The following is a 114375-nucleotide window of genomic DNA, read 5'->3' on the forward strand; positions in this document are numbered from 1 at the left end:
TCGGAAACTCGGCCGCGAGCGCCCGCATGATCGTGACTTGCGCACGGAACAGCGACTCCCATGCGGCGACGGTGATCGCGCGATCTGCCATGCGGGTTCCCCTTCGACGTGGACTGATCCCACAATAGAGAACCGCGGCTGGAATCGGTTGAGGCCTGCATCCGGAATCGGTTGAGGGCCGGTCGTAGAGGCTGACGACCGGCCCTCGCCCTTGCACCAAGAGTGTCCTGCAATCACATTCCGCACCGCCTGCCACAGCAAACAAGCGGTGCACTTCCGAATATATAACGGATCGGTAACAGGCGCTAGTTATCGTTCTGTTATTTTTCGAATGCGTCTGGAACCCGTCTCGAAACGAGCGTCGGAACGGGCGTCGAACGGGCCCTCAGTACAGGTCGGGCGAGGGCGTCGACGCCTGACGGATCGAGACGTCGGCGTGACGGTCGAAGCGGTAGCCGACGCCGCGCACGGTGCGCACGATGTCTTGGTAGTGCGCGAGCTTCGAGCGCAGGCGACGCACGTGCACGTCGATCGTGCGCTCGCTCGGCGCCTCGTCGTCGGCGCTCCAGAGGTTCTCGATGAGCTCGTGCCGGTCGATCGTGCGGCCCTCGCGAAGCACGAGGTACTGCAAGAGCTCGAACTCCTTGTAGGTGAGGCCGGCGGCCTCGCCGTCGAGCAGCACGCGCTTGCGCGAGATGTCGATGATCACGCCGTTGGGGTGGCGGTCGGCGTCGTCGCGGATGCCGCTGCTCTCACGTTGCTTCGCGAGCGCCGACGGATCTTGCAACGCAAGTCGAACGACGTCGACGTCGCGTCCGCCGGCGCCCTCGGGGGCCAGCGCGACGGCGGCGTACGTCTCGGCCGAGGGGGAGACCTCGGCGGTGAGTGCACGCAGCGCCTCGACGATGCGGTGCAGGGTGGTGCCGTCGGCGAGGGCCTTGGCCTCGTCGATGCCGACGTAGAGCACGAATCCACGAGCCTCGGTGCCCTCGGGCACGGCACGAACGCGCGGGGCGGAGGGGGTGGCGGCTGCCGCGGCGGCGGCCGGCTGCAAGGGCTCGGCCGGCTGCGAGAGCTCGGCGGGAGCGGGGCGCAGCGGCGTCGATGCGGCAGCCGGCGCGGCCGACAGCGACGGCGCGGTGCGTGCCTGGATCGTGCGAACGGGGGCGGGGCCGCCGGTGCCGGCGGTGGTGCGAACGGAAGAGGTGCGGACGGGAGCGGGAGCGAATGCGAGAGACATGACGATTCCTTGCGTGAAGGGTGCAGCGACAGACCCTGATTTCAGGGTCTGGGCGAATGGCCGGACGGCCGGGCGAACCCCCGAGATACGGCGGGTTCAGAGGAGTCGGCGCCGATCTGGGTGCGGATCGGCTGCGGAACTCGGCGGTGGGGTCGCGGTCAGCGGCACATTCGACAACACATGGGGGCACGCGCCGGCATCATCATGCCGGTCGTCCTGAGAGCGCCGGGGGCGGTCAGGTTGCGTGCGGTGTCAGTCATGAGCGCCAGTCAAACCGATCGTCGAGCATGTGTCAATTCGTGACGAACTATGACCGGGGTGTTTGTCGCATGCGGTGCGCGCTGCCACGAGGCATCCGGAAGGATCAGTCAGCCTGGTGCGCAATGCGAAAGATTCTGCGATGAACCGATGATCCCAGAAATCTTCCGCGTCAGAATCTCGCGTGGGCGTGTCGCGGTTCGAAGATCCTTCGGGCATGGATCTCGCGGCGCGCCCTTGAACCGTGCCACCCGCGTTGTGCGGCCGAACAGCAGAGCCGCGCGGCCGCGGTGCACTCAGACCGTGCCGTACAGCCGGTCGCCGGCGTCGCCGAGTCCGGGCACGATGTAGCCGAGCTCGTTGAGCCGCTCGTCGACGGCGCCGAGCACGACGGTGACGTCGCCGCGGCCCTCCATCGCCTGCTCGACCGCCGCAAGACCCTCGGGCGCCGCGAGGATGCAGATCGCCGTGACATCCGTCGCCCCGCGCTTCAGCAGGAATTCGATGGCCGCGATGAGCGAGCCGCCCGTGGCGAGCATGGGGTCGAGCACGAAGCACTGGCGGTCGCTCAGGTCGTCGGGCAGGCGCTCGGCGTAGGTCGTCGGCTCGAGCGTCTCTTCGTTGCGCGCCATGCCCAGAAAGCCGACCTCGGCCGTCGGCACGAGCTTCGTCATGCCCTCGAGCATGCCGAGCCCCGCACGCAGGATCGGCACGATGAGCGGCTTGGGCTCGGCGATGCGCACCCCCGTGGTCGGGGCGACGGGGGTCACGATGTCGACCGGCTCGACGCGCACGCCGCGAGTGCCCTCGTAGGCCAGCAGCGTCATGAGCTCTTCGACGAGCGAGCGGAACACGGGTGACGGCGTGTTCGCGTCGCGGAGCACCGTCAGCTTGTGGGTGATGAGCGGGTGGTCGGCAACGTGGACTCGCATAGGCTCGATTCTAGATTGCGGCGGTCTGCTTCCGTCAGACGAGTTCGGCGAAGGGTGAGCGACATGGATGCTTCGGGGCCCGCGATCCACCGCGAGTGGATGCGCCTCGCGCTCGCCGAGGCCGCGGAGGCGCCGGCGACCCGCGACGTTCCCGTCGGAGCCGTCGTCGTCGACGGCTCGGGCCGGGTCATCGCCGCCCGCCGCAACGAGCGCGAGCTGCACGGCGACCCGACGGCGCACGCCGAGCTCTTGGCGCTGCGCTCGGCCGCCGAGGTGACGGGCGACTGGCGGCTCACCGACTGCACGCTCGTCGTGACGCTCGAGCCCTGCGTCATGTGCGCGGGGGCGATCCTCGCGGCGCGCATCCCGACGGTCGTCTTCGGCGCGTGGGACGAGAAGGCCGGCGCCGCGGGCTCGCTCTACGACGTGCTGCGAGACCGACGACTGAACCACCGCGTCGAGGTGTTCGCGGGCGTCGAAGCCGACGCCGCGGCGCGTCTGCTGCTCGACTTCTTCGAGGACCCGCTCAGGCGGTCGTGAGCCCGTCGAGGTACTCGCCGAGAAGTCGGGCGGATGCCTCCTGCGCACGCGGCCCGTACGACGTGCGCTCCTCGCGCAGCTGCTCGCGGCTGAGGCCGTAGTCGGGCAGCTCGTCGCCCCACGCCGCCAGCCAGTCCTCGTGGATCTCGTCGTCGACCTCGGGGTGGAACTGCACGGCGAGCAGCCAGTCGCCCTTCGCGAACGCCTGGTTCTCGTAGGCGCCCGATGAGGCGAGCCGCTCGACGCCCACGGGCAGTTCGAAGGTGTCGCCGTGCCACTGCACCGTCGGCACCCCGGCGAAGTGCCGAACCGGCGAGTTCGCGCCGGCCTCGGTCGGTTCGACCGTCAGCCAGCCGACCTCTTTGCGCGGCCCCTTGTAGACCTCGGCGCCGAGCGTCTTCGCGAGCAGCTGCGCACCGAGGCAGACCCCGAAGATCGGCGCCTCGGCCGCGATGCGGGCGCGCAGCAGCTCGATCTCGTCGGCCAGGTACGGGTAGCGGTCGGTCTCGTACGCGCCCTCGTCGCCGCCCAGTACCACGACGAGGTCGGGCGCGAGGGCATCGAGCGCCGCGACATCCGTCGACGGGGCGTCGACCGTGACGATCTCGTACCCGTGCGCCACGAGGGTGGGGCCCAGGTTGCCGAGACCGATCGCCGAGTCGTGCCGCAGCACCAGGGCGGTGCGGCGGGCCTGCGTCACTCGAGGCCCTTGATGACGATCGCGTCGGTCGGCGGGGCCGGGTGGTTCGGCTCGACGTAGACGTCGGGCTCGATGTAGATCGAGCGTGCCGAGGGCACCGCATCGCGGATGCGCTGCTCGATCACGTTCGTCGCGGCCGACACTTCGAGCAGGCGCTGGTCGGCCGTGAAGCCGAGCTTCGCCGCGATGAGCAGCTCGTCGGGGCCGAGGTAGAGGGTCTTCATGTGGATGATGCGCTCGGCCTCGGGGCCGGCGAGGATCGCCTGCTCGATGCGTGCGAGGTCGTCGTCGTTGGCGCCCTCGCCGACGAGCAGCGACTTCGTCTCGATGCCGAGCACGACGGCCACGACGATGAGCAGCGTGCCGATGAACAGGGTGCCGACGGCGTCGAAGAGCGGGTTGTCGGTGATGATCGTCAGCCCGACGCCGATGAACGCGAAGACGAGACCGAGCAGCGCCGCGACGTCTTCGAGCAGCACGACGGGCAGCTCGGGTGCCTTCGCCCGGCGCACGAACTGCACCCACGTCTGCTTTCCGCGCACGTGGTTCGACTCCTTCACCGCGGTGCGCAGCGAGAAGGACTCGAGCACGATGGCGATCGAGAGCACGAGGATCGGCAGCCACGGCACCTCGAGCGCGTGCGGGTTCTGCAGCTTGTCGATGCCCTCGTAGATCGAGAAGAGCCCGCCGACCGAGAACAGGATGATCGACACGACGAAGGCGTACACGTAACGTTCACGGCCGTAGCCGAAGGGATGCTCCTTGTCGGCGGCCCTTCTCGCCTTGCGGCCGCCGAGGATGAGCAGCAGCTGGTTGCCGGCGTCGGCCACGGAGTGCACCGCCTCGGCGAGCATCGACGACGAACCCGAGAAGAACCACGCGATGAACTTCGTCAGGGCGATGCCCGTGTTGGCGAGGAACGCCGCGATGATGGCCTTGGTTCCGCCCGATGCACTCATGGGAGCAATCCTAAAGGTGCGAGATGGGCGGCGTTCGCGTCGGGCCCGATGCACTCATGGTGCCAATCCTAAAGGGCGGTACCGGGCCGAATCGTCTGGGCGAGACCACAGCATCGGGACCCGAATCTAGGATGGTCGCATGAGTGTCGAGGCCCCCGTCAGACTGCCCGCGATCGCGTTCCTGGGGGCAGGTTCGATGGCCCGCGCCATCCTCACCGGCCTCTTGCAGCCCGGCATCGAGGTCGAGGGCGGCATCCGTGCCACGAACCGCAGCGCCGCGAAGGCGGCCGAGCTCGCCGCACTTCCCGGCGTGGTCGCATACGCCACCGAGACGGATGCCGCGGCCAACCGTCTGGCCGTCGCGGGCGCGAAGCTCGTGGTCGTCGCGGTGAAGCCCGCTATGGTGCCGGCCCTCCTCGAGGAGATCTCCGACGCGCTCGAACCCGGGGCGATCGTCGTGAGCGTCGCGGCCGGCGTCACCATCGCGACGTTCGAGTCGCTCGTGCCCGAATCGGTCTCGGTGATCCGCTCGATGCCGAACACGCCCGCGGTGGTCGGGCGTGCCGTCACGGGCGTCTCGGCCGGCACCCGGTCGAGCGAAGCCGATCTCGCGCTCGCCGTCGCGCTCTTCGGGACCGTCGGCGAGGTGCTCGTCGTGCCCGAGGCGCAGATCGACGCGCTCTCGACGATCTCGGGCTCGGGCCCCGCCTACGTCTTCTACCTGATCGAGCAGCTCACGGCGGCGGCGATCGACAAGGGCTTCACGCCCGAGCAGGCGGCCGTCATGGTCGAGGGCACGTTCTGCGGGGCGAGCGAATTGCTCGCCGCTTCAGACGACGGCCCTGCCGAGCTGCGCCGCCGCGTCACGAGCCCGAACGGCACGACCGAACGCGCCGTCGCCGTGCTCGAGGCGGCAGGCCTCAAGCACGTGTTCGACCGCGCCACCGACGCCGCGCTCGCCCGCGCCCGCGAACTCGCCGCCGGCTGACGGCGCCTCTCGACCCGACGCCGGCGCTTCGTGTTGTGGTGCGAGTCAGTGCGCGGTGCGCGCTTCGCGGGATCGTGCCTTGACGAGCGACTTCGTGAGCCGAACGCTGGCGCCGATCACGAGCACGGCGACGACGGCGCCGACACCCATCGTGAGACCGGCGACGACGGCGTCGGGGTGCTCACGGGTGAGCGTCGGGTTGGTCGCCAATTCGTGCTCGAATCCGGCGGCGAAGCCGATCATGAACAGCCAGCTCGCGACGAGCATCGTCGCGAGGAATGGTGGGATTCTCCTCATGTCACCTCCTTTGCATGACCTGCCAGTATAGCTGATCGTGTAAGAAAATGCCTGAACATGGCCGATTTCGAGAATTCGAGTGGGTTGGCGACAGCGGAAGTGACTTCCCTCGAGGGGTGGGCTATGGTCATCGGAAGCCCGCCAGCTGATGAAGGGAAGCGAGCCCAGCATGTCTCAGAAGAATCCCCGTGGAAACTCCGACAAGAAGCAACCGCAGCTCTCGCTGAAAGAGAAGCGAGCGCAGAAGCGCGAGAAGTCCGAAGACGGCTTCATCAAGGCACGCAAGCGCTGATCACGTACGCGCTGATCGGTACGCGCTGATCCGCGCACGATGCTTCGTCAGTGCTGCAAGCAGGCGCTGACGCACAAGCGCTGACGCGACGCGGCCGGAGGCGGGCAGACACTCCCTCCGGCCGCGTCGTCGTCTCGCCTCCGCACGGGTTCGGACCCGTTCGGGCTCACACCCGCTCGAGCAGCACCATGACCTCGAAGTGCGTCGTCTGCGGGAACATGTCGAACACCCGCCCGCGCACCGGCCGCAGTGACGGCATCGCCTCGAGGTCGCGCGCGAGCGACGCCGCGTTGCAGCTCGAGTAGAGCACGTGGTGAACCGGGGAGGCCTCGAGCCACGCGCTCAACTCCCGCCCGATGCCCCGGCGCGGCGGGTTCACGACCACGAGATCGGGAGCCGTCTCGGCGCCGAGAGCATAGGCGGTGGCATCGCCGGCTTCGAAGCGCACACGCGAGAGCGCAGCATCCGTTCGGCTGAGTTCTGCGCTCGCGACCGCCTCGACGCTCGTCTCGATTCCGGTGACGGATGTCTCGGCGCCCGCGATGTGCAGGGCGAAACCTCCGACGCCCGAATAGAGATCCCAGGCCGAGTCGGGCGCGAGTGCGCGCACCCAGTCGCGTGCCTCGCGGTAGAGCGCCTCGGCGATCTCGGTGTTGGTCTGGAAGAAGCTCTGCGGGCGCAGGTGCATCGTGACCTCGCCGAGCCGCATCGGCAGCGTCTGGGCCTCGGTGAAGACGATCTCGTGCTCGCCCTCGAGCACGGCCTTGTGCTCGGGCAGCACGTTCGCGGTGACGACGCGGGCGTTCGGCAGTTCGGCGAGGAGCCACGGCAGGTGCTTGCGGATGCGCCCGATCGGCTCGGTCGAGCGCACGACGAAACGGATCATGAGTTCGCCGTCGGGGGACTCGGTGAGGATCAGATGCTTGAGCTCGCCCCTGCGGCTCGGCACGTCGTAGGGCGTGAGTCCGGCGCGCGTGATGAACGCGGAGATCACCGGGAACGCCGCACGGTGGCCGGGGGAGCAGATGCCGCACGCCTCGAGGTCGATGCCGTGGCCGTCGGCGTCGAGGATGCCGATCGTCGGAGCCGCCGTCGTGCCGCCGATCACCATCTTCGCCTTGTTGCGGTAGCCGTCTTCGCGGCTCGCGATCGGCGGCAGCCAGTGGAGGCCGTCGTGCGCCTGCAGGAGGTCTTCGGCATGCCGCTGCTTGTCGGCGAGCTGCCTCGCGTAGGGCTGCCCCATGAGCGAGCACGACATGCAGCGCCCGGCGTCGAAGTAGGAGCAGTCCACGGGTTCCAGCGTAGGCGCGGATACGGTGGTCGGGTGAGCGCCGACGACGATCGCCCCCGTGCCCCTGGAGAGCTCGTGCGCGTGCGCGCGACGAAGTGGGACGGCCTGCCGCACTGGGAATTCGACGGGGGCTGGCTCGGCAGCGACGCGCACGGCGACTGGGTGGGCTTTCCGGCGGGCACCCGGTTCGCGCGGCCGGGGCACGCGTTCACGGCGACGTGGGACTCGGTGACGCTCTTCCCGCGCGCGGGCTGGGCGGCCGGGTTCAACGCCGGGCATCCGCGGGGGCTCGGCATCTACGTCGACCTCGCGACGGTTCCTGAATGGCGAGCGGATGCCTCGGGCTCGACGGGCTCGACGGTTCCGACGGGCTCGACGGGCCCGACCGGCTGGACGGTCTCGTACGTGGACCTCGATCTCGACGTCGTCGAGCGCGCGGGTGTGCCGGCGTTCATCGACGACGAAGACGACTTCGCCCAGCATGCGGTGGCGTTCGGATACCCGCCCGAGCTCGTCGCACAGGTGCGCGCCGATGCCGACGCGGTGCTCGGGTCCGTGCAGCGGCGGGAGCCGCCGTTCGACGGTGCGACGGCCGCGGGGTGGGTCGGGCGCCTTGCGAAACTCGGGCGACTCGACTGAGCTGTCAATATGCGTCATCGCAGATATCTACGGATTCTGTGGCATCAGTGACCACATCTCTCGAACGCGTGACGGAGTCACTGGCTGAGCTCACGCGTCGTGTGCAGGCGCTGCAGGCAAGGTGCGCTGCTGAACTCGCGAGTCGCTCACGTTCCGGCGGCGATGACGACATCGCTCGCCGTCATGGTTTCTCCTCTCCCGAGCGATTGATCGCGGCGGCCACGGGCGGCCGGTTCAGCGAGGCCGCCAAGCTGGTGGCGGTGGGGAGGCGACCGCATTGCGGGCCTCGTTCACCGGCGAGACACTGCCGGCGCGGCATCCGCATCTGGCTGCGGGTCTGGAGGCCGGTTCGTTGTGCGTCGACGCCGCCGACACGATCCGCCGGTTCCTCGACGGGGTCGCCATGCGCGCCGATCGAATCGAACTGGGTGAGGCCGAGCGGTTTCTGGTCGAGCGGGCGCCGACGGTCGGAGTTGATGGGCTCACCCGATTGGTCAAGCAGCTGCAGGCACGACTCGACCCCGACGGCGTGAAGCCGCGCGAAGACGAGCTGCGTTCGCAGCGGGGCCTGCGCATCTGGGAGGATCGCGCCGGCATGATCCAGCTGCAGGGCGCGTTCGACCCCGCGAACGGAGCACCGATCAAACTCGCCGTCGAGGCGCTCGTCGGTGCCGAATTTGCACCGGGCCCGTGACGCGAAGCGCGGCTTCGGCACGGCCGGCACGGGGTTCGACGCGGCAGCGGGCGTGGCGGGCGATCCCGAGGCCGGTGGCAGCGGCCGTGAGGGTGTGGGCACCGAACCCGATGAGCTCTTCGACGAGCAGCGCACGATCGCCCAGATGAACGCCGATGCCCTCGCCGACATCGCGCGGCTCTCACTCGGGGCGAAGCAAGCGCCCGCGGCGCTCCGGCAGGCCACGGTGGTCGCGCGCATCGACGCCGAGTCGCTGGCGACGGGTCACGGGCACGCCACGATCGACGGTATCGATCAGCCCGTCTCGGTCGCGACCGTGCGAGAGCTCGCGATGTCCGCCGGCATCAGCCCCGTGCTGCTCGGTCGCCATGCGGAGCCGCTCGCACTCGGTCGTGCGGCCCGGTTGTTCACGCCGGCGCAGAAGCTCGCGCTCATCGAGCGCGACGGCGGCTGCGCGTGGCCCGCGTGCAACAGACCGCCATCGCACACGCAGGCGCATCACATCAGATGGTGGAAGCGACACAAGGGGCGCATCGACCTCTCGAACGGCATCATGTTGTGCTCGCACCATCATCATCGCGTGCACGACGACGGCTGGGTCATCACCGTGCGCGACGGGCAGACCTGGTTCACGCCGCCGCTGCACCTCGACCCGCAGCAGCGACCGCGCCCGGGCAATCGACGGCATCCGTCGATGCGTGTGGGGAGCGGCGCGGTCGTGGCTCGCGCCGCGGCAGCCTGACGCCGTCGCGCTCCGACCTCAGGCCCCGGCGGCGCCGGCAGCCCCCGGCTCGAAGCGATAGCCCATGCCGGGCTCCGTCAGGAAGAACCGCGGCTCCGACGGCGTCGGCTCGAGCTTGCGGCGCAACTGGGCGACGTAGAGACGCAGATACCCGGCGTCGTTCGCATGGAACGGTCCCCACACCTCGCTCAGCAGCATCTGCCTCGTGAGCAGCTTGCCCGGGTTCTTGAGGAACAGCTCGAGCAGTCGCCACTCGGTCGGTGTCAGGCGAACGGATGTCGCGTGCCCCGAGGCATCCGTCGACCTGATGGTCTTCGCGGCGAGGTCGACGGCGAGCGGGCCGATCGAGTACGCCGCGGCATCCGCTTCGCCGCTCGTCGACCGGGCGCGAGCGCGGATGCGGGCGAGCAGTTCGTCCATCGCGAAGGGTTTCGTCACGTAGTCGTCGGCGCCGGCGTCGAGGGCGTCGACCTTCTCGGCCGAGTCGGTGCGGCCCGAGAGCACGAGGATCGGCACCTTCGACCACGCGCGCACCGCCCGGATGACGTCGATGCCGTCGACCTTCGGCATGCCGAGGTCGAGGAGGATCAGGTCGGGGTGCGCGTTCGCAGCCAGGTCGATCGCCTCGGCGCCATCGCGGGCGGCGACGATCTCGTAGCCGCGCGCCGCGAGCGTGATGCGCAGCGCGCGCTGCAACTGGTCGTCGTCGTCGGCGAGGAGGATCCTCATCGCGGCTCCTCTGAGGTCGATGGCGGTGGCGGTGGCGGTGGCGTTGGCGTGGGCGTGGGCGCGGGCGTGGCCGAGGGCAGGGTGACGACCATGGTCAGGCCGCCGCCGGGCGTGTCCTCGACCTCCAGCGTGCCGTCCATCCCCTCGACGAAGCCCTTCGACAGGGCGAGCCCGAGACCGAGTCCCGTGTCGTTGTCGGTGTCGCCGAGGCGTTGGAACGGCGTGAACACCTCGTCGCGCCGTTCGACGGGGATACCGGGCCCGCGGTCGACGACGCGCAGCTCGGTGCGGCCCTGGAATGAGCTCGCGGCGAAGCGCACGCGCTCGCCGTCGGGGCTGTGCCGCACGGCGTTCGCGAGCAGGTTCACGACGACGCGCTGCAGCAGCACGCCGTCGGCGAGCACCGGGTCGAGCTCGTCGGCGAGGTCGAGCTCGATCTCGCCCGGTCCGAGCGCGAGTTCGTCGAGGGCGGGGAAGACGACGTCGGCGACCTCGGTCGGGGCGAGGGTGACGGCGAGCGCCCCGGCCTGCACCCGGCTGACGTCGAGCAGGTTGGTGACGAGCTCGGCGAGGGCGTCGAGGCTCTCGGAGGCGGTCGCGAGCAACTCGTCGCGCTCGGCGGCGGGCAGCTCGACTTCGCGGGAGCGCAGGGCGCTGATGGCGGCCGACGCCGAGGTGAGCGGGCGCCGCAGGTCGTGGCCGACGGCGGCGAGCAGGGCCGAACGCACGCGATCGGTCTCGACGAGGGCGTCGGCCGCCGAGGCCGCGGTGGCGAGCGCGCCGTGCTCGATGGCGGCATCCATCTGGGCGGCGATGACCTGCAGCAACCGGCGTTCCGACGCCTCGAGGTCTTGCCCGTGCAGCTCGAGCACGCCGCGCTCGCCGATGGGGATGCCGGTGACGTGGTCGTCGCTGGCGGGCTCGCCGTCGGCGACCCGGGTCTCGCCGTCGACGAGCAGGCGCACACCCGTGAGTCCGAATGCCTCGCGCGTGCGGGTGACCATCGCCTGCAGCGCGTCTTCACCGCGCAGCACGCTGCCGGCGAGCGTCGCGAGCAGCTGCGACTCGGCGGCCGCACGCCGGGCGACACGCGTGCGGCGGGCGGCCTGGTCGACGACGTAGCTCACGAGCAGCGCGTTGGCGACGTAGAAGACGAGGGCCAGGAACTGGCGGGGGTCGCTGATCGTCAAGGTGTGGATCGGTTCGACGAAGAGGAAGTTGAGGGTGAGGCCCGAGAGCACGGCGGCGAAGAGGCCCGGCCAGATGCCGCCGATCAGGGCGACGACGATGACGAGCAATTGGTAGGCCAGCACGTCGCTCGTGATCGAGGTGTCGGTGTGGAAGACGACGAGCAGCCAGCTGAGCAGCGGACCGGCGATGAGGGCCACGGCGAAGCCGACGAGCAGCCGCTGCCGGCTGAGCGCCCCGCCGAGTTTCGGGAGGGAGAACCCCGAGCCCGCGGCCGCGTGCGTGACGATGTGCACGTCGATGTCGCCCGACTCGCGGATCACGGTCGCACCGATGCCCGGCCCCGTGAACGCCGCGGCGAGCCGCGAGCGGCGGCTGACGCCGATCACGAGCTGCGTGGCGTTCGCCGCCCGTGCGAAGTCGACGAGCGCGCGCGGCACGTCTTCGCCGACGACCTGGTGGAAGGTGCCGCCGAGTTGGTCGACGAGTGTGCGCTGGCGATCGAGGGCACCAGGATGCCGCGCGCGCATGCCGTCGGGATTCGTGACGTGCACCGCGATGAGCTCGCCGCCTGACGAGCGCGACGCGATGCGGGCGCCGCGGCGCAACAGGGTCTCGCCCTCGGGGCCGCCGGTGAGGGCGACGACGACGCGTTCGCGGGCCTCCCACGTGCGGTCGATGCCGTGCTCGACGCGATAGGCCTTCAGGGCGGAGTCGACCTCGTCGGCCAGCCAGAGCAGCGCGAGCTCGCGGAGCGCCGTGAGGTTGCCGAGCCGGAAGTAGTTCGAGAGTGCTGCGTCGATGCGTTCGGCCGGGTAGACGAGGCCGCCCGCGAGGCGATCGCGCAGCGCCTGCGGGGCGAGGTCCACGACCTCGATCTGGTCGGCCGCCCGCAGTACGGCGTCGGGGATGGTCTCGCGCTGGGCCACCCCCGTGATCTGCTGCACGACGTCGCCGAGCGACTCGATGTGCTGGGTGTTGACCGTCGAGATGACGTCGATGCCGGCCTCGAGCAGCTCGTCGACGTCTTGCCAGCGCTTCGCGTGCCGGGAGCCGGGGGCGTTCGTGTGCGCGAGTTCGTCGACGAGGGCGATCTCGGGCCGGCGCGCGAGCACCGCGTCGAGGTCCATCTCGTCGAGTCCCATGCCGCGGTGCTCGACCGTGGTTCGCGGCACCACCTCGAGGCCGGCGACCATCGACGCCGTCGCCTTTCGCCCGTGCGTCTCGACGAAGGCGACGACGACATCGTGGCCCTCGCCCCGCAGCCGCCGGCCCTCTTCGAGCATCGAGTAGGTCTTGCCGACGCCGGGAGCGGCGCCGAGCAGGACCCGAAGCCGCCCCCTTCGCATCGTGCTAGCCCTTCAGCTCTGCGAGGGCGAGGTTCAGCTGCAGCACGTTGACGGTGGGCTCGCCCAGGTACCCGAGATCCCGTGCCTGAATCCTAGACTCCACGAGTTCGCGCACCTCGGATTCGGGCAGGCCGCGCTCGCCGGCGACCCGCGCCACCTGCAGCAGGGCGTACTCGGGGCTGATGTGCGGGTCGAGGCCCGACGCCGACGCGGTGACGGCATCCGCCGGGACATCCGCTTCGGAGACGCCGTTGAACTCGGCGACCTGCGCCTTGCGCTCCTCGATCGCCGCGATGAGGTCGGCGTTCTCGGGGCCCTGGTTGCTGCCGCTCGACGCACCGCCGTCGTAGCCGTCGCCGGCCGCCGACGGGCGGGGTTGGAACCATTCGGGCAGCGGGTTGCCGTCGGCATCCGTGAACGACTGGCCGATGAGGCTCGAGCCGACGATCACGCCATCGGCCGATCTCACGACCGAGCCGTTCGCCTGGGCGGGCAGCACGAGCTGGCCGATGCCCGTGACGACGATCGTGTAGGCGACGCCGAGCACGAGCGTGAAGATGAGCATCGCGCGGACCGCGACCCAGTGGGTGCGTACCGCCGTGCGTGTGGAACTCATGACTCTTGGTTTCCTTTCGAAGGAGTTTCGGTGGTCGAGTAGGCCCGCCAGGGCCGTATCGAGACCTAGAAGCCCGGGATGAGGCTGACGACGAGGTCGATCAGCTTGATGCCGATGAAGGGGGCGATGATGCCGCCGAGGCCGTAGATCAGCAGGTTCCTGCTGAGGATCGCGGACGCGCCGCCGGCCTTGTACTTCACGCCGCGGAGCGCGAGCGGAATCAGGATCACGATGATGATCGCGTTGAAGATGATCGCCGACAGGATCGCCGAGGCGGGGGAGTGCAGCTGCATGATGTTCAGCACCGCGAGCCCCGGGAAGACGCCCGCGAACATCGCCGGGATGATCGCGAAGTACTTCGCGACGTCGTTGGCGATCGAGAACGTCGTGAGCGCCCCGCGGGTGATGAGCAGCTGCTTGCCGATGCGCACGATCTCGATGAGCTTCGTCGGGTCGCTGTCGAGGTCGACCATGTTGCCGGCCTCCTTCGCGGCCGACGTGCCGGTGTTCATCGCGACGCCGACATCGGCCTGCGCGAGCGCCGGGGCGTCGTTCGTGCCGTCGCCCGTCATGGCGACGAGGTTGCCGCCCGCCTGCTCGCGCTTGATGAGCGCCATCTTGTCTTCGGGGGTCGCTTCGGCGAGGTAGTCGTCGACGCCCGCCTCGGCAGCGATGGCCTTCGCGGTGAGCGGGTTGTCGCCCGTGATCATCACGGTGCGGATGCCCATCGCGCGGAGCTCGGCGAAGCGCTCGGTGAGGCCGTCCTTCACGACGTCCTTCAGGTGCACGACGCCGAGGAGGCGCGCCTCGCCGTTCGCGTCCTTCGCGGCGACGACGAGCGGCGTGCCGCCGCTGTTCGAGATCGCCTCGACGCGCTGCTCGAGATCGTCGAACGTGCTCGATGCGATGCGGCCGGAGCCCTCGACCCACGCGATGACGGCAGAACCTGCACCCTTGCGGATGCTCGAGCCGTCGGGCAGGTCGAGCCCCGACATGCGGGTCTGCGCCGTGAACGGCACGACCTCGCCGGCGGGCGCGTCATCGAAGCGGATGCCGCGCTCAGCCGCCAGGTCGACGATCGACGATCCCTCGGGGGTCGGGTCGGCCAGCGACGCGAGGGCCGCTGCACGCTCGAGCTCGGAGACCTCGACGCCCGGCATCGGCACGAACTCGCTCGCGCGGCGGTTGCCGTAGGTGATGGTGCCGGTCTTGTCGAGGAGCAGTGTCGTGACGTCGCCCGCCGCCTCGACGGCACGGCCCGACATCGCAAGCACGTTGCGCTGCACGAGACGGTCCATGCCCGCGATGCCGATGGCCGAGAGCAGGGCGCCGATCGTCGTCGGGATGAGGCAGACGAGCAGGGCGATGAGCACCGGGATCGAGACCGGTGCTGCTGCGTACGAGGCGATCGGGTTCAGCGTGAGCGTGACGATCACGAAGATGATCGAGAGGCTCGCGAGCAGGATGTTGAGCGCGATCTCGTTCGGCGTCTTCTGACGCGAGGCGCCCTCGACGAGCGCGATCATGCGGTCGACGAAGGTCTCGCCGGGCTTCGAGGTGATGCGCACGACGATGCGGTCGGACAGCACGCGGGTGCCGCCCGTGACCGCCGAGCGGTCGCCGCCCGACTCCCGCACGACCGGCGCTGACTCGCCCGTGATCGCCGACTCGTCGACCGAGGCGATGCCGTGGATGATGTCGCCGTCGCCCGGGATCGGCTCGCCCGCCGTCACGACGACGACGTCGCCGAGCCGGAGGTCGCCCGAGGAGATCTCCTCTATCGAGGTGCGTTCGGCCGCGGCATCCGCGACCCCGTCGTACGCCGTGACGCGGCGGGCGATCGTCGACGTGCGGGTCTGCCGCAGGGTATCGGCCTGCGCCTTGCCGCGGCCCTCGGCCACCGACTCCGCGAGGTTCGCGAAGAGCACGGTGAGCCAGAGCCAGACGGCGATCGCCCAGGTGAACGAGAGCGGCACGGCCGTGCCGCCCGACGAGCCGTTGCCGCCGGCGAACGGCTCGGCGATCGCGAGCACGGTCGTGAGCGCGGCGCCGACCTCGACGAGGAACATGACGGGGTTGCGCCACATCTGCCTCGGGTCGAGCTTCGTGAACGCACCCGGTAGGGCCTGCGCGATCTGCGCGGGCCCGAAGGCGCCGGCGGGGCGCTTCGAGGGGGAGCCCATCTGACGAGGGGTGTGCTCCGTCACGGATTCAGGTGCCGACGGCTCAGGGGCCGAGGCAGTGGAGACGATGGACATTTCAGTTCAGCCCTTCAGCCAGGGGACCCAGCGTGAGAACGGGGAAGTACGTGAGTGCGGTCACGATGACGGTGACGCCGACGAGGAGGCCGACGAACTGCGGCCGGTGGGTGGGCAGTGTGCCGGCGGTTGCGGGCACCTTGTCCTGCGCGGCGAGGGAGCCGGCGAGAGCGAGCACGAGCACGATCGGGATGAACCGGCCGAGCAGCATCGCGACGCCGAGCGCGGTGTTGAACCACGGGGTGTTCGCCGTGAGGCCGGCGAACGCCGAGCCGTTGTTGTTCGACGCGCTCGTGAACGCGTAGAGCACTTCGCTCATGCCGTGGATGCCGGGGTTCCAGATCGAGACCGACTCGACGTCCTCGCGAATTCCGGGGATCGCGAACGACAGCGCGGTGCCCACGAGCACGAGCGTCGGCGTGACGAGGATGTAGAGGCTCGCGAGCTTGATCTCGCGCGGTCCGATCTTCTTGCCGAGGTACTCGGGCGTGCGGCCGACGAGCAGGCCCGCGATGAACACCGCGATGATCGCGAGCACGAGCATGCCGTACAGGCCCGAGCCGACACCGCCGGGGGCGACCTCGCCGAGCATCATGTTGAGCATCGGCATCATGCCGCCGAGGGCGGTGAAGGAGTCGTGCATCGAGTTCACGGCGCCGGTCGAGGTGAGCGTCGACGTGGTGCCGAAGAGCGCCGAGCCGAAGATGCCGAAGCGCGCCTCCTTGCCCTCGAGTGCGCCGCCGGCGAGTTCGGGTGCTGTGCCGTTGCCGCCCGATTCGAGCGCGCTCAGTGCGAAGAGCGAGATCACGTAGAGCGTCGCCATGACGGCGAGGATCGCGTAGCCCTGCTTGTTCGAGCCGACCATCCTGCCGAAGGTGCGGGGCAGGGCGAACGGGATCGCGAGCATGAGCACGTTCTGGAAGAGGCTCGTCCAGGCGGTCGGGTTCTCGAACGGGTGCGCGGAGTTCACGTTGAAGAAGCCGCCGCCGTTCGTGCCGAGCAGCTTGATGACCTCCTGCGAGGCGACCGGACCACCGGGCACGTTCTGCGTGTTGCCGGCGAGCGTCGTGATCTCGGTGAAGCCGTTGAAGTTCTGCACGACGCCGCCGATGAGCAGCACGATCGCGCCGATGACCGAGAGCGGCAGCAGCAGGCGGAACGAACCGCGGAACAGGTCGACCCAGAAGTTGCCGATCGTGCCGGAGTTCGCTCGTGCGAATCCGCGCACGAGCGCCACGGCCACGGCGATGCCGACGGCCGCAGAGACGAAGTTCTGCACGGCGAGGCCCGCGAGCTGCACGGTGTAGCCCATCGTGAGCTCGGGGGAGTACGACTGCCAGTTCGTGTTCGCGACGAAGGACGCAGCGGTGTTGAACGACAGCCCCTCGGGCACGGCCGGCAGGCCGAGCGAGTAGGGCAGCACGGCCTGGGCGCGCTGCAGCACGTACACGAACAGCAGGCCGATGACCGAGAAGGCGAGCACGCCCCGGAGGTACGCGGGCCACGACTGCTCGGAGCGCGGGTCGACGCCGATGAGGCGGTAGAGACCGCGTTCGACCTTCCAGTCGCGATCGCTCGAGTAGAGGCGCGCCATGTAGTCGCCGAGCGGGCGGTAGAGGAGGGCGAGGATCAGGGCGAGCGTGGCCGCCTGCATGACGGCGAAGAGCACGTCCATGCCGGTGATGCCGCCCATCAGAACCGCTCCGGTTTCACGAGGGCGTACACGAGGTACACCACGGCGGCGACACCCAACGCGGCAGCGAGGAGTTCGAAGAAGATCACAGCTTCTCGACCCCCCTGGCGATGAGGCCGACGAGTACGAACACGGCGATGATGCCGAGAATGTAGACGACGTCGAGCACGAAGACTCCAGGTTCGGGAGTTCCGCAGGCCGCGGGGCGCGGCGGGCGGTCAGTTTTCACTGCGCTAGCGATGCAACACCCGAGCGGATGCCGCGTGGCCGATCCTCATGGAGCCCTAACGCCTCATCGGGCGATCCGAATGCGCCGCTCACGCGTGCGGCCGCGGCGCCCGCGGCACGCTACGTTTGGCACATGAACGCGGCGGACACCATCTCGGTCATCGCCGAGGTCATCGGATGGTTCGCGCTCGCCGCGGGACTCGTGTGCCTGCTGCTCGCGCTCCTCATCCGGCTCGCCGACGGTCGCTGGATCCGCACCGAGGCGGTCGTCATCGACGGCGACGGCGACGGCGACGGCACCAACGGCACCGTCGTGCGCTGGTTCACGGACGACGGCTTCCAGTCGCGGCCGCTCAGCGCAGAAGAGCGTGCCCACGTCACCCGCCCCGACGAAGAGCCCGCGTTCTACAAAGAGCGCGAGCCCTACCGCCTGCGACTCCACGAGCCGCCGCAGGGCCGACGCGTGATCCGCATCCTCGGCATCGTCTTCATCGGCATCGCCGCGGCCTCGGCCGTCATCGGCACCGTGCTGATGTTCGTCGGCTGACGACCCGGCTGAGGCCTATTCGAGCGCCGCGAACCGCTCGATGTCGCCCTCGGTGCCCGAGACGATGATGAGGTCGTGGTTGGACACCACGGTGTTCTCGGTCGCGTAGGTGAACGGCTTGCCGGGGCTCTTCACGCCGACGACGGTCACGCGGTACTTGGATCGCACGCCCGACTCGGTGAGGTTCTTGCCGCGGATCGGCTTCGGCGGGTACATCTTCACGAGGGCGAAGTCGTCGTCGAACTCGATGAAGTCGAGCATGCGACCGCTCACGAGATGCGCGGTGCGCTCGCCGGCCTCGCGCTCGGGGTAGATCACGTGGTTCGCGCCGATGCGCTGCAGGATCTTGCCGTGCGAGGCCGAGATCGCCTTGGCCCAGATCTGCGGGATCTTCAGGTCGACGAGGTTCGCCGTGATGAGTACCGACGCCTCGATCGACGACCCGACCGCGCACACCGCGATCGAGAAGTCCTGCGCGCCGATCTGCTTGAGCGCGTCGATCGACTTCGCGTCGGCGACGACGGCGTGGGTGACCCGCTCCGACCACTTCTGCACGAGCGTCTCGCTCTCGTCGACGGCGAGCACTTCGCGGCCGAGCCGGTCGAGCTGGCCCGCGGTCGCGGCTCCGAAACGGCCGAGGCCGATCACGAGCACCGGGGCGTCGTGCCTGATTCGATCAACCAACGATGGGCCTCTCTTCCGGACGCTTGAACAACTGCCGGCGCTGGCTCGCCGCGAGGGCCGCGGCGAGTGTCACTGTACCAACCCGCCCCATGAACATCGTGGCCGCCATGACGTAGACGCCCTCGGGCGGCAGTTCGGCCGTGAGGCCGGTCGACAGGCCGCATGTCGCGAACGCCGAGATCACGTCGAAGAGCACGTAGTCGAAGGGCTGCTTCGTGATCTGCAGGATCGCGATCGACGAGACCGCGACGATCGTCGCGCCCCAGAGCACGACGCTCACCGAGAGGCGCAGCATGTCGCGCGGGATGCGGCGGCCGAACGCCTCCATCGAGGGTGCGCCGCGGGCCTCGGCGAACGCGGCGAGGAACAGCACGGCGAGGGTCGTGACCTTGATGCCGCCGGCGGTCGACGCCGAGCCGCCGCCGATGAACATGAGCATGTCCGAGACGAGCATGCTCGAGCCGTTGAGGTCGTGCATGTTGATCGTCGCGAACCCGCCCGATCTCGTCATCACCGACATGAAGAACGACTGGAAGACGGTCGGCCCCGCGTCGAGCTGGCCGTAGGTCTTCGGATTGCCGTACTCGAGCAGCAGGAACATCGCGGCGCCGGCCACGAAGAGGATCGTCGTCGTCGCGAGCGTCAGCTTGACGTGCACACTCCAGCGATGCGGATGCCGCCAGGCCCGGGCCAGCGCGAAGATGACGGGGAATCCCAGGCTGCCGAGGAACACGCCGAGCATGAGCAGCGACTGGAACCAGTAGTCGCCGACGAGCGGTTCGAGGCCGCCCGGGTTCGGGCTGAACCCCGTGTTCGTGAAGGCCATCGCCGAGTAGTAGAAGCTGTACCAGAACGAGTGCCAGGCGTCGTATCCCGTCGCGAGCATGCTCGGGATCATGCCGATCGCGATCGTCACCTCGATGACGAGGGCGCTGATCGCGACGGTCGCGAGCAGCCCGCCGACCTCGCCGAGCCGCACCGCCTGGCGTTCGGAGACGGGGCCGACGTGGATGCGCGACGGGTTGGAGTCGCTCGCCGCGATGAGCTTGGCGCGGAGGCCCAGACGGCGCGAGATGACCATGCCGAGGATCGACGCGAGGGTCAGCACGCCGACGCCGCCGATGTTGACGCCGATGAAGACGAGGGTGTTGCCGAGCGGCGACCAGTGCGTGGCCATGTCGACCGTCGAGAGGCCCGTGACGCAGATGACCGAGACGGCCGTGAACACCGCGTCGTGGAGGGGCGTGATCCGCCCGTCGGCGCTCGCGATCGGCAGCGAGAACAGCACCGTGAACAGCACGATGAGCGCCGCGAAGATGAGGATGGCGAACCTCGACGGCGAGTGCTTCATGAGGGCGTCGACGGCGTCGCGAACCCTGCCGAGCCACGACCGGCGGTCGACTCGGCCGAGCCGACCCAACGGCTGTGCGCGCATCGAGCCCCCTCTGTGCCGTCACCGAACGCGTGAGTCATGGTACTCCCCGCCGGGAGTGACTAGCCTTGGGGCATGGCGGACATCTTCGACGTGGTGGCGGATTCGACGCGGCGCGACATCCTCGCCGTACTCCTCGAACGCGAGGCGGAGGTGCCGTCGTCGGGCGGCGAGATCAGCGTCTCAGAGATCGTGAGCGCGCTCGGCGCGAGTCAGCCGACGGTCTCGAAGCACTTGAAGGTGCTGCGCGAGTCGGGCCTCGTGGCGGTGCGCGAAGAGGGCCAGCACCGCTTCTACAAGCTCGATCGCACGCCGCTCGAGACCCTCGAAGACTGGCTGATTCCATTCATGTCGACGGATGCCGCGGCAGACGCGGCGACGCTCGCGAACGCCGGCGCGTCCGCGCGCGAAGAAGCGGCGCTCAACGAAGAGCAGTTCGCCTTCGCCTCGGCGATCGGCAAGGCCTTCGCCGAGACCGCCCACCAGGTCACCGCCGTCGTCAAGCGCAAGTAGGCGCACCCCGCGGGCGAGCGCTCACGCCACGAGCGCGAGGACGAACGCGAGGCATGCCGCGGTCGCCGTGATCGTGCGCACGTGGTTCCACGCGACCCAGCCCGGGCGGAACGCCTGCCAGGCGTCGGCGAGCGCCGCGGCATCCGCTGCCGAAGGTGTTGCCAAGCGGTTGTTGCGCGGCACGTTCGCGCCGCCCGTGACGCCGACCACGCCGACGAGGTAGAGCGCCGCCCCGGCGAGCGACCACCACGTCGCGCCCTCGGGTTCGCCGAGGACGGCGAAGACGACGAGTGCCGCGACGACGAGCGCCGTGCCGAAGATCGCGAGCATGAGCGGTGCCCGCACCGCGGTGACGTTGATCTCGCGCATCGCCCGTGCCGCGTCGGCCGCGGGCAGGCGGGCGAGGCCCTGGGTGACGAAGCCCGAGAAGGCGAAGAAGACGCCGGCGACGATGCCGGTGCCGAGCGTTGCGATGATGAGCGGTACTTCGACGAGTGCGGTCATGCGCCCAGTCTGCCGGTCGGGTTTCGGCGAGCTCAACCGGCGGGGTCAGCGCAGCGGCTTGATCATCTCGAGCTCGAGCCCGCCGGGCGCGAGATCGTACTCGCGACTGCGGCCGGTGAGCGTGAAGCCGAGCTTCTCGTAGAACCGGATCGCCCGCGGGTTGCCCTCGTGCACTTCGAGCCGAAGCGTGCCGCCGAACCCGAGCGCCCACTGCTCGACCGCCTCGAGCAACCGCCGCGAGACGCCGGCGTCGTCGCCGCGGTGGTCGGGTGCGACGTAGACGCCGACGAGCATCGGGCCCGACGCGGCATCCGGAATGTAGCCGCCCATGTGGCCCACCCAGCGCTCGCCGGCGATCGCGACGATCGAGGTCTGACCGTGCGTCGTGCCGCGGGCGGCACGCGCACGCCAGGCCGCCTCGTCGACCTCGAGGGCCCTGGCGAGCGTCTCGCCGTAGGCCAGCGGAGTGTCGCGCAGCATCTCGAGGCGCAGTGCGCGCACGGCCTGCCAGTCGGCTTCCTCGGTGGTTCGGAACACGGGGTCGGGGCGGGTCATCCCTCGACGGTAATGCACGGGGCGAGGGCTGCCGTCTCGATCCGGTAGACTACCCCGAGGCTTTCTGGCCTCCGGCCGCGGCACGCGCGTCCGACTCGATCTTTTCTGTGAGGTTCTGATGGGTTCCGTCATCAAGAAGCGCCGCAAGCGTATGGCGAAGAAGAAGCACCGCAAGCTGCTTCGCAAGACGCGCCACCAGCGTCGCAACAAGAAGTAGTCCTTCGAGACTCGGCTGAGCGTCAGGCCCTGCGGCCTGGCGCTTTTCGCTGTGCCCGGGCGACGGTGGTCGAGTAGGCGCGCCAGCGCCGTATCGAGACCCGGCCTACGATCGACATATGCCCCGCGACATCCGTCTCACCCTCATCGGCAAGCCCGGCTGCCACCTCTGCGACGACGCGCGGGAGGTGGTCGTGGCCGTCATGGCCGAGATCGAGGCGACGGATGCCCCGCCGCGCATCGTGCTCGACGAGCGCTCGATCCTCGACGACGACGAACTGCGCGCCCGCTACGCGGAAGAGATCCCCGTCGTGCTCATCGACGATGTCGTGCACAACTACTGGCGCATCGACCCCGTTCGGCTGAAGGCGGCGCTCGGCGCCGTGGTGCGAGCGCCGGTGACCCCGCAGGCCTGAGCCCGGCGCTCAGGCGTCGCGGGCGCAGCGGAAGCCGATGTGCGTCGTCGCCGAGTCGTCGGCCTGCGGAGACCGGGCCGCCGGGCGGTAGCGCAGGCAGTAGTCGGGCGAGCACAGGTGCGAGCCGCCCTTGAGCACGCGGCGGGGGATGCGCGAGCCCGGTTCTGCGGATGCCGCGGCGAGCAGGTTCGGGCGACGTTCGGCGTCGACCGCCTCGACACCGGGCGGGTTGTGGCGCGCGGTGTAGAAGTCGGTGGTCCACTCCCAGACGTTGCCGGTGACGTCGAAGAGGCCGTAGCCGTTCGCCGGGAACGTCATGACGGGCGAGGTACCGACCCAGCCCTCGGCGCCCGTGTTGCGGTAGGGGAACGAGCCCTGCCAGCGGTTCACCATGAGCCGGCCGCCCGGGAACTCCTCGTCGCCCCACGCGAAGCGTGCACCGTCGAGCCCGCCGCGAGCGGCGAACTCGGACTCGGCCTCGGTGGGCAGGCGCTTGTCGACCCACGCGGCGTAGGCCGAGGCATCCTCGAAGCTCACCTGCACGACCGGGTGGGTGGGGCGGTCGGCGAGCGCGTCGACGACGGCACCTTCAGGGGTCACCGTGCCATGAGAAGCGGATGGTGCGGGGCCGAACGGATGCCGCCAGCTCGCGCCCTCACCCCAGCGCCACCACTGCCGCCACTCGCGCAGGTCGACAGGGCCCGCAGTGGGCGTGAAGACGAGCCCTCCCGGAACGAGGTCGGCGGGGTCGACGCCCGGGAAGTCCGCCGGGTCCATCGGGCGCTCGGCGACGGTGACGTAGCCGGTCGCCTCGACGAATGCGGCGAACTGCTCGTTCGTGACGGGGTGCACGTCGAGTTCGAACGAGTCCACCGTGCGCTCGTGCACCGGGGTCTCGTCGGCGTAGAACTCGTCGGAGCCCATGCGGAACGTGCCGCCCTCGATGCGGATCATGGGCGTCGTCGCGCTGTCGCTCGTCACCCTCAGAGCCTACGTCGTACGCGGGTCAGGGGAGCAGGCGCGTCGGGCCGCGGAAGAGGTACGTCGTCTCGCGGATCGAGTGCTCGTCGAGCATGAGCATCAAGACGCGGGCGAGGCCCATGCCGAAGCCGCCGTGCGGGGGCACGCCGTAGCGGAAGAAGTCGAGGTAGAACTCGAGCTCCTCCGGGTCCATGCCCTTGTCGAGGGCCTGCGCGGTGAGCACGTCGATGCGGTGCTCGCGCTGCGCGCCCGTCGAGATCTCGACGCCGTTGTAGATGAGGTCGTACGAGTTCGTGAGGCTCGGGTCGCCCTCGTGCCGCATGTGGTAGAACGGCCGGATGCTCGACGCGTAGTCGGTGAGGAAGACGAAGTCGTGGCCGAACGCCTCTTTCACGTACGCCGAGATCTGGCGCTCGCCTTCCGGGTCCATGTCGTCGTCGGCGCGGGGGATGACGTAGCCGCGGTCGGCGACGATCTGCTTCGCCTCGGCGAGCGGGATGCGCGGGAACGGCCGCGTCGGCACCGCGAGCTCGATGCCGAACAGCTCGGCGATCTCGGCGCCGTGCTTGGCGACGACGGCCTCGAAGCCCGCGACGAGCAGCTCTTCGTGCAGGGCCATGACGTCTTCGTGCGAGTCGATCCAGCTGATCTCGGTGTCGACCGAGGTGAACTCGGTCGCGTGACGCGAGGTGAACGAGGGGTCGGCGCGGAACGCGGGCCCGACCTCGAAGACGCCGCCGAAGCCGGCCGCCTGCGCCATCTGCTTGAAGAACTGGGGGCTCTGGGCGAGGTACGCCTTGGTCTCGAAGTACTCGACCTCGAACAGCTCGGCGCGCGACTCCGACGCCGAGGCCATGAGCTTCGGGGTCTGGATCTCGATGAGGCCCTTCTCGACCCAGACACCGCGGAGCGCGTGCAGGAACGTGGTCTGGATGCGGAAGATGAGGGCCTGCTTGGGGTGGCGCAGGTCGAGGAAGCGCCAGTCCATGCGCTTGTCGAGGCTCGAGTCGGCGGCGATCGGCGTCTCGGGGTTCGCGGCGGTGACGATGTCGAGGGTGGCGAGCTTGACCTCGAGGCCGCCGAGTTTCACGCGCTCGTCGTGCTTCAGCTCACCGGTCACGGTGATGAACGAGCCGTGCGCGAGCGCCGAGATGGCCTCGGTCGTCGCCAGGCGAGCGGCGTTCCCTGAGCTCGTCGAAGGGGCCTCGGGGTCGCCCTGCTGGCTCTCATCGAGTTCCCGCGTCGCGGGGTTCACGAGCTGCACGGCACCCGACTCGTCGCGAAGGATGACGAACTGCACCTTCTTCTGATCGCGCACGGTTTCGACCCATCCGGACACGGTGACGGGGCCGTCGGGGAGCGCGGCGAGGTTCTTGACGAGGGTGCGGGTGTTCACGATCGTCCATCCTACCGGTGGGGGTTCGCGACCCGTTCTGTCGACGTCGGCACAGCGGGCATAGGGTGGCGGAAGGCACGCGGCCGTGGGGGCCGCGCGTCGCAGCATCGGGGGGAGCGGGGTCATGGACGGAAGCGATCGACGGGTGCCGATCGACGCGCAGCAGGTTGCGGCACCGCTCACACGGTCGGCCGTCTTCCTGGTGGTGACGATCCCGTCGCGCGACGATGCGCTGAGCGCCGTGCTCGAGGTGATCGCCGGCATCGACGACCTCGTCAAGTCCGTCGGATTCCGCGACCTCGGGGGCAATCTCTCGTGCGTCGTCGGCATCGGCTCGGATCTCTGGGACCGGCTGGGTCGAGCCGACCGGCCGGCGGAGCTGCGCCCCTTCACGCAGATCGAGAACGGGGAGCATCGCGCACCGGCGACCCCGGGCGACCTGCTGTTCCACATCCGCGCCGATCGGGCCGACTTCTGCTTCGAGTTCGAACGACTGCTGCTCGAGCAGCTCGGCGATGCGGTCGAGGTGGCCGACGAGGTCATCGGCTTCCGCTACTTCGACGCACGGGACCTGCTCGGGTTCGTCGACGGCACCGCGAACCCGTCGGGCGCGGGCATGACCGAGGCGACGCTCATCGGCGACGAGGACCCGGCGTTCGCCGGCGGCAGCTACGTCGTCGTGCAGAAGTACCTGCACGACCTCGCCGTCTGGAACGCGATGACGACCGAGCAGCAGGAGGCGGTGATCGGACGGCGGAAGGCCGACAACCTCGAACTCGACGACACCGAACCGCAGCGGGCGCACAAGACCCTCGCGACGATCACCGGCGACGACGGCGTGGAGTTCGAGATCCTGCGAGACAACATGCCGTTCGGCAGCCCCGCAGCGGGTGAGATGGGCACCTATTTCATCGGGTACTCCCGTCGCCTGTGGGTCATCGAGCGGATGCTGCAGCGCATGTTCCTCGGCGACCCGCCGGGTTACCACGACCGCATCCTCGACGCGTCGACCGCGACGACGGGCGGCACGTTCTTCGTGCCGCCGCTCCACCTGCTCGAGGCGCTCGCGGGCGCCGACTGACGATCGACGTGCGCCGGCGGCGACGGCGAGCGGCACGCTCGGCGGTTTCATAGGGAGGCGCTCTCTAGACTGGAAGCCGTGCCGGCCGACCAGATCCATCTCGTGCGCCATGGCGAGGTGTTCAACCCCCAGGGTGTGCTCTACGGGCGACTCCCGGGCTACGGCCTCTCAGACCTCGGCCACCGCATGGCGCAGTCCGCCGCCGACGACCTCGTCGCCCGCGACCGCCCGGTCGCAGCGCTCGTGGCATCGCCCCTGCAGCGCACGCAGGAGTCCGCGGCTCCCATCGCCGCGACATTCGGTCTCGCCCCGCGGCTCGACGAGCGGGTGATCGAACCCGAGAACCGGTTCGAGGGCAAGCGCCTGCGCGGCGAGGGCGGCGCGCTCCGCGACATCCGCAATTGGCCGTTGCTCGTGAACCCGTGGCGACCCAGCTGGGGCGAGCCGTTCCGCTCGATCGCCGACCGCATGCTCGCCGCGATCGACGACGCCTGGCGGTCGGCCGACGGCGGCGACGTCGTGATCGTGAGTCACCAGCTGCCGATCTGGATGGTGCACCGGCGCCTCGCGGGCGACTCGCTCGCGCACGACCCCCGGCATCGGCGTTGCGCGCTGTCGAGCATCACGACGCTCGAACGACGCGGCGAACCGTTCGTCGAGGTGGGCTACACCGACCCCGCGGCGGGACTCGCCGCACAGGCCACAGACGTAGGAGCAGTGTGATGAGGTCTCGATACGCTCGCTTCGCTCGCTACTCGACCAGCGTCGCGGCGGTGGCCGTGGCATCCGCGCTGTTGCTGACCGGGTGCACGAGCGATCCGCTCGCCGAGCAGTTCCGCGAGGGCAGCGGCAAGAACTACATCGCCGGCGATGGCACGATCACGGTCTACGACGCGGCCGACCGCGGCGAGCCGATCGAATTCGCCGGCGAGACCGTCGAGGGCGAGCAGTACGACTCCGCCGATGACGCGGGCAAGGTGCAGGTCGTCAACTTCTGGTACGCGGGCTGTGCTCCGTGCCGGGTCGAAGCGCCGATTCTGCAAGAGGTGCACGAGGCCGTCGACGCCGACGAGGTGAGCTTCGTCGGCGTGAACGTGCGCGACCAGGCCGGCACCGCAGCGCCCTTCGAGCAGGACTACGGCATCACCTACCCCTCGGTGCTCGACGTCGAGACCGGTGAGGCGCAGCTCGCGTTCGCCGGCCGGGTGCCGCCCGCCGCCGTGCCGACGACGATCGTGCTCGACCAGAACGGCAAGGTGGCCGCGCGCGTGCTCGGCCAGCTGAAAGACGCGTCCATTCTGCAGACGATTATCGACGACCTCCTCGCCGAGCAGGCCTAGCGCATGGGCGCGGGCGAGATCGTGCTGAACGGGCAGTTGCTCGCGGCGATGCCGATCGCGCTCGCCGCCGGGCTGGTCTCGTTCCTCTCGCCGTGCGTGCTGCCGCTCGTGCCCGGGTACCTGGGCTACCTCGGCGGCTTCACGGATGCATCCGCTGACGCCGTCACCGAACGCAGGAACCGCCGGCGGCTGCTGCTCGGCGTGCTGCTCTTCATCGCCGGGTTCACGGTGGTGTTCGTGAGCTTCAACCTCGTCGCGGGGTTCGCCGGCTCGTGGCTCGTGCGCTACGCCGACGTGATCGTGCGCATCGCGGGCGTGCTGCTCATCCTCATGGGGCTCGTCTTCATCGGCCAGTTCACATTCATGCAGCGCACGATCAAGCCGTCGTGGCGCCCGGCGACCGGGCTCGCGGGCGCGCCGCTGCTCGGTGTGGTCTTCGGCCTCGGCTGGACCCCGTGCATCGGCCCGACCCTCGCCGTCGTGCTCGCGCTCAGCGCCGACTCCGCCTCGGCCGGCCGTGGCGTGCTGCTCGGCCTCGCGTACTGCGTCGGCCTCGGCATCCCGTTCCTGCTCGTGGCAGCCGGCTTCAGCTGGGTCACGGGCTCGCTCTCCTTCCTCCGTCGCCACATCCGTGCGATCAACATCGCGGGAGGTGCGCTGCTCATCGTGATCGGCGTGCTCATGGTGACGGGCATCTGGTCGATCTGGATGTACGAACTGCAGGCGGTGATCACGGGTTTTGTCCCCGCAATCTGACCCCGGCGCGCCGTCGCGGCCCGCCGACCACATCGACTCGACCGCGGCCGACCCCGGCGAGACGCCCGTCAACCAGCCGAAGCTCGGCTTCGTCGGCTGGCTGCGCTTCGCCTGGCGCCAGCTCACGAGCATGCGCACCGCGCTGCTGCTGCTGCTGCTGCTCGCGATCGCCGCGGTGCCCGGCTCGCTCGTGCCGCAGCGTTCGAGCGACCCCAACGGCGTCACGCAGTACTTCGACGACAACCCGAGGCTCGCACCGATCCTCGACGGCTTCCAGATGTTCGACGTCTACACCTCGGCCTGGTTCTCGGCGATCTACCTGCTGCTCTTCGTCTCGCTCATCGGCTGCATCATTCCGCGCACGAAGCACCACTTCGAGGCGCTGCGGGCCAGGCCGCCGCGCACGCCGGTGCGGCTGTCGCGGCTCGCGGGGTACACCGAGCGCGCCCTTCCGGTCGATCTCGATACGCGTGCTCCTTCGTCGCTCGCTACTCGATCAACGGAGAGCGCTGCGGCAGCGATCGACTCCGCTGCGAAGCAGCTGCGGCAGGCGGGCTACCGCGTCGAGCGGTACGAGCTGCGCGGCGAGCCATCCGTCTCGGCCGAGCGAGGCTACCTGCGCGAGACCGGCAACCTGGTCTTCCACACGGCCCTCGTCGGTGTGCTCGTGGCCGTCGGCTTCGGCGGCGGCTTCGGCTTCTCGGGTCAGCGCGTGATCGTCGAGGGGCAGACCTTCGTGAACACGCTCGCGGCCTACGACTCGTTCAACCCGGGGCGCTTCTTCACCGACACGAGCCTCACGCCGTACGGCCTGACGCTCGAGAGCCTCGACGCGGTCTACGAGACGCGCAACCAGCATGCGATCGGCCAGCCCATCGACTTCACGGCCCACGTGACCGTGCAGGGGCAGGGCGGCGAGCCGGAAGAGCGCACGGTGAAGGTGAACGAGCCGCTCTACACGCACGGCACCGACGTCTACCTGCTCGGAAACGGCTATGCGCCGACGATCACGGTGCGGAACGCCGACGGGGACGTCGTCTTCACCGACGCCGTGCCCTTCCTGCCGCAAGACGCGAACCTCACCTCGATCGGTGTCGTCAAGGTGCCCGACGGCATGCCCGAGCAGCTCGGCATGGTCGGCTTCTTCTACCCGACGCAGACCGAGCTCACCTCGGGCGCCTACACCTCGAGCTACCCCGACCTGATCCTGCCGGTGCTGACGCTCAACGTCTACGAGGGCGACCTCGGCATCGACGAGGGCGCGCCGACCTCGGTGTACACGCTCGACCCGTCGACCATGCAGCAGCTCACGGGCGGCAAGACGGGCGTCGACTCGATCGAACTGCAGCCCGGCGAGACCGCCGAACTGCCGAACGACCTCGGCACGGTGACCTTCGACGACGTGACGCCGGGCGCCGCGCCCGCCGCCGACACCGACGCGGCCGACGCCGACGCCGCCGACGCCGACGCCGACGCGGCCGACGCCGACGCGCAGCGCGACTACTCGCAGAGCGTCTCGCGCTTCGCGAGCTTCGACATCCACCACGACCCGACGCAGATGTGGGTGCTCGCCTTCGCGGCGCTCATCCTCGGCGGGCTCCTCGTCTCGCTCTTCGTGCCGCGCCGGCGCATGTGGGTCAAGGCCGTGACGAAGGCCGACGGCAGCGTCGTGCTCGAGTACGCCGCGCTCGCCCGCGGCGACGACCCCGGACTCGACGACGCCGTGGCGGCGTTCGCCGACAAGCACGCCGGGCCCGCCCGGCCGCCCGCACCCGCCGAAACCGCAGGTGCCACCGAGAAGTCTTCGACGTAAGGTAGAACAGTGCAGCTGACCCTCGACGAGATCTCCATCCTCTGCGTGTACTCGGCCATGGTCGTGTACGCGATCGCCTTCATCGCGTTCTCGATCGACCTCGCGCGCCGCTCAGCGGCGGCGACGGCGGTGACGGATGCCTCGGCTCGCGCGGCGTCGAACGCCCGTGTCGAATCGAAGGCGAGTGTCGCCGTCGGCGCGGCAGGCGCTTCGAGCGAAGCGAGCCCGTCGAGCACCGCGGGCACGGCGAAGCCGGCGGCATCCACTCGCCTGAATGCGGCGCGACCGGGTCAGGAGGGCGAGATCGCCTACGGCCGCTCGCCCGCGCTGCGGGTCGGGGTCGCGATGACGGTGCTCGCGTGGATCCTGCACCTCTCGGCCGACGTGCTGCGCGGCCTCGCCGCCGGCCGGGTGCCGTGGGCGAACATGTACGAGTTCGCGCTCACGGGCACGCTCATCATCACCACGGTCTTCCTCATCGTGATCGTGGTCGCCAAGCACGACCTGCGCTTTCTCGGCACCTTCATCACGGGCCTCGTGCTCGTGCTGCTCGGCGTCGCGGCGCTGAACTTCTACGTCAGCCCGATCCCGCTGCCGCCGGCGCTGCAGTCGGTGTGGCTCGTCATCCACGTGTTCGTGGCGAGCGCCTCGGTCGGCCTCTTCGCGCTCGGCTTCGCGCTCTCGGTCGTGCAGCTCATGCAGGCGCGCCGCGAGTCGATCGTCGCCACGGCGAAGGCGGCCAAGCTCACGTTCCTCGCGACGCTGCCCGATTCGGTCACGCTCGAGAACCTCGCGTACCGCATCAACATCATCGGCTTCATCATGTGGACCTTCACCCTCATGGCGGGCTCGGTCTGGGCCGAGAAGGCCTGGGGCCGCTACTGGGGCTGGGACACCAAGGAGGTGTGGACCTTCATCATCTGGGTGGTCTACGCCGGCTACATCCACGCTCGTGCGACGCGCGGCTGGCGCGGCTCGCGTTCGGCGTGGCTCGCGATCATCGGCTTCTCGACGGTGCTCTTCAACTTCACGGTCGTGAACCTGTTCTTCAAGGGACTGCACGCGTACTCGGGTCTCTGAGTCGCGGGCGCTGATCCGCGGCGCCTGATCCGCGCAAGCATTGCGGTCGCCCATGCGAGCGAGCACCATCGCTCTATGAGGCTGCTCGAACGCGAGGGTGAGATCGCCGAGCTCGGCGACGCCGTGCGCGCGGCCGCCGAGGGGCGCGGCGGGGTCGTGCTCGTGCACGGCGAGGCGGGCATCGGCAAGTCGAGCCTCGTGAACGCGCTGCGCGACGAGCCGCCGGGCGGCAGCCGGGTGCTCGTCGGCGCGTGCGACGCGCTCTCGACGCCCCGCACGCTCGGGCCGCTGCGCGACCTGATCCCGCAGGTGGGCCCGCGCCTCGGCGGGGCCCTTCGCGCGGGCGAGCGGGAGGAGGTGTTCGCGGCGCTGCACGAGGAGCTCTCGTCGGCCCCCGCCACGGTGCTCGTCATCGAAGACGCCCACTGGTCGGACGAGGCCACCCTCGACGCGCTGCGATTCATCGCGCGTCGCATCGAACCGCTGCCCGCTGTGCTCGTGCTCACCTATCGCGACGACGAGCTCGACCGGGAGCATCCGCTCGGCAGGCTGCTCGGCGAGCTGCCGAGCGGCGTGCGGCATCTCGCGCTCCGGCCGCTGTCGCCCGCGGCGGTCGGGTCGCTCGCGAGCGAGCGCGGCGCCGACGCCGACCGGGTGTACGCGCTCAGCCGGGGCAACCCCTACTTCGTGAGCGAGCTCGTGACCTCGGCGGATGCCGCGCAGGTGCCGCGCACTGTCGTCGACGCCGTCACCGCGCGCCTCCACCGCCTCGACGCCGTCACGCAGGGGCGAGTCGAGCAGCTCGCGGTCGTGCCCTCGGCCGTCGGCGCCGACGAGCTCGCTCGGCTCGTGCCCGAGGGGTCGAGCTCGCTCGCCGTCGCCGAAGAGGGCGGCCTGCTCACCGTGCGGCCCGACGGGGTGCAGTTCCGGCACGAGCTCACGCGGCGTGCGATCGTCGACGCCCTGCCGGCCTCCCGCCGCATCGAGCTGAACGCTCGCGTGCTCGAGATGCTCCTCGAGGTCGGCGCCGACCCGGGTCGAATCGTCTCGCATGCGATCGAGGCCGGCGACGTCGACGCCGTCGTGGAGTGGGCGCCGACGGCGGCGCGCGATGCCGCGGTGAGCAGTGCGCACCGCCAGGCGGCCGCGCACTTCCGTGCGGCACTCGCGCACGGCGAACGCTACGACACCGCCACGCGCGCCGACCTGATGGAGGAGTACGCGATCGAGGCGTATCTGCTCGGCGACGAGCCGCAGGCGGTCGCCGCACAGCTCGAGGTCATCGCGCTCCGTCGGGAGCTCGGTGTCGTCGACGCCCTCGGGGCGAGCCTGCGCTGGCTGTCGAGGTTCGAGTGGATCGCGGGCAACCGGCCGGGTGCCGAGCGGGCGGCGGCCGAGGCATCCGCCGTGCTCGCCGACTCGAGCGACCACGGCCTGCTCGCACTCGCCCTCAGCAACGAGGCCCAACTCGCCATGCTCGCCCACGACCTGCCTCGCACGATCGAACTGGCGACGCGTGCGGTCGCCCTGGCGCGGGAGTCGGGGGAGCAGCGGGCGCTCTCGCACGCGCTCAACAACCTCGGCACCGCCCATCTGTTCGAGGACGACGACGAGGGCATGCGGGAGCTGCTCGAGGCGGCCGACATCGCCGCAGCCGCGGGCTTCATGGACGACGCCGCCCGGGCGCACGTCAACCTGGTCTGGAGCCTGCTCGACCAATACCGCCTCGACCTCGCCGAGCGCCACCTCGAACCGGCGATGGCGTTCTCGGAACGCACCGAGGTGCTCGGGCTCTGGACGTACCAGCAGGTCGAACGCGGCCGACTGCACCTCGCGCGGGCGCAGTGGGACGAGGCGCTCGCCGCCGTCGCCGGGGTCTCGGCGGTGCTGCCGCAGGCGCAGTGCGTCGCCCTCATCGTGATCGGCACGGTGCAGGTGCGGCGCGGCGACGGCGACTCGGGGGCATCCGTGCTCGCGGAGGCGAGGGCCATCGCCGAGCGGCTCGGGGAGTTGCAGCGCACCGGGCCGGTGTCGGCGGCGCGGGCCGAGGCGGCGCTGCTCCGCGGCGACCTCGACGAGGTGCGGGCGATCGCGCGCCCGGTCTTCGACGAGGCGGTGCGGTGGGCGGATCGGAACCTGCAGGCCGAACTCGCGTGGCTCCTCCGGCGCGCCGGCGAGGAGGTCGACGTGCCGGACACCGAGCACCCGTTCGCGGTGCAGGCACGGGGCGACTGGCGGCGCGCCGCCGAACTCTGGCGGGAGCGCGGATGCCCGTACCACGAGGCATCCGCGCTCGCAGAGAGCCCCGACGTCGACGACCTGCTCGCCGCGCTCGCGATCCTCGACGGCCTCGGCGCCGATCCGCTCGCCCGACGGGTGCGCGCGGAGCTGCGCGACCGGGGTGCGCGGTCGATCCCGCGCGGCCCGCGGCAGCCGACGCGCGACAATCCCGAAGGCCTCACCGAGCGGCAGCTCGAGGTGCTGCGGCTCGTGGCCGACGGGCTCACGAACGCGCAGATCGCCGATCGGCTGGTGCTGTCGGTGCGCACGGTCGACACGCACGTCGCGGCCGTGCTCGCCAAGCTCGGCGTGCCGACGCGGCAGGATGCGGCGAGGCTCGCTCCCGAGGTGCTCGGTCGCCTCGCGTGAGGCGTCCGGCCGTCGGTAGTCGCTGCGACCGATCTCGGTAGTGCTGCGCCGCGATCTCGGTAGTCGTCGCCGATGATCGCGGGTGCGCTTCGCCGTAGAACGGAAACAGGCCCGATCCGAGCCCGACGAACACCACCCAGGAGTCATCATGAACAGCGCAGCCGTCACCCCGGTCTCCCCGCTCGTTCGCCCGTCCGGGCGCCCGAGCATCTTCGGCCGGCTCTCGCGCCGCGTCGGTCTCGCCCTCGTCGCATGGAGCAGCGAGTCCGAGCGGCGCCGCAGCCCCGAGTCCCTCGCCGAGCTCCACGAACTGCGGCAGCAGGCGGAGCGACTCCGCAACGACCGGTTCCGAGAGGTGACCTTCTCCCGCCTCCTCTGACAGCGTTTGCATCCGAGAAGGTGCAGCGACGACGAGTTGCCCGCCAATACGGCACATGATCGAGTGCAAACGCTTGCATTAACGTCGGCCGCGCTGCTAGCGTCGCCCGCAGTGGTCGGAGGCACGTCGGCGTGCCGCAGGAGTCGGGAGTCAAGGATGACGCAACGCGCACGTGCTCGCAGCTGGTTCGCCCTCGTGGTGGCAGGAGGGCTCGCGGCATCCGCGCTGACCGTCATACCGGGCCTCGCCGCAGCTGCGGCCGACGAACCGCGCACCTTCGCCCTCGTCGGCTCGCTGCAGAGCGAGCTCGGCTGCGCCGCCGACTGGGCGCCCGACTGCGCCGAGACCGAGTTGACCGCCACCGCCACCCCCGGCGTCTTCGCGGCCGACTTCACGGTGCCCGCCGGCACGTGGGAGTACAAGGTCGCCGTGAACGACTCGTGGGACGAGGCGTACGGGCTCAACGGCGGGGGCGACAACATCCCGCTGACCGTCGCCGGCGACACTGCCGTGCGCGTCGTCTTCGACGACAACCTGAAGAAGGTCGGGCTCGAGGCGACGGATGCGACACTGCGCGGCGCCTACGACGAGTCGACCGACGCCGAGCTCGTGGCCGCGCCCGTGCGCCAGCCCGGCAGCGACGAGACGTTCTACTTCGTCATGACCGACCGCTTCGCCAACGGCGACACTGCCAACGACGAGGGCGGGCTCACCGGCGACCGCATGACGACGGGCTACGATCCCACCGACAAGGGCTTCTACAACGGCGGCGACCTCGCGGGCCTGCGCGAGCAGCTCGACTACATCGACGGGCTCGGCACGACCGCGATCTGGCTGACGCCGAGCTTCAAGAACCGGCCCGTGCAGGGCGAGGGCGCGAACGCGAGCGCCGGCTACCACGGCTACTGGATCACCGACTTCACCCAGATCGACCCGCACCTCGGCACCAACGCCGAGCTCGAGGCGCTCATCGCCGAGGCGCACGCCAAGGGCATCAAGGTCTACTTCGACATCATCACGAACCACACGGCCGACGTCATCGACAACGAGCAGCAGCAGTACTCCTACATCGATCAGGCGACGAGCCCGTACCGCGCGGCCGACGGCACCGCCTTCGACCCGGCCGACTACGCGAGCGCCGACACTGGCGCCGGCTTCCCGGCGCTCGACGCCGCGACGAGCTTCCCGTACACGCCGAAGCTCACGGGCGACGACGCGACCGTCAAGGTGCCGGCCTGGCTCAACGACCCGACGCTGTACCACAACCGCGGCGACTCGACGTGGGAGGGCGAGTCGGTCACGTACGGCGACTTCTCGGGCCTCGACGACCTCATGACCGAGCACCCGACCGTCGTGAACGGCTTCGTCGACGTCTACGACACGTGGATCGATCTCGGCATCGACGGCTTCCGCATCGACACCGCCAAGCACGTGAACTTCGAGTTCTGGCAGCAGTGGTCGACGCAGGTGCTCGACTACGCGCACGCCGCGGGCAAGCCCGATTTCTTCATGTTCGGCGAGGTCTACGACGCCGACCCGGTCAAGCTCAGCCCGTACGTGCGCAAGACCGACATGAACTCGGTGCTCGACTTCACGTTCCAGTCGCAGGCGACGAGCTTCGCGGCCGGCAACTCTGCGAAGAACCTGCAGTCGCTCTTCGCCGGCGACGACTACTACACGACGGCCGACTCGTCGGCGACGGCACTGCCGACCTTCCTCGGCAACCACGACATGGGCCGCATCGGCTACTTCCTGCAGTCGACGGATGCCCCGCTCGCACGTGACGGGCTCGCACACGAGCTGCTCTTCCTGACGCGCGGCCAGCCGGTCGTCTACTACGGCGACGAGCAGGGCTTCGCCGGCACCGGCGGCGACAAGGACGCCCGCCAGACGCTCTTCGCGAGCCAGGTGGCCGAGTACCAGAACCAACCGCTCGTCACGGGCGAGACGGCCGGCAGCGTCGACCGCTATGCGACGGATGCCCCGTTGTACACGCACATCGCCGAGCTCTCGGCCCTGCGCGCAGCGAACCCCGCCCTCGCGACGGGCGCGCAGATCGAGCGCTACGTCGACAACGGCGCCGGCGTCTACGCGTTCAGCCGGGTCGACCGCGCCGAGCGGGTCGAGTACCTCGTGGCGTCGAACAACTCGAACGCCGCGAAGACGGTCGAGGTCTCGACGCTGACGAAGGACGGCGTGTTCTCGCCGCTCTACGACTCCTCGCTCCCTGAGCCTGTCGAAGGGGCGCCGATCGTGGCGAACGCCGATGGCGTGGCATCCGTCACCGTGCCGGCGCTCGGCACCGTCGTGCTCACGGCCGACCGCGCGGTGAGCGCGCCCGACGCGGCATCCGCCATCACGGTCGCGACGCCGGCCGCCGGTGCCGGTGTGACCGGCATCACCCCTGTCGTCGCCGATGTCGACGACGCCACCTGGCAGGAGACGAGCTTCGCCTGGCGCATCGCCGGCGCCACGGGCGACGCCGCCTGGCACGAGCTGGGCACCGCCGAGGACACGAGCCCCCGCGTCTTCCACGACACGGCGGGCCTCGCTAAGGGCACGCTCGTCGAGTACCGCGCGATCTCGACCGACGCCGCGGGCAACCGCGCCGCGGCGAGCACGTATGCGAGCGTCGGCAACGCCGTGAACCTTGTCGAAGAGGAGCAGCCAGAGCAGCCGATCGACCTCGTGACGGTGCCCGGCTCGCACAACTCCGAGATGGGCTGCGCGGGCGACTGGACTCCCGGTTGCGAGGCCGCGAAGCTCACGCTGCGCGCCGACGGCATCTACGCGGGCACCTTCGACGTGGCGCCCGGCGACTATGAGTACAAGGTCGCGATCAACGGCAGTTGGGACGTCAACTACGGCGCGAACGGCGAGCTGAACGGCGGCAACGTCGCCTACTCGCACCCGGGCGGGCCGATCACCTTCTTCTGGAACCCGAACACCCACGTGTTCTCGTCGACGGCCGAAGGCCCCGTCGTGACGCTGCCGGGCAGCTTCCAATCAGAGGTCGGATGCCCCGGCGACTGGCAGCCCGAGTGCCTCGCGACCCTCATGCAGGACGGCGATACAGACGGCGTCTACACGTTCGCGACCTCGTCGATCCCCGACGGCGACTACGAGACGAAGGTCGCGCACGGTCAGAGCTGGAACGAGAACTACGGTGTCGACGGCGTGCCGGGCGGCGGCAACTACACGTTCTCCGCGACGACCGGCAAGCTCGTCGAGTTCCGCTACACGCTCGCCACGCACGTGCTCGAAATCGTCGTGACCGACCCGCCGCTCGCGGGCACGGGCGAGGCGCGCGCGCACTGGGTGGGCGAAGACACGCTCGCGTGGCCGGCTGCACTGCTCGGCGGCGCGGCGGCGACGGATGTCTCGTGGACCCTTGAGCACTCGGGCGACGCCTCGCTCGCGGTGGCCGACGGCACGGTGACCGGCGGCGGCGACCCGGTCGTGCTCGAACTCGATCCGGCCGGGCTGACCGAGGCGCAGCTCACCGAGTTCCCGGCGCTCGATGGCTACCTCGCGCTGCGCCCGGTCGGCCTCGACCGCGGCGAGGTGCAGGCGCTCCTCACCGAGCAGCTCGCGGTTGCCCAGCGCGCATCGGCCGGCACGACGACGGGCGGCGAGCTGACCGCCTTCACCGGCGTGCAGCTGCCCGGCGTGCTCGATGCGATCTACGGCGACGCCGTGGCATCCGAATCGCTCGGTGTCAGCTGGCAGGGCGGCGAACCGTCGCTCGCCCTGTGGGCGCCGACCGCGCAGGATGTCGCGCTCCAGGTGTTCCCGACCGGCGAGGCCGGCGAGCCCGTCACGACGCCCGCCGTCTTCGATGCCGCCACCGGCATCTGGTCGGTCGCAGGCGCCGACGGTGCCGACGGCGAACCGCTTGCGGCGGGGGCCGAGTACCGCTGGTCGGTCGAGGTCTACGCCCCGTCGACGGGCGAGATCGAGACGAACTCGGTCACCGACCCGTACTCGGTCGCCCTCACGGCCAACTCGGTGCGTTCGGTCGTCGTCGACCTCGACGACCCGTCGCTCGCCCCCGACCAGTGGGCCGCGACGCCCGCGCCGGTCGTGGAGCGCCCGGTCGACCGTGCGATCTACGAACTGCACGTGCGCGACTTCTCGATCGGCGACGAGACCGTGCCGGCTGAAGAGCGCGGCACCTACCGGGCGTTCACGCGCGACTCGGCGGGCACGAAGCAGCTGAAGCAGCTCGCCGACGCCGGCATCAACACGGTGCACCTGCTGCCGACGTTCGACATCGCGACGATCGAAGAGCAGCGCGCGGCGCAGGCCACACCGGCGTGCGACCTCGCCTCGTTCGGCCCGGCATCGCCCGAGCAGCAGGCCTGCATCGCGGCGATCCGCGACCTCGACGGCTTCAACTGGGGCTACGACCCGTTCCACTTCCAGACGCCCGAGGGCTCGTACGCCGTCGACCCGAACGGCGGCGCCCGAGTCGAGGAGTTCCGCGAGATGGTCGGCGCGCTGCACGCCACGGGCCTGCAGGTCGTGCTCGACGAGGTCTACAACCACACCGCCGAGGGCGGCCAGGGTGCCAAGTCGGTGCTCGACAAGATCGTGCCGGGCTACTACCAGCGCCTGAACGCGGCCGGCAACGTCGAGACCTCGACGTGCTGCCAGAACGTGGCGACCGAGCACGACGTGGCGCAGAAGCTCATGGTCGACTCCGTCGTGCTGTGGGCCGAGGAGTACAAGGTCGACGGCTTCCGCTTCGACCTCATGGGCCACCACTCGAAGGCGAACATGCTCGCGGTGCGCGCCGCGCTCGACGAGCTCACCCTCGAGAAGGACGGCGTCGACGGGTCATCCGTCTACCTCTACGGCGAGGGCTGGAACTTCGGCGAGGTCGCGAACAACGCCCTCTTCGAGCAGGCCACGCAGGGCCAGCTCGGCGGCACCGGCATCGGCACGTTCAACGACCGGCTGCGCGACGCCGTGCACGGCGGCAGCCCGGTCGACGGCTCGTCGACGTTCCAGCAGGGCTTCGGCACCGGGCTCGGCACCGACCCCAACGGCCGGCCGGGCACGCCGTCGCAGGCCGACCAGCTGACCGATCTCGGGCACCAGACCGACCTGGTCAAGCTCGGCCTGGCAGGCAACCTGCGCGGCTACGAGCTGACGGATGCCTCGGGGCAGGTCGTGCGCGGCGACGCGCTCGACTACCGGGGCTCACCGGCAGGCTACGCCGACCAGCCCGACGAGGTGATCAACTACGTCGACGCCCACGACAACGAGACGCTCTACGACCTCTCGGTGTTCAAACTGCCGACGGGCACTTCGATGGCCGACCGGGTGCGCATGAACACCCTCGAGCTCGCAACCGTGACGCTGTCGCAGTCGCCCTCGTTCTGGCACGCCGGCACCGAGCTGCTGCGCTCGAAATCGCTCGACCGCAACAGCTACAACTCGGGCGACTGGTTCAACCGCATCGACTGGACCGGCCAGGAGTCGACCTTCGGGTCGGGCCTGCCGATGGCCGCCGACAACGAGGGCAAGTGGCCGATCATGGCTCCGCTCCTCGCCGACCCCGCGCTGAAGCCGGGCGCTGCCGACATCGCTGCGGCCGAGGCATCCGCTCTCGATCTGCTGCGCGTGCGGTCGACGGTCGACCTGCTGCAGCTCGGCTCGGCCGCGCTCATCGACGAGAAGGTGACGTTCCCGAACAGCGGGCCGGGCGCAACGCCAGGCGTGATCGCGATGCAGATCGACGACCTCGTGGGCGACGACGTCGACCCCGAGCTCGACGGTGCGCTCGTCGTGTTCAACGCCTCGCCCGTGCCGGTGACCGAGACGGTCGACGGGCTCGCCGGGCGCGAGTTCGCCCTCGCCGAGGCGCAGGCGAACGGCTCCGACGCGGTCGTGAAGACAACGACGTGGGATGCCGCGACGGGAACGGTCACCGTGCCGGCCCGCAGTGTCGCCGTGCTCGTCGACGAGCAGGCGCCGCCGGCGGTCGCGACACTCGCCGCCGGTGCGCCCGACAAGCTCGTCGCGAAGTCGGGTGCAGCCGTGAAGTACGTCGCGAAGGTCGTCGCGCTCGACGGCTCGACTCCGACGGGCACCTTCGCGGTGTACGAGGGCGGCACGAAGCTCGCCGAGGTCGTGCTGACGGCGAACGACAAGGGGCGGGTCAACCTGAAGCTGCCGAAGCTCGGCAGCGGCGTGCACCTCGTGCATGCGGTCTTCACCGGCGACGAGGGCTATGCCGACTCCCAGACGGTGCCGGTGCCGCTGCTGCTCTGGTGATCCGCACCCATCCGTTGGTCGAGTAGCGCTCGACGAAGGAGGGCGCGTATCGAGACCTGGTACAGGGTCTCGATACGCTCCTTCGTCGCTACTCGACCATCGGGATGGGCCGCTCAGCCCTCAGGCGGGAACGGCAGCTCGACGCCGCACGCCATGAAGCTGCCGGCGATGTCGGCCCCGTGTGCGGCGAAGATCTCGTCGATGCCCTTGCCGTCGGCGGCCTTGACGTCGACGTTCGGGTTGTTGGCCCCGATCGTGCCGCCGGAGCCGTTCGCACCCTTGATCTTGATCGTGAACGAGCTCGGCGCCCCCGTTGCCGCGTATGCGTCGAGCACACACGCCGCGTCGTCCTCGGGCAGGCCCATGGTGAGCTCCTCGATGTGCACGGTGAGCCACGTCTGCGAGTTCGACGCTCCCGCGTTGCCCTGTTCGGAGCGGTTCGGGTTGAAGCACTCGTGCGCATAGGCGCCGGCGCCGGTGGCGAGCACGCCCGCTGCGGCGAGCGCGAGGCCCGCCGTGATGTTGGTCAAGGTCCGCTTGGACATATGGTTCCCCTCGAATGGGTCGGAGGCGCACCCGGGCGGCGCGCACGACCTCAACCGTCGTGCGGGCGCATGAGGGCGGCATCCGTGCTGACCCTGACCGACGGGCGTCGAGCCCGCCTCGCCGACCCCCAGTGCGGGGGCTACTCGGCCGGCGAGGCGGCGGACTCGGCGAGCACCGAGTGGCAGCGCACGATGCGGTCCATCCACCACTCCGTGCGCTCGGGTGATGCGGCGTACCGGTCGAGCAGCGCGGGGTCGGGCAGCACGCGCCCGACCGGGATCGACCCGCCGTCAGGGATGAGCGGCGACCGCGCGACATCCGCTGCCAGCAATGACGCGGTGCCGAGGCCGCAATCGAATTCGAGCGAGGCGATGGATGCCGCGAGCTGCGCCCCCATCGCGAGGCCGACGCTCGTGTCGAGGGCGCTCGAGACGACGACCGGCAGGCCCGTGCGGCCGATGAGTTCGAGGGCGCGGTGGATGCCGCCGAGCGGCTGCGCCTTGATCACGAGCAGGTCGGCGGCCCCGGCTTCGGCGACGGCGAGCGGGTCGCCGGCGCGGCGCACGCTCTCGTCGGCGGCGATCGGCACGCCCATGTACTTCGTGCGGCGGCGGATCTCGGCGAGCTCTGCGACGCTCGGGCAGGGCTGCTCGACGTACTCGAGGTCGAACGGCGCGAGCTCGTGGATCGCGTGCTCGGCCTCGTCGACGTTCCAGCCGGCGTTGGCGTCGACGCGGATCCGCCCCTCGGGGCCGAGCGCCTCGCGCACGGCGCGCACGCGGGCGACGTCTTGCGCGAGCGTCTGGTCGGGGCTCGCGACCTTCACTTTCGCCGTACGGCATCCGGGGAATCGGGCGAGCACCGCGGCCACGCTGTCGGGGTCGACGTCGGGCACGGTCGCGTTGACCGGGATGCGGTCGCGGAAGGCGGGCGGCGCCGGCACCCAGCCGTAGTCGATGGCCGCGGCCAGCCAAGCGGATGATTCGTCGTCGCCGTATTCGACGAAGGGCGAGAACTCCGTCCAGCCCTCGGGGCCCTCGAAGAGCACCGCCTCGCGCACGTCGATGCCGCGGAACCGCGTCACGAGGGGAAGGGCCACGACTCTGGCGGTGGCGAGCAGTTCGTTCGGCTCGGGCAGCATATGCCCAGTCTCGCACCCCGGGTCGCGAAGTCGGGCGGCTTAGGGTTGGGGTATGAGCGCCGAGGTGTCTGAACTGTTCGATGCGAGCGAGTGGGTCGACGCGGCATCCACCGTCGCTGGAGTCGGGCCCGACGGTGCCGGCGGCCTGACCGACATCACGTACCACCACTCGAACGACGGGCGCATCGCGCGCATCGCGTTCGACCGGCCCGAGGTGCGCAACGCGTTCCGGCCGCACACGGTCGACGAGCTCTACCGCGCGCTCGAGGACGCGCGCACGAACCCACGCATCGGCGTGGTGCTGCTGACGGGCAACGGGCCGAGCGAGAAAGACGGCGGCTGGGCATTCTGCTCGGGCGGCGACCAGCGCATCCGCGGGCGCGACGGCTACAAGTACGAGGAGCCCGTTGGTCGAGTAGCGAGCGCCAGCGAGCGTATCGAGACCCCGGCGAACCTCGGGCGCCTGCACATCCTCGAGGTGCAGCGGCTCATCCGCTTCATGCCGAAGGTCGTCATCGCGGTGGTTCCCGGCTGGGCGGCGGGCGGCGGGCACTCGCTGCACGTCGTCTGCGACCTGACGATCGCCTCGCGCGAGCACGGTCGGTTCAAGCAGACGGATGCCGATGTCGGCAGTTTCGACGCCGGCTACGGCTCGGCGTACTTCGCCCGCCAGATCGGGCAGAAGTTCGCGCGCGAGGTGTTCTTCCTCGCAGAGGAGTACTCGGCCGAGCGCGCCTACGAGATGGGCGCCGTGAACCGGGTCGTGCCGCACGCCTCACTCGAAGCCGAGGCGATCGCGATGGCCCGCACGATCCTCACGAAGTCGCCGACGGCGATCCGCATGCTGAAGTTCGCGTTCAACGCGGTCGACGACGGCATGGTCGGGCAGCAGGTCTTCGCCGGCGAGGCGACGCGCCTCGCCTACGGCACCGATGAGGCGGTCGAGGGCCGCGACGCCTTCCTCGAGAAGCGCGACCCCGACTGGGGCCCCTACCCGTGGCACTACTGATGCCTCTGGCGACGCGAGCGGCGAATGCGAATGTAGGACGATCGTCCCTGTGTAGGACGGTTTCGTCGCAGTTCGTCATACAAAGCGGCGGATGTCCTACGAAGAAACGGGGAACACCGGCGTGAAACCGCTCATCCGGGTTGCCGCAGGCGACACGGCGGCACTGCTCGCTCAGCTCCGGCTCGCGCTGCTCTTCGACGAGGCGGCGCTCGCCGTGCTGCCGGTGCCAGGCGACACCGAGCCGGCTCGCGGCGACCACATCGCCGGGCTCGTGCCCGACGACGTGGCGGTCGTCGTCGAGACGAGCGGATCGACGGATGCCCCGAAGCGCGTGATGCTCTCGGCATCCGCGCTGCGGGCGAGCGCCTTCGCGACCGAGCAGTGGTTCGGCGGCGAGCCCGGGCAGTGGCTGCTCGCCCTGCCCGCGACCTACATCGCGGGCGTGCAGGTGCTCGCTCGCTCGATCCTCGCCGGCACGCGGCCCGTCGTGATGCCCGACGGCGGGTTCACGCCGGCCGCCTTCGTCGAGGCCGCGCGCACGCTCGACTCCGACCACCCCTGGTACACCTCGCTCGTGCCCGTGCAGCTCGCCCGGCTCGTCGAGGCGGCCGAGCACGACCGTTCGGTCGGCACCGCGCTCGGCTCCTTAGACCGGATCCTGCTCGGCGGTCAGGCCGCGCCGCCGGGGCTCGTCGAGCGCGCCGCCGAGCTGGGTGCGCGCGTGCACCGCACCTACGGCTCGAGCGAGACGGCCGGCGGCTGCGTCTACGACGGTCATCCGCTGCCGCGCGTCGACGTGCGCACCGTCGCGGGAGAGGTGCAGCTGAGCGGCCCGATGCTCGCGAGCGGCTACCTCGACGACCCCGAACGCACCGCCGCGGCATTCACCACCGATGCCGACGGCACGCGCTGGTACCGCACGGGCGACCTCGGTGAGCTCACGGTCGATGAGCACGGCATCAGTCGACTGCGCATCACGGGGCGCGCCGACGACCTCATCATCTCGGGCGGCGTCAAGGTCGCGCTCGGCGAGGTCGAGCGCGCGATCCGCGCGATTCCGGGGTTCGCCGACGCCGTGGTGATCGCGGTCGACGATGCCGAGTGGGGGCAACGGCCGGCGGTCGCGGTGACGGGAGCCGCGGCATCCACCGGTCGTGCCGATTCGGTACCGTCTGGCGAGCCGGCGCGGTCTGCAGAGCTGGCACGGCTCGCAACCGTGACGGATGCCGCGGGGCTCGCGCCCGCGGCACGGCCCGTGCGACTGCTGCGACTCGACGAGATGCCGTTGCTCGCCTCGGGCAAACCCGATCGGCGCCGTCTCGCGCAGCTGCTGGCCGAACCCGAGCAGTAGGGCGTGAGCTCGAACTAGCATGGATCGCGTGGCACGCCCGAAACCCCAACGCCTGAATCCCGCCGCCGACCTCGCAGCGAAGTCGCCCGCAGCGAAGTCCGCCGCACAGAAATCGCCCGCGCCGAATTCCTCCGCGCCGAAGTCCCGCACGGCGGGGCGCAGCGGCAATCCGGCCAAGGCCGCGCGCGGCCCGGTGACCCCGAACGCGCCAGCGCGCGACCGGGCGACGGCCGCCGATTGGGTCTCGGGCGCGCGCCTGCGCACCCTGCCGCTCGCGATCGCCCCCGTCGCCCTCGGCACGGGTGCGGGCATCGTGGCGATTCCCGACGGACCGTGGCACCCGGCGCGCGCCCTGCTCGCCCTCGTCGTCGCGCTCGCCCTGCAGATCGGCGTCAACTACGCCAACGACTACTCCGACGGGGTGCGCGGCACCGATGAGCACCGGGTCGGTCCCGCCCGACTCACCGGCTCGGGGGTCGCCGAACCCAAGCAGGTGCTCGCCGTCGCGCTCAGCTTCTTCGCGCTCGCGGCGCTCGCGGGCCTCGCGCTCACGATCGTGACGGGTCAGTGGTGGTTGCTCGCAGTCGGCGCGGTCGCGATCGTCGCGGCCTGGTTCTACACCGGCGGCAGGCACCCCTACGGCTACTACGGCCTCGGCGAGCTCTTCGTCTTCGTGTTCTTCGGTCTCGTGGCGACGGCCGGGTCGGCGTTCGTGCAGGCGCTCACCGTCAACTTCGAGGCCTGGGTCGGCGGCGTCGGTGTGGGACTCATCGCCTGCGCCGTGCTCATGGCCAACAACCTGCGCGACGTCGCGCAAGACAAGGTCGCGGACAAGCGCACGCTGGCCGTGCTCATCGGTCCGCTCGCCGGGCGCATCCTGTTCGCGATCTTCATGCTCGTGCCGTTCGCGATCGTCGCGTTCTTCGCGTTGCTCTACCCGCCCGCGTGGCTCGTGATGTTCGCGCTGCTCGCGGCGCTGCCGGCGTGCGTGATCGTGATCACGGCGAAGACCCCGCGTGAGCTGATCATCGCGCTGCAGCTCGCGAGCCTCACGGCACTCGTCTACGGCGTCGGGCTCGGGCTGGCGTTCGCGTTCTGAGCACGGTCGCCGAGGAGCGAGCGTATCGAGACCCGGTACCCGGTCTCGATACGGCCCTGGCGGGCCTACTCGACCACCGGAGGCTCAGCGGTCGCGCGGCTCCTGCGTAGCATCCTCGTGCGCGGCATCCTCGTGCGCGGCATCCTCGATCGCGGCGTCTTCGGCCTCGTCGTCTTCGTTCACGATCGGCTTCTCGCGGTGGCGGGCGGCGTACAGGTCGCCGGCCATCGACTCGCGCGGGCGGCGGAGGAAGATGAGCGAGGCGCTCAGCCCGAAGACCGCGGCAATGATCGTCGACACCCACGGGTCGACCTGCGCGATGAGCAGCACCGCGAGTGGAACGGCGAACAGCAGCACCCGCAGTGCGGTGTACCAGATCCAGGCGGGCACGGATTTCACCCGATCAGTCTAGGTCGGTACGCCTGAGCGCACTCACAGCCGGGATGCCGCCGACACGCCTAGACTGAGGCCATGGTGAGGTTGTACGTGGTGCTCGCCGTGGCTGCGGTGGTGTTCACCGTGTTCGCCATCGCAGATTGCGCATTCTTCGACCGGATGCGCATTCGTGGGTTGAGCCGCGGCTGGTGGATCGTCGTCATCCTCTTCGTGCCGATCGTCGGCGGCCTGCTCTGGTTCATCGTCGGCCGAGGCCGCGCCGATCGCGCGTCGGGCGGTACGCGGCGCACCCTCGCCCCCGATGACGACACCGAGTTCCTTCGGCGCCTCGGCACCGAAGCCGAGCAAGACGAGCGCATCCGCCGCATGGAGCAAGAGCTCGCCGAGCTCGACGGCCCTTCAGACGGAACCGAGGAAACCCCCGGCGGGCCCGCCGGCGCCGATCACAAGCGGCCTGACACCCCAGATACGCCGGGTGAGCCCGGTCCGTCCAGCCGCCCGAATGGCTGAGCCGGCCCGCCCGTCGGCGAGCCAGGCGCACATCGCCGACGCGGCACACGCCGCCGGCGCGGTGCGCGACTTCGGCGCGGTGCGCGACTTCGACGCGGTGCACACCGCGAGCCCCGCGAGCAACGCCGCTTGGTCGTTGCTCACCGCCTTCGTCGAGCTGGGAGTCACCGACCTCGTCGTCGCGCCCGGGTCGCGATCGCAGGCCCTCGCACTCGCCGCCGCCGAACTCGAACGCGCCGGGGCCGTGCGTCTGCACGTTCGCATCGACGAGCGCGGCGCCGCGTTCCTCGCCCTCGGCCTCGCGGTCGAGTCGGGCCGCCCGGTGCCGATCATCACGACATCGGGCACCGCCGTCGCGAACCTGCACCCCGCCGTGCTCGAGGCCCATCACTCGGGCGTGCCGCTGATCGTGCTCTCGGCCGATCGGCCGGCAGAACTCCGCGGCATCCGCTCGAACCAGACGACCATGCAGCCCGGCCTCTTCGCCGGTGCGGTGCGCCTCGAGCGCGACGTCGCCCCGCCAGGGGGCGCATCAGGCGAAGCGGATGCCGCGGCGCGCCTTGCCCGCGACGGGGTCGCCGCTGCGCTCGGCCGCGACCCCGAGGGGCGGCTGGTGCCGCATCCGGGCCCCGGGCCGGTGCACCTCAACCTGCAGTTCAGCGAGCCGTTGTCGGCGGCGCTGCCCCCGGTTGATGCGCTGCCCCCGGCCGCTGAGCGCCCTCCGGCCGCTGAGCGCCCTCCGGTCGCTGAGCGCCCCCCGGTCGCTGAGCCTGTCGAAGCGCGCGCATCCGCGGCCGCCCGTCTCCATTCGCTCCCCAGCGGCACTGCCGTCACGTCGCTTCGCGACGCGCCGGAACCGGCCGCCGTGGGCCCAGGCTCAGGGAGCGAACAGCGCTCGGGCAGCGCCGGCGCTCCCATCGCCCCCGGCCCCCGCACGGTCGTCGTCGCGGGTGCGGGCGCTGGCCCCGACGCCGAGCAGTTCGCGCGCGACGGTGGCTGGCCGCTGCTCGCCGAGGTCTCGAGCGGCGCCCGGTTCGGGCCGAACCTCGTCGTCGCCTACCGCGAACTGCTGCACGAACCCGGCTTCGGCGACGAGATCGAGCGGGTCGTGGTGTTCGGGCATCCCACGCTCTCCCGCGAGGTGCCGGCGCTCGTGCAGCGCGACGGGGTCGAGACGATCGTCGTCGCGCCGTGGGGCATCGAGTGGTTCAACCCGGGGCACAGCGTCGGGCGCTTCGAACGCGCGGTGCATGCCGTGCCGCACGAGCAGAGCACCGAAGAGCGAGCCTGGACGGGCCGTTGGGTGCGCGCGAGCCGCCTGCTCGTCGACGCCGGGCTTCCCCCCGCCCCGTTGCAGCGCGACGGCATCGACGAGACCGGACACGTCTCCGACTTCGAGGCGCAGCGCGAGTACATGAAGGCCCAGCTCGCCGCGATGCGGGCGCCCGTCACCCGCCGCACGCTCGTCGACGCGATCTGGTCGGCGACGTGGCCGCACGACCGGCTCGTGTTCGGGGCGTCGCGCTTGATCCGCGATGCCGACCGTGCGGTGCCCGGCCGGCGCATCCCGGTGCACGCGAACCGCGGGCTCGCCGGCATCGACGGCACCGTCGCGACCGCCGTCGGCATCGCGATCGCCAGCCAGGCGCCGCCCCCGTTCGCCGAGCCGAGTCCGGTCGCTGAGCCTGGGCCCACGGCGGCCGGTTCCGGCGCGTCGCGAAGCGACGTGACGGCAGTGCCGCTGGGGAGCGAAGCGAACCCGGCCTCCACCGGCCTCCCCTCGACGAGCTCAGGGAGCGGTTCGGGCGCGCACGCCGGCGTCACCCGCGCGCTCATCGGCGACCTGACGCTGCTGCACGACGTGGGGTCGCTGCTCTTCGGCGAGGGCGAGTCGCGCCCGCGGGTGCAGCTGATCGTCGGCAACGACGGGGGCGGCACCATCTTCGATGCGCTCGAGGTCGCGGCATCCGCCCCTGCCGATGCTTTCGACCGTGTGCAATTCACACCGCAGCATGTCGACCTGGCAGCGCTCGCCGCCGCCTACGGCTGGAGCTACTCGCGCGCGACGACCCGCGGCGAACTCGATGAGGCGCTCGGCACGCGCGTCGACGGGCCGTCGATCCTCGAGGTGCCGCTGCCGCGCTGACCCTTGCCGCGCTGACCCTTGCCGTGGCATCCGCTCGCTCGGCAGGATGTACCCATGAGCAGCGAGACGTTCTGGCAAGCCGACCCCGCCGATCTGCTGCGCGTGGGCGACGGCTTCGAATTGGCGGCGATCGACTCGCACGCGCATCCGGGCTTCGACGGCGACAAGCAGGCGGGGCAGGAGGCGCTCGCCGAGGGCGCCGAGATCCTCGCCGATCTGCAAGAGCAACTGTTCGCGATGAGCCGCATGGGCGGCGACGAGCGGCGCATCCTGCTCGTGCTGCAGGCCATGGACACGGCCGGCAAGGGTGGCATCGTCAAGCACGTCATGGGCGCGGTCGACCCGCAGGGCGTGCAGCTCGCGGCGTTCAAGAAGCCGACGGCCGAAGAGCTCGAGCACGACTTCCTCTGGCGCATCCACAAGCAGGTGCCGGGCGCGGGCATGATCGGCGTGTTCGACCGCTCGCACTACGAAGACGTGCTCGTCGGCCGCGTGCGCGAGCTCGCACCGCCCGACGAGATCGAGCGACGCTATGGCGCGATCAACGAGTTCGAGGCCGAGCTCGCGGCGACGGGCACGACGATCATCAAGGTCATGCTGCACATCTCGCGCAGCGAGCAGAAGGCGCGGCTCACCGAGCGGCTCGCCCGCCCCGACAAGCACTGGAAGTTCAACCCCGGCGATGTCGACGAGCGCCTGCTGTGGAACGACTACGCGGCGGCCTACCAGACCGTCTTCGAGCGAACATCGACGACGGATGCCCCGTGGTTCGTCGTGCCCGCCGACCGCAAGTGGTACGCACGGCTGGCGGTGCAGCACCTGTTGATCGACGCGCTCGAGGCGATGAACCTCGACTGGCCGAAGGCCGACTACGACGTCGCCGAGCAGCAGGCGCGACTCGCGGCGAGCTGACCCCGGTGGTCGGTTCGGTGGTCGAGTAGCGACGAAGGAGCGTATCGAGACCGACCGCCGGGTCTCGATAGGTTCGGTGGTCGAGTAGCGACGAAGGAGCGTATCGAGACCGGGTGCCGGGTCTCGATAGGTTCGGTGGTCGAGTAGCGACGAAGGAGCGTATCGAGACCGACCACCGGGGGGCTCGGCTCAGCCGCCGAACGCCTCGACGATCGGCCGGAACTTCATCACGGTCTCGGCGAGCTCGTCGGCGGGCACCGAGTCGTGCACGATGCCGCAACCGGCATATGCCGTGACGGTGCCGTCGGCGTCGACCTGCGCGCAGCGCAGCGCAATCGCCCACTCGCCGTCGCCGCCGCCGTCGATCCACCCCACCGGGCCGGCGTAGCGGCGGCGGTCGAAGCCCTCGAGCTCGGCGATCGCGGGCAGAGCGATGCGGCGCGGGGTGCCCGCGACAGCGGCCGTCGGGTGCACGGCCCGCACGAGGTCGAGCGAGCTCGAGCCGTCGCCGAGCGTGCCCTTGAGGTCGGTGGCGAGGTGCCAGAGGTTCGGCAGCTGCAGGGTGAAGGGCTCGGGGCTCGCGTCGAGCCGGGCGGTGTGCGGGGCGAGCCGCTTCACCGCGCTCTCCACGGCGAGGGCGTGCTCGGCGCGGTCTTTCTCTGACGCCGCGAGGGCGAGTGCCCGTTCACGGTCGGAGGCCTCGCCGGCACCGCGCGAGGCCGTGCCCGCGAGCACACGTGCAGAGACGGTGCCGTGGTCGACGCGCACGAGCGTCTCGGGACTCGCGCCGATGAGCCCGTCGACGGCGAAGACCCAGGTGTCGGGGTAATCCTCGGCGAGCCGGTTGATCGTCGCGCGCAGCCCGGCGTCTTCGTGCAGTTGGCCGACGAGCTGGCGGGCGAGGACGACCTTTTCGAGCCGGCCGGCCTTTTCGAGTCGGCCGGCCTTCTCGAGCTCACCGGCGTCGATGCGCCGCACGGCCTCGGCGACGGCGGCCTCGTATGCCTCGGGCGGCAGGGCGCCGGGCTCGAATGCCACGCGCGGCACCTGTCGTCGCGGCGCCGGTTCGGGCAGCGCGATGTCGAAATCGACATCGGCGCCGAGCTCAGCGCCGGCCTCGGTGCCGGCCCCAGTGTCGACCGCGCTGCCGACCTCACCGCCGACCGCGCTCCCCGCATCGGCGGAGCCGGAGACATCCGTCGCCTCATCGCCCTGCACGAGCGCGATGCGCGTGACCCAGGCGCGACCGTCGCGGCGGCCCATGACGAGCTCGGGCACGATGAGCACGCTCGTCGCCTCGGACTCGTCGGCGAACGCGAACGCGCCGAACGCCACGAGGCCGGTGCCCGGCAGGCCGACTCGGTCGTCGATCTCGGCCTGCGCGGCGAGCGACCGCCAGGCCGCGGCGGCGTCGTCGACGCGGCCACGGCCCCCGGTCTCGATGCGCACGACCTCGCCGAGCCCGACGATGCCCTCGCCGCGGCGCATCCACACGAGCGGATTCCGCGGGTCGGCGCGCCTGATCAACGGCTCGGTCTCATCGACGGCCACGGTGCGAACGACGAGCCGAGCACTCGCGGCCTGCACCGCGCCATCCGTCTGACTCACCGCCCCAGCCTACGCCGCGCGCTCGGCCCGCCCTTCCTCTCCCGCGGACGGGCAGTCGGTGCCGCCTGCAGCGCCGGCGAGCGGCATCGACTGCCCGTTCGCGAGGGAAGATCCGTAGAATCGAGGGATGACGCGCGCAGATCTCGGCAAGCAGCCCGACCAGGTGTCGGCCATGTTCGATCGCGTCGCCGCGAGCTACGACCGCACCAACACGGTGCTCTCAGTGGGCAACGCCCCGCTGTGGCGTGTCGCCACGACGCGGGCGGTCGACCCGAAGCCGGGGCAGCGCATCCTCGACGTCGCCGCCGGTACCGGCACGTCGAGCGCGAGTCTCGCGAAATCGGGGGCGTCGGTCGTCGCCGCCGACTTCTCGCCGGGCATGATCGAGGTCGGCCGCAGGCGGCAGGCGGGCGTGCAGAACCTCGTGTTCGTCGAGGCCGACGCCACGAAGCTGCCGTTCGGCGACGACGAGTTCGACGCCGTGACGATCTCGTTCGGCCTGCGCAACGTCAATGAGCCGAAGCAGGCGCTCGCCGAGTTCTTCCGCGTGACCAAGCCCGGCGGCCGGCTCGTCATCTGCGAGTTCTCGACCCCGCCCGCACCGCTCGTGCGCACGGGCTACGGCATCTACCAGCGCTACGTCATGCCGCCGCTCGTCAAGCTCTCGAGCTCGAACGACACGGCCTACGACTACCTCAACGAGTCGATCAACGCGTGGCCCGATCAGCCCACCCTGGCCGGTTGGATTCGCGAGGCCGGCTATGTGGATGTCGCGTGGCGCAACCTCACTCTCGGTGTCGTCGCCCTGCACCGGGGTCGCAAGCCGGTTTCACCGGTCGAGTAGGCGCGCCGGCTCACTCGGTGGTCGAGTAGGCGCGCCAGCTCACTCGGTGGTCGAGTAGGCGCGCCAGCGCCGTATCGAGACCACGCACCCGTCTCGATACGCGTCCTCCATCGTCGGGCGCTCCTCGACCAACGACCCCCGATAGGCTAGTGAGCGTGAAACCGAGTCACCCGGTCGCCCGTCGAGGCTCATCGCTCGCCGCCAATCTCGGGCTCAGCGAGCGCGTCTTCGCCTCCTCCGCCGACAAGGCGGTGGCGAAGGCGATCGACGACGGACTCGATCGCGTCGAGGTGGGCCTCCTCAACGAGGTCAGGTTCGCCGACACGATCGCGGATGTCTCGACCCGCTACCTGCTGCAAGCGGGCGGCAAGCGCGTGCGCCCCATGCTGACGCTGCTCACCGCGCAGCTCGGTGCCGGAGTGACCGACGACGTGGTCACCGCCGCTGAGGCGATCGAGATCACGCACCTCGCGAGCCTGTACCACGACGACGTCATGGACGACGCCGACCGGCGCCGCGGAGTGCCGAGCGCGCAGGCGGTGTGGGGCAACTCGGTGGCCATCCTCACCGGCGACCTGCTCTTCGCCCGTGCCAGCCAGCTCATGGCGGGCCTCGGCGAGGGCGCCATCCGCATGCAGGCAACGACGTTCGAGCGGCTCGTGCTCGGCCAACTGCACGAGACGGTCGGGCCGCAACCGGGCGACGACCCGATCGCGCACTACATCCAGGTGCTCGCCGACAAGACGGGGTCGCTCATCGCCGCGGCCGCGCAGTCGGGCATCATCTTCTCGGGGGCCGACCCGGGCTTCGAGGCGCCCATCATCGAGTTCGGCGAGAAGGTCGGCGTGGCCTTCCAGCTCGTCGACGACGTCATCGACCTCTCGCCGCAGCCGGCCGAGACCGGCAAGGTGCCAGGCACCGATCTGCGCGCCGGGGTCGTCACCCTGCCGATGCTGCGGCTCGCCGAGCATGCCCGCAGCGACGCGGCATCCGCTGCCCTGCTCGAACGCATCGAACGCGACGTCGTCATCGCGACCGGCCCCGCCGCAGCCGGTGACCCGATGGACACGAACACGCTGGCCTCGCGCATCGTGCCGTCGAAAGAGACGGTCGACGCGATCGTCGCCGAACTGCGGCAGCACGAAGCCACGCGCGCTACGCTCGCTGAGGCCCACCGTTGGGCGCGCGAGGCGGTCGCCGCGCTCGCGCCGCTGCCCGATGGCAGTGTGAAGAAGGCGCTGACACGATTCGCCGAGACGGTCGTCGAGCGCGAGAGCTGAGCGAGTGAGCAGCGCGAGACCGATGGCGAGACCGACGACGAGACAGATGTCGAGACCGACGTCGAAACTGATGGAGAGACCAGGCACGTGACGAGGAACAAGCTGAGACTGGCGATCGTCGGGGCAGGCCCCGCCGGCATCTATGCCGCCGACATCCTGCTGAAGGCCGAACGCAACTTCGACGTCTCGATCGATCTCTTCGATCACCTGCCCGCGCCCTACGGGCTCGTGCGCTACGGCGTCGCGCCCGACCACCCGCGCATCAAGGGCATCATCACGGCGCTTCGCGAGGTGCTCGACCGCGGCGACATCCGCATCTTCGGCAACGTGAAGTTCGGCACCGATATCACGCTCGACGACCTCAAGAAGCATTACAACGCGGTCATCTTCGCGACCGGCGCGGTGAAGGATGCCTCGTTGAACATCCCCGGCACAGAGCTCGCGGGTTCGTACGGGGCCGCCGAGTTCGTCAGCTGGTTCGACGGGCACCCCGATTTTCCGCGCACGTGGCCGCTCGAGGCTCGCGAGGCCGCCGTGATCGGCAACGGCAATGTCGCGCTCGACGTGGCGCGAATCCTCGCCAAGCACGTCGAAGACCTCATGTCGACCGAGATCCCCGCGAACGTCGCGGCCGGGCTCGCCGCCTCGCCGATCACCGATGTGCACGTGTTCGGCCGTCGCGGCCCGACGTCGGTGAAGTTCACGCCGCTCGAGCTGCGCGAGCTCGGTGAGCTGCGCGACGTCGACATGATCCTCTACGACGAAGACTTCGACTACGACGACGCCGCCCGCGCGGCCGTGTCGGGCAACAAGCAGGTCTTCGTCATCGACAAGGTGCTGAACCAGTGGCGCCAGCGAGAGGTCGGGCAAGCGAGTCGTCGCCTGCACCTGCACTTCTTCGCGAAGCCGCTCGAACTCGTCGACGACGGCAACGGCCGGGTCGGCGCCCTCCGCTACGAGCGCACCGCGCCCGACGGAGAGGGCGGCGTCGTCGGCACCGGCGAGATTCGTGACCTGCCCGTGCAGGCGGTCTACCGCGCGGTCGGCTACTACGGCTCGCCGCTGCCCGACGTGCCCTTCGATCGCGAGTACGGGGTGATCCCGAACCATGAGGGTCAGGTGCTGCTGCACGACCCTGCGACCGGCGAGACGCGCCAGATGTACGGCGTCTATGCGACCGGGTGGATCAAGCGCGGCCCCGTCGGGCTCATCGGTCACACGAAGTCCGATGCGATGGAGACGATCAAGCACGTCATCAACGACCTCGGCAATTGGTGGGACCCTGAGTCTCCGTCGGAGGAGTCGGTCATCGAGTTGCTCGAGTCTCGCGGTATTCGCTGGACCGATCTCGACGGCTGGCACCGCCTCGACGAGCACGAGCAGTCGCTCGGTGCTGCAGAGGGTCGCGTGCGCGTGAAGGTCGTGCCGCGCGAAGACATGGTCGACATCTCGCGCGACGAAGCGTAGGCAGCGCCGCCCGCCCGCCCGCCCGCTCGCTCGCATGCACGCATGCACGCATGCACGCATGAACGCACGCTCGCGCACTCGCTCGCACGCTCGCGCACTCGCTCGCACGCTCGCAGGCCCGCTCGCTCGCACGCCCTGCGCACGCTCGCCCCCTTCTACGCAGCCTGAAGCTCGAGCCGGGTCGCACGCCGGCCGGGGCGGGGTCGTTGCTGGGGGTCGAGGTGCCGCGGCGGAACGAACCAGGTGCGCCCCTCCCTGCTGAACACCTCCCATCCGTCGTGGTGCATGCACCAATGATGGAACGCGCAGAGCAGCACCCCGTTGTCGAGGTCGGTCGGTCCGTCGTCGGCCTCCCAGTACCGCCTGTGGTGCGCCTGCGTATGGGCGACCGGCCTCGCGCAATCGGGGTGCGCGCAGCCGCCGTCGCGTTCGGCGAGGGCGATTCGCTGCGCCTTCGTGAAGAACCGCTTGCGCCGCCCGAGATCGAGCACCTCGCCGGGGCCGCCGAGCACCATCGGGATCACCCCGGCGCTCGCGGCGATCATGCGCGCCGTGGCCGGCGAGACGGGCTCGTCGATGCCGTCGATCGTCGCGAATCCGATGTCGGACATGAGGCACTTCTGATCGATGCGCACCACGACCGCCGCGTTCGACAGCGCGGGCGGCGCATCGACCGCCGAGCTCGCGAGCCGCACGAGATCTGCGAGCGCGTCGGCCGCCATCTGCTCGATGCCGCGAGAATCCATGAGTGCCCGGTCGGCGGCATCGGGCGCAACACCGGCGGGTGCGACAGCCCCGCCCGCGACAGCACCGCCTGCGACAGCCCCGCCCGCAACGGCACCGCCCGCAACGGCTCCGCCCGCAACAGCACTCCGCGCGCCGGCACCGCGCGCGCCAGCATCACCCGCCGGCACGGCGCCATCGGCGAACGCATCGCCCAGAACGCCCGCCCCGCCTCGCCCAGCCGCCGCCTCGCGCGCCGCAAGCCGGCTCTTCGCATCGCGAGCAGCGTGCAGATCGGCTGACACGAGTGCGTCGACCGCAGCCTTGATGGGTGCGGCCGTCGCCGGATCGAGACAGGCGCGCAGGTGGATCAATCCGCGCCGGTCCTCCCACATGCGCAGCGAACGCTGAGCCCACAGCTCTTCTTCTCGCGCCTGCACTCCACACGCATCGAGCTCGGCCCGCAAGTACTTGATGTAACGCCAGAGCTGGTCGACGCCGACGGCTGCGGCTCGTTCGACGAGCTTCGTCTCTGCCTCGAGCAGTGGCGCGGCCGCGGCATCCGCTCGCATGGAATCGAGGAATTCGATGATGCGGTTCGCGGCCTCGATCGTGATGGCGCCGTCGGCGATGGCCGCGGCGACGCACGCGTACCTCGGCGCTCGCGGGGCCTCGCCGAACGACTGCGCCGGCGTCGTCGCCTTGGCGACGGCGAGCAGCTTCGCGGCGTCGGCCGTGCTCGAACCGGTGGTCGCGGCGATGAACCGCTCGGGCGTCGAATACCCGTGCCGACCGGCGAGGCCCTCGTGACGGGACTCACCCGCAGACCGCCGTGCGATCGCCGACGAGCATTGCAGCTTCAGCTGCTCGAGCGAGCGCTCGATGCCGGTGATCGCCCGCAGCGCATCGACGAGCTGCGCATCGCCGAGATCATCGAAGTCTGCAGTCGGGTGCTGCGCCGGGGCATCACCGACCGGCCGCGCGCGCAGAACCGAGACGAGCGCTCGCAGCCCGCCGTCGAGCGCCCCGAGCGCGTCGGCACCAGCTGCACCGGCTGCTCCCGGCGCGCCGGCAGCATCGGCTGCACCAGCTGCGCCGCTCGCGATCGCGCCCTCGTTCGTCATGCTTCGATGCTCTCACCACCCACCGACATTCTGTCGAAGCTTTGTTCGAATGCGAATGGGCGCGACGAGAGCGCAAGGGCGGTGAAAGCGGAAGGGCGGTGAGAGCCCGCTCCACTACGCTCTCGATCATGCCTCTGCTCGCGACATCCACCGCCGTCATCGCGGCCATCGCTGCCGTCGCGGGCTTCGCGCTCGGCTGGTGGCCGCTGGCAGCGTGGGTCGAGCGTTCCATTCACGGCGAGCGGATGCCGCGGCGCACCACCATCCGCATCGCCGCCGCCGTGGCGACCGCCGTGACCTTCGGGGTGCTCGGCCTGCGCTTCGGCGGTGACGCCGCGGGCCTCTGGCTGCTGCCGGCGCTGCTCGTCTTCGCCGCCTGCGCGACCGTGCTCTCGATCGTCGACCTCGTCGAGAAGCGGCTGCCGAACGCCGTCGTGTTTCCGACGCTCTACGCGGTGGCCGCGCTGCTCGTGCCCGCGACCTGGGCCGCGGGCGACTGGATGCGGCTGATCTGGGCGCTCGCCGGGGCATTTGCGATGTTCGCCGTCTACTTCGTGCTCGCGCTCATCTCGCCGTCGTCGATGGGCATGGGCGATGTGAAGCTCGCGCTCGTGATCGGCCTGCTGCTCGGCTGGTTCGGCCTGTCGGCGTGGCTCGTGGGGTTGCTCGCCGCATTCGTCGTCGGGGGAGTGGTCGCGATCGTCGCCCTCGTGCTGCGGCGGGTGACGCTGCGCGGATCGATTCCGTTCGGCCCGTCGATGCTCGTGGGGGCGCTCGTGGCGGTTGTGCTGGCGGGTTGAGGAACGCGGGCGAGGCCCCGGTCGCTGAGCCTGTCGAAGCGAATACACCGAGTGGATGCCGCGTGGCAGGCGTCCCTCCCGGCCGTTGACGAGTGACCGCTACTCGTCGAGAGAGCTCCGGATGCTCCTCATGAGTGACTCGAGTTGCTTGTCGAGGATGTCGATCACGATCTCGGGTTCGACTCGGAAGTACTCGTGGACAACGACATTCCGAAGGCCGGCGATCGCGGGCCATGGAGTGTCAGAGTGAGCGGCTTTCGCGTCAGCCGGCAGACCGCGGACGGCTTCCCCGATGACGGCGAAGTCGCGTAGTACGGCAAGCTTGCGGGAACCCAAGCGGATGCGGGTGCCCCGCCCCCGATGCATTCCTGCACTGGGGCTGGAGATCGCCGCGGAGCACGCCACCCGAACTGGGACTGGTCGTGGCGCTGGCGCAGCATGTTGCCTGAACTGAGCCCAGAACGATCCGACCGGTCAGCCTCGACCAGATCACACCGCGCCGACCGCAAGGACCCCCTACGGATGCTTGAACTCGACGAATTGCCATCGAGAAGAACCCGCCTTCTGTCGACCATCGCGACAGAGCGCTTCCGCTGGTGGATGGTATTTGTCGTCCTCGTGGGGATCGCCGCAGTGCGCGCAGCGAACTCGCAAGAACGCGACCAATTCTGGTCTGCGAGGGCGGGGATTGAGAATCTCGAGGGACTGCCTCTGATACGACCGGATACCTGGTCATGGTCGAAAGACGGTGACTGGGTCCCGAATTCACCGCTGTGGAACGTCGTGCTAGGCGTTGGCTGGCAGGCGGGTGGATTCTGGGGGCTGTTCTGGGTCGCGTTCCTATCCATCACAACGTTCTTCGCGCTCGCCTTGGTTCTCGCACGGCTCGTGGGGGCGCGCGCCTTCCCAACTCTGATTGGCTTCGCGCCGGTACTGATGTTCGGCTTTTCCGCGTTCACGCCACGCGCCACGGTGGTCGTGCAGTCACTGATGTTCGTCGCCGTGCTCTTCGTATGGTGGTGGGGCGGCAAGGTCGGTAAGGCCAGCATGCTCCGATCCCTCCTTGTCGTAGGGGGAGTGGGCTTCGCGCTGTCGCTGCTCGGCAACTGGTTGCACCTCTCATTCATGCTCATGTCCGCAGTGATCGCGGTGATGTGGGCCATCGGTTGGTGGGCGAGCCCAGGCATCCGCTTGGCGCAGCGACTGTGGCTGACTGCTGCTGGGACGGTCGGTCTCCTGCTCGGCTGCGTCGCCTCGCCGTACGGGATCCCACTCACCCTCGAACGCGCGCGCATCGTCGCGGATGTGTGTCGCGGAGTGATTAGCGAATGGCAGTCGATCTTCGACCTCATCCGTATTCAGGGTCTCCGATACGTCCCATTTGCAGTGGTCGTCGTACTGCTTGCGATCCTCGCACTTCTCTGGAGCGTGCGTCTCGTTCGACGGGGCGGGAGGTTTGACGCACGGGTTAGGATCATTGTCCCGCTCGCCGCTTTCGGCGTGCCGGCTGTGTTCGTGGGTTTTGATTCGCTGCGTTTCGCCCTGACGGGGATGCTAATCCTTATGCCTGTCTTGGCGGGGGTGGCCTCGGGCCTCATCGACCGTCTGCATTATAGGCAGGCAACTGCCGTTGGTTTCCTGTCGCGTCCGAGAGTAACCGAGTACACGTCGGGACGATTCTGGACAGTAATCGTGGTCGGGCTCATGGTCATGGCGACCCCGCTGACCGTTGCGACTATCCCTGAAGCTTCGACCATCCCCGAAGCCGCCGTGATTAACCAGCTACCAAGAGGCTGCCGCCTCTGGGGGAATGATACGGTCGGCGGCCCGACCATCCTTCTCCGGCCGGACGTAAAGGTGTGGATCGATGGGCGGGCAGACTTCTACGGACGCGAACATCTCTATGAGTATCTCCATGTCCTTTCACTAGAAAGCCCGCTCCCGGACGAGACGACCTGCGTTGTGCTCTCGCCCGATGAAAGGAACCAGCGGCTCGCCGATGCACTAGACGGGAACGAGGAGTGGACTCGGTTGGCATCGGCTGGGGGCCACAATCTCTGGGTGCGCGAGTAGCACAGAATCTAAGGATCCTTGCGTCATGCTCGAGCCACCCGGGGTACGGGCGTCCCCCGACGGGCGGGTACATGTGTACCCCGTATCTGTACCCCAATCGCCCCCAGATTGGGGGACACGCTCGTGTTTCTTGCGTGCAGAACCGCAGGATTGAGCCGATCGTTGCGCAAAGGATTCGTTGTCTCCCCCAAAGTGGGGCATATGCCGTCCAGACATCGACGGATAACTTCATTCCACCGCATGTACCCGCATGTGGCATGCACGACCCGACCGGGAGTGCAGGTCTCCCGATAACCCGAAGGGGTCTCCAAAACATGCTGAAGGCATACACGCGTCTGCAGGCGCGACTGAACTCGCTCCGTCCCGAAGAAGATGGCGCTACCGCGACCGAGTACGCGCTGGTGCTTGGCCTCGTCGCAATCGCCCTCGTCGTTGCCGCGATCGCATTGACGCCGATCCTGAAGAGCTTCGTTGCTGATGTCGGTGTCTGGATGGGTGGACAGGGCAGCAAGGTCGGAACCACGCCGTAGTCCGGCGCTGAAAGTCGATTCGATGGGTTCGGGGCGCGATGCGCTTCGAACCCTTCAGCCCGTAGGGAGTGACGATATGCGTCGATTGAGGAGCCAGCATGGCGCAGCCGCGGTGGAGTTCGCGCTCGTCTTCCCGCTCGTCATCATGCTGCTGCTCAGCGTGATCGAGTTCTCCCGGCTTTGGAACGTGCAGGCGACTCTGTCGGACGGGGCTCGAATCTCCTCACGATACGTGGCGGTGCATCAAGGCGATCCGAACGCCGAAAGTGATGCATGGGCCACGATCGAGAAGATCCCCGGGCTCTTCCTATGGTCCGATGTCACGCACGACGTAGAGGCTGCGTGCGCGCCGGGTCAGAGCAAGATGGTGACGACGACGCTCTCAATCTCGCCAGGCTCGTTCAGCGAATGGTTCAGCACCGCGTTGGGCAACCCGATCAAGCTGGTAGCGGTAGGAGTGACTCCATGCGGAGGATGACGTTCAGGCGGTTCGTGCATGACGAACGCGGTGCGAACGCCGTGCTCATTGCGTTCCTTCTGATTCCAATGATCGGCTTCGGTGCGCTAGCGCTCGACGTCTCAGCTCAGCATGCGGAGAGGACCCAGCTGCAACGTGGTGCCGACGCCGCAGCACTCGGAGTCGCATCGGCATGTGCGGCAGGAGAGTCGAGCTGCGCCGCGAAGGGCGACGTCTATTTCGACGCGAACACAGGTACTCCCGTACTCGGCGAGCCCACTGTCACGGTGACGCCGGCGACGACCACGACTCCAGGCAAGGTCGTCGTCGCCGCCGAGGCCAAATTCCCCCACATGCTTGCTTCAATGATCGATGGCGACAGCGAGCCCAACTCGACGATGGTCAGAGCAGGAAGCATTGCACAGTGGGGCATGCCGCTCGGCGCGGGCACCCTGCCCTTGGCGTTCCCGCTCTGCAAGTTCGATGACTTCACTCCGAACCCCAGTACTGGAACCGGGGTAGAGATCTGGGTGCGCAACGATATCGATGCGCGCAAGAAAAGCGATTGCAAGGACTTGACCTCCGAGTCGTTCTTCGGGTGGCTGACGTCGACCACATGCAGTGCCGAGGTGGAACTAACGCCGACGGATCCCCCGCAGGCGTGGGTGCCGGCGGACCCGGGCAAGTCACCACTCGGTGCAGGTTGCAGCGAATCGTATTTCGTTGCGCTGGAGCAGAACGCAACTCCTGTTCTCATTCCGGTCTATAACGAAATTGGGGCGAAGAACTCCGTTAACGATGGCAAGTTCCATCTTGTCGCCTTCGCCTCGTTCATCATCACGGGCTGGGACTTTCCCGGTTGGAACGCTTCGCCACCGGGCAAATGCAAGGCAGAGACCGGTGCCCCGAGCTGCAGCGGCGTTCGCGGGTACTTCACCGAGCTGGTACCGGTCGAAGATGTGATCGGTCAGCTCGGTGGCACGCCACCTCTGCCTGGCCTCCCGATCGTCTGGAAGCTCACGGACTGAGTCGCAGTCGCCCTACCGAAAGCCGAGAAATGAAGACCCGAATCATCGGGGCGATCGTCGCCCTTCTCCTCGCCGTCGTCGGCGCCGTCGTCCTCGTCAGTTATGTTCGCGGCGCGGACGCGAGGGCTGCGCAAGGTGCCGAGCTCACCGACGTGTACATCGTGCAGGAGTCGATTCCGAGAGGCACCCCCGGTGAGAGTGTCACCGAGTTCGTCACGGTCGATTCGATGCCCGCTCGCAACGTCGCTGACGGCGTCGTGACGAATGTCGACGACCTTGCAGGGCTCGTTTCGGACGCTGAAATCCTTCCGGGTGAGCAGTTGCTGACGGCGCGATTCATCGACCCGGCAGAACTCGCCGCGCGGGGCGATGTTGCGGTGCCCGAGGGGATGCAGGTGGTGTCGTTCACTCTCCCGGCCGACCGCGTCGTCGGCGGCCAGGTTCGTGCCGGTGACAAGATCGGCCTCGTCGGCACGGTCGACCCTGACGAGCCCGGTGAAGAAGCAGATGTAGCGAATCCCACCACGAGCTTCGCGTTCCACAGCGTGCTCGTGACGAAGGTGCAGGGTGTCGTCACGCCCGACGCTGAGTCCGACACGCAAGTCGAGCAGGGTGCCGGCGACAGCATCATGGTGACGATCGCGCTCTCAGCGCACGACATCGAGCGCTGGGTCTGGTTCACAGAGGGACAAGCCGGCGGCTATGCCAGCATGTGGCTCACCCTCGAAAACGACAAGACCGATAACAGCGGCACATCGCCGGTGACTGGAAGCAACGCGTTCTAGTGACCCCGTTCCTCCTTGTCAGTCGGTCCGCCGAGTATGAGACCCGCTTGCGGGCTCTGCTCGGCGAACGGCTTGCTGTCATCCCGGGCGAGTTCCTCACCTTCGGCCCCGAAGCGGTGGTGAGTCGGGTGAACGCACAACCTCGAGTCGCGTTGCTCGGCCCGGTGCTCAACTACGAAGAGACGAAGGGCCTGGTCGAGGCGCTCACCGCGAAGCATCCTGATCTTGGACTGATCGTGGTGCGCGAACAGCGATCCGATCTCGAAGACTGGGTCGACGAACTCGCGCTTCATGCGGTGCTGAACCCCGATGCGAGCGACGAGACGACGATGGCGTTGCTCGATCGTCTCGCCGGCTGGCTCGTGGCGAACGGGCATGCCGACGAGCACGATTTCGACGTGCCTTTGGCGCTCGAGATCGATGACATGCCTTTCGTCATTGAAGAAGAGACGGCCGCAGACGTTCTCATCTCGACCGGCGAAGCCGAGGAGCCAGAGCCCGAGCCGGAACCTGAGCCAGAAGCGCCCGAGTGGGAGTTCCCACCGCTTGACGCGGGCGTTCCGTCGGAGGCGATCGCCGTCGTCGCACCGAAGGGCGGGCAGGGCAAGACGACCATCGCGATCAACCTCGCAACCGGTCTCGCCGAGGTTGCCCCGAACTCCGTCGTTCTCGTCGACGCAGACCTCCAGTTCGGTGACATCACCGCCGCACTCGCGCTCGAGCCGACCCGTACGATCGTCGATGCGGTGGCGGATGCAGCAGTCGACGAGATCGTGCTGAAGACCACGCTCACCCACCACGACGACGGCTTCTTCGTCATCGCGAGCGCGCCGTCCCCTGAGCTCGGTGACCAGGTCGCTCCACACGCCCTCGCACGTCTGATCGAGCGGCTGCGAGCGACGTTCCGATACGTGATCGTCGATACGACACCAGGCCTCGGCGAGCACACTCTCGTGACGTTGGAGCACGTGACCGATGCCGTCTTCGTCACCAACATGGGGGTGCCGAGCCTGCGCGCGATGCGTACCGAGTTCGAACTGTTGACCAAACTCGGCCTCATGCCCGGCAACCGGCACATCGTCGTGAACCAGACCGATAAGAACAGCGGCCTCACCATCAAAGACGTCGAGCACATCATCGGTGCACCGGTCGACATCGAGGTGCCGAAATCATCGGCGGTGCTGCTCGCGTCGAACCGTGGCATCCCGCTCATCCACGATGACGTACGCGATCCTGCGGCGAAGGCGATCCGTTCGATCGTGTTGCGCATCGCACCCGAGGCGTTCCCCAAGCGAAGCAAGATCCAGAGAAGGCGGCGATCGAATGAACCTGAATGATCGGCTGAGCGCGCTACGCAAGCCACAATCGGGCGAGCCCTTCGAGAGTGCCCCACAGGAACCGTCGATCGCGCTGAGTCTCCCCGAGGCATCCGGTGTTGCTGTAGAGCCAAACCCGCTGGCTGGTGAGGCCGAGACGCTTGCGGATCCCACCGATATTGCGCCCCGCGGCGAGGAGCCCGCCCTGTTCCATCCATCCGCGCCACCTCGGCAGGGAGCGGCACGCGCGAAGCCGGCCGCGGACCCCCTCGCGGCCGTCAAAGAGAAAGCAGCGGAAGAACTCTTCGGTCGCATCGGGTCGCGCCTCAACGACGCTTCGCTGACAGAAGAACAGCTTCACCTGCTCGCACGGGCGGAACTCGCCGACATCGTGGCCGGCGAGCAACTCGCACTCTCGACTTCAGAACGCAATCGACTGATCGATGACATCGGCGCCGATGTGCTCGGCTATGGACCACTCGAACCACTGCTCGCCGACCCGAGTGTCAGCGAGATCATGGTCAACCGCTTCGACCGGCTCTACGTCGAGCGCAACGGCCGACTGCTCGAGACCCACCACCGTTTCACCGGCGAGCCGCAGCTGCGTCGCGTCATCGAACGCATCGTCGCCCGCGTCGGCCGGCGCATCGACGAGTCGTCTCCACTCGTGGACGCGCGTCTCGAAGACGGCTCCCGTGTCAACGCGATCATCCCGCCGCTCGCGGTCGACGGCGCCTCGCTCACGATCCGAAAGTTCGCCGGCACCCCGTACACCGCGAAAGACCTCATCGACTTCGGCAGCATGACCCGCGAGGTCGCGACTGTGCTCGATGCGGCCGTTCGGGCGAAGATGAACATCCTCGTCTCCGGCGGTACCGGTACGGGTAAGACCACGCTGCTGAACGTGCTCTCAGCCTTCATTCCCGGGGACGAACGCATTATCACCATCGAAGACGCGGTCGAGTTGCAATTGCAGCAAGACCACGTGGTTCGGCTCGAGTCGAGGCCGGCGAACATCGAGGGCCGGGGTGAGATCACGATCCGTGACCTCGTGCGCAACTCGCTGCGCATGCGGCCCGACCGCATCGTCGTCGGTGAAGTGCGTGGTGCCGAATCGCTCGACATGCTGCAAGCGATGAACACCGGTCACGAGGGTTCGATCTCGACGCTCCACGCCAACTCCCCGCGCGATGCCGTGTCTCGAATGGAGACGCTCGTGCTCATGGCCGGCATGGATCTGCCGCTTCGAGCGATCCGTGAACAGATCGCGTCGGCGATCGACATCATCGTGCAGATCACCCGTCACAAAGACGGCGTTCGCCGGATCACACACATCACCGAGGTTCACGGCATGGAGGGTGAAATCATCACTCTGCAGGACGCGTTCAGTTTCGACTACTCGGCGGGGTACGACGAGGAGGGTCGCTTGCGCGGCCGCATCGAGCCTACCGGTGTGCGGCCCCGCTTCGCCGAGCGAATCGCCGATTACGGCATCGCATTGCCGACTGCTCTCTTCCAGCCAGACCTCGGCGACATGCTCGGAGCGATCCGATGAACCCGGTGGTGCTCGGACTCGGCGTGGGCGTCGCGCTGCTCGCCCTGCTCGTGCTGATCTTCTACGTGATCGCGCCACCTGCTCCGCGAGTGGCACGCGACCGGCGGTTGGCTCCCGGCGTCGAACATGTCTCTGCCCTGACCAAAGCCACCCAGAAGACGACGGCGGCGATCGAGTCGATGGCGTCGAAGCGTTCGAACCGCATGTTCGGGCCGCAGGAGCTGGAGCTCGCCGGCATCAAGACCGATCCGTCCAGCTTCGTCGTGATCGTCGGTTCGGCCGCGAGCGTGCTCGCGCTCATCGGCGTTCTGGTCGGCTTCGCAAACGGCACGTGGCTGCTCTGGGCGGTGCTGCTCGCATTGCTCGCGCCGGTCGGAGCGAAGCTCATCGTGTCGATGCGCACGAGCAAGCGGCGTGAACGATTCGCCGATCAAGTCGACGACACCGTGCAGCTCATCGCCGGAAGCCTGCGTGCCGGCCACGGACTCAACCGCAGCCTCGGGGCGGTGGCGAGCGATGCCGAAGACCCCACCAGCGAAGAACTCGCCCGAGTCGTGAATGAGGTGAGGCTCGGCCGAAACATGTCGGAATCGCTTGCCATCACCGCGCAGCGCATGAAGAGCGAAGACTTCGAGTGGGTCGCGCAGGCGATCGCAATCAACCAGGAGACGGGCGGAAACCTCGCCGAGGTGCTCGATCAGGTCGGCAAGACGATCCGCGATCGCAACGAGATCCGCCGCCAGGTGCGAGCGTTGAGCGCGGAAGGGCGTCTCTCGGCGATCGTGCTCGTCGCGCTGCCGATCGTTGTCTTCCTCTTCCTCATCGTCGTGCAGCCCACGTACTTCAGCTCCTTCTTCCAGAACCCCCTGGGAATCGTGGCCCTTATCGTTGCGGGAATTCTCCTCATTCTCGGATCGATCTGGACCGCATTCACCGTGAGAGTGAAGTTCTGACATGGACCTGCCCGCAGTGTTGATCTACGTGTTGATCGGAGTCACGGCGCTCGCGTTCGGTGTCTTCGTCTTCCTGCTCTTCCCCGCCCGACGCGAGGCCGCATCGTCGGTGGCAGTGGAGGAGCATCCCACGCTCGGCCCTGTGCAGCAGGGTTCGATCAGTGCATCGCTGGTCGCTGCGGCGCCGAGTGGCTACATCGCATGGATCGAACGACAGCTCGTGTATGCCGGCAGGCCCATCGGTTGGTCGGTGAACGGCATCGTCGTCTGGAAGATCATCCTCGCGATCGTCGGCGTGCTGTTCGTGTTGCTCTTCGCGGTCAACGGCGGACTTCAAGGATGGAGCGTGCTCATCGCCATCGCTGCCCCGCCCATGCTCTTCTTCCTCCCCGACGTGCTCATCAACAGTCGGGCGCACGACCGACAGCAGGCGATTCAACTCTCGCTCCCCGATGTGCTCGACCAGATGACGATCGCCGTCGAGGCGGGTCTCGGCTTCGATGCAGCGATGGCCAAGGCTGCCCGTAATGGAAAAGGGCCGCTGGCAGAAGAGCTCATCCGAGTCTTGCAGGACATGTCGATCGGGCGTACGCGCCGTGATTCCTTCCACGAGCTCGAGCGACGCACGAACGTCGAAGACCTGCGCCGATTCATCCGCGCCGTCATCCAGGCCGATCAGTACGGTGTGTCGATCGGAGACGTGCTGAGGGTCCAGGCCGGCGAGATGCGGTTGAAGCGCAAGCAGCGCGCCGAAGAGCAGGCGATGAAGGTGAGTGTGAAGATCCTCTTCCCGCTCGTGTTCTGCTTGCTGCCCGTGCTCTTCATCGTGCTGCTCACGCCTGCGGCGATCAACATGATGAACTCGTTCAGCGGAGGAATCGGCGGGCCGTAGGCCGCCGGAGCCCTCTCGCAGTCACGCTCGGTAGGCTGGCCTCAGACCGAGGGGAGGCGGCATGGCGGAGCCTGAGCGTCCCGACACCGGAAACACCCCCGCGCAAGCCCCCGAAATGTGGCGCCCCGACATCCTCGGCCCCCGATTCGAGCAGCTCACGCTTCCGCTCGGCGCCGACGACGAGGGCGAACTCGTCGCGACCCTCGTGCGGCACCGCCCACCGTGGCGCCTGCGATTGACGCGAGGCGCGGCATCCGGGGCCGATGTCTTGTACGTGCACGGCTGGAGCGACTACTTCTTCAATCCCGAACTCGCCGAGTACTGGACGGCCGCCGGCGCCCGCTTCTTCGCCCTCGACCTGCGCAAGTACGGCCGCAGCCTGCGCCCCGGCCAGACCCCCGGATTCATCACCGACCTCGCCGACTACGACGCCGACATCGAGGCCGCGCTCGCCGCGATGGGCCACGCGGCACCGGCCTCCACGACATTCAAGCGAGCGGATGCCGCCGCCGCACGCACCTCGGCACGGCCGCTCATCCTGCTCGGGCACTCGACGGGCGGGCTCACCCTCAGCCTCTGGGCCGACCGCAACCGGGGGCGCGCCGCGGCGCTCGTGCTCAACAGTCCGTGGCTCGAGTTTCAGGCGAGCAAGGTGGGGCGGCAGGCGATCGCGCCCGTCATCGGCTGGGGGGCGAAGGTCAACCCGCTCGCGCCGCTGCCCAACGTCGACCTCGGGTTCTACACGCGCACGGTGTCGAAGGAGTTCGACGGCGAGTGGGAGTACAACCACGAATGGCGGCCCGATCGCGGGTTTCCGGTGCACCCGGCGTGGCTGAACGCGGTGCTCGCCGGGCACGCGGCCGTCGCCGCACGCATCGACGTGGGAGCACCCGTGCTCACGCTGCTATCGAAGCGGGCGACGCTGCAGGCGCGGTGGGATCCGGCGATGGCCTCGAGCGACATCGTGCTCGTCGTCGACGAGGTGGCCGAGCGCACCCTGCGGCTCGGGCAGGTCGGCGCCGTGGCGCGCATCGACGGGGCGCTGCACGACGTGTTCCTCTCGCGCGAGCCCGTGCGGGCGGCCGCGTACGACGCGATCACGCAGTGGCTGCGGGGCTACGCGCCGCACCGGGGCTGAGCGGGCGCCCCGCGCGGGGCGCGCAGCGCCTAGCGGAAGTTCACGAACTGCAGCGCGACCTCGAGGTCTTTGCCCTTGAGCAGCGCCATCGTGGCCTGCAGGTCGTCGCGGCTCTTCGACGAGACCCGCACCTCGTCGCCCTGCGTCTGGCTCTTGACGCTCTTCGGCGCCTCATCGCGGATGATCTTGTTGATCTTCTTCGCGTTCTCGGAGTCGATGCCGGCCTTCATCGTGGTCTCGATGCGGAACTCCTTGCCCGACGCGAACGGCTCCCCGGCGTCGAGCGAACGCAGCGAGATGCCTCGCTTGATGAGCTTGGCCTCGTAGACCTCGAGAATGGCCTTCGCGCGCTCCTCGCTGTTGGCCTTGATCAGCACCTTCTCGCCGGACTGCTCGATCGACGCGCCGACGTTCTTGAAGTCGTAGCGCTGCGCGACCTCTTTCTGCGCCTGGTGGAGCGCGTTGTCGGCCTCCATCTGGTCGACCTTGGAAACGATGTCGAACGTTGCATCTGCCATGCCGCCCAGTGTATCCGCGAGATCGAATCGGCGAGCGGATGTCGCGGGGCAGGTGCCTCCCGCCGCCGCGAGCCACCCGTGTCAGGCGGGCGGGCGGGCGGTCGACGAGCGCACGCGCAACTCGTACGGCAGCGGGGTGGCGGCTGGTGTCGCAGCATCCGCATGGCCCGGCTCGAGCTCGTCCATCAGGATCTCGACCGCCATCTCACCCTGCAGGCGCGGGAACTGCGCGACCGTCGTGAGGCCGAAGAAATCGGAGAGGTCGTGGTCGTCGATGCCGGCGATCGACACGTCGCGGGGCACGATGAGCCCGAGGTCGCGGGCGGCGAGGATCGAGCCGATCGCCATCTCGTCGGAGGCCGCATAGATCGCGGTCGGCCGGTCGTGCGGGGCGCCGAGCAACTGCTTCGCCGCGTGGTAGCCGCCGCGAATGGTGAAGTCGGCCGGGGCGAAGAGCCGTGGGTCGACGTCGATGCCGGCGTCGCGAAGCGCCCCCTCGTACCCGATGCGACGGTTCGTCGGCAGGTGGAAGTCGAGGTCGAACTCGAGGTCGCCGCCGATGTGCGCGATGCGGGTGTGGCCGAGGCCGATGAGGTGCTCGGTCGCGAGGCGGGCGACCGCGACATCGTCGATCGTGAGGGTGCGTACGCCGGGGATCGGCCCGCCGACGCCGACGAGGGGCTTGCCGAGTTCGTGCAGCCGGGCGACCTCGGGCTCGGTGAGTTCGAGCGAGACGGCGATGACGGCGTCGACGCGCTGGCGCATCAGGAACTGCTCGAAGACGCTCGCGCGCTCGCGCCCGTCGCCCGAGAGGTTGTAGAGGGTGAGGTCGTATCCGCTGCGGATCAGCGACTGCTGCGCCCCCTCGAGCACCGAGGAGAAGAACCAGCGGTTCAGAAAGGGGATGACGACGCCGATGTTGCGCGTGCGGCCCGAGGCGAGGCTCGATGCGTTCGACGAGACGACGTAGCCGAGCCGGGAGGCCGCGTCTTCGACCTTCGCCTTCGACGCCGGCGAGACGTGCCCGCGACCGCTGAGCGCACGCGACACCGTCGCGGTGGAGACTCCCGCGAGTCTCGCGACCTCTTCGATGCCGGCCATGGCCCCTCATTCCCGGCCTTCGCCGGTTCGGTTCCGGCCTTCGCCGGTTCGATTCCCGGCCTGCGCCGAGTCGATTCCCGAGCACGCCGGGTCACAGAAATCCTACTGGTCGCCGCCGTCCGTGCCCGCGGTGCCCCGCGTGGCGCGTTGTCTCAAGGCCGCAGGTGGGATAGAAATACGTGTTGGGGCTGGCTCATGGGGGTGGCGGCTCGCCCCCTGTCGCCGTCTCGAAGGGAAAGCACCCGTGAAGTGGCTCAAGGGCATCGCCGTGGCGTTGGTCGTGATCTTCGCCTTGTTCTATCTGATCAGTCGTCCGGAAGACGCTGCGAACGTCGTGCAGAGCGCGTTCGGCGCCGTCGTCTCGGCCGCGGAGTCCGTCGGCACCTTCTTCACCTCCCTCGCGTCCTGAGGTCTGAGGCACGAGGCACTGAGATCGAGGCGATGCCATGAGCGTGTTCGGTTTCGATCCGCGCGTCGAGCGCCACCTCATCTCCGACGAGGGCGAGGTGATCGTCGACGAGGTGCGCAAGCACTGGGCCGCGACCGTCGGCGCCCTGCTCGAGATGACGTTGGCCGTACCCGCGCTGATCCTGCTCGCGTGGGTGCCGCAGCAGCTCTACTGGTTCCCGCTGTTCCTCGCGCTGTTCCTCGCGGTGCACGGGCTCTGGCGCATGCTGCAGGTCCGAATGGACCGCTTCGTGATCACCAACATGCGCGTGTTCCGCGTGCACGGCATCCTGTCGCAGCGCATCGCGACCATGCCGATCGCGCGCATCCTCGACATCTCGGTGCACACCCCGCTCATCGGCCGCGTCTTCGGCTTCGGGCACTTCGTCTTCGAGTCGGCGGCGCAAGACCAGGGGCTGCGCGAGATCAGGTTCGTCGGTTCGCCCGACAAGCGCGGAGCCACGATTCAGCGCGTCATCCAGCGCTCGGGGCTGCGCGGGCCGGCGCGCCCGGTGCGCAGCGACGAGCACTACGACGACGCACCCACGACGGCCCCCATCACCGCGCCGGTGCCGCGCTACGACCCGGCACCGAATCCCGACCGCTACGACACCACTCCGCAGCGCGACCAGAACGACACCGCCGAGATGCCCTGGTGGCGCGGGTCGAACTGACGGTCAGGCGGTCGGCCATCGCACCCGATCAGGATGCCGCGGGGCCCGACTCGACCCGCACCCGACGTCGATTTCTCGCTCCGGCCCTCGGCGGGTATTCTTGACAGGCCCCCGGTTGTGTGCAGAACGTGGTCGGGTGCGATGGCGAGTTACCCAAGCGGCCAAAGGGATCTGACTGTAAATCAGACTGCTCAGCATTCGGGGGTTCGAATCCCTCACTCGCCACAAGAAAAACCCCGGTTACCCGGGGTTTTCGTGGTTCAGCGGGTCACCCGTCAGCCCGCACGATCTCGGGCAGCCGCCAGGTCAGGTCGAACCATGGCTCGAGCGGACCGTAGAGGCGCAGCAGCGGCCACCACGATTTGCCGGGGAGCGTCGGGATCCAGTTGGACTCCTTGCCGGCGGGCGCGGTCGGGGCGAACCACAGCACGTGCGAGCCGTCGGGTTCTGCTTGCAGGCCTTCGCCGAGGCTCGAGAGGGCGGGGTAGGGCGTCGACTGCAGCAGCGATCGGGTCTGCGTGTCGTAGATGTCGATCGCCCAGAAGTTCTTCGCGGGTGCGTTCGCGGGGATCGTCAGCGAATACGTCTCGGCGCCGTCGAGCACAGCGCCGTCGGCATCCTCTGCCGTGTAGATGTAGGCCGAGCCCGCGCCGACCTGCGCGTGCGCCATCGCCGGTGTGATCACCGTCGCCGCGTAGTGGAAGAGCGTGCGCGCATCGAGGTTTCGTGCGCCGTCGCTCAGGAACTCGTAGCTGCCGCCCACGAACCCCTCCTTCCACGACGACCCCTCCCAACGGAAGGACTCGGGATCGCGCGACCGGTAGAGGGTGGCTCGTGCCATCGCCGCACCGATGCGAGCGGCGTCGTCGAGGATGCCGCGCAGACGCGAGTCGGGGGCGAAGGGCTTCGCATGCACGATTCCGAGCGCGCGCAGGGTGCCCGCGCGCTCCGCGTCGAGCGCGGCGGGGGGCTCTTCGGCGACGAGTTCGGCGATCTCCTCGAAGAACGAGAAGTCGTTGGAGTGGATCGTGTTGAACACCTGGTCGGCGATGTTCACGAAGGTGTTCTCGGGCGGTGCGGCGGCGTCGCTCAGCCGGTAGATGCGGGACTGCTTGATGGCGGGCACCCCGCCCAGGGCGCGGATCACGACGAAGTTCGTGAACGTCGCGCTCTCGTAGGTGTGGTACCCGTCGGGTCGCTCGCCGTCGTACCCCGGCGGGAGGAAGAGGTACTTGCCGCCCGCGCCGCGATCGGGCCCGGCGATGCCCATGTCGGCGACGTAATGGAACCAGAAGTCGTCGACGACGCCGAGCGCCTGAGGAGGCGCCTCGATGACCGTCGGCCCCCACGCCTTCAGATCGAGAAAGGTGACGCCGTACGTGGTCTCGGTGTTCGGCGTCAGCCAGAGCGCGCCCGAGTTCGCCTTCGGGTCGGTGTAGCCGATCTTGTCGGGCGAGTCGACCCCGCCGAGACGCAGGCCCTTCCGCATGGCGACGAGTGATGCGCCGGGCACCGCGTTCATGAAGGCGGTGATGCCGCGCACGAGGTCGATGCCGTCGAAGATCGACTGCACCGATTCGGGCTTCGGCACACCGTCGAAGAACTCGAACTCGCCGAACGGCGTCGACAGCCGATCGGGTGTCGAGATGTGCGACACCTGCTCAGCCAGTTGCTCCGTCGTCAGACCCGTGCCGCGTGCACCTTCGATAGCCATGTTCGTCCCCCTTTTGAACGTCAGATACCCTCGCCATCCTGCCAGCACGCGAGTTGCGAAACGTCATGCAGATCAGATGACCGATGGATGTCGCGCGCTCGCGTCCAGGCTCAGACCTCGGGTTCCTCGCCGCTGCCGTCGCCGGCACCCGCGTCGACCCGCAGCAGTGCGTCGGCGTACACCGACCTCAGAGTGTCGCCCATCCACTCGGTGCCCTCGTGCACGGCGGACTCGCCGATGACGGCGATCAAGCCGCCCGCCTTCAGGTTCGAGCGCACCCGGTCGTTGTTCACGATGAGCTCGAGCCGCGAGTCCGCCCGTGCGAGGTCGCTCGCATAGCGGCGAAGCACCTCGACGTGCGACAACCCGATCTGGTCGACGCCGCGAAGCCGGAGGATGACGATGGAGTCGTGTGTCGCGGCATCCACACTCGGCAATTGCTCTTCGAGGTTCGGGGCGTTCGCGAAGAAGAGGCTGCCATACGGGGCCAGCACCACGACCTCGTGCGACCCGACCGTCTCGGGCGGGTCGGATTCGCGGCGACGGCCGTCGTCTTCGAAGGTGATGCGCCGCACGCGCAACCGGTTCGACTGCTCGGCGACGAAGAGGATGATGCCGAGTCCGACCCCGATCAGCACCGCGAACTGCAGCGGCACGATCAGGGTCAGCGCGAACGTCACGACCATCACCGTGATCTGCAGAGCGCCGGTGTTGGCGACTGATCTGATCTGCGCGGGCTTGATCGCGCCGAAGCCGATGACGATCAGCAGGGCGGCGAGCGACGGCATGGCCACGAGCGAAACCGCGCCGGACGCGAACAGGATCGTGAGCGCCATGACCGACGCCGCGATGATGAGTCCGAACCGGGTGCGGGCGCCCGCCGCGACGTAGAGCGCCGAGGCCGACATCGAACCGCCCACGGGCATGCCCTGGAAGAGCCCGGCGACGAGGTTGCCGACCCCCTGCCCCACGAAGTCGCGATTGGGGTCGGCCGGTCGCCCGTCGGCGTTCGGCACCCCGGCCGAGACTGCGGCCCCCTGCACGATGCCGACGAATGCGAGCGACGCCGCGGGCAGGAGCAGGAACGCGACATCTTCGAGCACCGGCAGCACCGGCATCGGCAGACCGGAGGGGATCTCGGCGATGTCGGCGACCACGGCGACGCCGAAGCCGTTCTCGTTCAGCACCCACGCGAGCACCGATCCCACCGCGACCGCGACGACGAGCCCGAGCGAACGCAGCGGCGTACGTGTCAGCACCACGATGAGCACCATCGTGGTGAGCCCCACGACGAGCGTCGGGATGTCGAACCGGCCGACGTGCAGCGCGAGGTCGATCGCGCGCGTCAGCCGGTTCTCGCCGTACCCCTCTGCGCCGGTGAGATCGCCGAGCTGGCCGAGCACGATGTTGACGCCGACGGCGGTGACGAAGCCCGTCATCACCGCGGTCGGCACGAAGCGCAGCAGGCGGCCGGCTCCGAGCAGCCCGGCGACGACCATGATCACGCCGGTCAGCATCGCGAGGGTGAAGAGGGCACGTTCGGGGTCGGGGCGAGACGCCAGGTCGGTGTCGTTGACGATGAGGGCCATCGCGCCGGTCGCCTGCACCGCCATGAACGAACTGCTCGTGAAGAACGCGGCGCCGGCCATGCCGAACAGGTAGGCGTAGAGGCCCGCGACCGGGTTCACCCCGGCGAGCAGGCCGCTGGCGAGGCCGTCGGGCACGCTCTCGACGCCGAGCACGAGGCCGGCGAGGGCATCCTTCCGCAGTGTGCCGCGCTTCGAACCGCCGGGCAGCAGTCGACGGATGCCGCGGGGCGGCGGGCTGCTCGACTCGGCCCCGTTCGCGGCGCGATCACCCACGGGTGCTCCCTCCGTGCAACCGATGTGCACCGAGGCTACCGGCAGCGCCGCCGGCGCGGATCATGCGAAGTGAACGATCGTCGGGGCTGTGCCGCGTCGGGCTAGCGTGGGGGCATGAGCGAAGACGCAGTTCGAGACGGCGACCACGAAGCGACGGGCACGGGCGGGCAGCGGGGCGCCGCGGCATCCACTGATCTGCTCGACCTCGCCAAGCGCATCGCGCTGCAGGCGGCGGAATTCGCGCTCGAAGCGCGTCGCGGCGGGGTGAGTGTCGCCGCCACCAAATCCTCGCCGGTCGACATCGTGACGGCGGTCGACCGCGACACCGAGGCGCTCATCCGCCGGCTGGTGCTCGAGGCGAGGCCGGGCGACGGCATCGTCGGCGAAGAAGACGACGCCCGCGTCGGCACGACGGGCGTCAACTGGGTCGTCGACCCGATCGACGGCACCGTGAACTTCCTCTACGGCATTCCCGCGTGGGCGGTGAGCATCGCCGTGGTCGAGGGCTCGGGCGACCCGCTCGACTGGAGAGCGCTCGCCGCAGTCGTCGTGAACCCGGTCACGGGCGAGGTCTTCGAGGCGCGCGCGGGCGGCGGCGCGCGCCTCGACGGGCGGCCGATCGAGGTGAATCAGGATGTCTCGCTCAGCCGTGCGCTCGTCGGCACGGGCTTCTCGTACTCGGCTGAGGGGCGGCGTGCGCAGGCCGAGGTGCTGTTGACGGTGCTGCCGCTCGCTCGCGACATCCGCCGTGCGGGCTCGGCCGCGCTCGACCTCTGCGCCGTCGCCGCCGGGCGCCTCGACGCCTACTACGAACGCGGGCTGAACCCGTGGGATCACGCTGCCGGCGCCCTCATCGCGCACGAGGCCGGTGCGCGAGTCGGCGGGCGCGGCGGCGGCGCGGCGAACGACGAGCTCGTGGTCGCGGCGGCGCCTGCGCTGTACGAGGAGCTGGCAGAGGTGCTGCGACGTGCCGGGGTGGAGGCGTGAGCGGGTGTGCGGCGCGGGGGCGCGGGCGCGCGGTGCGGGCGTGAGGAGTTCTCGTATGCGGAACTCGTGGATTGTGGGCGTTCTGACAGCCGGGAATCGCTGTTGAGCATGGCGCGCACCGACGAGACCGGTTAGTCTTTACCAAGCTGTTATCTCGACGCTGTCGGGATGCCCACCTCCCCGCTCGCCCCATCCGATCCACGACGCCGAGAGTCCCCCCACACGTGCTCGAGTCCCCCCTCGTGCCTGACGGTTCAACGCCGGGCACCGCTGCCCCCATGCGGGCCGAGCGACCCCTCACTCGTCGTGAGATTCGCGAGCTGGAGGCGGCGCGGGCGATGCAGCAAGCGGCGGCTGTGCAGCAGGCGGCCTTGCAGCAGGCAGCCTTGCAGCAGGCAGCAGCGCATCAGGCGCCCGGCACAGCTGTGCAGCAGGCGGCCGGCGCTGCGGGGCCCGCGTGGTATCCGAGCCCGACGACGCCGGCCGCACCGAGCGAACCGGGCGCGCTTCGGCCGCGGCGATCGGCGGCGGCCATGCCGCCCACAGCGGTTCCGTTCGTGCCGATTGCGACGGCCCCGGCGGTTCCGGTCTTCGCTCCGGCTCCGGTTGCCCCGGCCGCTCCGGCTCCGGTCCATCAAGCGCCGGTCGCTCAGGCTCCGGTCGCTCAGGCCCCCGTCGTTCCGGCCCCTGCTCGTCCTGTTCCGCCCGCTCCTGCTCTTTCCGCTCCTGCTCCTGCTCCTGCCGCTCCTGCTCCTGCCGCTCCCGCCCCTCAGGCCGAGCCGATCGACCACCGCGTCGACACGGTCTCGGCCTTCGCTGATTCCCGGGACGATGCCGCGCCCTCGCGGCGCGGTGGCGCCGGGGTTTCGCGCGGCGACGCCGGGCCGCGCAGCGTGGTCGCGCCTTCGCGTAGCGGTGCCGAGCCGCAGGCCGGGTTCGACTCGCTCTTCGCCGACCTCGGCGAAGATGCCGAGCCGACCGCAGAAGCGCCTGCGCGGTCGAAGCGGCTCTCGCGCGCCGAACGCAAGGCGGAGAAGAAGGCCGAGAAGTCGGCGCCCACTCGTCGTCGCGGTGATTCGGTCACGGCGCCTGCTGTTCCCACGGCGCCTCCGGTCGAGACGGCAGCAGCGGTCGACGACTTCGCCGCGGCGATCGCCGCAGCGGCAGGTGCGCCCGCGGTTCTGCCCGCGCTGGCGACACCGGCCGCTCCGGCGACACCTGCGGCATTCCCTGCACGCGAGGCTTCACCTGCTCCTGCGGCACCGCCTGCACGCGAGGCTTCGCCGGCACGCGCCCTCGACCCGCTCGCCCCTGCGTCGGCGTTCCCGGCATTGCCCACGACCGAACTCGCACTCGATACCGCGGTCGCCGCATGGCAGCCGACGACCGAGCTCGCGGGCGCCCGACGCCCGAGGCCGACGCCGACGAGCGGTGCGCGCCGAGCCGCAGGCAACGACCGTTCGACGAACGCCGCTTCGGCAGGCGCGCCCCGCCCGACCCCGCGGCGACGCGTGAAGCGTGCGAGCCGCATCGCGCGCGTTTCAAGCGGATTCGCAGCCATGAGCTTTGCGGCGCTGCTGGCGGTCGCGACATCCGTGCCCTCGCTCTCATTGCTGTCGCCCGCCGACGTGCAGGCCATGGCGCTCGATCGGCAGATGACGGGCACGGCGCCCGGCCAGTCGGTCGAGATCACGGGCGACGCGCTCGCGCAGACCGTGCAGCGCGACGGGTACGAGACCCAGACCATCGAGGAGTACGCGATCGCCGCCGGCATTCGGCCCGAGGCGACGTTCACGAACAATCCGTCGGGCACGATCCAGTGGCCCTTCGCCGTCGGCGTGCACATCGGCGACCGGTTCGGCTATCGCGATTGCGCCGGCTGCTCGAGCGACCACGGCGGTCAGGACTTCAACCCCGGACTCGGCGCCGAGATCCAGGCCATCGCCGACGGCGTCGTCGCCAACTCGACCGATTCCGGCGGATCCCTGGGCGTCGTCATGATGATCGACCACATGATCGACGGCGAGCTCGTCACGAGCGTCTACGCCCACATGGAGTACGACTCGCGCCGCTTCGAGACCGGCGACACCGTCAAGGTCGGCGACGTGATCGGCCTGACCGGCGACACCGGCATGTCGACCGGCCCGCACCTGCACTTCGAGATCCGCCTCGGCGGCATGAACGGCACCAAGGTCGACCCGCTCGAGTGGCTCTACGCCAACACCAACTGACGACCTGTCGACGACACCGGCTCGGGACAGCGGCGGACGACGCCCAGGATGACGGCCCCGGAATGACGGTCGCGGCCGCGGTCGCGACGGGCGCCGTGACGAGGGTTCGACCGGGATGGTTCGCCACTCCCGACGCTCCTCATGACGTCGTGCGAGCGGTGCGGGTGGGCGGCGCGGTCACCGCGACATCCGCTCTGCGCCTCGATGGAATCTGGCTGACGCACGATCCCGTGCTGCACGTTCGCGTGCCGCGCACCGCCTCGCGACTGCGCGCGCCCGATGCGCCTGGCGAGCGGCTCGACCGCGAGGCGCACCGGGTCTGCGTGCACTATCGCAGTGATCCGCCGGCTCGTACGGCGCGGGATCCGTTGGCGCTCGCGCTTGCCGAGATGCTCGCCTGCGCCGAGCGGCGCTTGCCGTCATCGCACTCGACTCGGCGTTCTCGCGGGGGTTGCTGGGCGCAGAAGGGCTCGACGCCGTGCGTGAGCTCGCGCTGCCGTCGCGTCGCGCCTGGATCGACGCGGCGGACATCGGGTCGGAATCGGGCACCGAGTCGACGGTGCGCCTGCTGCTGCGCTCGCGCGGAATCGCGCACCGGTCGCAGGCGCACATTCGTCGCGTCGGCTACGTCGACCTGCTGGTCGGCGACCGCCTGATCATCGAGATCGACGGGGCGGGCCACCACACCGGCCCCGAATTCGAAGAGGATCGCCGGCGCGACTTCGAAGCGCTCATGCAGGGGTATCTCGTGCTGCGCCTCAGCTACCGGCAGGTGACGACCGAGTGGCAGCTCGTCAGCGAGGGCATCCTCGCGCTCGTCGCGCGGGGCGAGCACCGGTGGGGCGCTCGGGCGAGGGGGCGAGCGGATGCCGCGGCGCACGCCGCGGACTACACCGCGAGCCAGGCCGTGGTGTCGACGGGCAGCGTGCGACCGTCGAGCGGCTCGCTCGTGAGCAGCACATCGCCCTCGGGCAGCTCGACGGGGGCGTCACCCGTGTTCGCGATCACCGCGAGGTCGCCGTTGCGGAACGCGACGACAGACTCGGGGTACCCGGGCAGCCACTCGAGCGTGCCGGCGCCGAGGTCGCGCTCGCGCCGCAGCGCGAGGGCGTCGCGGTAGAGCGAGAGGGTCGAGGCCGGGTCGCCCTGCTGCACATCGCGCGCGAGCTCGGCCCACTGCGCGGGCTGCGGCAGCCACGAGGCATCCGTCGTGCCGAAGCCGTATGACGGCGCGTTCGATTCCCAGGGCAGGGGCACGCGGCATCCGTCGCGGCCGTAGCGCTCCCCGTTCGTGCGGAACCACGTCGGGTCCTGCCGGGCGTCGTCGGGCACGTCGATGACCTCGGGCAGCCCGAGCTCTTCGCCCTGGAAGAGGTAGACCGAGCCGGGCAGCGCGAGCATGAGCGCGGTCGCGGCGCGAGCACGGCGCAGGCCCGGCGCGTACTCGGGCAGGCCGTTCGAGCGCGGCCCGAGGCCGTGGCCCTGCGGGTTCGCCTCGGTGACCGAGAGCCGCGTCGCGTGGCGCACGACGTCGTGGTTCGAGAGCACCCAGGTCGACGGCGCACCGACCGACGAGAACGCCGCGAGCGAGTCGTCGATCACGTGGCGCAGCGCCTCGGCGTTCCACGGCGTCTCGAGGTAGGCGAAGTTGAACGCCTGGTGCATCTCGTCGGGGCGCACCCAGTTGGCGAGGCGGGGCAGCGGGTCGACCCAGGCCTCGGCCGCGAGCACGCGGTCGTCGGGGTACTCGTCGAGCAGCTTCCGCCAGTCGCGGTAGATCTCGTGCACGCCGTCTTGGCCCCAGTAGGGCGCGCCGGGAGTGGCGGGCGCGGCTTCGTCGGACGCGTCGAGGCCGGACGCGTCGAGGCCGGCCGCGCCGCCCATGCTGCCGCCCTCGGCCGGGGGAGTGAAGTCGGGCAGGCCCTCGGCCTTGATCATGCCGTGGGCGACGTCGACGCGGAATCCGTCGACGCCGCGGTCGAGCCAGAAGCGGAGGATGCGGCGGAACTCGTCGCGCACCTCTTCGTTGGTCCAGTCGAAGTCGGGCTGCGAGCTGTCGAAGAGGTGGAGGTACCACTGGCCGGGCGTGCCGTCGGCCTCGACGATGCGGGTCCATGCCGGCCCGCCGAAGACGGATTCCCAGTTGTTGGGCGCCTCGGCGCCGTCTTCGCCGCGGCCGTCGCGGAAGAGGTAGCGGGCGCGCTCGGCGCTGCCGGGTGCGGCGGCGAGCGCCGCCTGGAACCAGTCGTGCGCGTCGGAGGAGTGGTTGGGCACGATGTCGACGATGACCCGGATGTCGCGGGCATGCGCCTCGGCGATCATGGCGTCGAAGTCGGCGAGGGTGCCGAAGTGCGGGTCGACGTCGCAGTAGTCGGCGACGTCGTAGCCGCCGTCTTTCTGGGGCGACGTGTAGAACGGGGAGAGCCAGATCGCGTCGATGCCGAGGTCTTGCAGCGCGGCCAGGCGCGAGGTGATGCCGGCCAGGTCGCCCATGCCGTCGCCGTTCGCGTCGGCGAACGACCGGGGGTAGATCTGGTAGATCGCGGCAGTGCGCCACCATTCGGAAGTCATGCGGAAAACTGTACGTCAATTCGCGCGAAGTTGGAAACGCTTGCACTACTCGGGATCACCGAAATGATTACGAACCGGTATCAATGCGTGACAGGCGGTTTGTCATTGCACGCGTCGCGGGGTATACCTGTAATCGCTTGCATAAACGCGGGCACACTTCACGCACACTGAGAAGGGCACACCAATGAGGGTGAACAAGAAGAGCCTCCTCGCTGCCGGGGCCGTCGCAGTCATCGCGACGCTCGGTCTCGCGAGCTGCTCCGCAGGCGACAGCGGCTCGGAAGGCGAGGCCTCGTCGAGTGGCACGCTGACCGTCTGGGTCGACGCCGAGCGCGTCGACGCCGTGCAGGGCGCGGCCGACGCGTACTCCGAGGAGAAGGGCGTCAAGGTCGAGATCGTCGGCAAGGACAACGCCGACATCAAGGACGACTTCATCCAGCAGGTGCCGACGGGCAAGGGCCCCGACATCGTCATGGGTGCGCACGACTGGCTGGGCGAGCTCTCGACCAACGGCGTCGTCGCCCCCATCGAGCTCGGCGACTCCGCCGCCGACTACCTGCCCGTCGCGATCGACGCGTCGACCTACGAGGGCACGGTCTACATGCTTCCCTACGCGGTCGAGAACATCGCCGTGCTGCGCAACGCCGACCTCATCCCCGAGGCCGCGACGAGCTTCGACGACATGATCGCCAAGGGTCAGGCCGCCGGCCTCACCCACCCGTTCGTCGTCGAGCAGGGCGCAGAGGGCAACCCGTACCACCTCTACCCGTTCCAGACCGCGTTCGGCGCTCCCGTCTTCGGCAGCGGTGCTGAGGGCTACGACCCGACCGACCTGCAGATCGGCAACGCGGGCGGCGAGCAGTTCGCCACGTGGCTCGGCAGCCAGGGCAAGAACGGCACCGGCGTCTTCAACACCGACATCGACGGTGACATCGCCAAGCAGGCGTTCATCGACGGCACCGCGGCCTTCTGGCTGACCGGCCCGTGGAACGTCGGCGCCGCGACCGACGCCGGCATCAACGTCGCGATCGACGCCGTGCCGAGCCCGACCGCCGAGGTCGCCTCGCCGTTCGCCGGTGTCAAGGGCTTCTTCGTCTCCGCCGAGTCGAAGAACAAGGTCGCCGCGAACGACTTCCTCGTCAACTACATCGGCACCGAAGACGTGCAGCTCGAGCTCTTCAAGGCCGGCAACGTGCTTCCCGCCCTCTCGGCCGCTGCTGAGACCGCATCGAGCGACCCGATCATCGCCGGCTTCGCCGCCGTCGGTGCCGACGCCGTGCCGATGCCCGCGATTCCCGCCATGGGCGTCGTCTGGCAGTACTGGGGCATCGCCGAGGCCGACATCATCAACGGTGCCGACCCGGTCGCCACGTGGCAGAAGCTGACCACCGACGTGCAGGCCGCGATCGACGCAAGCTAGTCCCTCCGGTGGTCGAGTAGCGACGAAGGAGCGTGTCGAGTCCCGCACAGGTCTCGACACGCACCCTCCTTCGTCGGGCGCTACTCGACCACCGGGCGTTTCCCCAGACGAGCGACACGAGAGACTGAGCAGCATGAGCACCACCATCGACGATGAGGTCGCCTCGGAGGCGAAGCCGAAGCCCACCAAGAAGCAGCGACGCGCGACGAACATCGCCGACGCGGCATCCGGTGGTCTCAAAATGCTGCTCGTGAAGCTGCTCGCGCTCGGCCTCGTCGACGCGATCGCGATCTACGGCGTCATCATCCTCGCGATGGCCGAGCAGTGGCTCGTCGCGGCGATCGTCGCGCTCGTCGCGATCGTCGTCAACTGGATCTACTTCTCGCGGCGGAAGCTGCCCGCGAAATATCTCGCACCGGGGGTCATCTTCCTCGTCGTGTTCCAGGTGTTCGTGCTCGTCTACACGGGGTACATCGCCTTCACCAACTACGGCACGGGCCACAACGGCTCGAAAGACCAGGCCGTCTCCTCGCTCATGGCCTCGTCGTTGCAACGCGTCGAGGACTCGCCGACCTACCCCGTCACGGTCGTCGACCAGGGCGGCAGGCTCGGCCTGCTCGTGACCGATCCCGACGGCGAGGCGCTGCTCGGCACCGAGACGCAGCCGCTCGCCCCCGTCGACGCCGAGATGGACGGCGACAAGGCCGTCGCCGTCGACGGCTGGACGACCCTGCGGTTCGCCGACGTCATCGCCCGCACCGACGAGATCTCCGAGCTCGCCGTGCCGTTCTCCGACGATCCGAACGACGGTGCGCTGCGCACGCCCGATGGCCAGAGCGCGTACCTCTACCTCTCGAACCTCGAGTACGACGAGGCCGCCGGCACGATGACGAACCTCGACACCGGCACCGTCTACTCCGACATCGGCACCGGCGCCTTCACGTCGGAGAGCGGCGAAGAGTTGCTGCCCGGGTGGCAGATCGTCGTCGGCTTCGACAACTTCGTGCGCGCCGTCACCGACGAGCGCCTCGCGGGCCCGCTCGTCTACGTCACGCTCTGGACCTTCGCGTTCGCGTTCATCTCCGTCGCGTCGACGTTCTTCCTCGGCCTGTTCCTCGCGATCGTCTTCAACGACATGCGCATGAAGGGGCGCAAGTACTATCGCGTGCTCATGATCCTGCCGTACGCGATCCCGTCGTTCCTCTCGGCGCTGATCTGGGCCGGCATGATGAACGAGAGCTTCGGCTTCATCAACCAGGTGCTGTTCGGCGGGGCCGACATCCCCTGGCTGACCGACCCGGTGCTCGCCAAGTTCTCGGTGCTGCTCGTCAACCTCTGGCTCGGCTTCCCGTACATGTTCCTCGTGTGCACCGGCGCCCTGCAGTCGATCCCCGAAGAGCTGCAAGAGGCCGCCACCGTCGACGGCGCGAAGCCGTGGGCCGTGTTCCGGCTCATCAAGCTGCCGCTGCTGCTCGTCTCGGTCGCGCCGCTGCTGATCGCGTCGTTCGCGTTCAACTTCAACAACTTCAACGTGATCTACATGCTCACCGACGGCGGGCCGAGAGACTCGAACGCGCCGATACCCGTCGGGTTCACCGACATCCTGATCTCGATGGTCTACAAGGTGGCCTTCACCGGCCAGACGCGCGACTACGGGCTCGCGAGCGCCTACTCGATCATCATCTTCATCATCGTGGCCGTGATCTCGATCATCGCCTTCCGCCGCACCAAGTCCCTCGAGGAGCTGAACTGATGGCCGCGCAGCAGCCCGTTCCCGGAACGGATGCCGGCCTCGTCGTCGGCGAGTTGGAGGGGTTCGAGGATGCCTCGACGCGCGCGAGCATCTCGGTGGGCGTCAGCGGTGGTGCGGGCGGTTCCGGTGGTGACGGTCGCGAGGTCGCGCGTCGGCCGTTCAACCTGCGCCGCTGGTTCGCCGCGACCGGTTGGCGCCACGTCGTCGGCGTGGTCATGGTGATCTTCTCGCTCTTCCCGATCGTGTTCGTGATCTCGTCGTCGCTGAACCCGCACGGCACCCTCACCGGCTCGAATGCGCTGTTCTCGAAGATCGGGCTCGACAGCTACGTCCGCATCCTCACCGACCCGCAGGTGCCGTTCCTCACCTGGTTCGGCAACACGCTCATGATCGCCGGCATCACGGCCGTGCTGACCGTCTTCCTCGGGGCGCTCGCCGCGTACTCGTTCTCGCGCATGCGCTTCACGGGCCGGCGCTTCGGGCTGATCTCGATCGTCGTCGTGCAGATGTTCCCGCAGCTGCTCGCCGTCGTCGCGATCTTCCTGCTCATGAGCGCGATCGGCGACTGGTTCCCGGCGATCGGCCTGAACACGCACATCGGCCTGATCATGGTCTACCTCGGCGGCGCGCTCGGCGTGAACACCTACCTCATGTACGGCTTCTTCAACACCGTGCCGGCGTCGATCGACGAGGCGGCGAAGATCGACGGAGCCGGCCATGCCCGCATCTTCTTCACGATCATCCTGCGGCTCGTCGCGCCGATCCTCGCGGTGGTCGCGCTGCTCTCGTTCATCGCCTCGGTCAACGAGTTCGTCGTGGCCTCGGTGCTGCTCATCGACACCGAGAAGCAGACGCTCGCCGTGGGCCTCACGAAGCTCGTGTCGAACCCGCGCTACGCCGACTGGAGCGCCTTCTCGGCCGGAGCCGTCATCGCGGCACTGCCGGTCGTGGCACTCTTCCTCTTCCTGCAGAAGTACATCGTCGGCGGCCTCACCGCCGGCGCCGTCAAGTAGCCCACCGCAGGGATGTCGGTGGGCGTTGAGAGGGTCGACGCATGCTTGAACCGACACCGCACCACGATGGGTCGCCGCTCTACGTGTCGACGCCGACCCCGGCGCTCGGCGAAACGGTGCGGGTGCGCCTGCGGGTGCCCGAGTCGTTCGGGCCGCTCGCGTGGGTCGGCACCCGGTCGAACCCGAACCGCGAGCCGCGGTTCGACGAGGCCGTGCTGCTCGAAGCGGGCGGCGCAGCGGGCGGCGCGGCAGTCGGCGCGACGGGCGGCGGCTGGTCGTGGTGGGAGGCCGCCGTCGAGGTCGAGAACCCCGTGCACGGCTACCGCTGGCTGCTCGTCGGCGCCGACGGCCGCCAGCATTGGCTGAACCAGCTCGGGCTGTCGTCGGTCGAGACCCGCGATCACGACGACTTCACGCTCGTCGCACACGTGCCGGCCCCCGAGTGGGCGGGGTCGAGCGTGATGTACCAGGTGTTCCCAGACCGGTTTGCGAGGTCGGATGCCGCGACCGCACGCGACTCGCCCGAGTGGGCGATCCCGGCGGAGTGGGGCGACTCGGTCGACCCCGTGTACCCGGGCCGTTCGAAGCAGGTCTACGGCGGCGACCTCGACGGCGTGCGCGAGAAGCTCGACCACCTCGCATCGCTCGGCATCGACCTGCTGTACCTGACCCCGTTCTTCCCGGCGCGCTCGAACCACCGCTACGACGCGACGACGTTCGACCACGTCGACCCGCTGCTCGGCGGTGACGCCGCGCTCGTGCGGCTCGTCGAGGCGGCGCATGCACGCGGCATCCGGGTCATCGGAGACCTGACCTCGAATCACTCAGGTGACGCGCACGAGTGGTTCCGCGCGGCGCAGGCCGACCCGGCGGCGCCCGAGCGGGAGTTCTATTTCTTCAACGACGGGCCGGATGGCCCGGGTTACGAGTCGTGGCTCGGCGTGCCGAGCCTGCCGAAGTTCGACTGGAGCTCGGAGGAGCTGCGCCGCCGCTTCGTCGAGGGCCCCGACTCGGTCGTCGCGCGCTTCCTCGCGCCGCCGTTCGACCTCGACGGCTGGCGCATCGACGTCGCCAACATGACGGGCCGTCTGGGCGATGCCGACCTGAACGAGTCGGTGCGGCGCACGATCCGCCGAACGATGCTCGAGGTGAACCCCGACACGATCCTGCTGGCGGAGTCGACGAACGACGCCGCGAGCGACTTCCAGGGCGACGCGTGGCACGGGGCGATGACTTACACGCCGTTCACCCGCCCGCTCTGGAGCTGGCTGCTCGAACCCGGCAGCCCCGCCGGCGGCGGCCTCGGCTTCGCGCTCGGACGTGTGCCGGAGTTCACGGGCGGCGAGTTCCATGCCGCGCACACTCGCTTCGCAGCGGGCTTCCCCTGGCGCACGCGCCTCGCGACCATGAACGCGCTCGACACCCACGACACCCCGCGCTTCGCGACGCACGCGCGCCCCGGGGCCCTGCCGGTCGCCCTCGGACTCGCGATCGCGCTGCCGGGCATCCCGGTGGTCTGGGCCGGCGACGAGTTCGGCCTGACCGGCGTCGACGGCGAGGCCTCGCGCACGCCCATGCCGTGGGGGAGTGAGACCTGGCCCGAGGTCGCGCCCGTGCTCGAGACCTACCGCTCGCTGCTGCGGCTTCGCCGCGAGCATCCGGTGCTCGCTACGGGCGGCATCCGCTGGCTCGCGGTCGGCGACGACGCCGTCGCCTTCGTGCGCGAATCGGTCGACGAGACGGTGCTCGTCTTCGCTGCGCGGTCGGCGGCGAGGCTCGACATCGATGCGGCGGCGATCGGTGCGGGGCCCGGTGATCTCAGTGCAGCGGATGTCGCGGCGCCCCTCTTCGGGAGTGTGCGGCTGGCGGCATCCGCTGGTCGCCTCACTCTCGAAACGGATGCCGCCGGCTTCGCCGCTTGGACTCTGCCGGGTGTGTCCGCGCCGCCGTGGCGGGCTGAGACGACGTGACCGGCGTGCGCCCGGCCGCGGCTGCTGCGGCCGCTGCCACGGCTGCCGCCGCTGCTGCCACGGCTGCCGCCGCCGCTGCCGAGAGGTTGCGGCGCTGGTTCGGAGGTGCCGCCCAGAGGTGATATCCTCGTACGGTTGCCAAGTGCGGCAACGCGCCCCGATAGCTCAGTGGTAGAGCACTTCCATGGTAAGGAAGGGGTCGTCAGTTCAATCCTGACTCGGGGCTCTGGTTCTCTTCGGTTCGGCCGTTCGGTTGTTCGGGGGAAGCCTACCCGGCGGGGTAGCTCAGGTGGTTAGAGCACACGGCTCATAATCGTGGTGTCGCGGGTTCGAGTCCCGCCCTCGCTACCGAAAACCCTCGGTTTACCGGGGGTTTTTCTGTTGGGAAGTACCGCGCTATTCGAACCCGTTTCCATCGGTCACGGGTAAGTCCCGTCCGCCGTACGAATGCCTCGCCGGCGGCGCGAAAGCGCGCCCTGCTCGCGGTGACGCCGCTCCTGATGCTGCTGCAGATCGTTCTCCTGCCCGCGTATCTCTGGCTTTTCGTCGGCGGCGAGGCGGTGCAGCACGTCGAGCTAACGCCGTTGTGACGCCTCGCTACCACTTGGACGACCGACCCGGACAGACGTGATGTGGCTCGCGCTACGGTCGTGCGAGTGGTCTATGCAGCCGATTTGAATGGGCGGATGGTGAGTGTGTTGATATCGACGCTCCGTGGTTGATTGAGGACCCACGCGGTCGCTCGGGCGAGATCAGCGGCGGCCAGCATGATGCTGTCCGGGCGGCCGCCGAGATCGTCCCAGAACGGGCTGTCGACTCGGCCCGGAGCCAGGAGCGTGACGCCGACCTGGTCCTCGGTGAAGGCGCGGCGGGTGTTCTCGGCGAGACCGGTGATCGCGTACTTGGTTGCGCCGTAAAGATTCCCGGGCGTCGGCACCATCCCCGCCACGCTGCCGACCAGAACGATTCGTCCGCGGGTCCGGATCAGTTCAGGCTTGGCGTGGTGAATGAGGAGTGCCGGGCCGAGTACGTTCGTCAGCACCATCTGCCGCCAAGCGTCGGGGTTGTCTTGTTCGAGCCACCCGGTGGTCGCGAACCCTGCGCTGGCCACCACGGCCGTCAGCCCGCCGAACCGTCCCACGGCGGCCTCGACCCACATCCTGACGTCAGCGTCATTGCTCGCGTCGCCGACCAGAGACAAGACCTTGTCCGGAGAGGACAGCGCCTCCTCGGCTGAGGCGAGTCGGGTCTTGTCCCGCCCAGCAATTGCGACTGCCCAGCCATCATCGAGTAGGCACTTGGCGGTGCCCAGCGGACTCCACGCGCCGACGCTCATCAACATGGAGGCAAAGGGGTTCATGGATGAGGAGTTCGACGGTGAGCCATGGTTCGGCGATGCCGCATCGGCCTGAACGGCTTCAACCATGGCCGTTCATGCGGATCGCGAACCCTCACCCTTGCTTCCGGAGCGAGCTCGGCCGGATGTCAAAACCCCCGATCCGAGTGTGCCAAAAGAACCGATTTGAATGAGGAAAAAAACCCGACTTAGAACTGTCAAAAGCATAGACTCCTTCTATGCCTGACTACCACCCCCGGATTGCCGACGCCGAGCTTGCCGACCGGCTACGGTCGATCGGTGCGGTGCTCATCGACGGCCCGAAGGGGTGCGGCAAGACCGAGACCGCGTCCCGTCAGGCCAAGAGCGTCGTCAGACTCGACACGGACGCCAGCGCCAGGGCCCTCGTCGGCCTGAACCCGGAGTCGCTCTTCGACCAGGAAGCACCGATCCTCTTCGACGAGTGGCAGCGCGTGCCGGAGATCTGGGATCAGGTCCGTCGGCACGTCGACGACCTGCGGCAGCGCGGCCTCTACATCCTCACCGGATCGGCCACGCCGACCGATGCACGAGAGCTGCACTCGGGTGCTGGCCGCATCGGAACACTTCGGATGCGGCCGATGAGCCTCAGCGAGTCCGGTCACTCGACCGGTGAGGTGTCATTGGCGGCGCTCATGGCGGGCGAGGTGCAGCGCGCGAAGCGCACCGAGGTGACCGTTCCGGAGCTCCTGGAGCGGATCGTGATCGGAGGATGGCCCGCCCTGCTCGGCGAGGACGAGCGGTCGGCACGCCGATGGCTTGCGGACTATCTGAGTCAGATCGTCGAGGTCGACGTGCCGAGTCTTGGCACGACACGGCGGGCCCCAGAACGACTTCGCCGGGCGCTCGCATCCCTGGGTCGCAATGTCGGCCAGCCGATAAAGCTGACCGAGCTCGCCGCGGACATCGGCGGCGCAGGACAACGACCCGCAGATGAGACGGTGCACGCGTACCTCGACGCACTTGATCGGCTGAAGCTGAACGATGACTCGCCGTCGTGGCGCCCGCACATGCGGTCCCGCACCCAGCTTCGCGAGGCGCCAACACGATACTTCGTCGACCCGTCGCTGGGTACCGCAGCACTCGGAGTCGGGTCGAAGGACCTCCTCGCAGATCTGAATGCGGCAGGGTTCCACTTCGAGGCCCTTGTCGTGCGCGACCTTCGTATCTATGCGCAGCCGCTCGGCGGGACGATCTCGACGTGGCGTGAGGTGCGCGGGCGAAAGGAGGTCGACGCGATCGTGGAGACCCCCAACGCATGGGCGGCATTCGAGGTGAAACTCACCGGCAACGAGCGCGTCATCGATGAAGCGGCCCAGCGGCTCATCGACTTCGCCGCAGAGATCGATGTCCAACGGCACGGTGCACCGTCCGCGCTGGTCGTGGTAACCGCCACCGGCGGCGCAGGCAAACGTGCGGACGGGGTCCACGTGGTGCCTGTCACGGCACTCGGCCCCTGACGCCCGATTCGCGAAACCCCTCGATCACCCAGGCTGCGCTTCTTCGCCTCGCTGGTCGTCATCGTCGCAGCTAGAGTTGCGAAGGCAACATCCGTTCTCGCAAGGGATCCCGGGCCAGTCCGAGATCATTCGAGATTTTCGGAGCGTAGAAAAAGACTCACGAGCGGCCCCGTCGTCTCCGTGGTGTCGCGGGTTCGAGTCCCGCCCTCGCTACTGCAAAGCCCCTGATTGTTCAGGGGTTTTTCTGTTTCCAGAGAGCCTGCCTCTTCGCGAACACGTCGCACCCGACGTTCACGGCATCGCTCGGCCCGCTCGCCGAGGGCGCGATCTGGAGTTCGGTAACTACGCTGACCTCGTCGGAGGCCGCATCGCGGTTCCGCCGCAACTACCTGCTCAGGTACGGCGTCGAGCCGAGCCCCGCTCAGGAGGCGACAGATGCGGACTGGAGCGCGAGTCGGGCTCAAGCTCGTCCAGAGCCACAGCGTCAGTGCGACGCCGATCGCCGGCACCAGCTCATATGTGAGCAGGTCCGTCGCGCTACTCGCGATCGCGCTGACCGGTGTCGGCTCCCGTCGGGCTTCGCGGGAACCGAGCACGCTTCGGTTTAAGGTGGGAGTGAGAACAAATCCCCACGGAAAAAGGTGAGCTTCGTGTCAAAGGCCGACCGGCACCCGCTCGACAGCGCCGCCTCCGATTCGACGAGGGTCGGCAACCTCGATTCCCTCCGCCGGAGCAACCTCTCGACCGTGCTCGGCCTCGTGCACGCGAACAGGTCGCTGACGAGGGCGGACATCACGCGGGCGACCGGACTGAACCGATCCACGATCGCGACCATCGTCGTCGAGCTCGAGGAGCTCGGGTTGGTCACGACCGGCCAGTCGACGGAGCCGAAACGCGTCGGACGCCCCAGCGCGGTCGTGACTCCCGCCGAGCGCGTCGTCGCGATCGTCGTCAACCCCGAGCTCGACGCGACGACGATCGGCGTGGTCGCGCTCGGCGGCAAGGTGCTGCGAACGGTGCGGTTCGCGACTGAGCGGATCCCCACCTCACGCGAGGTCGTGAACGCCACGGCGGCGGTGATCGCCGGCATGCGTCCCGAACTCGAGAGCTCGCACGTCGTCGCCGGCATCGGGTTGGCGGTGCCGGGGCTGGTGCGCGCGCGCGACGGTCTCGTCAAGCTCGCGCCCCACCTCGGGTGGGTCGACGAACCCCTCGTCGAGATGATCGCGACGGCGACCGGCCTGCCCGCGTACGCCGCGAACGACGCCAATTGCGGCATCGTCGCGGATTCGCTCTTCGGCGAGGGCGACTCGCCCGACGACATCGTCTACCTGAACGGCGGCGCGAGCGGCATCGGCGGCGGGGTCATCTCCGGCGGACACGTGCTCACGGGCGCGAGCGGCTACGGCGGCGAACTCGGTCACACGCTCGTGAACTCCGCCGGGGTCCGCTGTCACTGCGGCGCCACGGGATGCCTCGAGACCGAGGTCACTCGGGCCGCGCTCATCGCCGCGGTCGGCGCACACGATTCCGACTCGCTCGAGGCGCTGCTCGTCACGCGGTACCTGACGTACCCCGAGGTTCGCAGCGTGGTCGACGCGCAACTCGCGTACCTCTCGGTCGCGCTGCGGAACATCGTCAACGCGTTCAACCCCGCCCGCATCATCCTCGGCGGCTTCCTCGCGACGTTGCACGCCGTCGGCGGCGCGTACCTCGAGACCGCGATCCGGTCGTCGGCGCTGCCCGGCCCGGCCGACGACGTCGAGATCGTGGCGTCGTCGCTCGGCCGCGACAACCTGCTGATCGGCGCCGCCGAGCTCGTCTTCGCGGGCGTGCTGCGCGACCCGGCCGGGTTCGCGGGCGCGAACGGGAGCGGGCGGAGCTCGGCCTCCGAGTGAGCCGCGCCCCCTGCGCGATCGGTCAGATTTCGTCAGTCGGATGTCGCCGCGAAGCGGTCCGCGTACTCCCGATAGGCGTCGCGTACTCCAGGGGAGTGCCGTGCCTCGACCGTCACCGTGCCGGCAGGCGTCCAGTCGGGGCGGCGCCCCGTCGACGTCCAGGCGGCCTGCGCCGCCGCGCCGAGCGCGACGTATTCCGCGGGCTCGGGTACCACGATCGGCAGCCCGAACACCCCCGCCGCGATCTGCCGGGTTGCGTCGAGTCGTGCCCCGCCGCCGATGAGGAGGACGCGATCGGCCGCCGCGCCCGCGGCGGTGACCGCGTCGAGTCCGTTCCCGAGACCGGCGAGCATGCCCTCGATCGCCGAGCGCGCGAAGTTCGCCGGTGTCGTGTTCGTCAGAGTCAGGCCCGACCACTGCGCGCGCGCGTGCGGAAGGTCGGGCGTGCGTTCGCCCGAGAAGTAGGGCAGCAGCACGACGCCCTCAGAGCCCGACGGCGCCTGCATCGCGAGTCGGCCGAACGTCGCGTGGTCGAGTCCGAGCAGCCCGGCGGCGGTGTCTACGACCTGTGCGGCGTTCAGCGTCGCCACGAGGGGCAGGAAGCCGCCCGCGGCGTCGGCGAAGCCGGCGACCGTGCCCGTGGCATCGAGGATCGGACGCTCCGCGACGGCGAACACCGTGCCGCTCGTGCCGATCGAGACGATCGCGTCGCCGGCCCGTGCGCCGAGCCCGAGGGCCGCTGCGGCGTTGTCGCCCGCGCCGGGGCCGAGCATGAGGCCGCCGGGCATCGCGCTCGTCGAGGCCGTCTCGCCCGGGGATTCGGACGGGCCGAGGACTCTCGGCAGGATCGCGTCGTGTCCGAGCGCCCGAATGAGGAGCTCGCGGTCGTAGCCTTCGGAGCTCGGCGACCAGTAGGCGGTGCCGCTCGCGTCGGATCGGTCGGTCGTCAGTGCCTGCAGGTCAGCGCCGAGCGGGTCTTCGGGCCCCGGGCCGTAGCCGCGCAGACGCCAGGTGAGCCAATCGTGGGGGAGGGCGACCGCGGCCACGCGGGCGGCGTGCTCGGGCTCTTCGTCGCGCAGCCATCTGAGCTTGGTCGAGGTGAACGAGGCGACGGGAACGAGGCCGGTCCGTCGCGCGTGCTCCCCGGCGCCGATCTCGCGTCGCAGCTCGGCGGCCGCGGCGGCGCTGCGCGTGTCGTTCCAGAGCAGGGCGTCGCGGATCAACCGGCCGCTCTCGTCGAGCGCGACCATCCCGTGCTGCTGGCCGGCGACCGAGACCGCGGCGACGTCGTCGAGACCCCCCGCGTCGTCGACGGCCGCCGAGAGCGCGATCCACCATTCGGCCGGATCCACCTCGGTGCCGGCGGGATGCGAGGCCCGCCCCATGCGGACGACGGTGCCGGTCGAGGCATCCACGACGACGACCTTGCAGCTCTGCGTCGATGAGTCGACGCCGGCGACGAGCGTCACGCGGCCACCCCCGCGCGACGCCCGTCAGTCGATTCAGCGAGCGCCAAGGAGGTGCTCCATGGCGAGCTGCTGCAGCCGGACGAACCCGAAGCCCTTGCCGTCGAAGTACGCGCCGGCGTCGAAGTCCTCGTACGAACCGCGGTCGGCGAGGAGTTCGGCGTAGGACTCGCCCGCGTTGAGCGTCGGCTGCGAGAGCTCGGCGACGCGCGCGGCGGCGAGGGCCTCCTGCACCTCGGGGTCGGCGCGGTACGCGGCGGCCCGTTCCTTGAGGAGCAGGTACATGCGCATGTTCGCCGAGACCGACTCCCAGACGCCCTCCGAGGCCTCGGTGCGCGACGGCTTGTAGTCGAAGTGGCGGGGACCGTGGTAGCTCGGCCCGCCGTCGGTGCCGCCGAACTCGAGCAGGTCGACGAGCGAGAACGCGTTCTGGATGTCGCCGTGGCCGAACACCAGGTCTTGATCGAACTTGACACCGCGCTGACCGTTCAGGTCGATGTGGAAGAGCTTGCCGGCGTCGAGCGCCTGGGCGATCGCATGGGTGAAGTTCAGCCCTGCCATCTGCTCGTGACCGGTCTCGGGGTTCAGGCCGACCATCTCGGGGTGCTCGAGGGTCTCGATGAACGCGAGCGCGTGGCCGACCGTCGGCAGCAGGATGTCGCCGCGCGGCTCGTTCGGCTTCGGCTCGATCGCGAAGCGCAGGCCGTACCCCTTGTCGAGCACGTAGTCCGAGAGCAGGTCGACCGCTTCGCGGTAGCGGGCGAGTGCCGCGCGGACGTCTTTCGCAGCGTCGTACTCGCTGCCCTCACGGCCGCCCCACATGACGAACGTCTCGGCCCCGAGCTCGGCGGCGAGGTCGACGTTGCGCAGCACCTTGCGCAGTGCGAATCGGCGCACGTCGCGGTCGTTCGAGGTGAAGCCTCCGTCTTTGAAGACGGGGTGGCTGAAGAGGTTGGTCGTGACCATCGGGATCACGATCCCGGTGTCGGCCATGGCCTGCTTCAGGCGGTCGATCTCACGCTGACGTGACGCGTCGTCGCTCTCGAACGGGAACAGGTCGTCGTCGTGGAACGTCATGCCGTACGCGCCGAGTTCGGCGAGCTTGTGCACCGCCTCGACCGTGTCGACCGGGGCGCGCGATGCGCCGCCGAACTGGTCTTGGGCCTCCCAGCCGAAGGTCCAGAGGCCGAAGGAGAAGCGGTCGTCGCGAGTGGGCTGCAGAGTCATCAATCGTCTTTCTCTCGTGTGAATTCGTTGGCGCGCGGAAGGGCGGGCGCTACGTGGTGCGGCTGTCTCGTCGTGCGAAGCGCTGCTGGAGCAGCACGGCGATGACGATGATGACGCCCTTGGCGACGGCCTGGACCGAGGACGTGAGGTTGTTCTGGATGAACACGTTCGACAGGGTGGCGAAGATGAGCACGCCGAACACGGTGCCGACGATCGTGCCTCGCCCGCCGACCAGGAGGGTGCCGCCGACGACGACGGCGGCGATCGCGTCGAGCTCGTAGAGCGTGCCGTGCGTCGAGGTGCCTGCCGTCGTGCGACCGAGGATCATGACCGCCGCGATGCCCGCCGTCAGACCGGCGATCGCGTAGAGCATCACCGTGTGGCGCTTGACGTTGATGCCCGCGAGTCGTGCCGCCTCGCGGTTTCCGCCGATCGCGACGGTGCGCCGGCCGAAGGTCGTGCGGTTGAGCAGGATCCACCCGGCGACGGCGACGAGCGCGAACATCCAGATCAGGATGTCGACGCCGAGGAAGTCGCCGTTGAAGAACTCGATGAAGTCGCGCGAGTCGATGGTCAGGGTGCGGCGCTCGGCGAGGATCTCGGCCAGGCCGCGGGCGGCCACGAGCATCGCGAGGGTCGCCATGAACGCGACGACGTTGCCGTAGGCGATCACGGCGCCGTTGACGACGCCCGCAGCGAGACCGACGGCGAGCGCGATGAGCACCATCGTGACCCAGTGCGTCTGGTCGCTGAAGTTCTGCACCACGTCGAGTGTCGCGACCACCGAGGCGAGGCCCATCACGGCGCCGATCGACAGGTCGATGCCACCCGAGATGATGACGAACGTCATGCCGACGCTGATGACGCCGATGATCGACGCCTGACGGAGGATGACCAGCAGGTTGTTGACGCTCGTGAACGAATCGCCGGCCGTCAGCGCGCCGACGATGTAGATCAGGGCGAGCGCGATGACGAGCCCGACGATGCGGCCGGCGGGGCCGCCGAGCATCCGTCGCCAGGCGGGGGCGTCGGCATGCGTCGGGATGTCGGTCGCCATCGTGTCGGGAGAGGATGCCGTTTCCACGGCGACGGCTGCGGTGCCGTCGATCTTCTTGTCGCTCACGCGGCTGTTCCTTTCATGACGAGATCGAGCACGCCGTGCTCGTCGATCTCGGTTGCTGGCACGGTGCTGAGTACTCGTCCCTCGGCGATGACGAGCACGGTGTCGGACAGGCCGAGCACCTCTTCGATCTCGCTGGAGACGATGACGACGGCGTTCCCCGCCGCGGCGAGGCGTCGGATCAGCCCGTAGATCTCGGTTCGGGCGCCGACGTCGACGCCTCTCGTGGGTTCGTCGAGCAAGAGCACCTTGGTGCCGTGCACGAGCCACCTCGCGAGGAGGATCTTCTGTTGATTGCCGCCCGACAGCGTGATCGCGGGTCGGTCGGTGTCGGCCGGGCGGAGTTCGAGGGCGTCGATCTGCTCGGCGGTCGCCGTGCGGGCCGAGCGGTCGTCGAGGAACCCGGCCTTCGTGAACCGCTTCATCGAGGAGAGGGTCACGTTCACGAAGATCGGTTCTTCGGGCACGAGCCCCTGGCTCTTGCGCTCTTCTGGTGACAACCCGATTCCGGCCTCCACCGCCGACACCACGGATCCCCGGCGCAGCCGTCGACCCGCGACGCGGACGCTGCCCGCGCGGGGTTTGCGTGCACCGTAGACGGCCTCGAGGATCTCGGTGCGGCCCGAGCCGACCAGTCCGGCGAGGCCGACGATCTCGCCGGCCCGCACGCTGAAGCCGACGTCCGAGAACACACCCGGCAGGCTCAGGCCATCGACCTCGAGCATCACCGGGGCGTCGTCGGGGATCGGGGTCGCCGGCGGGAACACATTCTCGACGTCGCGGCCCGTCATCAGACGGATGAGCTCGCTCGTGGGCGTGTCGGCCACCGAGAGGCCGCTCGCGGTGGAACGGCCGTCTTTGATCACGCTGATCCGGTCGCCGATCTGACGGATCTCTTCGAGGCGATGGGTGATGTACACCACGGCGATGCCCGCCGCCGTGAGTTCTCGCACGACGTGGAAGAGGTTCTTGACCTCTTCGTTGTCGAGCACGGCCGACGGCTCGTCCATGATGATGAGCTTGATGTCGTGCGAGAGCGCCCGCGCCATGCTCACGATCTGCTTGTTCGCTGCGCTCAGCCGGCCGACCTCGGTGTTCGGTGAGATCGATCCGTGACCGAGGCGGCGCATCAGCTCGCGCGTTTGCGCGTTCGCCTGTCCGCGACGGGTGAATCCGCCTCGTGCCAGCTCGTGGCCGAGGAAGATGTTCTCCGCGACGGAGAGCCCGTCGACGACGTCGAGCTCCTGGTACATCGTGGCGATGCCGATCTCGAGCGCCGAGTCGGGGTTCGGCAATTGCACCTGCTCGCCGCGCCAGACGATCTCACCCTCGTCGGGCTCGTGCACGCCCGCGAGCACCTTGATGAGCGTGGACTTGCCGGCGCCGTTCTGGCCGAGGATGCAGTGCACCTCGCCGGCCCGGATGTCGAGATCGACACCCTTGAGCGCCCGAACGCCGGCGAACGACTTCGTGACTCCCCGGACGGTGAGGAGCTCCTCATGGTCGACTTTGATCATTGTCGCAACATATCAGACCGAATCGCACGGTGCCAGCTCTTTCCTTTGAAATAGAGGGGCAGCGCTGTACCGGCATTCAAAGGTCCGGGGTAGACACCGCAAAGTACCGCTGTTATGTTGTCTCGCAAGCCAATTTGTCGAACTTCAGACCACGGCTCATTGCATCAGTCCTCAAAGGAGAGAATCACATGGCACTCACGCGCATCCCCCGCGGTCGCTTCGCGCTCGGCGTCGGCGGCTCGTTCCTCGCGATCGCACTGCTCGCCGGCTGCACGAGCGGCGGAACAGACGAGAGCGTCGTCGACAAGGGCACGACGACCGAGGAGAACGCGGCCGGCGGCGACACCGTCGTCATCGGCTGGTCCGGTCCCGCCGCCGACCACGGCTGGCTCGGCGCGATCAACTCCGGCGCCCTCGCCGCCGCAGAGAGCTTCCCCGACGTCGACCTGCGGGTCGCCGAGGGCACCAACGACGTCAACGCGCAGATCGCCGCCGTCGAGACGTTCATCAACGACGGCGTCGACGCGATCGTCCTGCTGCCGAGCGACGGCGCCGCGCTGACCGAGGTGTCGATCAAGGCGATGGAGGCCGGCATCCCCGTCATCAACGTCGACCGCGAGTTCTCGAGCCCGTTCGCCGCCCGCACGACCATTCTCGGCGACAACTACGGCATGGGCGTGAGCGCCGGAACCTACATCTGCGAGCAGCTCGCCGACACCCCCGACGCGATCGTCGCCGAGATCGCCGGCATCGACTCGCTGCCGCTGACGCAGGACCGCTCCGAAGGATTCGCCGACGCGCTCGACGACTGCGGCCTCGAGGTGTCGGCTCGCGTCGCAGCCGACTTCACCGTGCAGGGCGGCGAAGCCGCGACCTCGCAGCTGCTCTCGGCCAACCCGAAGATCGACGCCATCTGGAACCACGACGACGACCAGGGCATCGGCGTGCTCGCGGCGATCAACGCCGCCGATCGCGACGAGTTCTTCATGGTCGGCGGTGCCGGCTCCAAGAACGCGATGGAGGCCATCGAGGCCGACGACTCGGTGCTGAAGGCGACGATCATCTACCCGTCGACGCAGGCCGCCGACGGCATCGCCTTCGCTCGCCTCATCGCGCAGGGCAAGACCGTCTCCGACCTCATCACGCCGAGCGTTCCCACCCGCGTCGTGCTCGACGCGCCGGTCGTCACGAAGGAGAACGTCGAGGACTACATCGACCTCTCGTTCAAGTCCTGACGCACACTGCGGTCGGGGGCATCCGCCGAGGAGCGGATGCCCCCGACCATTCACACATCGAGGAGGGCAACTGTGTCATCAGAGCTCCGCGTGGCCATGATCGGCCACGGATTCATGGGGGCGGCGCATTCGCAAGGCTGGCGGGTCGCGCCCCGATTCTTCGACCTCCCGGCGCAACCGGCGATGCAGGTGCTCGTCGGCCGCGACGCCGCGAGGGTCGGGGATGCCGCGTCGAAATGGGGTTGGGCCGAGTCCGCCACCGATTGGCGCGAGGTCATCGCCCGTGATGACATCGACGTCGTCGACATCGTCACCCAGGGCGACTCGCACGCGGAGATCGCGATCGCCGCACTCGAGGCGGGCAAGCACGTGCTGTGCGAGAAACCCCTCGCCAACACCGTGGAGGAAGCCGAGGCCATGACCGCTGCGGCCGAACGCGCCGCGGCCGCGGGTGTGCAGTCGATGGTCGGGTTCACGTATCGACGCGTGCCCGCCACCGCGCTCGCGCGTCGGCTCGTGACGAGCGGTCGCATCGGCACGGTGCGCCAGGTGCGCGCCGCCTACCTGCAGGACTGGCTCATCGATGCCGAGGCGCCCCTCACCTGGCGTCTGCAGAAAGACCGGGCGGGCTCCGGTTCGCTCGGCGACATCGGCGCGCACGCGGTCGACCTCGCCGAGTACATCACGGGCCTCCGGTTGACGTCGGTCTCCGGCATCCTCGAGACGGTCGTCGACGAGCGGCCGCTCCTCGGCACGGGGGTCGGCCTCAGTGGAACCGCCTCCGACGAGCGCGGCCAGGTGACCGTCGACGACGTCGCGCTCTTCACCGGGCGATTCGAAGCGCCCGACGGCGGACGCGGTGCACTCGCGACCTTCGAGGCGACCCGGTTCGCGACGGGCAGGAAGAACGCGCTCAGGGTCGAGGTGTCGGGTTCGCTCGGCGCCGTCGCGTTCGACTTCGAGCGACTGAACGAACTCGACTTCCACGACGCCACCCTGCCCGAGCTCGAGCAGGGATTCCGAACCATCCTGGTCACCGAGCACGACCACCCGTACGTCGCGCCGTGGTGGCCACCGGGCCACATGCTCGGCTACGAGCACGGGTTCTCCAACCAGGTGCACGACTTCGTGAACGCCGTCGCAGCCGGGGTGCCGCCGCGGCCCTCGTTCGCAGACGGTCTGCACCTGCAGCGCGTGCTGAGGGCGGTCGAGCGGAGCTCAGCATCCGGCTCCGCCTGGCAGCCGGTGGACTGACCGCTTCTCCGGAACACACAGCCGGGCTCTCGATACACACAGAAGGAAGGCAATGCAATGACGCGTCCGATCACCTTGTTCACCGGCCAGTGGGCCGACCTGCCCCTCGAGGAGGTCGCGCGACTCGCTTCAGGATGGGGCTACGACGGCCTCGAGATCGCCTGCTGGGGCGACCACCTCGACCCGTGGCGCTGGGACGACGACGAGTACGTGAGCGGCAAGCTGGCGCTCCTCGCCGAGTACGACCTCGAGGTCTACGCGATCTCGAACCACCTCAAGGGCCAGGCGGTGTGCGACGATCCGATCGACCAGCGGCACCGCGACATCCTCTCGGATCGGGTGTGGGGCGACGGCGATCCCGAAGGCGTACGCGGGCGCGCCGCCGAAGAGATGCAGAACACGGCCAGGCTGGCCGCCAAGCTCGGCGTCAAGACCGTCATCGGGTTCACCGGGTCGTCGATCTGGAAGTACGTCGCGATGTTCCCGCCAGTCTCGCAGGAGCTCGTCGACGCCGGCTACCGGGACTTCGCGGATCGCTGGAACCCGATCCTCGACGTCTTCGACGAGGTCGGCGTGCGATTCGCGCACGAGGTGCACCCCTCGGAGATCGCCTACGACTACTGGACGACGGTGCGCACCCTCGAGGCGATCGGACATCGCGAGGCATTCGGCCTGAACTGGGACCCGAGCCACTTCATCTGGCAGCAGCTGAACCCGGTGGACTTCATCCTCGACTTCAAGGACCGGATCTACCACGTCGACTGCAAGGACGTGAAGCTCAATCTCGGCAACGGCAGGAACGGGCGCCTCGGCTCCCACCTCGCCTGGTCGGACCTACGCCGCGGCTGGGACTTCGTCTCGACCGGTCGGGGCGACGTGCCGTGGGAGGCCGCGTTCCGCGCGCTCAACCAGATCGGCTACGACGGTCCGATCTCGGTCGAGTGGGAGGACGCCGGCATGGACCGACTGCTCGGTGCGCCCGAGGCGCTCGAGTTCGTGCGCCGCAACGCGTTCGCCGCCCCCACTGCGGCGTTCGACGCAGCGTTCTCGAATCGCTGACCGTGTTCCCGGGGCGGCTCGCGGTGGGGGCTGCGGGCCGCCCCGAGCATGCGCAGCATGACGGGGCCCGTGCTTCGAGTGCGGGGCGGAACACGTGCGTGCGCTGACGGGTGAGGGGGTCGGGTCGACCCTCGACGACGTTCGGCGGCGCAATCTCGCGCAGGTGCTGAGGCTCGTGCACCACCGGGGGCCCGTGTCCCGATCCGAGATCACGAAGGCGACGGGGCTGAACCGCTCGACGGTCGGAGCACTCGTCGCCGACCTCGACGATCGCGGACTGGTGGTGGAGACCCACGCGGTGCCGACCAAGCGCATCGGTCGGCCGAGTCCGATGGTGAACGCCTCGCCGACGACGGTGGCGATCGCGGTCAACCCCGAGATCGATGCCACCGAGGTCGCGGTCGTGACGCTCGGCGGGCGGGTGCTCCGGCGGGTGCGGCACAAGCACGAGCGGATTCCGACCCCCGGTGAGTTCGTCAACACGGTGACGGCGATCATCGCCGGGATGCGCCCCGAACTCGACGCGGGTTTCCGCACCCTCGGCATCGGGGTCGCGGTACCCGGCCTCGTGCGCGGCGACGACTCGGTCGTGGTGCTCGCACCGCACCTGGGCTGGCGGGATGCCGAGGTCGCGCGGCTCCTCTCCGAAGCGACGGGGTTCCCGGTGTCCGCCGCGAACGACGCGAACGTCGGCGTCGGCGCGGAAGCCGCGTTCGGCGCGGGCCGAGACCTCGACTCGATCGTCTACTTGAACGGCGGTGCGAGCGGCATCGGCGGGGCGATCGCGGTGGGCGGCACTCTGCTGGGCGGCCATGCCGGGCATTCGGGCGAGTTCGGGCACACCCTCGTGGAATCGCAGGGCACGCCCTGTCACTGCGGCGCGGTCGGATGCCTCGAGACCGAGGTCCGCCGCGACCGGCTCCTCGACAGCGTGGGGCTCGACTCGTCTCGCGTGGGCGAGCTCACCGGTGCCCTGATCGCCGCGTGGGGGAGCCGGGGAAGCCCGGGCGGCGCAGAGCTCCGCCGGCAGCTCGACTACTTCGGCGTCGCGCTCCGCGGCATCGTGAACGGCCTGAATCCGCACTGCGTCGTGCTCGGGGGCTTTCTCGGCACGATCTGGAAGGTCGTCGGCGAGGCGGAGATCAAGCGATCGATCGGCGAGACCCTTCCCGGCGGGCTCGAAGACCTGACCCTGCGTCACGCCGCGCTCGGCGACGAGATCCTCTTGGTGGGTGCCGCCGAACTCGTGTTCCGCCCCGTCATCGAAGACCCCACGCTGGTCCCCGTCGTCGCTGCCGAGAGCCCCTGACCACTTGGCGCCTTGCGTCAGGAACCGCATCGGAGTTCGCCCGAAACGCCCGGATGTGTCCATCGAGCGACCGCTCACTCGTCATCTCTTCGAATCCCGCATGTCGCGGGCCGACAGGAGGAGATGGAATGGCAACGATCACCGCGTTCGAGAGCGTCACGCTCGACGGCGTCATGCAGGGACCCGGGCGAGCCGACGAAGACACCCGCGGCGGGTTCACCCAGGGCGGCTGGGGCGACGGCTACCAAGACGAGGTGTCGATGAAGTACGCCGGCGTCGGCATGGGCGCCGGCCTCGGCCTGCTGTTCGGCCACCGCACCTACGACGACGTGCTCGGCCACTGGACGTCGATTGGGCCGAACCCGTTCGTCGACGTGCTGGTCGGCGCCGACAAGTTCGTCGTGTCACGTTCGGCCGACACCGAGCTCGCGCATCCGAACAGCGAACTCCTCGCGGGCGACGCCGTGGAGACCGTGGCGTCGCTGAAGCAGCGCTCCGAGCGCGATCTCATGGTCATGGGCAGCGGCGAACTCGTGCGCTCGCTGCACGCCGCCGGGCTCGTCGACCGGTATGCACTGCAGATCCACCCCATCGTGCTCGGGCACGGCACCAAGCTCTTCGGCGACCTCTTCGCTGATCACGCAGACCGGGTCGATCTGAGGTTGGAGCGGAGCATCCAGACGACCACCGGGGTGATCATCGCCGAGTACGCCGTCGTTCGCTGACGACGCCCGCCCATCGGCGACCGCCGTCGGCGTAGACAGCGCCGACGCAGAGAGGAAGGATGAGGACATGCGCTACATGCTGCTGCTGCACTACCCGGAGGGCGATGAGCAGAGTCTCGGTGCCGAGGCGCTCGAGGCCGGGCGCGTCGCCTTCGCCACGTACGCCGCGACCCTTGAAGCGGCGGGCGTGCTGATCGCCGCCGAGGTGCTGCGCCAGTCGGAGAGCACGACGACGCTCACGCTCGTCGACGGCGAGCCGCGCATCCAAGACGGCCCGTTCACCGACACGAAAGAACAGCTCGGCGGCGTGTTCGTCATCGACGTCGCCGATCTCGACGCCGCCATCGACTGGGCGCAGCGGGCGCCCGCTGCGCAGTGGGGACCCGTCGAGATCCGGCCGGTCGCGACGTATACCGTCGGCGGCATCTGGGTCGCGTGAGCGCAGACGCCCGGTCGACTGCAGGCGCCCGGGCGGCTGCCGCACATGCCGCGCGCGTCGCGTTCGGCCGTCTCGTCGCGCTGCTGGCGTCGGGCAACGGCGACATCGCGTCGGCTGAGGACGCGGTGGCGTCGGCCTTCGAACAGGCACTGATCTCATGGCCGGATGCCGGTGTGCCCGACAATCCCGAAGGGTGGCTGTTGACCGTGGCCCGCAACCGACAGCGCGACGTGTGGAAGTCGGCGGCGCACCGCACCGGCGTCGAGGCGGGCACGGAGGCGGGCGAGGTCGGGCGAGCCGGCGCGATCGGGCAACTCGGGCCGCTCGGGCCGCTCGACGACGTCGACGTCGACGCGATCGGCGACCGTCGCCTCGAGCTCATGTTCGCGTGCGCGCATCCGGCGATCGACCCCGCCGTTCGCACCCCGCTCATGCTGCAGACGGTGCTCGGGTTCGGCGCCGCCGAGATCGCCGCGGCGTACGGCGCAACGCCCGCAGCCTTCGCGAAGCGGCTCGTGCGGGCCAAGCGGCGCATCCGCGATGCCGGAATCCCGTTCGCGATTCCCGACCGCGCGAGCCTGCCCGGGCGACGAAACGCCGTGCTCGAGGCGGTCTACGGCTGTTACGCCATCGCGTGGCACGACGCCGACGGCCGAACGCACCGCGCCCCCGACTCGATGGCCGGCGAGGCGCTGTACCTGGCCGAGACGCTCGCGACCCTGCTCGAGTCGGATGCCGAGGCATGGTCGCTGGCCGCAGTCATCTCGCTCTCGCTGTCGCGGGCCGGAGCGCGAGCAGCCGCGTTCGTACCGCTCGACGAGCAGGACCCGGGGAGCTGGGACCCGGAGCTGATCGAAGCGGGCGAGGCCCACCTGCGTCGCGCCGAGCGGCTCGCCGAGCAGTTCGCCGAGCCGCTCGGGCGGTTCCGCCTCGAGGCGGCGATGCAGGCGGTGCACGCCGCGCGCCTGCGCACCGGCGTCGTCGACTGGGCGGCACTCGAAGTGCTCGCCGGTGCCCTCGTCGTGGTGGCCCCGACGGCCGGCGCGCAGATCGCGCTCGCCGCCGTCACGGGCCGCAACCGCGGACCCGACGCCGGTCTCGCGCTGCTCGACGGGATGCCGGCGGAGAGCGAACGACTCGCCGCCTTCCACGCCACCCGCGCAGACCTGCTCGCCCGCGCCGGGCGGGAGGCCGCGGCATCCGCTGCCTATTCGCGCGCGGCCGCCCTCGAAAGCGACCCTGCAGCGTCGGCCCACCTGCTCGAGCGAGCCGGCGCGGTCGGCACCGCCTGATCGTCGCCAGGTGCCGCGTCAAAGCCGCTGCAGCCCGCTGCCGATGATGACCACGCCGACCATCAGCATGATGATCGAGGTGACCACGTGGCTGTTCCGGTCGAGCCACTCCTTCATCGACACGAGCTTGGGCTGCATGCCCTTGGCGTCGACGAGCGTCGCGATGACGGGAACGGCGACGGTCGATGCGCCGATGACGACGTAGACGATGATCACGATCGCGGCTTCCGAGAGCGAGAGCCCGGCGCCGCGCACCGCGAGGCCGGCCGCGATCGCGAGCAGCAGCTCCTTCGGGCGGATGTTCAGGGCCACGCCCAGGCCGAAGGCGCTCCACGGGCCGATCGAGGTCACCTTGCCGAGCCAGGCGGGCATGCCGGCGTCGATCGGGTTCTTGCGGGCGCGCCGCCACGAGACGATCGCGATGACGATGAGCGTCGCGCCGATCAGTATCTCGCCGATGCCGACGGCCACGTCGGGCTGGCGTGACGAGCGCGGCGTCGGCACCGCTTGCGCCGAGATCGTGCACACGAAGACGAGCAGCGCCATGCCGATGACCCAGCCGATGAGGAAGGGGGCGGCCGACGACGCGGCCTTCGGCGAGAGCAGGATCATGATCGTCGTCATGATGGGTACCGAGCTGAGCGCGACCGCCAGGGCGATCGGAAGGATGAGCCCTATCGCCTGCAGCATTCCCGTTGCACCCCCTGCCTGAGCCGTGCGCCGATGTGCACACGATATCGGAGCGATGGCACCTGAGCATGCAATCGAGCGGATGCCGCGGGGCCGCCGTGTCGGCGATCCGCCGCGTGCTCGCCCGCCGACCCGACGAGCCGGCTCAGGCGGCGAATGCGTACGCGTCGAGGGTGACTCCCGCGGCCGCGAACTCCGCCGAGGTGGGCCGGGCATGGTCGTGATCGCGCGGGCAACCGCAACGCACCGGCATCCGACCCCCGTCGTACGTCACGAACTCGACGTGCGCGATCGCGCCCTGCTGAGTGCGGTCTTTCTGCTTGCGCCTGCCCCACATGATCGGCCCCCTTCACTGAAGAGACGCAGGGCGAGGCGATTCATGACGCCGGTTCGGTCGTGCTTCCAGACAGCGCGCCCTCCGCCGCCGCGCCCGACCGCCGGGCCACCGCCCGCAAGCGCAGGGCGAACGCCCCGCCGAGCATGAGGAACCCGGCTGCCGCGAGCAGCGCCCAGCGCGAGGCATCCGTCATGCCGGTCGCCAACGCGTCGGCGACCGCGGGGCCTGCCGTACCGAGCTTGCCGTCGGTGCCCTCGGCCCGCACTTGCGGGATCGTGCTGCCGGCGGACTCCTCGGTGGCCGAGACGATCTGCTCGGCCGCGGCCGACGGCACGCCCGACACGGTGTCGACCTGGGCCGGCAGCGCGACCGCGAGGCCCGCGGCGAGCACGGCACCGATGATGGCCGTGCCGAGCGCCGAACCGACCTGGCGGCCAGTGCTCTGGGTCGCCGAACCCTGGCCCGACTCCTCGGGCGGGATGTCGGCGAGCACGGTGCCCGTGAGCTGCGCCGAGGCGAGGCCCAGCCCGAGGCCGTAGAGGGCGAGCACCGCGGCGAGCAGCCACGGAGACATGTCGGTCGACAGCAGCACGGCCGCGAGCACGGCGCCGACGACCTCGAGCGCGAGGCCGATCACGACGACGGTGGGGGCACCGAAGCGCTCGGCGAAGCGCCGGGCCAGCGCCCCCGAGACGAACGCGCCGAGACCCATGGCCGCGAGCACGAAGCCGGCGGTGAGCGTCGAGAGTCCGAGCGCGTTGACCGTGTAGAGCGGCAGCACGAACAGGATGCCGAACTCGCCGATCGCGACGCACATCGCGACGAGGTTGCCCCACGTGAAGGTGGGCACCGAGAACAGGCGCACATCGAGGATCGCCGAGCGGCCGTTGCGGGCGCGGTGGCGCTCCCAGACGAAGAAGAGCACGAGGGCGATGAGGCCGATCGCGATCGCCACCGGCACGGGCGAGATGGGCCACGAGGTCGGCCAGGTCAGGCCGAAGAGCTCGAACTGCGCCTTCGGCGCCCACCAGCCGAGCGTGCCGCCCTCGATGAGGCCGAACACGAGGGCGCCGAAGCCGATCGCCGAGAGCAGCAGGCCGTCGATGTCGAGACCCTTCGCGGTGATCACGGCGCGCGTCTCGGGCACGGTGAGGAAGGTCATGACGAGGATGATCGCGCCGAACGGCAGGTTGACGAGGAAGATCCACTCCCAGCCGAACGAGTCGGTGAGCCAGCCGCCGAGCAGCGGGCCGAGCGCGGCGACACCCGAGATCGCGGCGCCCCACACGCCGAAGGCGATCGCGCGATCGCGCCCGCGGAACGTGGCGTTGACCGTCGACAGGGTCGTCGGCAGGATGAACGCACCGCCGATGCCCTGCACGAAGCGCGCGAGGATCAGCGAGGTGCCGCTCGTCGCGAGGGCGGCGAGCAGGCTGCCCGCCAGGAAGATCACGATGCCGGCGACCATCGCGCGGCGGCGGCCGAGTCGGTCGCCGAGTCGCCCGGCGGTCAGCAGCAGGGCGGCGAAGATCACCGAGTAGATGCCGTTGACCCACTGCGCCTCGCTGAAGTCGAGCTTCAGATCGGTGATGATCGTCGGCAGCGCGATGCCCACGATCGTGCCGTCGAGCACGATCATCGAGAGCGCGGCGGCGAGGACGCCGAGCCCGACCCATCGCCGGGCGCCGGTCGGTCGGACCGTGGCGGCGGGTTCGCTCATCTCGTCGTCCTTCCGTCGAGTGTCGTCCGATTCCACCGTATGCCCGGCGAATCGGGACGCGCATGCATCGTTCGGTTGAGGCGCTTCGGGCTGTCGAAACTGCATTCTCACAGCTGCACGGACTACTCTGAAGCGTGACTGCTGACGACGCTCCGGTCGAGGTGGAGGCTCCAGAAGAGCCCGCCGCGACGACATTCTCCGACCTCGGACTCGATGGCGCTGTCCTGAAGGCCCTCTCCGACGTCGGCTACGAGACCCCCTCCGCCATTCAGGCCGCGACGATTCCGTCGCTCCTCGCCGGGCGCGACGTGGTGGGCCTCGCCCAGACCGGCACCGGCAAGACGGCCGCGTTCGCGCTGCCGATCCTCGCCCGCCTCGACCTCTCCCAGAAGACTCCCCAGGCCCTCGTGCTCGCCCCGACCCGTGAGCTCGCGCTGCAGGTCTGCGAAGCGTTCGAGAAGTACGCATCGCACCTCAAGGGCGTGCACATCCTGCCCGTCTACGGCGGTCAGGGCTACGGTGTGCAGCTCTCGGCGCTGCGCCGCGGCGTGCACATCGTCGTCGGCACCCCCGGTCGCATCATGGACCACCTCGAGAAGGGCACCCTCGACCTCTCGGAGCTCAAGTACCTCGTGCTCGACGAAGCCGACGAGATGCTGAAGATGGGCTTCGCCGAAGACGTCGAGACGATCCTCGCCGACACGCCCGACACCAAGCAGGTCGCCCTGTTCTCGGCGACCATGCCCGCGGCGATCCGTCGCATGTCGAAGCAGTACCTGCACGACCCCGAAGAGATCACCGTCAAGACCAAGACGCAGACCTCGGCGAACATCAGCCAGCGCTATCTCATCGTCTCGTACCAGCAGAAGGTCGACGCCCTCACCCGAATCCTCGAGGTCGAGAACTTCGAGGGCATGATCGTCTTCGTGCGCACGAAGAGCGTCACCGAGGAGATCGCCGAGAAGCTGCGTGCCCGCGGCTACTCGGCCGCGGCCATCAACGGCGACATCGCCCAGGTGCAGCGCGAGCGCACCGTCAACCAGTTGAAGTCGGGCAAGCTCGACATCCTGGTGGCAACGGATGTCGCGGCACGCGGCCTCGACGTCGAACGCATCAGCCACGTGGTGAACTTCGACATCCCGACCGACAGCGAGCCCTATGTGCACCGCATCGGCCGCACGGGCCGCGCCGGCCGCACGGGCGACGCGATCAGCTTCGTCACGCCGCGCGAGCGGAGCCTCCTCGCCCGCATCGAGAAGGCCACGCGCCAGCCGATCGTGCAGATGCAGTTGCCGAGCGTCGACGACGTCAACGTCACACGTCTCGCTCGCTTCGACGACCGCATCACCGCGGCGCTCGACCAGAACGAGCGCATCGACGGGTTCCGCGACATCATCGCCCACTACGTGCGCAACCACGACGTGCCAGAGGCAGACGTCGCGGCCGCGCTCGCCGTCGTGGCGCAGGGCGAGTCCCCGCTGCTGCTCGAACCAGAGCCCGAGCGGCCGAAGCGCGCCGACCGCGAGTGGACGGATCGCCCGCCGCGCGGCGACCGGCCCGAGCGCGGCGATCGTCGAGGCGCGAGCTACGACCGTGACCGCGGCGATCGCGGCGGCTTCGACCGTGACCGCGGCGACCGCCCCGAGCGGCGCCAGCGCCCGAGCAGCGGACCGATGGCGACCTACCGCATCGCGGTCGGCAAGCGCCACAAGGTCGAGCCGCGACAGATCGTCGGCGCGCTCGCGAACGAGGGGGGCCTCAGCCGCGAAGACTTCGGCGCCATCCAGATCCGGCCCGAGTTCTCGCTCGTCGAGCTGCCCGCGAACCTGCCGCAAGAGACACTCGAGCGACTCGATGGCACTCGCATCTCGGGCCGGCTCATCGAGCTGCGACCCGATCGCGGCCCGTCGCGTCGCCCGAACGACCGCGAGCACGGCGACGACGGCGGCAAGCCGTTCCGAAAGCCGCGCCACAAGAGCTGAGCGAACGGATGCCGCGGCTCACGCCTCGGGCACGAGGCATCCGTCTGCGTGCCGCCGTGGCCGCAGCCGTCTGCCTGCTCGGCGGTCTCGGACTGCAGCTCGTGCCGCGCACCGTGGTGATCGACCTGCTCGGCAGCGTGCTCTACGTCGGCCTGGTCGCGTTCGCGCTGCGCGCGGCGTGGCCGCGCCTCGGGCCCGTGCGGAGTTCGGCGATCGCGTTCGCGGCCGCGACGGCGATCGAGCTCTTGCAGCTCACCGGGCTGCCGCAGCGCGTCGTCGAGGCGGTTCCGCTGACGAGACTCGTGCTCGGCAGCTCGTTCGACGCGATCGACCTCGTCGCGTACGCGGCCGGGGCGCTGCTCGCATTCGTCGTGCAACTCGGGCTGACCGCTCGGCGTGCCGACCGTGTCAGAGCCACTTCTTGAACTTGAACACGCCGTAGAGCGCGACGCCGAACACCACCATCGCACCGAGCGCCATGGGATAGCCGAACGCCCACTGCAGCTCGGGCATGACATCGAAGTTCATGCCGTAGACCGTGCCGATGAGGGTCGGCGCGAAGATGATCGCCGCCCACGACGAGATCTTCTTGATCTCGTCGTTCTGCTTCAGGCTCGTGTCGGTCTGACGGCGCGCGACGAGTGCCGAATGCACCGTGAGGGCGTTGTCGAGGATGGCGCGGAACGAGCCGACCCGCTCATCGATGCGGATGGCATGGTCGAGCACGTCGCGGAGCGAGCGCTGCAGCTCGACGTCGACGCGGTACTTCTCGGACCCGCGGCGCAGCCACTCGAGCATCGCCGCGAGCGGCTGCACGGCCCGCTGGAAGTTGATGACCTCGCGCGAGAGCTCGTAGATGCGCCGCGAGAGCGCGTCGTCGTCGCTGTCGCCGAACAGCTGGTCCTCGATCTCGTCGATGTCGTTCTCGAGCCCGGCGACGACCGGTTCGTACTCGTCGACGACCTCGTCGAGGATCGCGTAGAGCACGGCCTCCGGTCCCATGGCGAGCAGCTCGGGACTCGACTCCATACGCCGGCGCACGGCGGCGAGGTCGGGCGATTCGGCGTGACGGATGGTGACGACGAAGTCGGGGCCGACGAAGAGGTGCAGCTCGCCGAACTCGACGGTCTCCGATTCATCGCGGTATCGCGCCGGACGCAGCACGGCGAAGAGCGTGTCACCGTAGCGTTCGAGCTTCGACCGCTGGTGGCCGGTCAGCGCGTCTTCGACGGCGAGCGGGTGCAGGTCGAACTCGCGCGCGACCGAGGCGACTTCGCGCGGACTCGGCCGGTAGAGCCCGATCCAGGCGAGGCCGTCGTGGTCGTCCATGAGGCGGTAGGTGTCGTCGAGGTTTGTGGGCGTCTCGACGCGACGTCCGTCGACGTAGACGCCGTTGTCGACCAGAGGTGACATGAGCGGTCCGTTCTCGCAGGGCGCGCGGCAGTGCGCCGGTTCGGCAGAGTGAGCGGATGTCGCCGCCAACCGGGTGCGGATCGGAACGCGTTCGTGCGAGGGCGAGCAGAACTCAGCGCATGCGGGAACGGGAATGCGACGCAGCAGGGGTGGCGGCGTCGGTACTATGATCGGCCATCGCCCTCACCGCCTCTCGCAAAAGGGCCGTGCGGCCCAGCCGCCGAGTCTAGCCCACGCAGCCGAGTCGACTCGATCGAGCGGGCGACTGCGCAGGTTGGGTACCCTCATCAGGGGGTCATGCACTCGAACGCGACGAGAGGCGGGTGAGCATGCCGGAGGGCGAAGAACTCGGCGACACGCGCCCCCGCCCGAGCGGCCGACGGGCGGCGCCGGCCTCACGCGCCGGTGCGCTGCTCGCACCGGCGCTGCCGCTGGTGGCTGCCGCCGTCGCGTGGCTCACGCGTCATCGCATCGGAGCCCTGGTCGCCGTCACCGGTCTCGCCGTCGTGGGCATGCTGGTCGGGGCGGTCGCGCTCATGCAATCGAGCGGCGGTGGCGCACCCGAGAACGAGGCGTTCACCACGATCGACGACCCGCGACCATCGTCGACAACGCCCTCGACCCCGAGCCCGTTCGGACCGGTGCTGCCGACTTCGGCACCGCCGACGGCGCTGCCCGAACCGTCGCCCGAGCCTGACGAGATCGTCGAGCCGCCGGCCGACGACGCGCCGGTCGAGCCGACGGCGACGCCCGAGCCCACCGACGACCACCCCGGGCAGGGCCGCGGGCCGAAGAAGCCCAAGGGGCCCGGCCCGACGGAGTAGCCGCGGGCCTCATCTGAGGCGGTCGAGCGCCGAGACGACGCTCACTCCCGCCGCACGCACCGGGCGGGGCAGGGGCAGCCGTGCCGCCACGGCCCGCACCCGGCCGAACCGACCCGTGCGCCGCACCTCCCGCCGCACCGCGGCGCGGCGCAGTTCGCGGGCCCAGACGCGGGTCACGCGCTGCTCGTCGAACGTGCTCGCCGTGCGCACGGCGGCCCGCCTCATGCGGGCGACGCGGCGCCGCGACATCCGCTGCAGTCGAACGATCGCGTCGGCGAGGCCCTCGACGTCGCCGGGCGGCACGAGAAAGCCGTTGCGTCCGTCGCGGATGAGGTCGGCGGGGCCGTAGGGGATGTCGTAGGCGATCGGCAGGCAGCCGGCGGCCATGGCCTCGACGAGCACGAGCGGGAAGCCCTCGGAGTGCGAGGTGAGCAGCAGGAACGAGGCGCCCGGCAGGTGCCGACGCGCCTCGGGGTCGAAGCCGTGCAGCTCGATCGCTCCGGGATCGTGGATGCGTTTCGCGAGTGCCGCGCGGCTCTCGCCGTCGCCGTAGACGTCGAGGTGCACGGCGATGCCCGGGCGGGCGTTCGCCGCCTGCACGGCCGCGATCGCGTGCGAGACGCGCTTGCGCCGGGTGAGCGCGGCGAGCACGATGCCGCGGCCGTGCTCGCGCGGCGCGGGCTCGTGCGGCACGGGCCGGCGCGGCGCGGGCGTGCCCGACCCCGCCTGCTGCGGCACGGGCCTGGGGTTCGGAATCACGACGAGGTGGTCGTTCCGGCCGACGATGCGCTCGAGATCGTCGCGCTGCCGCCGTGACAGCACCGCCACGAGGTCGAAGTCCTCGAGCCGCTCGAGCGCCTCGCGTCGCGACCGCCGGATCGGCTCGTCTTCGGCGCGCCCCGGTCGGTGCGAGGCGTGCACGACGTGCGCCGTGATGACGTGCGCCCGCCGATAGGTGAGCATGAACGGCGCCATCGTCTTGCTGTCGACGATCACGAAGCTCGGTGTCGCGGCCGTCAGCGCGTCGAGCCAGGCCCGGTACAGGGTCCAGATGCGGCGCCACGATCGCACGGGCCGGCCATCGCCGTCGCACAGCACGACGCGGCGCCCGCCGATCACGCCGCGCTCGCGCACGTCGTGCCGGTCGCTGAGCAGCAGGCTGCCGTCGTCCCGATAGTGGTCGGTCTGCAGGGCGTTGCCGTCGGCGTCGAGCCGCGACCGGCTCATCACGACGTCGCCGCGCAGCCGCGTCACGTCGGCCTCGTCGGGCGCGAGCGGTGTGAACGTGCCCGCTTCGATTCGCAGCGAACCGCCGGGCAGTGGATGCCTCCGCAGCCAGTCGTAGAGGTTCGTGATGCGCACCCCGGGCGCGAGCACCCCGCGTTCGCGCAGCTCGCGTTCGATGCCCGGGGTGTCGGGCCGCGCGTCGAAGGTCAGCACCTCGACGTCGACGCCCGCGACGCGGTGGAACGCGGCGGAACGCCGCAGCATGGCATCGGTCATGCCGCCGAAGGCGTCGGGGATCGACCAGGTGACGGCGAAGTGCCGGCCCTCGGGCAGGCGCACCCGAGACGCCCGGGGCTCGGATGACGCTCGCCCGACAGACATGCTTCGAGCGTAGGCGCGCGCGGCTGGAGATCTCGTGGACGCACGAGCCGGGTCGCCGGGGTCGCGTGTGCTGTGCCGATGGTCGGTGCCGAGGCGAAGCCGGCTCAGCCGGTGACGCCCTCCAGGAACTCGAGGGTCTCGACGAGCGCCGCCTGCGCCTCGTCGGAGTCGAGCTTGAACTGGTACTCGTGCGGCAGCGCCGGCTCGTGGTCGGCGGGCCAGAACAGCGAGGTCACGTCGACCCCGACCTCGTTCAGCCGGTCGTTCATGGGCAGCGACTGGATCCAGGTGAGGGCGTCGCCGTTGCCGCCCGAGATGTACGTGGCCGGAAAATCGGCGGTCACGAAGTCGATCGTCGACATCGTCGTGCCCGACGAGCGCTGCGACCAGTCCTGCTCGCCGGTGTACGCCCAGAGTGCGATCTTGAGCCCCCACGACCCGATGCCGGTCAGCTCCGACATCGCCTGGAGGTCGTAGACACCGCAGTTCAGCACGACGCCCACGAGCTGATCGGCGTCGAGCGCCGGGTCGACGCCGAGCAGCTCGGCGTAGTCGGGGTTGGTCGTCAGCGCCGCGAGCTGGCTCGCGAGCTGTGCGCCGGCGGAGTCGCCGGCGAGCACGACGCGATCGGGGTCGATGCGCAGCTCGTCGGCGTTCGCATCGAGGGTCGCGAGCGCGTCGTTCAGCTGGTGCACGGCGAGCGGATACCTGCCCTCGGGGCCGAGCGTGTAGTTCACGCCCACGGTCGTGTACCCCTCGGCCGCGAGGATGCGGAGGTAGGGTTCGACATCGATGGAGTTGCCCGAGATCCAGGCTCCACCATGCACCCAGACGATCGTGGGCAGGGGGTCGGTGCCGCCCGCAGGCGAGAAGACGTCGAACGACATGCCGTCGGCGGCCGCCTCCGCGGCTCCAGCGGCCCCCGCGGCCCCGACGGCTCCGGGCGACCCGCCGTCGACCGGCACCCCGAGCTGCTCGGTGAGCGGCGCGTCGCCGACGTGCCGCTGCATCTCGGTGACCGTGGCGGCGGCGCCCTGCTCGAAGACGGCTCGGATGGTCAGCGCCGAGGGCCACGAGGTGAGGGTGAGCACCCACGTGATCAGCAGCCCGCCGACGGCGATATAGGTGACCGTGCCGATGAATCGCCGCTGTCCGCGGGTCAGCCAGACCTCATTGCCCCACCACGGCATGTCGCGGGTGCGCTTCGTTCGCTTCGTCGACACGGTGCCCCTTCTTGCTCGTTCTCGACATCCTGTCGGAGAAACGGTGCGGCACTCGCCCGACGCACCGGCGAGCTCTTCGTCGGGCTTCGCCGCGTCGGCTTCGGCACAGGCCGCATTCATGTGCCGTTCAGACAGGCATGGTCGGCTAGTCTGCATGCCAGACGCCCGAGGTTGCGCGTCTTCACCGATCGAATGGGATGAATCGTGACGAGCCGTACGGCCGAGTACCCCCGGCCGCACCACTTCCTCCTCCACATCAGCGACACGCACGTGCTCGCCGGCGGCCGCATGCTCTACGACCGCGTTGCGAGCGAGCGGCACCTGCAGACCCTGTTCGATGAGTTCGAGGCATCCGGTGGCCGCCCTGAGGCGATCGTCTTCACCGGCGACCTCGCCGACAAGGGCGAGCCCGACGCCTACGATCGCATCCGCCGCATCGTCGACCCCGCCGCCGAGCGTCTCGGTGCCCAGGTGATCTGGGTCATGGGCAACCACGACGAGCGGTCGGCGTTCCGCCGCGGTCTGCTCGGCGAGGCGGCAGGCGGCGTGAGCAGCACTCGACCCGTCGACCGGGTCGACGACGTCAACGGGCTGCGCGTCATCACCCTCGACTCCACCGTGCCCGGTCAGCACCACGGCGAGATCGCGCCCGAACAGCTCGACTGGCTCGCCGAAGAGCTCTCGATGCCGGCGCCGCACGGCACGATCCTCGCCATGCACCACCCGCCCGTGCCGAGCGTGCTCGACCTCGCGGTCGCCGTCGAGCTGCGAGACCAGGGCGGTCTCGCCGAGGTGGTCGAGGGCAGCGACATCCGCTCGATCATCGCCGGCCATCTGCACTACTCGTCGACCGCGACCTTCGCGGGCGTGCCGGTCTCGGTGGCCTCGGCCAGTTGCTACACGCAAGACCTCAACGTGCCCGTCGGCGGCACGCGCGGCCGCGACGGCGCGCGCGCCTTCAACCTCGTGCACGTCTACCCGACGACGGTGCTGCACTCGGT

102 protein-coding genes, 3 tRNA genes and 1 pseudogene (2 of these 106 running past the window's edge) are annotated in these 114375 nt (G+C 69.5%); 64 read left to right on the top strand and 42 right to left on the bottom strand.

Annotation, left to right across the window (positions count from 1 at the left end; genetic code table 11):
* The 3 genes from ACWGST_RS01905 to upp all read right to left on the bottom strand — a co-directional run.
* Positions 1-91 carry the start of a MarR family winged helix-turn-helix transcriptional regulator gene (locus ACWGST_RS01905; RefSeq protein WP_452044945.1) on the bottom strand. Its footprint begins 353 nt before the window's first position, so only the first 91 of its 444 coding nucleotides appear in the window; the start codon lies at positions 89-91; the stop codon falls past the left edge of the window.
* A gap of 294 nt (positions 92-385) precedes the next feature.
* Entirely contained in the window at positions 386-1240 is an 855-nt protein-coding gene (locus ACWGST_RS01910) for a winged helix-turn-helix domain-containing protein (RefSeq protein WP_452044946.1), read from the bottom strand.
* 554 nt (positions 1241-1794) lie between these two features.
* Positions 1795-2430 carry a uracil phosphoribosyltransferase gene (gene upp / locus ACWGST_RS01915; RefSeq protein ID WP_452044947.1) on the bottom strand — a complete coding sequence of 212 codons (636 nt, stop codon included), beginning with the start codon at positions 2428-2430 and terminating at the stop codon, positions 1795-1797.
* Positions 2431-2493: 63 nt separating this feature from the next.
* Here upp and tadA point away from each other — a divergent pair, with 63 nt between their 5' ends.
* Positions 2494-2970, top strand: a complete 477-nt coding sequence (tadA, locus tag ACWGST_RS01920) for a tRNA adenosine(34) deaminase TadA (protein WP_452044948.1) — start codon at positions 2494-2496, stop codon at positions 2968-2970.
* On the opposite strand, the gene ACWGST_RS01925 is transcribed toward tadA, so the two are convergent.
* The gene (locus ACWGST_RS01925) at positions 2957-3670 is read right to left on the bottom strand and encodes a glutamine amidotransferase-related protein (RefSeq protein ID WP_452044949.1); all 714 of its coding nucleotides are present in this window, start codon (positions 3668-3670) and stop codon (positions 2957-2959) included. The genes tadA and ACWGST_RS01925 overlap by 14 nt on opposite strands.
* A complete protein-coding gene (locus tag ACWGST_RS01930; protein ID WP_452044950.1) occupies positions 3667-4629 on the bottom strand; it encodes a cation diffusion facilitator family transporter in 963 nt (320 codons plus the stop codon). The genes ACWGST_RS01925 and ACWGST_RS01930 overlap by 4 nt, the downstream gene beginning before the upstream one ends.
* A 139-nt stretch (positions 4630-4768) precedes the next feature.
* Between ACWGST_RS01930 and proC the strand changes: the two genes are divergently transcribed.
* Complete coding sequence (gene proC / locus ACWGST_RS01935) at positions 4769-5617, top strand: pyrroline-5-carboxylate reductase (RefSeq protein WP_452044951.1); 849 nt, start codon at positions 4769-4771, stop codon at positions 5615-5617.
* 45 nt (positions 5618-5662) lie between these two features.
* On the opposite strand, the gene ACWGST_RS01940 is transcribed toward proC, so the two are convergent.
* On the bottom strand, positions 5663-5914 hold the full coding sequence (locus tag ACWGST_RS01940) for a hypothetical protein (RefSeq protein ID WP_452044952.1): 252 nt from the start codon (positions 5912-5914) through the stop codon (positions 5663-5665).
* A 169-nt stretch (positions 5915-6083) separates the two neighbouring features.
* Here ACWGST_RS01940 and ACWGST_RS01945 point away from each other — a divergent pair, with 169 nt between their 5' ends.
* Positions 6084-6206: a hypothetical protein gene (locus tag ACWGST_RS01945; RefSeq protein WP_452044953.1), complete on the top strand. Its 123-nt coding sequence runs from the start codon at positions 6084-6086 to the stop codon at positions 6204-6206.
* 166 nt (positions 6207-6372) lie between these two features.
* On the opposite strand, the gene rlmC is transcribed toward ACWGST_RS01945, so the two are convergent.
* Positions 6373-7497 carry a 23S rRNA (uracil(747)-C(5))-methyltransferase RlmC gene (gene rlmC / locus ACWGST_RS01950; RefSeq protein WP_452044954.1) on the bottom strand — a complete coding sequence of 375 codons (1125 nt, stop codon included), beginning with the start codon at positions 7495-7497 and terminating at the stop codon, positions 6373-6375.
* A 33-nt stretch (positions 7498-7530) separates the two neighbouring features.
* On the opposite strand from rlmC, the gene ACWGST_RS01955 reads away from it, so the two are divergent.
* The 3 genes from ACWGST_RS01955 (at position 7531) to ACWGST_RS01965 (ending at position 9572) form a co-directional block, all read left to right on the top strand.
* A complete protein-coding gene (locus ACWGST_RS01955) occupies positions 7531-8136 on the top strand; it encodes a DUF402 domain-containing protein (RefSeq protein WP_452044955.1) in 606 nt (201 codons plus the stop codon).
* 277 nt (positions 8137-8413) lie between these two features.
* Positions 8414-8830: a DUF222 domain-containing protein gene (locus ACWGST_RS01960; protein ID WP_452044956.1), complete on the top strand. Its 417-nt coding sequence runs from the start codon at positions 8414-8416 to the stop codon at positions 8828-8830.
* Positions 8805-9572: a DUF222 domain-containing protein gene (locus ACWGST_RS01965; protein WP_452044957.1), complete on the top strand. Its 768-nt coding sequence runs from the start codon at positions 8805-8807 to the stop codon at positions 9570-9572. Before ACWGST_RS01960 ends, ACWGST_RS01965 begins: the two co-directional genes overlap by 26 nt.
* 18 nt (positions 9573-9590) lie before the next feature.
* On the opposite strand, the gene ACWGST_RS01970 is transcribed toward ACWGST_RS01965, so the two are convergent.
* The 7 genes from ACWGST_RS01970 to ACWGST_RS02000 form a co-directional block, all read right to left on the bottom strand.
* Positions 9591-10301 carry a response regulator gene (locus tag ACWGST_RS01970; RefSeq protein WP_452044958.1) on the bottom strand — a complete coding sequence of 237 codons (711 nt, stop codon included), beginning with the start codon at positions 10299-10301 and terminating at the stop codon, positions 9591-9593.
* Entirely contained in the window at positions 10298-12838 is a 2541-nt protein-coding gene (locus ACWGST_RS01975; RefSeq protein WP_452044959.1) for an ATP-binding protein, read from the bottom strand. Before ACWGST_RS01975 ends, ACWGST_RS01970 begins: the two co-directional genes overlap by 4 nt.
* Positions 12839-12842: 4 nt before the next feature.
* On the bottom strand, positions 12843-13454 hold the full coding sequence (kdpC, locus tag ACWGST_RS01980) for a potassium-transporting ATPase subunit KdpC (protein ID WP_452044960.1): 612 nt from the start codon (positions 13452-13454) through the stop codon (positions 12843-12845).
* A gap of 65 nt (positions 13455-13519) precedes the next feature.
* Positions 13520-15637, bottom strand: a complete 2118-nt coding sequence (gene kdpB / locus ACWGST_RS01985) for a potassium-transporting ATPase subunit KdpB (protein ID WP_452045062.1) — start codon at positions 15635-15637, stop codon at positions 13520-13522.
* Between the two features lie 76 nt (positions 15638-15713).
* On the bottom strand, positions 15714-17387 hold the full coding sequence (gene kdpA, locus ACWGST_RS01990; RefSeq protein WP_452045063.1) for a potassium-transporting ATPase subunit KdpA: 1674 nt from the start codon (positions 17385-17387) through the stop codon (positions 15714-15716).
* Between the two features lie 17 nt (positions 17388-17404).
* Positions 17405-17494, bottom strand: coding sequence for a potassium-transporting ATPase subunit F (locus ACWGST_RS01995; RefSeq protein WP_022891167.1), 90 nt, complete (start codon positions 17492-17494; stop codon positions 17405-17407).
* The gene (locus ACWGST_RS02000) at positions 17491-17634 is read right to left on the bottom strand and encodes a hypothetical protein (RefSeq protein WP_452044961.1); all 144 of its coding nucleotides are present in this window, start codon (positions 17632-17634) and stop codon (positions 17491-17493) included. The genes ACWGST_RS01995 and ACWGST_RS02000 overlap by 4 nt, the downstream gene beginning before the upstream one ends.
* A 132-nt stretch (positions 17635-17766) precedes the next feature.
* Between ACWGST_RS02000 and ACWGST_RS02005 the strand changes: the two genes are divergently transcribed.
* Complete coding sequence (locus ACWGST_RS02005) at positions 17767-18180, top strand: hypothetical protein (RefSeq protein WP_452044962.1); 414 nt, start codon at positions 17767-17769, stop codon at positions 18178-18180.
* 15 nt (positions 18181-18195) lie between these two features.
* Here the strand turns inward: ACWGST_RS02005 and ACWGST_RS02010 are convergent, their stop codons facing one another.
* Both ACWGST_RS02010 and ACWGST_RS02015 read right to left on the bottom strand, forming a co-directional pair.
* The gene (locus tag ACWGST_RS02010) at positions 18196-18864 is read right to left on the bottom strand and encodes a potassium channel family protein (RefSeq protein ID WP_056655554.1); all 669 of its coding nucleotides are present in this window, start codon (positions 18862-18864) and stop codon (positions 18196-18198) included.
* A complete protein-coding gene (locus ACWGST_RS02015; RefSeq protein ID WP_452044963.1) occupies positions 18857-20299 on the bottom strand; it encodes a TrkH family potassium uptake protein in 1443 nt (480 codons plus the stop codon). The genes ACWGST_RS02010 and ACWGST_RS02015 overlap by 8 nt, the downstream gene beginning before the upstream one ends.
* 72 nt (positions 20300-20371) lie before the next feature.
* Here ACWGST_RS02015 and ACWGST_RS02020 point away from each other — a divergent pair, with 72 nt between their 5' ends.
* Positions 20372-20809 (top strand): ArsR/SmtB family transcription factor, encoded by a 438-nt coding sequence (locus tag ACWGST_RS02020; RefSeq protein WP_452044964.1) that lies wholly within the window; start codon positions 20372-20374, stop codon positions 20807-20809.
* 21 nt (positions 20810-20830) lie between these two features.
* Here ACWGST_RS02020 and ACWGST_RS02025 read toward each other — a convergent pair whose 3' ends face one another.
* Positions 20831-21313 (bottom strand): anthrone oxygenase family protein, encoded by a 483-nt coding sequence (locus ACWGST_RS02025; RefSeq protein ID WP_452044965.1) that lies wholly within the window; start codon positions 21311-21313, stop codon positions 20831-20833.
* Positions 21314-21358: 45 nt separating this feature from the next.
* Entirely contained in the window at positions 21359-21868 is a 510-nt protein-coding gene (locus ACWGST_RS02030; protein WP_452044966.1) for a GNAT family N-acetyltransferase, read from the bottom strand.
* 118 nt (positions 21869-21986) lie between these two features.
* On the opposite strand from ACWGST_RS02030, the gene ACWGST_RS02035 reads away from it, so the two are divergent.
* On the top strand, positions 21987-22085 hold the full coding sequence (locus ACWGST_RS02035) for a 30S ribosomal protein bS22 (RefSeq protein WP_003792170.1): 99 nt from the start codon (positions 21987-21989) through the stop codon (positions 22083-22085).
* Positions 22086-22203: 118 nt separating this feature from the next.
* Positions 22204-22500, top strand: a complete 297-nt coding sequence (locus tag ACWGST_RS02040; protein ID WP_452044967.1) for a glutaredoxin family protein — start codon at positions 22204-22206, stop codon at positions 22498-22500.
* A 9-nt stretch (positions 22501-22509) separates the two neighbouring features.
* Here ACWGST_RS02040 and ACWGST_RS02045 read toward each other — a convergent pair whose 3' ends face one another.
* Together ACWGST_RS02045 and aspS are read right to left on the bottom strand one after the other, a co-directional pair.
* A complete protein-coding gene (locus ACWGST_RS02045; protein ID WP_452045064.1) occupies positions 22510-23454 on the bottom strand; it encodes a formylglycine-generating enzyme family protein in 945 nt (314 codons plus the stop codon).
* Positions 23455-23506: 52 nt separating this feature from the next.
* Positions 23507-24877, bottom strand: coding sequence for an aspartate--tRNA(Asn) ligase (aspS, locus tag ACWGST_RS02050; RefSeq protein ID WP_452044968.1), 1371 nt, complete (start codon positions 24875-24877; stop codon positions 23507-23509).
* Between the two features lie 124 nt (positions 24878-25001).
* Here aspS and ACWGST_RS02055 point away from each other — a divergent pair, with 124 nt between their 5' ends.
* The 9 genes from ACWGST_RS02055 to pulA all read left to right on the top strand — a co-directional run bounded on the left by ACWGST_RS02055 (position 25002) and on the right by pulA (position 40257).
* Complete coding sequence (locus ACWGST_RS02055; protein ID WP_452044969.1) at positions 25002-25958, top strand: Dyp-type peroxidase; 957 nt, start codon at positions 25002-25004, stop codon at positions 25956-25958.
* A gap of 78 nt (positions 25959-26036) precedes the next feature.
* Positions 26037-26681 (top strand): histidine phosphatase family protein, encoded by a 645-nt coding sequence (locus ACWGST_RS02060; RefSeq protein ID WP_452044970.1) that lies wholly within the window; start codon positions 26037-26039, stop codon positions 26679-26681.
* A complete protein-coding gene (locus tag ACWGST_RS02065) occupies positions 26681-27298 on the top strand; it encodes a TlpA family protein disulfide reductase (RefSeq protein WP_452044971.1) in 618 nt (205 codons plus the stop codon). The genes ACWGST_RS02060 and ACWGST_RS02065 overlap by 1 nt, the downstream gene beginning before the upstream one ends.
* A gap of 3 nt (positions 27299-27301) precedes the next feature.
* A complete protein-coding gene (locus tag ACWGST_RS02070) occupies positions 27302-28054 on the top strand; it encodes a cytochrome c biogenesis CcdA family protein (RefSeq protein ID WP_452044972.1) in 753 nt (250 codons plus the stop codon).
* Positions 28038-29867: a cytochrome c biogenesis protein ResB gene (resB, locus tag ACWGST_RS02075; RefSeq protein WP_452044973.1), complete on the top strand. Its 1830-nt coding sequence runs from the start codon at positions 28038-28040 to the stop codon at positions 29865-29867. Before ACWGST_RS02070 ends, resB begins: the two co-directional genes overlap by 17 nt.
* 9 nt (positions 29868-29876) lie before the next feature.
* A complete protein-coding gene (gene ccsB, locus ACWGST_RS02080) occupies positions 29877-30947 on the top strand; it encodes a c-type cytochrome biogenesis protein CcsB (protein ID WP_452044974.1) in 1071 nt (356 codons plus the stop codon).
* A gap of 75 nt (positions 30948-31022) precedes the next feature.
* Complete coding sequence (locus ACWGST_RS02085; protein ID WP_452044975.1) at positions 31023-33596, top strand: ATP-binding protein; 2574 nt, start codon at positions 31023-31025, stop codon at positions 33594-33596.
* A 148-nt stretch (positions 33597-33744) separates the two neighbouring features.
* Positions 33745-33975 (top strand): hypothetical protein, encoded by a 231-nt coding sequence (locus ACWGST_RS02090; protein WP_452044976.1) that lies wholly within the window; start codon positions 33745-33747, stop codon positions 33973-33975.
* 156 nt (positions 33976-34131) lie between these two features.
* The gene (gene pulA / locus ACWGST_RS02095) at positions 34132-40257 is read left to right on the top strand and encodes a pullulanase-type alpha-1,6-glucosidase (RefSeq protein ID WP_452044977.1); all 6126 of its coding nucleotides are present in this window, start codon (positions 34132-34134) and stop codon (positions 40255-40257) included.
* A 113-nt stretch (positions 40258-40370) separates the two neighbouring features.
* On the opposite strand, the gene ACWGST_RS02100 is transcribed toward pulA, so the two are convergent.
* Both ACWGST_RS02100 and ACWGST_RS02105 read right to left on the bottom strand, forming a co-directional pair.
* Positions 40371-40802 carry a hypothetical protein gene (locus tag ACWGST_RS02100; RefSeq protein ID WP_452044978.1) on the bottom strand — a complete coding sequence of 144 codons (432 nt, stop codon included), beginning with the start codon at positions 40800-40802 and terminating at the stop codon, positions 40371-40373.
* A 140-nt stretch (positions 40803-40942) separates the two neighbouring features.
* A complete protein-coding gene (locus tag ACWGST_RS02105; protein WP_452044979.1) occupies positions 40943-41944 on the bottom strand; it encodes an o-succinylbenzoate synthase in 1002 nt (333 codons plus the stop codon).
* Positions 41945-41996: 52 nt separating this feature from the next.
* Here ACWGST_RS02105 and ACWGST_RS02110 point away from each other — a divergent pair, with 52 nt between their 5' ends.
* The 3 genes from ACWGST_RS02110 (at position 41997) to ACWGST_RS02120 (ending at position 45403) form a co-directional block, all read left to right on the top strand.
* Positions 41997-42953 (top strand): 1,4-dihydroxy-2-naphthoyl-CoA synthase, encoded by a 957-nt coding sequence (locus tag ACWGST_RS02110; protein WP_452044980.1) that lies wholly within the window; start codon positions 41997-41999, stop codon positions 42951-42953.
* Positions 42954-43044: 91 nt separating this feature from the next.
* Positions 43045-44304, top strand: a complete 1260-nt coding sequence (locus tag ACWGST_RS02115) for an AMP-binding protein (protein ID WP_452044981.1) — start codon at positions 43045-43047, stop codon at positions 44302-44304.
* 28 nt (positions 44305-44332) lie between these two features.
* Positions 44333-45403, top strand: coding sequence for a 1,4-dihydroxy-2-naphthoate polyprenyltransferase (locus ACWGST_RS02120; RefSeq protein ID WP_452044982.1), 1071 nt, complete (start codon positions 44333-44335; stop codon positions 45401-45403).
* 84 nt (positions 45404-45487) lie between these two features.
* On the opposite strand, the gene ACWGST_RS02125 is transcribed toward ACWGST_RS02120, so the two are convergent.
* A complete protein-coding gene (locus ACWGST_RS02125) occupies positions 45488-45802 on the bottom strand; it encodes a DUF4229 domain-containing protein (RefSeq protein ID WP_452044983.1) in 315 nt (104 codons plus the stop codon).
* A 72-nt stretch (positions 45803-45874) separates the two neighbouring features.
* Here ACWGST_RS02125 and ACWGST_RS02130 point away from each other — a divergent pair, with 72 nt between their 5' ends.
* From ACWGST_RS02130 to ACWGST_RS02140, 3 genes are read left to right on the top strand one after another with little or no spacing between them, the layout of a single operon-like run.
* Positions 45875-46309 (top strand): PLD nuclease N-terminal domain-containing protein, encoded by a 435-nt coding sequence (locus ACWGST_RS02130; protein ID WP_452044984.1) that lies wholly within the window; start codon positions 45875-45877, stop codon positions 46307-46309.
* The gene (gene menD, locus ACWGST_RS02135; RefSeq protein ID WP_452044985.1) at positions 46302-48455 is read left to right on the top strand and encodes a 2-succinyl-5-enolpyruvyl-6-hydroxy-3-cyclohexene-1-carboxylic-acid synthase; all 2154 of its coding nucleotides are present in this window, start codon (positions 46302-46304) and stop codon (positions 48453-48455) included. Before ACWGST_RS02130 ends, menD begins: the two co-directional genes overlap by 8 nt.
* Before the next feature lie 54 nt (positions 48456-48509).
* Positions 48510-49367 (top strand): polyphosphate kinase 2 family protein, encoded by an 858-nt coding sequence (locus ACWGST_RS02140; protein WP_452044986.1) that lies wholly within the window; start codon positions 48510-48512, stop codon positions 49365-49367.
* A gap of 189 nt (positions 49368-49556) precedes the next feature.
* On the opposite strand, the gene ACWGST_RS02145 is transcribed toward ACWGST_RS02140, so the two are convergent.
* A complete protein-coding gene (locus ACWGST_RS02145; RefSeq protein WP_452045065.1) occupies positions 49557-50954 on the bottom strand; it encodes an isochorismate synthase in 1398 nt (465 codons plus the stop codon).
* A gap of 148 nt (positions 50955-51102) precedes the next feature.
* Here ACWGST_RS02145 and ACWGST_RS02150 point away from each other — a divergent pair, with 148 nt between their 5' ends.
* The 3 genes from ACWGST_RS02150 (at position 51103) to ACWGST_RS02160 (ending at position 54566) form a co-directional block, all read left to right on the top strand.
* Positions 51103-51819 (top strand): class I SAM-dependent methyltransferase, encoded by a 717-nt coding sequence (locus tag ACWGST_RS02150; RefSeq protein ID WP_452044987.1) that lies wholly within the window; start codon positions 51103-51105, stop codon positions 51817-51819.
* Between the two features lie 155 nt (positions 51820-51974).
* Entirely contained in the window at positions 51975-53099 is a 1125-nt protein-coding gene (locus ACWGST_RS02155) for a polyprenyl synthetase family protein (RefSeq protein WP_452044988.1), read from the top strand.
* 87 nt (positions 53100-53186) lie between these two features.
* The gene (locus ACWGST_RS02160) at positions 53187-54566 is read left to right on the top strand and encodes an FAD-dependent oxidoreductase (RefSeq protein WP_452044989.1); all 1380 of its coding nucleotides are present in this window, start codon (positions 53187-53189) and stop codon (positions 54564-54566) included.
* Between the two features lie 155 nt (positions 54567-54721).
* Here ACWGST_RS02160 and ACWGST_RS02165 read toward each other — a convergent pair whose 3' ends face one another.
* Positions 54722-56413 carry an HNH endonuclease signature motif containing protein gene (locus ACWGST_RS02165; protein ID WP_452044990.1) on the bottom strand — a complete coding sequence of 564 codons (1692 nt, stop codon included), beginning with the start codon at positions 56411-56413 and terminating at the stop codon, positions 54722-54724.
* Positions 56414-56541: 128 nt separating this feature from the next.
* Here ACWGST_RS02165 and ACWGST_RS02170 point away from each other — a divergent pair, with 128 nt between their 5' ends.
* The gene (locus tag ACWGST_RS02170; protein WP_452044991.1) at positions 56542-57213 is read left to right on the top strand and encodes a prepilin peptidase; all 672 of its coding nucleotides are present in this window, start codon (positions 56542-56544) and stop codon (positions 57211-57213) included.
* Positions 57214-57312: 99 nt separating this feature from the next.
* On the opposite strand, the gene ACWGST_RS02175 is transcribed toward ACWGST_RS02170, so the two are convergent.
* Positions 57313-57579 carry a HepT-like ribonuclease domain-containing protein gene (locus ACWGST_RS02175; RefSeq protein WP_452045066.1) on the bottom strand — a complete coding sequence of 89 codons (267 nt, stop codon included), beginning with the start codon at positions 57577-57579 and terminating at the stop codon, positions 57313-57315.
* A gap of 156 nt (positions 57580-57735) precedes the next feature.
* Between ACWGST_RS02175 and ACWGST_RS02180 the strand changes: the two genes are divergently transcribed.
* The 10 genes from ACWGST_RS02180 (at position 57736) to ACWGST_RS02225 (ending at position 67940) form a co-directional block, all read left to right on the top strand.
* The gene (locus ACWGST_RS02180; protein WP_452044992.1) at positions 57736-59286 is read left to right on the top strand and encodes a hypothetical protein; all 1551 of its coding nucleotides are present in this window, start codon (positions 57736-57738) and stop codon (positions 59284-59286) included.
* A 314-nt stretch (positions 59287-59600) separates the two neighbouring features.
* A complete protein-coding gene (locus tag ACWGST_RS02185) occupies positions 59601-59816 on the top strand; it encodes a hypothetical protein (protein WP_452044993.1) in 216 nt (71 codons plus the stop codon).
* A gap of 112 nt (positions 59817-59928) precedes the next feature.
* Positions 59929-60294, top strand: coding sequence for a TadE/TadG family type IV pilus assembly protein (locus ACWGST_RS02190; protein WP_452044994.1), 366 nt, complete (start codon positions 59929-59931; stop codon positions 60292-60294).
* Positions 60282-61301: a TadE/TadG family type IV pilus assembly protein gene (locus tag ACWGST_RS02195; RefSeq protein ID WP_452044995.1), complete on the top strand. Its 1020-nt coding sequence runs from the start codon at positions 60282-60284 to the stop codon at positions 61299-61301. The genes ACWGST_RS02190 and ACWGST_RS02195 overlap by 13 nt, the downstream gene beginning before the upstream one ends.
* Positions 61302-61528: 227 nt before the next feature.
* Positions 61529-62086, top strand: coding sequence for a hypothetical protein (locus ACWGST_RS02200; protein ID WP_452044996.1), 558 nt, complete (start codon positions 61529-61531; stop codon positions 62084-62086).
* Positions 62087-62133: 47 nt separating this feature from the next.
* A complete protein-coding gene (locus tag ACWGST_RS02205) occupies positions 62134-63423 on the top strand; it encodes an AAA family ATPase (RefSeq protein WP_452044997.1) in 1290 nt (429 codons plus the stop codon).
* A complete protein-coding gene (locus ACWGST_RS02210) occupies positions 63410-64957 on the top strand; it encodes a CpaF family protein (protein ID WP_452044998.1) in 1548 nt (515 codons plus the stop codon). The genes ACWGST_RS02205 and ACWGST_RS02210 overlap by 14 nt, the downstream gene beginning before the upstream one ends.
* Complete coding sequence (locus tag ACWGST_RS02215; protein WP_452044999.1) at positions 64954-65910, top strand: type II secretion system F family protein; 957 nt, start codon at positions 64954-64956, stop codon at positions 65908-65910. Before ACWGST_RS02210 ends, ACWGST_RS02215 begins: the two co-directional genes overlap by 4 nt.
* Position 65911: 1 nt before the next feature.
* Positions 65912-66802 carry a type II secretion system F family protein gene (locus tag ACWGST_RS02220; RefSeq protein WP_452045000.1) on the top strand — a complete coding sequence of 297 codons (891 nt, stop codon included), beginning with the start codon at positions 65912-65914 and terminating at the stop codon, positions 66800-66802.
* A gap of 61 nt (positions 66803-66863) precedes the next feature.
* Positions 66864-67940, top strand: a complete 1077-nt coding sequence (locus tag ACWGST_RS02225; protein WP_452045001.1) for an alpha/beta hydrolase — start codon at positions 66864-66866, stop codon at positions 67938-67940.
* Positions 67941-67969: 29 nt separating this feature from the next.
* On the opposite strand, the gene ACWGST_RS02230 is transcribed toward ACWGST_RS02225, so the two are convergent.
* Together ACWGST_RS02230 and ACWGST_RS02235 are read right to left on the bottom strand one after the other, a co-directional pair.
* Complete coding sequence (locus tag ACWGST_RS02230; RefSeq protein WP_056655668.1) at positions 67970-68458, bottom strand: YajQ family cyclic di-GMP-binding protein; 489 nt, start codon at positions 68456-68458, stop codon at positions 67970-67972.
* A gap of 81 nt (positions 68459-68539) precedes the next feature.
* Complete coding sequence (locus tag ACWGST_RS02235; RefSeq protein ID WP_452045002.1) at positions 68540-69559, bottom strand: LacI family DNA-binding transcriptional regulator; 1020 nt, start codon at positions 69557-69559, stop codon at positions 68540-68542.
* A gap of 244 nt (positions 69560-69803) precedes the next feature.
* On the opposite strand from ACWGST_RS02235, the gene ACWGST_RS02240 reads away from it, so the two are divergent.
* From ACWGST_RS02240 to ACWGST_RS02250, 3 genes are all read left to right on the top strand, one after another.
* On the top strand, positions 69804-69968 hold the full coding sequence (locus ACWGST_RS02240) for a hypothetical protein (RefSeq protein ID WP_452045003.1): 165 nt from the start codon (positions 69804-69806) through the stop codon (positions 69966-69968).
* Between the two features lie 37 nt (positions 69969-70005).
* On the top strand, positions 70006-70680 hold the full coding sequence (locus tag ACWGST_RS02245; RefSeq protein WP_452045004.1) for a PH domain-containing protein: 675 nt from the start codon (positions 70006-70008) through the stop codon (positions 70678-70680).
* Between the two features lie 143 nt (positions 70681-70823).
* Positions 70824-70905, top strand: a tRNA-Tyr gene (locus ACWGST_RS02250).
* A 43-nt stretch (positions 70906-70948) separates the two neighbouring features.
* Here ACWGST_RS02250 and ACWGST_RS02255 read toward each other — a convergent pair.
* Both ACWGST_RS02255 and ACWGST_RS02260 read right to left on the bottom strand, forming a co-directional pair.
* The gene (locus ACWGST_RS02255) at positions 70949-72394 is read right to left on the bottom strand and encodes a DUF1254 domain-containing protein (RefSeq protein WP_452045005.1); all 1446 of its coding nucleotides are present in this window, start codon (positions 72392-72394) and stop codon (positions 70949-70951) included.
* A 110-nt stretch (positions 72395-72504) separates the two neighbouring features.
* Positions 72505-74256 (bottom strand): SulP family inorganic anion transporter, encoded by a 1752-nt coding sequence (locus ACWGST_RS02260; RefSeq protein WP_452045006.1) that lies wholly within the window; start codon positions 74254-74256, stop codon positions 72505-72507.
* Positions 74257-74370: 114 nt separating this feature from the next.
* On the opposite strand from ACWGST_RS02260, the gene ACWGST_RS02265 reads away from it, so the two are divergent.
* The 3 genes and pseudogenes from ACWGST_RS02265 to ACWGST_RS02275 all read left to right on the top strand — a co-directional run.
* Positions 74371-75243 carry an inositol monophosphatase family protein gene (locus tag ACWGST_RS02265; RefSeq protein ID WP_452045007.1) on the top strand — a complete coding sequence of 291 codons (873 nt, stop codon included), beginning with the start codon at positions 74371-74373 and terminating at the stop codon, positions 75241-75243.
* An 893-nt stretch (positions 75244-76136) separates the two neighbouring features.
* Positions 76137-77474, top strand: a complete 1338-nt coding sequence (locus ACWGST_RS02270; protein WP_452045008.1) for a M23 family metallopeptidase — start codon at positions 76137-76139, stop codon at positions 77472-77474.
* Positions 77475-78033: 559 nt separating this feature from the next.
* Positions 78034-78231, top strand: a pseudogene (locus ACWGST_RS02275) (DUF559 domain-containing protein); the annotation flags it as partial.
* A 131-nt stretch (positions 78232-78362) separates the two neighbouring features.
* Here the strand turns inward: ACWGST_RS02275 and ACWGST_RS02280 are convergent.
* Positions 78363-80045: a glycoside hydrolase family 13 protein gene (locus ACWGST_RS02280; protein WP_452045009.1), complete on the bottom strand. Its 1683-nt coding sequence runs from the start codon at positions 80043-80045 to the stop codon at positions 78363-78365.
* 184 nt (positions 80046-80229) lie between these two features.
* Between ACWGST_RS02280 and ACWGST_RS02285 the strand changes: the two genes are divergently transcribed.
* From ACWGST_RS02285 to ACWGST_RS02310, 6 genes are all read left to right on the top strand, one after another.
* On the top strand, positions 80230-81465 hold the full coding sequence (locus ACWGST_RS02285) for a sugar ABC transporter substrate-binding protein (protein WP_452045010.1): 1236 nt from the start codon (positions 80230-80232) through the stop codon (positions 81463-81465).
* A 133-nt stretch (positions 81466-81598) separates the two neighbouring features.
* Positions 81599-83218, top strand: a complete 1620-nt coding sequence (locus ACWGST_RS02290; RefSeq protein ID WP_452045011.1) for an ABC transporter permease subunit — start codon at positions 81599-81601, stop codon at positions 83216-83218.
* Positions 83218-84231 carry a sugar ABC transporter permease gene (locus tag ACWGST_RS02295; protein WP_452045012.1) on the top strand — a complete coding sequence of 338 codons (1014 nt, stop codon included), beginning with the start codon at positions 83218-83220 and terminating at the stop codon, positions 84229-84231. The genes ACWGST_RS02290 and ACWGST_RS02295 overlap by 1 nt, the downstream gene beginning before the upstream one ends.
* Before the next feature lie 41 nt (positions 84232-84272).
* Positions 84273-86201: a glycoside hydrolase family 13 protein gene (locus ACWGST_RS02300; RefSeq protein WP_452045013.1), complete on the top strand. Its 1929-nt coding sequence runs from the start codon at positions 84273-84275 to the stop codon at positions 86199-86201.
* Positions 86202-86355: 154 nt separating this feature from the next.
* Positions 86356-86427: transfer RNA gene (locus ACWGST_RS02305), tRNA-Thr, on the top strand.
* A gap of 48 nt (positions 86428-86475) precedes the next feature.
* Positions 86476-86549: transfer RNA gene (locus ACWGST_RS02310), tRNA-Met, on the top strand.
* A 313-nt stretch (positions 86550-86862) separates the two neighbouring features.
* Here the strand turns inward: ACWGST_RS02310 and ACWGST_RS02315 are convergent.
* The gene (locus ACWGST_RS02315) at positions 86863-87627 is read right to left on the bottom strand and encodes an SDR family oxidoreductase (protein ID WP_452045014.1); all 765 of its coding nucleotides are present in this window, start codon (positions 87625-87627) and stop codon (positions 86863-86865) included.
* A gap of 149 nt (positions 87628-87776) precedes the next feature.
* Here ACWGST_RS02315 and ACWGST_RS02320 point away from each other — a divergent pair, with 149 nt between their 5' ends.
* Together ACWGST_RS02320 and ACWGST_RS02325 are read left to right on the top strand one after the other, a co-directional pair.
* Positions 87777-89036 (top strand): ATP-binding protein, encoded by a 1260-nt coding sequence (locus ACWGST_RS02320; protein WP_452045015.1) that lies wholly within the window; start codon positions 87777-87779, stop codon positions 89034-89036.
* 650 nt (positions 89037-89686) lie between these two features.
* Positions 89687-90934 carry an ROK family transcriptional regulator gene (locus ACWGST_RS02325; RefSeq protein WP_452045016.1) on the top strand — a complete coding sequence of 416 codons (1248 nt, stop codon included), beginning with the start codon at positions 89687-89689 and terminating at the stop codon, positions 90932-90934.
* A gap of 32 nt (positions 90935-90966) precedes the next feature.
* Here ACWGST_RS02325 and xylB read toward each other — a convergent pair whose 3' ends face one another.
* From xylB to ACWGST_RS02345, 4 genes are all read right to left on the bottom strand, one after another.
* Positions 90967-92403, bottom strand: a complete 1437-nt coding sequence (gene xylB / locus ACWGST_RS02330) for a xylulokinase (protein ID WP_452045017.1) — start codon at positions 92401-92403, stop codon at positions 90967-90969.
* Positions 92404-92436: 33 nt separating this feature from the next.
* Positions 92437-93627: a xylose isomerase gene (xylA, locus tag ACWGST_RS02335; protein WP_452045018.1), complete on the bottom strand. Its 1191-nt coding sequence runs from the start codon at positions 93625-93627 to the stop codon at positions 92437-92439.
* A gap of 49 nt (positions 93628-93676) precedes the next feature.
* Positions 93677-94684 (bottom strand): ABC transporter permease, encoded by a 1008-nt coding sequence (locus tag ACWGST_RS02340; RefSeq protein ID WP_452045067.1) that lies wholly within the window; start codon positions 94682-94684, stop codon positions 93677-93679.
* Positions 94685-94746: 62 nt separating this feature from the next.
* Complete coding sequence (locus ACWGST_RS02345) at positions 94747-96264, bottom strand: sugar ABC transporter ATP-binding protein (RefSeq protein ID WP_452045019.1); 1518 nt, start codon at positions 96262-96264, stop codon at positions 94747-94749.
* Between the two features lie 188 nt (positions 96265-96452).
* Between ACWGST_RS02345 and ACWGST_RS02350 the strand changes: the two genes are divergently transcribed.
* From ACWGST_RS02350 to ACWGST_RS02380, 7 genes are all read left to right on the top strand, one after another.
* On the top strand, positions 96453-97499 hold the full coding sequence (locus ACWGST_RS02350) for a substrate-binding domain-containing protein (protein WP_452045020.1): 1047 nt from the start codon (positions 96453-96455) through the stop codon (positions 97497-97499).
* Between the two features lie 96 nt (positions 97500-97595).
* A complete protein-coding gene (locus ACWGST_RS02355) occupies positions 97596-98753 on the top strand; it encodes a Gfo/Idh/MocA family protein (protein ID WP_452045068.1) in 1158 nt (385 codons plus the stop codon).
* Between the two features lie 57 nt (positions 98754-98810).
* Positions 98811-99812: a sugar phosphate isomerase/epimerase family protein gene (locus ACWGST_RS02360; RefSeq protein WP_452045021.1), complete on the top strand. Its 1002-nt coding sequence runs from the start codon at positions 98811-98813 to the stop codon at positions 99810-99812.
* A gap of 94 nt (positions 99813-99906) precedes the next feature.
* Positions 99907-101121: an ROK family transcriptional regulator gene (locus ACWGST_RS02365; protein ID WP_452045022.1), complete on the top strand. Its 1215-nt coding sequence runs from the start codon at positions 99907-99909 to the stop codon at positions 101119-101121.
* Positions 101122-101249: 128 nt separating this feature from the next.
* Entirely contained in the window at positions 101250-101846 is a 597-nt protein-coding gene (locus ACWGST_RS02370; protein ID WP_452045023.1) for a dihydrofolate reductase family protein, read from the top strand.
* A gap of 67 nt (positions 101847-101913) precedes the next feature.
* On the top strand, positions 101914-102285 hold the full coding sequence (locus ACWGST_RS02375) for a YciI family protein (RefSeq protein ID WP_452045024.1): 372 nt from the start codon (positions 101914-101916) through the stop codon (positions 102283-102285).
* Positions 102282-103577 (top strand): RNA polymerase sigma factor, encoded by a 1296-nt coding sequence (locus ACWGST_RS02380; RefSeq protein WP_452045025.1) that lies wholly within the window; start codon positions 102282-102284, stop codon positions 103575-103577. The genes ACWGST_RS02375 and ACWGST_RS02380 overlap by 4 nt, the downstream gene beginning before the upstream one ends.
* 18 nt (positions 103578-103595) lie before the next feature.
* Here ACWGST_RS02380 and ACWGST_RS02385 read toward each other — a convergent pair whose 3' ends face one another.
* From ACWGST_RS02385 to ACWGST_RS02395, 3 genes are all read right to left on the bottom strand, one after another.
* Positions 103596-104267, bottom strand: coding sequence for a GAP family protein (locus ACWGST_RS02385; protein ID WP_452045026.1), 672 nt, complete (start codon positions 104265-104267; stop codon positions 103596-103598).
* Positions 104268-104412: 145 nt separating this feature from the next.
* Positions 104413-104604: a hypothetical protein gene (locus ACWGST_RS02390; protein ID WP_452045027.1), complete on the bottom strand. Its 192-nt coding sequence runs from the start codon at positions 104602-104604 to the stop codon at positions 104413-104415.
* A gap of 40 nt (positions 104605-104644) precedes the next feature.
* Positions 104645-106324, bottom strand: coding sequence for a DHA2 family efflux MFS transporter permease subunit (locus ACWGST_RS02395; protein ID WP_452045028.1), 1680 nt, complete (start codon positions 106322-106324; stop codon positions 104645-104647).
* Positions 106325-106458: 134 nt separating this feature from the next.
* On the opposite strand from ACWGST_RS02395, the gene ACWGST_RS02400 reads away from it, so the two are divergent.
* Together ACWGST_RS02400 and ACWGST_RS02405 are read left to right on the top strand one after the other, a co-directional pair.
* Positions 106459-108306, top strand: coding sequence for a DEAD/DEAH box helicase (locus ACWGST_RS02400; protein WP_452045029.1), 1848 nt, complete (start codon positions 106459-106461; stop codon positions 108304-108306).
* Between the two features lie 56 nt (positions 108307-108362).
* The gene (locus ACWGST_RS02405) at positions 108363-108731 is read left to right on the top strand and encodes a ribosomal maturation YjgA family protein (protein ID WP_452045030.1); all 369 of its coding nucleotides are present in this window, start codon (positions 108363-108365) and stop codon (positions 108729-108731) included.
* Here the strand turns inward: ACWGST_RS02405 and ACWGST_RS02410 are convergent.
* On the bottom strand, positions 108715-109719 hold the full coding sequence (locus ACWGST_RS02410; protein ID WP_452045031.1) for a magnesium and cobalt transport protein CorA: 1005 nt from the start codon (positions 109717-109719) through the stop codon (positions 108715-108717). The two genes, ACWGST_RS02405 and ACWGST_RS02410, sit on opposite strands and share 17 nt — an antisense overlap.
* Before the next feature lie 329 nt (positions 109720-110048).
* Here ACWGST_RS02410 and ACWGST_RS02415 point away from each other — a divergent pair, with 329 nt between their 5' ends.
* A complete protein-coding gene (locus ACWGST_RS02415; RefSeq protein ID WP_452045032.1) occupies positions 110049-110543 on the top strand; it encodes a hypothetical protein in 495 nt (164 codons plus the stop codon).
* A gap of 9 nt (positions 110544-110552) precedes the next feature.
* Here ACWGST_RS02415 and ACWGST_RS02420 read toward each other — a convergent pair whose 3' ends face one another.
* The gene (locus ACWGST_RS02420; RefSeq protein ID WP_452045033.1) at positions 110553-112151 is read right to left on the bottom strand and encodes a glycosyltransferase; all 1599 of its coding nucleotides are present in this window, start codon (positions 112149-112151) and stop codon (positions 110553-110555) included.
* Positions 112152-112255: 104 nt separating this feature from the next.
* Positions 112256-113374 (bottom strand): alpha/beta hydrolase, encoded by a 1119-nt coding sequence (locus ACWGST_RS02425; RefSeq protein WP_452045034.1) that lies wholly within the window; start codon positions 113372-113374, stop codon positions 112256-112258.
* 204 nt (positions 113375-113578) lie between these two features.
* Between ACWGST_RS02425 and ACWGST_RS02430 the strand changes: the two genes are divergently transcribed.
* A protein-coding gene (locus ACWGST_RS02430) for a phosphodiesterase (RefSeq protein WP_452045035.1) crosses the window boundary here: on the top strand, positions 113579-114375 show its 5' portion. Its footprint extends 157 nt past the window's final position; the window shows 797 of its 954 coding nt (coding positions 1-797); the start codon lies at positions 113579-113581; its stop codon lies beyond the right edge, outside the window.

Source organism: Agromyces sp. NPDC055520 (assembly GCF_053619715.1).

Coding starts and splice junctions, on each gene's coding strand:
- ACWGST_RS02385 (WP_452045026.1), bottom strand. CDS start 104,267: ATGCTGCAGGCGATAGGGCTCATCCTTCCGATCGCCCTGGCGGTCGCG.
- ACWGST_RS02280 (WP_452045009.1), bottom strand. CDS start 80,045: ATGACTTCCGAATGGTGGCGCACTGCCGCGATCTACCAGATCTACCCC.
- ACWGST_RS02220 (WP_452045000.1), top strand. CDS start 65,912: ATGGACCTGCCCGCAGTGTTGATCTACGTGTTGATCGGAGTCACGGCG.
- ACWGST_RS02100 (WP_452044978.1), bottom strand. CDS start 40,802: ATGTCCAAGCGGACCTTGACCAACATCACGGCGGGCCTCGCGCTCGCC.
- ACWGST_RS02300 (WP_452045013.1), top strand. CDS start 84,273: ATGCTTGAACCGACACCGCACCACGATGGGTCGCCGCTCTACGTGTCG.
- ACWGST_RS02370 (WP_452045023.1), top strand. CDS start 101,250: ATGGCAACGATCACCGCGTTCGAGAGCGTCACGCTCGACGGCGTCATG.
- ACWGST_RS02170 (WP_452044991.1), top strand. CDS start 56,542: ATGCCTCTGCTCGCGACATCCACCGCCGTCATCGCGGCCATCGCTGCC.
- xylA (WP_452045018.1), bottom strand. CDS start 93,627: ATGACTCTGCAGCCCACTCGCGACGACCGCTTCTCCTTCGGCCTCTGG.
- ACWGST_RS02105 (WP_452044979.1), bottom strand. CDS start 41,944: ATGCTGCCCGAGCCGAACGAACTGCTCGCCACCGCCAGAGTCGTGGCC.
- ACWGST_RS02175 (WP_452045066.1), bottom strand. CDS start 57,579: ATGCATCGGGGGCGGGGCACCCGCATCCGCTTGGGTTCCCGCAAGCTT.
- ACWGST_RS02415 (WP_452045032.1), top strand. CDS start 110,049: ATGCCGGAGGGCGAAGAACTCGGCGACACGCGCCCCCGCCCGAGCGGC.
- ACWGST_RS02355 (WP_452045068.1), top strand. CDS start 97,596: ATGATCGGCCACGGATTCATGGGGGCGGCGCATTCGCAAGGCTGGCGG.
- ACWGST_RS02285 (WP_452045010.1), top strand. CDS start 80,230: ATGAGGGTGAACAAGAAGAGCCTCCTCGCTGCCGGGGCCGTCGCAGTC.
- ACWGST_RS02390 (WP_452045027.1), bottom strand. CDS start 104,604: ATGTGGGGCAGGCGCAAGCAGAAAGACCGCACTCAGCAGGGCGCGATC.
- ACWGST_RS02230 (WP_056655668.1), bottom strand. CDS start 68,458: ATGGCAGATGCAACGTTCGACATCGTTTCCAAGGTCGACCAGATGGAG.
- kdpB (WP_452045062.1), bottom strand. CDS start 15,637: ATGGGCTCCCCCTCGAAGCGCCCCGCCGGCGCCTTCGGGCCCGCGCAG.
- ACWGST_RS02245 (WP_452045004.1), top strand. CDS start 70,006: ATGAGCGTGTTCGGTTTCGATCCGCGCGTCGAGCGCCACCTCATCTCC.
- ACWGST_RS01970 (WP_452044958.1), bottom strand. CDS start 10,301: ATGAGGATCCTCCTCGCCGACGACGACGACCAGTTGCAGCGCGCGCTG.
- upp (WP_452044947.1), bottom strand. CDS start 2,430: ATGCGAGTCCACGTTGCCGACCACCCGCTCATCACCCACAAGCTGACG.
- ACWGST_RS01910 (WP_452044946.1), bottom strand. CDS start 1,240: ATGTCTCTCGCATTCGCTCCCGCTCCCGTCCGCACCTCTTCCGTTCGC.
- ACWGST_RS02255 (WP_452045005.1), bottom strand. CDS start 72,394: ATGGCTATCGAAGGTGCACGCGGCACGGGTCTGACGACGGAGCAACTG.
- ACWGST_RS01945 (WP_452044953.1), top strand. CDS start 6,084: ATGTCTCAGAAGAATCCCCGTGGAAACTCCGACAAGAAGCAACCGCAG.
- tadA (WP_452044948.1), top strand. CDS start 2,494: ATGGATGCTTCGGGGCCCGCGATCCACCGCGAGTGGATGCGCCTCGCG.
- ACWGST_RS02195 (WP_452044995.1), top strand. CDS start 60,282: ATGCGGAGGATGACGTTCAGGCGGTTCGTGCATGACGAACGCGGTGCG.
- ACWGST_RS02295 (WP_452045012.1), top strand. CDS start 83,218: ATGGCCGCGCAGCAGCCCGTTCCCGGAACGGATGCCGGCCTCGTCGTC.
- ACWGST_RS02200 (WP_452044996.1), top strand. CDS start 61,529: ATGCCCGCTCGCAACGTCGCTGACGGCGTCGTGACGAATGTCGACGAC.
- menD (WP_452044985.1), top strand. CDS start 46,302: ATGGCTGAGCCGGCCCGCCCGTCGGCGAGCCAGGCGCACATCGCCGAC.
- ACWGST_RS02025 (WP_452044965.1), bottom strand. CDS start 21,313: ATGACCGCACTCGTCGAAGTACCGCTCATCATCGCAACGCTCGGCACC.
- ACWGST_RS02030 (WP_452044966.1), bottom strand. CDS start 21,868: ATGACCCGCCCCGACCCCGTGTTCCGAACCACCGAGGAAGCCGACTGG.
- ACWGST_RS02210 (WP_452044998.1), top strand. CDS start 63,410: ATGAACCTGAATGATCGGCTGAGCGCGCTACGCAAGCCACAATCGGGC.
- ACWGST_RS02110 (WP_452044980.1), top strand. CDS start 41,997: ATGAGCGCCGAGGTGTCTGAACTGTTCGATGCGAGCGAGTGGGTCGAC.
- ACWGST_RS02065 (WP_452044971.1), top strand. CDS start 26,681: ATGAGGTCTCGATACGCTCGCTTCGCTCGCTACTCGACCAGCGTCGCG.
- ACWGST_RS02410 (WP_452045031.1), bottom strand. CDS start 109,719: ATGTCACCTCTGGTCGACAACGGCGTCTACGTCGACGGACGTCGCGTC.
- ACWGST_RS02265 (WP_452045007.1), top strand. CDS start 74,371: ATGAGCGAAGACGCAGTTCGAGACGGCGACCACGAAGCGACGGGCACG.
- ACWGST_RS02290 (WP_452045011.1), top strand. CDS start 81,599: ATGAGCACCACCATCGACGATGAGGTCGCCTCGGAGGCGAAGCCGAAG.
- ACWGST_RS01930 (WP_452044950.1), bottom strand. CDS start 4,629: ATGAGTGCATCGGGCGGAACCAAGGCCATCATCGCGGCGTTCCTCGCC.
- ACWGST_RS02345 (WP_452045019.1), bottom strand. CDS start 96,264: ATGATCAAAGTCGACCATGAGGAGCTCCTCACCGTCCGGGGAGTCACG.
- proC (WP_452044951.1), top strand. CDS start 4,769: ATGAGTGTCGAGGCCCCCGTCAGACTGCCCGCGATCGCGTTCCTGGGG.
- kdpC (WP_452044960.1), bottom strand. CDS start 13,454: ATGAGTTCCACACGCACGGCGGTACGCACCCACTGGGTCGCGGTCCGC.
- ACWGST_RS02070 (WP_452044972.1), top strand. CDS start 27,302: ATGGGCGCGGGCGAGATCGTGCTGAACGGGCAGTTGCTCGCGGCGATG.
- ACWGST_RS02020 (WP_452044964.1), top strand. CDS start 20,372: ATGGCGGACATCTTCGACGTGGTGGCGGATTCGACGCGGCGCGACATC.
- ACWGST_RS02375 (WP_452045024.1), top strand. CDS start 101,914: ATGCGCTACATGCTGCTGCTGCACTACCCGGAGGGCGATGAGCAGAGT.
- ACWGST_RS02085 (WP_452044975.1), top strand. CDS start 31,023: ATGAGGCTGCTCGAACGCGAGGGTGAGATCGCCGAGCTCGGCGACGCC.
- ACWGST_RS02350 (WP_452045020.1), top strand. CDS start 96,453: ATGGCACTCACGCGCATCCCCCGCGGTCGCTTCGCGCTCGGCGTCGGC.
- ACWGST_RS02035 (WP_003792170.1), top strand. CDS start 21,987: ATGGGTTCCGTCATCAAGAAGCGCCGCAAGCGTATGGCGAAGAAGAAG.
- ACWGST_RS02115 (WP_452044981.1), top strand. CDS start 43,045: ATGTCCTACGAAGAAACGGGGAACACCGGCGTGAAACCGCTCATCCGG.
- ACWGST_RS02005 (WP_452044962.1), top strand. CDS start 17,767: ATGAACGCGGCGGACACCATCTCGGTCATCGCCGAGGTCATCGGATGG.
- ACWGST_RS02215 (WP_452044999.1), top strand. CDS start 64,954: ATGAACCCGGTGGTGCTCGGACTCGGCGTGGGCGTCGCGCTGCTCGCC.
- ACWGST_RS02090 (WP_452044976.1), top strand. CDS start 33,745: ATGAACAGCGCAGCCGTCACCCCGGTCTCCCCGCTCGTTCGCCCGTCC.
- ACWGST_RS02225 (WP_452045001.1), top strand. CDS start 66,864: ATGGCGGAGCCTGAGCGTCCCGACACCGGAAACACCCCCGCGCAAGCC.
- ACWGST_RS02315 (WP_452045014.1), bottom strand. CDS start 87,627: ATGGTTGAAGCCGTTCAGGCCGATGCGGCATCGCCGAACCATGGCTCA.
- ACWGST_RS02340 (WP_452045067.1), bottom strand. CDS start 94,684: ATGGCGACCGACATCCCGACGCATGCCGACGCCCCCGCCTGGCGACGG.
- ACWGST_RS02015 (WP_452044963.1), bottom strand. CDS start 20,299: ATGCGCGCACAGCCGTTGGGTCGGCTCGGCCGAGTCGACCGCCGGTCG.
- ACWGST_RS01975 (WP_452044959.1), bottom strand. CDS start 12,838: ATGCGAAGGGGGCGGCTTCGGGTCCTGCTCGGCGCCGCTCCCGGCGTC.
- ACWGST_RS02420 (WP_452045033.1), bottom strand. CDS start 112,151: ATGTCTGTCGGGCGAGCGTCATCCGAGCCCCGGGCGTCTCGGGTGCGC.
- ACWGST_RS02055 (WP_452044969.1), top strand. CDS start 25,002: ATGGACGGAAGCGATCGACGGGTGCCGATCGACGCGCAGCAGGTTGCG.
- ACWGST_RS02360 (WP_452045021.1), top strand. CDS start 98,811: ATGACGCGTCCGATCACCTTGTTCACCGGCCAGTGGGCCGACCTGCCC.
- ACWGST_RS02045 (WP_452045064.1), bottom strand. CDS start 23,454: ATGATCCGCATCGAGGGCGGCACGTTCCGCATGGGCTCCGACGAGTTC.
- pulA (WP_452044977.1), top strand. CDS start 34,132: ATGACGCAACGCGCACGTGCTCGCAGCTGGTTCGCCCTCGTGGTGGCA.
- ACWGST_RS02180 (WP_452044992.1), top strand. CDS start 57,736: ATGCTTGAACTCGACGAATTGCCATCGAGAAGAACCCGCCTTCTGTCG.
- ACWGST_RS02395 (WP_452045028.1), bottom strand. CDS start 106,324: ATGAGCGAACCCGCCGCCACGGTCCGACCGACCGGCGCCCGGCGATGG.
- ACWGST_RS02140 (WP_452044986.1), top strand. CDS start 48,510: ATGAGCAGCGAGACGTTCTGGCAAGCCGACCCCGCCGATCTGCTGCGC.
- kdpA (WP_452045063.1), bottom strand. CDS start 17,387: ATGGACGTGCTCTTCGCCGTCATGCAGGCGGCCACGCTCGCCCTGATC.
- ACWGST_RS02040 (WP_452044967.1), top strand. CDS start 22,204: ATGCCCCGCGACATCCGTCTCACCCTCATCGGCAAGCCCGGCTGCCAC.
- ACWGST_RS02185 (WP_452044993.1), top strand. CDS start 59,601: ATGCTGAAGGCATACACGCGTCTGCAGGCGCGACTGAACTCGCTCCGT.
- ACWGST_RS02165 (WP_452044990.1), bottom strand. CDS start 56,413: ATGACGAACGAGGGCGCGATCGCGAGCGGCGCAGCTGGTGCAGCCGAT.
- ACWGST_RS02320 (WP_452045015.1), top strand. CDS start 87,777: ATGCCTGACTACCACCCCCGGATTGCCGACGCCGAGCTTGCCGACCGG.
- ACWGST_RS02235 (WP_452045002.1), bottom strand. CDS start 69,559: ATGGCCGGCATCGAAGAGGTCGCGAGACTCGCGGGAGTCTCCACCGCG.
- ACWGST_RS01940 (WP_452044952.1), bottom strand. CDS start 5,914: ATGAGGAGAATCCCACCATTCCTCGCGACGATGCTCGTCGCGAGCTGG.
- ACWGST_RS02130 (WP_452044984.1), top strand. CDS start 45,875: ATGGTGAGGTTGTACGTGGTGCTCGCCGTGGCTGCGGTGGTGTTCACC.
- ACWGST_RS02150 (WP_452044987.1), top strand. CDS start 51,103: ATGACGCGCGCAGATCTCGGCAAGCAGCCCGACCAGGTGTCGGCCATG.